Source organism: Paenarthrobacter sp. TE3676, assembly GCF_056279165.1.
The window spans coordinates 282,345-396,661 of record NZ_JBWBQU010000002.1 but is presented as its reverse complement, the minus strand read 5'-3'; the positions used below and the strand labels follow the sequence as shown (position 1 = coordinate 396,661).

Below are 114,317 nucleotides of genomic sequence, written 5' to 3'. Positions count from 1 at the left end.
ACGGGTTGTGCGGGCGACGGAACAGCTGCAGTACCAACTGGACATCACAGCGGGCAGCCTGAAGCGCTCCGGACGCAAGACCCAGTCCATCGGCCTGCTGCTCCCGAGCGTGTCCAACCCGTTCAGTGGCGAGATCCACAGGGCCATGGAAGACGCCTTGGCTGTGCGCGGAATTGCCGTCTTCGCTGCCAGCCTGGATGACGATCCTGACCGGGAGAAGAAGCTTATTTCAGCCTTCCTGGGACGCCGGGTCGACGGGCTTGTGCTGACTACCATCGCCAAGAGCCAGGCGTACATGATCCCGGAGCACTCCCGCGATCTGCCGCTGGTATTCATTGACCGTGAGCCCGCGGGCATTGAGGCTGACGCGGTAGTCACTGACAATGAACTTGGCGCGGCGAAGGCGGCGGCCCATCTCATCCAGCATGGACATACCCGGCTGGCTTACCTTGGCGACCGAACGGATATTCAGACCGCGGGGAGGCGTCGGACAGGATTCCTGGACGCCGTCGGACGAGCGGGCATTTCCACCTCCGGCGTCGCCGTTCGTGAGAATCTGCATGATGAAGAAACCGCATTTCGGGCGGCTCACGAACTGCTCACCTCAGAGAACCCGCCGACGGCGATTTTCTCCAGTCAAAACTTGGTGACGTTTGGCGCCATGCGGGCGCTGAAAGCCCTTGGGCTGCACCACGAGGTTGCTCTCATCGGATTTGATGATTTCACCCTGGCCGACATGATGGACCCCGGGATCACTGTGATCGCCCAGCATCCTGAACGCATCGGCAAGCTTGCGGCTGAACGGATCCTCGCGAGGATCGACGGCGACGAGAGCCCCGCCCGAACGTATGTCATCCCAACGGAACTGATACAGCGGGGTTCCGGTGAAATCCGACCCCAAGCTGACTCGGGCAAATAGCAGAACAATCCGAATTCAACCGAGCAAAGGACAGCCCATGACCAAAACACTGTATGCAGAGTTCACCGTTAAGGAAGGCAGTGAAGCCCGCGTTGCGGAAATGATGGCAACCCTTGCGGGACACGTCCGTAACGAACCGGGGAACGTGATGTTCTTGCCCTACACGCGTGAAACCAACCCGCGGGAGTACTTCGTCTTCGAGGTGTACCGGGACGAGCAAGCCTTCCAGGAGCACATCGGCGCCGACTATGGCCGGGAGTTCAACGCGGAACTTACCGAACACATCGAAGGTGAAGGATCAGTCTTGACCTGGCTGCAACCACTGATGTAGCTGTCAAGGCAAAGGAACGGCGGCCGGCTAAAGCCGGCCGCCGTTCTTGCTACGGGCGGTGTGTTACTTCTTTCCGGGAAGGAACATTGATCCTTCCAAAGGGGTCACAGTGAGGGACTTCAGCTGCGCTGTCCCACCTTCCGCGAAGAGCGCCATCATGTCCGCTCCGGCGTTGGGAAATACTTGATCTGTAATGGTCCGGAGACCGTCGCCGGAGAATACTTCCACCGAAGAGCGGTCTACATAAACCCGCAGGGTGACATTGCCCTTTTCGTCCAGGGTGACAGGGGCGTCCTCAATGGAGGCGAAGGTCGGGTGGAAAGTGGTGTTTCCCGAGTTTGTGCGATCAACGAACACCTTCCCGGTGGTGGAGTCGTAGCCGATCACGGTGGAAGAGGCTCCGTCACCCAGTACGGTGATTCCTGACTTTTTCGCTGTGCCTGGTGCGAAGGTGATGTCCACGCGCTGGACCTGGCCTGAAGCAGCCGCGGGCAGCGGGGTTGTTCCGGCCATGATGGCGCCGCCCTTCTTATCCGCGTAGCTGGGCTTTGTCGCAAGCTTGTCCACCTGCTTGACCACATTTTGGACAAGCCGTGGTCCGTCGGGTGTTTGCGTCAACTGCACCTCTCGGGGCAGTGACATGGCGCTGCGCCAAGGGTTGGTGGGGATGTTGTTGGCGTAGTCCCAGTTGTTCATCCAGCCGAGCATGACCCGCTTGTTATCAGGCATGTTCGAGAAGGAAACGGCTGCGTAGTAGTCGCGTCCGTAGTCCAGCCAGTCATACGACTCGAGCCGGGACTTCGCAGCGGTGGAGCTGGCTGTGAACTCATCCGCGAGTATGTGGCCCCAGCCGAATCGGTTGTTATCCACAACCTTGATCTGTGCCTGCTGACCAACGAATTCCTTGACATCCCATGAAGCCCAATCCAAGGTTTCACTGTTGTTGCCGGTGGCGGTACGGACCACTTGTCCGTTGACGACCAGGTTCACCGTTTCTTCATCGGACCTGGGAACAGCGGCACTGTCAGTGAGCATGACGTGGTCAAGGGTCAAGTGGCCCCATCCGCCGGTTGCTTCGTCAAGGATCCGCAGCTGTGCGTTCTGCCCCGCGAACTCCGAAACGTCCCAGCCCTTCCAGTTCAGCAGCCCCGCGTTATCGCCTGCCAGGGAGCGGACCACGTTGCCGTTGACGAGTAGCTGGACCGCCAGGGTCTGGCCGGAGTCCGCCGTACGGTAGCCGCCCCCAACCAGCATGGACATGAAGTCCTTTGTGATGGGGAATTCGGGGGAGGTCAGGGTACCTTGGCGGTCATCTCCAGGCACGGCGCCGGTTTCGAATGTGTTGATTCGCTTAGCGCCAATGTAGTAGTCCCCGCCACTGGTGGCCGGCTGGAAATTGGGGGTGAGGTCGCCTGTCCCGGTCCAGCCGGCACTGGCCAGCGTTGTGCCTTCGGGAAGCTCGAAGCCATCAAACTTCAGTTCTCCCGGGGGCGGGGTGTTGTCCAGTTTGTCGGAGACGTGGGGGTGCTTGCCGCCGCCGATCAGGAAGTTCAGGTAGTCGTCGGTCACGGTAAAGGTTGGTGACTGCATGGAACCCATCGGCCAGTCGCCGTCGTTGAATGAGTTGATCAGTCCTGTTCCCCCGAAGCCAGTCACCGGACTCTGGCCGGGGAGGGAACCTGAGGCGGGAGCGTCACCGAAAGGACCGTTCTTCCAGTTGCCTGGTTCGTTGTTTGTGGTCCACCCGTTGTAGGTTCCGTCGTTGAAGCCTGCCAGAACAGTGCCGGCAGGTGCCTCGGCCACTGGTTCGGTGGTCTCGGAGGTGAAGGTGGTGCCGTCGAAGTTACCCACGAAGTACTGTCCAGCCGAGCCTCCCGCGACTCCGCCGGGATTGATATTGACCACCATGACCCACTTGATGTTGTTCTTATCCCCATCCACGGCGAGCGGGAACAAATCAGGGCATTCCCACTGGCCGCCGGTCGCGTTGGCGGGCCCGAATTCGCTCAGGGCAGTCCAGTCCTTGAGATTGTCGGACTTGTAGAGGAGGACCTTGTGATCCTGTGATTCGACTGCCGTCATGACCCAGTAGCCACCGCCGGACGGGTTGTCGTACCAGAAAACCTTTGGGTCCCGGAAATTGGCTGAATTGCGGTTCAGCACAGGATTTCCTGAGTACTTCGTCCAAGTCTGGCCATCATCCAGGCTGTAGGCCAAGGACTGGGCCTGCAGGCCCCGGTGCGGGGAGGGCTCCTTATAGGCGCTGGTATAAATGGCCACCAGCGCGGGGTTTTCCTTCGTCCCGAAACCCGTGGTGTTGTCCTTATCAACCACGATGCTGCCGGAGAAGACATCTTCCTGCGCGTCGGTGGACAGGGCCAGGGGCTGCTCCTGCCAGTGCACCAAGTCCTTCGACGTCGCGTGTCCCCATGACATGTTCCCCCACGTGTTGCCGGAGGGATTGTGTTGATAGAACAGGTGATAGACGCCTTTATGGAAAACCATCCCGTTGGGGTCGTTCATCCAGTTTTTCGCTGGCGTGTAGTGGTAAGCAGGTCGAAAGTCCTCGCTTCCCACTTCCGGTGCCGCAGACGCTGGTGCCATGCCGGCCATGATGCCCGAAAGTGTCAGGCCCGCCAGCGTCAACGCAGACGTCGCTGCCCGCATCCTGCTCATAGTGGATTTCGTCATTGTTCTCCTCGTTCGCCCTTCATCGCGCGTGCCCAACCCCATCTAGACAACGTTGTCAACGAGGGAAAAGCTACGATAAGTCCAGCGGACAAGTCAACGGTTTTTCGAGCTTTATGCAGGTCGATTCAAAAGCCCGAACCGCTCGGACATCGTTGTCAGATGCGGTTTCGTCACCGAAAAGGGAACAGCGAGGGGTTGTCGACTCATTCATGGCGGCGTAGGCTCCTGCGGGCCATCATCGGATCGAGGAGTCGCTCATGGGACAGCTGATCGTCCAGGATTTCGTTACCGCCGACGGATACGCCGCCGACACCAACAACGAGTTCAAAGCCTACGAACTGCTGGACGGGGGTACGGCCGAATTTGACCGTGCCCAACTCGAATGGCTCGGCAGTGTGGAAGCGATGGTTCTGGGCGCCAATACGTACAGGTACTTCGCTGAATACTGGCCTACGGACGCCTCCGAGGGCGAGATCATCGCTCCAGCCCTCAATGGCCTGAGACGCCACGTGTTTTCACGCCACCTGAAGGAGGCCCCTTGGGGCGACTTCCCGCCGTCGACCGTTGAATCCGGCGACGCGATCGAGGGCATCCGTCGCATCAAACGGGAGTCCGCAAAGGACATCGTTCTCTGGGGAAGCCTGTCGCTCGGCCAGACGTTCTTCGCCGCCGGAGAAGTGAACGCAGTCCGGCTTGTGGTGATGCCGCTGGGCCAGGGCTCCGGCAGGGGCGTGTTCCCGGCCGGACATGACCCCGCCCGGTTGAAGCTCGTGGACGTTAACAGCTATGACCAAGGTTTGGTGGAGCTCAGCTACACGGTGCGGCAGCGGGGCTAAATCGCAGCGTCCGCCGGCATCAGCGCAGCGTCGAAGAACGCGCGCTCCAGCCGCACCGCTTCAGCGAAGGTGGCGGCTACGCGCTCGCGTGCAGCGGCGTCGGCAGGTTCGACGGCGTCGAACTCGTCGCGTAGCCAGGTCACCCATGCGTTGTACTCCGGGTTGTTGTGGAGGCGGATCCACTCGGCATGCTTTGCATGGGCGGGCCATTCACTGGTGTCTCCGGCGCGGGCAGCCCAGTCTCCGTAGAGCCACTCGGCAACCAACAGCACTGCCAGGACTTCCGGGTAGGAGCGGGTTGCGAGGGCGCTGCGCATCAGGTTGTCGAAATCCCGGGTGGCAGATCCCAGCGCGGGTGCGGTTCGATCCGCCTCCGGGACGTCGAGTTCATTGAAGCAATCCTGGAAGTACGTGTTCTCGTCCGAAGCGAAAGCCCCGAGAACCCGCGCAAACACCAGCCGCGAAGGCAGCGAAGGTGCCGATGCGACAGCTTGGCCCAGGAGGGCGGTGAAGGCATCGCAGAACTGGTAATCCTGGACGAGGTAGCGGCGCAGGTTCTCGTCCGAAAGTGACCCGTCGAGCAGCTGGTCCACGAACGGATGGTTGACGGCGGCGTCCCAGTCCCCGGCAGTCTGGTTCTTGAGTTCATTGGCAAAGCCCACGGTTTTTCCTCCTGAGGTGTCAGCATCGGAGCCTAGCAGCGTACCGCTCCGTGGAGGCCGGCGTTACGCTATGGTGCCGGTCCCGGTGCCAGCGTAGGCTCGGGCCATGACGAACGAGGGCGCATCGAAGACGATCGTGGTTGGCTATGACGGATCCGAAGAATCACACCGCGCCGTTCAATGGGCCGCCAAGCACGCGATCCTGCGGGACTGTTCCCTCCACGTTGTGCACTGTTCCTTGTGGGTCCTGCTGTCCCACAACAGGGGTCCCGTTCCTGGTGTTGCCGATAGCGGACTGGAACGGGCCGCCCAAAAAGTCCTCGAAGAGGGGATGGCGCTCGCCAAAGAGACCGTCCCCGAGCTGGATGTCCACACCACTTTGCTGCATGGGATGCCACGCGATCATCTGGCCCACGTCTCGGAGGGTGCAGAGATGTTGGTACTCGGAAGCCGGGGACTTGGCGGGTTCATGGGCTTGCTGGTGGGCTCCGTGAGCTTGGAGATGGCAGCAACCGCGGAGTGCCCGGTGGCAGTGATCCGCGCAGATGACCACCCGGAGGGTCCAGTGCTGCTTGCAGTTGATGACTCCGGATCCCCGGCAGCCCTCGACGACGCCTGTCTTTTCGCGGCAGCAACGGGTGCCGACCTCATGATCGTCCACGTACTGCACGAACCGGAGGGGTACCGACGGTTGCGCGAGCCTGTGGAAGCTTACCCAGACGCTGAAGCGATGCTTGATGCTGTGCTGAGCCGGGCACGCCACAAAGCGCCCGGAGTCACAGTGGCCGGCGAGTTGCTGGTTGATGCTTCATTCTCCCGGGCAGTGGTCAAGACTTCTCAAGGGGCACGCCTCACGGTGGTGGGGACCAAAGGCCATGGCCTTATCAAAGGCACCATAGGCTCCACGGCGCACGCCGTGCTTCACCATGCCCACAGTCCCGTGTTGGTTTCGCGTCGCAAGGCCACGTCCGAGGCCACGTAGCCGCCATTTGGAGGTCCTCGCAGGGACTCCCTCCGGCGACGGACCGGATCTATGGTGGAGTCCATGGACAATCGGGCGGAAGTACGCGAATTTCTGATTTCCCGGCGGGCCCACGTGGCCCCGGAGCAGGTTGGGTTGCCCACGGGATCCAACCGGCGGGTCAAGGGGCTGCGCCGCAGCGAAGTGGCTACCCTTGCCGGGTTGAGCGTGGAGTATTACACCCGCTTGGAGCGGGGTGCCATCAGCGGCGCTTCACCACAAGTACTGGAGAGCATCGCCAGGGCGCTGAACCTGGATGACGCTGAGCGGGCACATCTGTTCGATCTCGCCCACGCGGCCAGTCCTGTTGCCAGACCCCCGCGGCGCCGGAATGCGAAATCGTACGTTCCCCATGAGAGCCTGCAGTGGGCGCTGGATGCTGTCACGGCCGGACCCGCTTTTGTCCGGAATGGTCGCATGGACCTGTTGGCCGTGAACCCCTTGGCCCGGGCGTTTTATATGGACTGCTACGACATGCCGGGGCAGGCGCCCAACATCGCCAGATTCACGTTTCTGGATGATCGCGCGCATGAGTTCTACCCGGATTGGGACGCCTTTGCGGAGGTGACGGTTTCAATCCTTCGCACCGAGGCCGGACGCGACCCGCACAACAAGGAACTGCACGATCTTATTGGTGAACTGAGCACCCGCAGCGATGAGTTCCGCACACGCTGGGGTGCGCACAACGTCCGGCATCACGGAACGGGTTTCAAAACGTTCAATCATCCGATCGTGGGCGAGATGACACTCGCGTACGAGGGCTTGGAAATGGCCGCCGAACCCGGGCTGACCCTGACCATCTACGCAGCGGAACCCGGGTCGCCGTCGGCCGAGCGGCTTCAGCTGCTGGCCTCCTGGGCGGCCAGCGAATACGGACAGGGCGTCCAGCCTGCGTCCGAGAAGTCACGGACGGACAGCTGACTGCAGGACAGCTGACGACGGCGGTGCTGCCGCACGCTTTATCGTCGATGCCGGTCGGTCATGGGCTGACTTCCACACGAACCTCCTGGTCCTCGAAGCGCGCAAGCTCGTCCGGCGTCGCGTTGTAGCGGCCCAAGTGGATGGTCTGGTCCGAGAAACCGATCCCCGAAGTGTTGTAGTAGAAACCGAGGTTTCCCCAGGGCACGAAGTAGATCAGGTCGCCGTCCTCAGGGTCGGACCCGGGAGATCCCTCGAATTGGAGGGGCCTGGGCAGGTCCGCGATCTTCTCCCGGCCGGCAAACTCTTCCATGGTGAGGGTGAGTGGCAGCATGCTCAGAAAGTCCCGGGTAGCGGGGTTGTCTTCAGCGATGGTCACGTCCAGAGATACCGAGCCAGCGCTGAAGCGGACTACGGTACCTACGACGCTGCCGGCAGCAGGGCTGGATGTCTCACTGGCCGACGTCGGGGTAGCTTCGCCGGTGGGAGATGGGCTGCAGCTAACCAGCGCAAACGCCAGCAGCAGTATTGCTGCAGTGCGGCGCTTCATGGCCGGGCATCTTCCTTTCGATCCTTGAGCACCAACATTGTGAGCGGCGCGAAATAGAGCGCGGCAATGCCTGTTCCCACCAGCACAGGTCCCGTGGCTCCAAGCACGGACTCCAAGGCGTAACCGGCGATCCACGATCCCACGGCCGTACCGAGATTGAACGCTGAGGTGCTGAGCGCCGACGCAAGGGTGGGCGCGTGGCCGGCATAACCAACGGCTTTGCCGATCAGAATCGGGTTGGTGGCCATCCCGAAGAGCCCTAGCAAGAAGATCAGGACCACTGTCATCACGGCGAAGTGGGAGAACAGGGAAAGGGCACCCAGCACCAGGAACGTCATACCCGCCGAGATGAACAATGCCGGATAGGGGTGGTGTGCGCCGAAGTGACCTCCAAGATTGGAGCCGATGAACGCCCCCACGCCGTAGGCCACCAAAACCAACGGAACCACGGAAGCGGCCAGACCCGTGTTCTCAGTAAGCAGCGGAGAGATGAAGCTGTAGGCAGCCAAGGATGATCCGCACACGATCGCGCAGCCCGCCAGGACAAGCCAGACCCTGGCGTCGCGCATGCTGGCAAGCTCTGCCCGCACGGAGGGAGTGGGCCCGGATTTCGGCCCGGCCGCAACCAGCCGGTACACCACAATGGCCGCCGCCAGCGCCAGAACAGCCAGGGCCCAGAAAGGGCCACGCCAGCCAATCACCTGGCCTGCGAAGGCCCCCAGCGGCACACCGACCACGTTGGCGAGCATGCCACCCCCCAAGACAACGCCCAGCGCCCGGGACGCTGAAGCCGCACCTGCAGCTTTAGCACCCACGACGGCGGCTACCGCCCAGAAAGCGCCAGTCGCCAGTGCCGTTACGAAACGAGCCACCAGGATCAGCGTGAAGTCGGAAGTAAGGGCAACAACCACGTGGCCCACCGCGAAGACAACCAGCGCGAGGCTCAGCGTCAGACGGCGGGGCAGCTTCAGGGTCAGGATGGACATTGTGGGCGTGCCGACGATCATGCCCACCGCAAAGACCGTGATCATGAGGCCGGCACTTGCCACGGACACCCCAAGATCGCCCGCAATCTCAGGCAGTATGCCCGCAACAATGAACTCGGTAGTCCCCATGAGGAACACTCCAGCAGCCAGAACGTAGGTCACCAGTGGCAAACGCCGGGTCTTGGCGGAGGAAATGGTTGTGGTCATGATTTCAGAACATCAGGTTTAGAGAGTGTTAGGGAGACCCGCTTGAGGGAGGTCCTCCGAGGGACTCCCTCGCATGGCAAAGGGTCATCGGGCCCCATTGTGATCACTGGCGTTATATTGTCGGTGGCTGCTGCCAGAGTTAGGGCATGGAGCGGATTGGGAATAAGCAGGCGGGCGCGGTGGTGGCGCTTGGGCGCGCTCCCGTGGTTGCGGATGCTGTTCAGCGCGGCGCGGTTCCAGTCAGCACTGGCGCGGTTCCGGCCGGCACCGTGAGTGGGGACCTGATCGAGCAGTTGCGGGTTTTGGAGGAGATGAAGTCGGCTATCACGGCTTTGCAGGCGCGGGTTGCTGTGGCTTTTGATCTTGCCCAGCGTGCCGAGCAGGCCGAGGCGGGTGTTCCTGTTTCGGAGCGTGGCAGTGGGGTGGGTGCCCAGGTGGCGTTGGCCCGGCGGGAGTCACCGAATCGTGGGTCCCGGTTGCTGGGTTTGGCGAAGGCCCTTGTGCTGGAGATGCCGCGGACGTTGGCGGCCCTGAAGGCGGGGCAGTTGAATGAGTGGCGGGCCACGCTGCTGGTGAAAGAGACCGCGTGTTTGTCTGTTGAGGACCGGTGCGCGGTGGATGAGGAGCTCGCTCCCGATACCGGGACTTTTGACGGGAAGGGCGATAAGGCGATTGTTGCGGCGGCGAAGGCTGCGGCGTATCGGCGGGATCCGCGCTCGGTGGTCGGGCGTGCGAGCCGTGCCGCAGCCGAACGGATGGTGAGCCTGCGCCCGGCGCCGGACACCATGACGTACCTGACCGCGCTGCTTCCTGTGGCCCAAGGGGTGGCTGTTTACGCTGCTCTTTGCCAGGCTGCTGATTCGGCCCGTTCCAGCGGTGATGCGGGCTCTGGTGTTGTCCCGACCCGTGGTCAGGTCATGGCCGATACCTTGGTCGAGCGCGTCACCGGCGCACCTGGCGGGATTTCAGGGATCAACCTGGACCTTGTCATGACCGACCGCACCCTGTTCCAAGGTGACAGCGAACCAGCCCGGCTCAAGGGCTACGGAATCGTCCCCGCCGAATGGGGAAGGGAAATAGTCGGTTCGGGGCAAGCCGGCCAGGTCCACACGAGAACGCCGGATACAGAGCTCACTGTCTGGCTTCGGCGGCTTTACACCGCGCCGGCCAGTGGTGAGCTCCTGAGCATGGACTCCAAAGCCCGGCTCTTCCCGAGGCGGCTTCGGCGTTTCATTGAAACCCGCGACGATACCTGCCGGATGCCGTACTGCGATGCGCCCATCCGGCATATCGACCATGTGGTTCCTTGGCGTTCCGGAGGGAAAACGAACCTCGCCAACGGTGCAGGTCTGTGCGAGGCGTGCAACCACACCAAGGAAAACCCCGGCTGGGCCAGCAAAACCGTACATGCTGACGTGCACGGGGGTACGCACACCCTGGAAATCAGCACCCCCACCGGGCACAGCTATCAATCGAAAGCCCCACCCCTACCCGGACACCGCCCCTCCAGAACGTAGAAAGCTCGTTGACGTCCTATTCTTCCGTGAAGTCCCCGGCGTCCCTGCGGAAGGTGCCCAGTACACGGATGAGGTGATCGACGTCCTCGGTTCCGAAGCCTGACTTGCCAAAAACCTCGGCGTTGAGTGCCGCCGTCGCTTTTTTGGCGAGGGTGCGTCCCTCTGCGGTGAGTTCGATGAGGGTCGTGCGCCCGTCCGTTGGGTGCGGGGAACGTGCCACCAGGGCGGCTTTCTCCAAGCGGTCGACGGCGTTGGTCACCGACGTCGGGTGGACCTGCAAGAGCGCACTGGCTTTGTTCATGGGCAGCGCGCCGCTGCGTGCGAAGCTCAGCAACGCCAACAGTTCGTAGCGCGCGAACGTTAGCCCGAACGGCTTGAGCACCGTTTCGATGCGCGCCAGGAGGATCTGCTGTGTGCGCATGATCGCGGTGATGGCAGCCATGGGCGCGGCGACGTCGCCCCAACCATGCCGTTCCCAGTTTCGTTGGGCATCGGCGATGGGGTCGCGGGGGAGGGGCGTGCCCATAGGCCTCCTTCGGTTGCCGGAATAGCTTGGTGTACTGGTTGGCTAGTCTTTCAGATTCGGGAACTCTTCCTCTGCGTATTCGACGCCCAAACCTGCGGGCAGCGGGCCGTCGCCGTGCCGGGCGACCTCCGTCCCACGCAGCTCCACCCGCCTGATCTTGCCGGAAATCGTCTTGGGCAGCTCCCCAAATTCGAGCCGCCGGATGCGCTTGAACGGCGCCAAATGCTCACGGCAGTACCTGAGAATGTCCTCTGCGACCGCCGGGCCGGCTTCATAGCCGGCAGCCAACACCACAAACGCCTTGGGCACCGACAGCTTTACAGCGTCAGGCGAAGGTACGACGGCGGCCTCCGCTACTGCCGGGTGTTCGATCAGGACGCTCTCGAGTTCGAAAGGCGACAATCGATAGTCGGAGGACTTGAAGACGTCGTCATCCCGGCCGACGTAAGTAATGACGCCGTCGGAATCCCGGCTCGCCATGTCGCCCGTGTGATAGTAGCCATCGCGGAAGGCTTCGGCCGTCTTGGCTTCGTCGCCGAAGTAACTCTTCATGAGTCCCACGGGACGGGGGTCCAAGCGCAAGCAGAGTTCGCCGTCGTCGGATTCCTGCCCGGTGAGCGGGTCCACCAGGACCACGTCGTATCCCGGCAGTGGCCGTCCCATGGAGCCGATTTTCACCGGCTGCGCAGGCGTGTTGGCGATCTGGACCGTGGATTCGGTTTGGCCGAAGCCGTCACGGATGGTGACTCCCCAGGCTTCCTCCACCTGGCCGATAACTTCGGCGTTGAGTGGTTCGCCGGCAGAGACCACCTTGAGTGGCGGGGTGGTGAGTTGGGTGAGGTCGGCCTGGATGAGCATGCGCCAGACAGTGGGTGGGGCGCAGAAACTCGTGACGCCTTCGCGGCCCATCTGTTCCATGAGAGACGCAGCGTCGAAGCGTTGGTAGTTGTAAATGAAGACGGTAGCCTCGGCGATCCACGGCGTGAAGACGTTGGACCAAGCGTGCTTTGCCCAGCCGGGGGAGGCGACATTCAGGTGGACGTCGCCCGGTTCCAGACCGATCCAGTACATAGTGGACAAGTGGCCCACAGGATAGGACGTGTGCGTGTGCTCCACGAGTTTCGCCCGTGAGGTGGTGCCGGACGTGAAGTAAAGCAGCAGTGTCTCGTCGGCGCGAGTGGGCGCATCGGGCGTGAAGTCCGTACCGGCGTCGTACGAATCCGAGTACTGCTTAGCGTTCGCGTTGGTGCTCCCTGAGCCGACCTCAATCAGTGTGTAATCACCCTCGACGTCGGAGAACTTGCCGATGTTGGCGCTTCCTACAGCCACCCAAGTGGCCCCGCCGCGCTCCACCCGGTCCTGGAGATCGCGGGCGCCCATGAGGGTGGTGGTGGGGATCATGACGATGCCCAGCTTGATGCCTGCCAGCATGAGTTCCCACAGCTCAACCTGGTTGCCGAGCATGATGATCATGTGCTCGCCGCGCTTGACGCCTTGGTCCCGCAGCCAGTTGGCGAGTTGGGAGGACCTCCGGGAGAGGTCCTTGAAGGTGCGCCGGGTTGAACTGCCGTCCTGTTCCACGATGACCAGCGCGGGCTGGCGGCCCCTGGTTTCGTCGGCGGCGATCTGGTCGAACCAGTCGAGTGCGAAGTTGAACTCCTCAAAGCGGGGCCATTGGAATTCTGCGTGTGCCTGCTTGTAGTCCTCGCGCAGCTCCAGGAGCCGATCGCGGGCCGCACGGAAGTCTTCTGTGACTGTCATAGTCCGCCTTTCCTTCGGGTTCCCGGCACCATCGCCGGGCTTCCCGCCTAGTGATCCACATCACCTTGCAATATACTAGGACATCCAAGGGTTTGGAAGAGCCCATGCGGGACATGACGAAGGGGTCTAATGCTCGACGAAAAAGCTGCCGGCACCGTTACCAGCGGTGCGGCACCAGAACGCGTCCTGCCTCCTTATCCGGAGGCGGACTTGATGCACGTCATTGACCTGCTCCCAGCTGGGGAGCGTGCACGGTATCTCGAGATTAGGGAGTTCCTGCAAACACGGATCCGGGCTGCGAGCATCGACTACTGGAACCGGGAAGAATTTCCGTTCGGGCTGCTGGCTGACATGGCCAAGTTCGGGCTGGGTGGGCTGCAGACGGACGGCTCCTCAAAGCTGTTCAAGGGCCTCATGTACACCGAGGTCGCGCGGGCGGATGTGTCCCTTTCAGCGCTGGTGGGCATCCACAATGAGCTCATTGTCGGCATGATTGACGAGCTCGGTTCCGCTGAACAGAAACGCAAATGGCTGCCTGGGCTGGAGGCTTTCAGCCAACTGGGTGCCTTCGCGCTGACAGAACCGGATCACGGATCGGACATCGCCGGAGGACTCTCGACGACGGCGCGACGCGACGGCGGCGATTGGGTCATCAACGGTGCCAAGCGATGGATAGGGGCCGGCACGATTGCCGACTTTGCCCTCGTTTGGGCTCGCGACGAGGCTGACGGACACATCAAGGGCTTCATCGTCGAGACGGACCGCCCCGGCTACTCAGCCACCAAGATCTCCAACAAGATCGGCCTGCGCATCATGCAGAATGCGGACATCGTGTTGGACGAGGTGCGCATTCCTTTGGAAAACCTCCTGCCGGGTGCCACGGAGTTTTCCCGCGCTAATGACCTCTTGCGTGATTCCCGGGCATGGGTGGGCTGGCAAGCTGCGGGAATTCAATTGGCCGCCTTTGATATCGCCCGTTCCTACGCTTTGGAGCGCCGGCAGTTCGGCAAAGAGCTGGCCCGCTTCCAGCTGGTGCAGCAGCAGCTCGCAGACATTCTGGGCAATGCCAATGCCTCCCTGTCCATGATGGTTGAACTCGCCCGGATCCAGCAGGCCGGGAAACTCGAGATGGTGCAGGCTGCCATGTGCAAAGCCACCACCACCCGGCTGGCCCGTTCCTCCGTTGCCATGGGCCGTTCTTTGTTGGGCGGGAACGGGATCACCACCGACTACGAGATGGCCAAGCTCTTCGGCGACGCAGAGATTCTGTACACGTACGAAGGCAGCTACGAGATCAACTCCATGATCGTGGCCCGCGCGGTGACGGGGAAGTCGGCGTTCGTCTGAGGACGCCAGCTGGTGCAATACGCAGCGAGCATCCCTTCGCCGGTTGAACGTCGGCGAAGGGATGCTCGTTAGAAGTGAGGCAGTCGCGCTTGCTAGGAGCTTTGAGCTGCCACTTGGGGGGACTCCTCAGGCGTGACCAGGGCTGCGTGCTCGGCCAGGACTCCTGTCCGATGCCTGATGCGGAGGCGGTAGAGGAGCGTTCCGCCGATGATGACCGCTGCGACAAAGATGACGCCACCCCATTGCAGGTACCACTCGAAGGGCGGTACTGAGTTGTAGATCTCCGGCCGCGGCCACACCAGGTTCAACGTCATCGCGCCGCCCCACAGCACGGCCAGGATGTTCACGGGGAGCCCCCATTTGCCGAGGCTGAATCCCGGTTCTGATCCGTCGTCCTGCAAGGGCCACTTCTTCAGGAACCGGCGCCGCAGCAAGGGCACTGTCACCAGCAGGTAGGACAGGTAGATCAGGACGATGCTGATGCTGGACAGAATGGTGAAGATGGCTGGCTGCGAGATGTTGACGATCAGCGGAATCACTGCCACCACGCCAATAACGATGGCAGCCACTGTGGGGGTTTTACGGGTGGGGTGCACTTTGCTGAGCTGACGGCTGAAGGGAAGGTTGTTGTCCCTGGCCATGGCAAACATCATCCGGATAGCCGCTGCATGAACGGCCAGAGTACAGACCACTACAGCCACGACGATGCACGCCAGGAACGCCTTGCCGAACGGGCCACCCAGCACCGACAACACAATGTACTGCAGCCCGCCATCGGCGGCTCCGAGCTTGGGGTCGGAAAGATCGGGGGCGGCCAGGATTCCGCCCAGAAGGAGCAGACCACCCAGGAGGAAGGACGCCGTGACGGCGCGCAGGATCGCCCTGGGAGCCGTGCGCTTGGGGTCCTTGGTCTCTTCGCCCAAGGAACTTGCGGTGTCGAATCCGTACATGACGTAGCCGGAAGCCATAGCGGCGATGAGGAACACTCCGAAGAAGCCCAAAGGATGCTCTTCGCCGAATCCAGCCGTGTCCAGGAGGACTTCCGGTCCGCGGACGGAATGCCAGATGAGTGCCGCAATGAGCAGGACGGCCGCAACGAGTTCCACGAACACGCCCACGCTGTTGATCATGGTCATGAGTTTCACGCCGAACGCGTTGATGAGCGTGGAAATGCCGATCATGATACTGGCCAGGATGACTCCGTTGACGGCGAAGTCGTAAGGACCTGTTCCGTCGCCTACCAGTTGGAAACCGCTCCAGATCTGCGGCAAGGTGATTTGGAGGGCCAGGGCCACGGACCCCAGGGCCATGATCGAGGACAGCAGCAGCAACCAGCCCGCCAACCAGGCCCATGTTCCTGTCGAGAGCCTTTTTGCCCAGTTGTACACCGATCCGGCCACGGGGTAGCGTCCGGCCAGTTCCGCAAAGCATAGGGCGACCATGAGTTGGCCGACGAAGACGATGGGCCACGACCAGGCGTAGGCGGGTCCCGCCGTCGAAAATCCAAAGTAAAACAATTGAAAAACGCCGGTGAGAATGGAGATGTAACTGACGCCGGCCGCGAAGCTGGCAAACTTACCGATGCTGCGATCAAGGGTTTGGGCATAGCCAAACTCGTCCATGCCGCTTGCATCGCTCTTGCAGGGTCCTATTTTGCTGGGTTCTAACATTCGAACTCCTAATTCAGACATGCACGAATGGTGATTACCTGCGGCCGCCGTTGGACGCAGTCGAAATCAAAGGCCGGGCACCACGATGTGCCTCGGGCTGTTCCCCCATTGTTTGTTGCGTGGGTCTAAAAGCAGGGTGCCTGTTCAGGCGAGGGACAAGCTGAAGTCGGCTTCCGCCGTCGTGGTTTCCTCCGTCCGGTTGGCTCGGACGAGGTCAGACTTAATGAGGTCGGCGCAACGTTCGCCAATCATCATCACTGTGATGTTGGGGTTCACGGTGACGTGTTCCGGCATGACGGAGGCATCGGCCACGCGCAGCCCGGTGACGCCCTTGACCCGCAGCTCGGGATCCAGGGGTGACATGTTGTCATCCACTGGTCCCATGCGGACTGTGCCGACCGGGTGGTAGACGGTGTTGTGCGTTTTGCGGATGTAATCCTGCAGTTCCTCGTCGCTCTGTGCCTCAATTCCAGGAGAGAGTTCCCGGCCGGTCCATTCAGCCATGGCTGGTTGCGCAGCAATTTCCCGGGCTTTCCGGATGCCGGCCACCATGACGCGCATATCGTGCCCTTCAGGATCGGTGAAGTACCGGGGGTCCACCATGGGCTTGTCGCGGAAGTCCCGACTACGCAGCCGGACCGTCCCGCGGGAACGGGCATGCGTGACGTTCGGTGTGAGGCTGAAGCCGTTCTCCGTAGTGGGATAGCCGTACCGCAGGGTGTTCATGTCGAAGGGCACGGAGCCATAGTGCATCATCAGGTCCGGGCGGTCGAGGCCCGGCTCGGTGGGGGTGAAGATGCCGATCTCCCACCACTGGGTGGAGGTCTGCACCATGGGCTGCTTGGCCTCGAACTGCACCACGCCTTCCGGGTGGTCCTGCAGGTGCTCGCCGACGCCGGGGGAATCCACCAGTACCTCGATGCCATGCGCCGCCAGATGTGCAGCAGGGCCTATGCCGGAAAGCATGAGGAGCTTGGGGGAGTCGATGGCGCCAGTAGACAGGATGACCTCGCGACGCGCCGCGAGCCTGTGCGTCCGGCCGAAGGCCGAGTCCACAACATCGACGCCGGTGCAGCGCTTGTCAGCGTCGAACACCAGTTGGCGTGCCCGCAGGCCGGTCAGCAGCGTGAAGTTTTCGCGATCGACGATGGGGTGGATATAGGAGACAGAACTGGAGGAACGCGTGCCGTCCGAGCGGCGGTTGATCTGGAAGAAATTAGCGCCGTTGATCACGGTGGTGCCGTCATTGAACTTTGCGCGGGGGATGCCGGTCTGCTCGCAGGCATCAAGGAGCGCGACTCCGGCGGGATCGTTCGGGGGAACGTTCATCAAGTGCACAGGACCGGAATCGCCATGATGGGGAGCATCCGGGCCGGCGTCCTCATTGGTTTCCAGGCGCTTGTATAAAGGCCAAGCGGCGCCAGCGTTCCAGCCGGTGGCGCCGTACTTTGACTCCCACTCATCCAGGTCTTCGCGGGGAGCCCAAAAGGCGATGCAGGAGTTGTGGCTGGAGCAGCCACCCATCACCTTGGCGCGGGCGTGACGCATGAAGGAGTTGCCGTTTTCCTGCGGTTCCACCGGGTAGTCCCAGTCGTAGCCGGATTCCAGCAGCTCCATCCAGCGGTCCAGCTGCAGGATCTCCGGCAGGTTCCGGTCATCAGGTCCGGCTTCCACCAAGGCAACGGTGACGGCAGGGTCTTCGCTCAGCCGGGCGGCGACGGCGGCTCCTGCAGATCCTCCGCCGATGATGACGTAATCGAACCCGCGCTCACTGAGGTCCTCAATGTTGTCAACGTGCATCTATTTCTCCTTGCCGTGGTCTGCGAACCAGCCGGTCACCTGGGGGCTGGTGTTTTGGTAGATGTGCTTGGCTTCCTGGTATTCACCCAATCCGGTGGGCCCGAGCTCGCGGCCGACGCCGGACTGGCCGAAGCCGCCCCACTCGGCCTGGGGAAGGTAGGGGTGGTAGTCGTTGATCCAGACCGTGCCGTGCCGCAAACGGCCCGCTACCCGCTGGGCCTTGCCGGCATCCTGGGTCCAGACGGCACCGGCCAGTCCGTAGATGGTGTCGTTGGCGGTGGCTACGGCTTCGTCCTCAGTGCGGAAGGTTTCCACTGTTACTACCGGGCCAAAGGCTTCGTCGATGACTACCGACATTCCCTTTTGGACGCGGTCCAGGACGGTCGGCTGGTAGTAGAAGCCGGCGTCGAACTTCTCGCCTTCAGGTGCCGCGCCGCCGCACCGCAGCCGTGCGCCTTCGGCCACGCCACGCTGGACGTAGGCGTCCACCTTCTCCCGGTGGGCCGCGGAGATCAGCGGTCCGGTTTCGGCGGACTCATCGAAGGGCCCCCCGAGGCGAATGTCCTGTGCCTTACGGACCAGTTCGTCAACGAAGCGTTCGGCGATGGATTCCTCCACCACCAGCCGCGCGCCGGCGGAGCAGACCTGTCCTGAATGCACAAAGGCACCGTTCAGCGCATTGTCGACGGCGGCGTCGAAGTCAGCGTCAGCGAACACGACATTGGGGTTCTTGCCGCCAAGCTCCAGCGCCACCTTTTTCACGGTGCCGGCTGCGGCTGCGGCAATGCGCTTGCCGGTTTCCAATCCGCCGGTGAAGGAGACCAGATCAATGTCGGGGTGCTCCGAAAGGGGTGCGCCAGCCTGGGCTCCCGGGCCCGTCACGAGGTTGGCGACGCCGTTCGGCAGGCCAAGGTCCTTCAGCAACTGCATGGCAAGGATCGCCGTGGACGGGGTCAGCTCGGCGGGCTTGAGGACGAAGGTGCAGCCAGCGGCCAGGGCGGGCGCGATCTTCCACGCCGCCTGCAGCAGCGGGTAGTTCCATGGCGTGATCAAGCCGCAGACGCCTACCGGCTCGTAGACTATTTTGCTCACGACGGCGGGGTCCCCGGCGTCGACCACCCGGCCGGCAGACTGCCCGGCGAGACGCCCGAAGTATTCGAAGCAGGCGGCGATGTCGTCGATGTCGATGCGGCTTTCGATGATGCGCTTGCCGGTGTCCAAGGATTCGGCGCGGGCGAACTTCTCCCGGCGTTCGCGCAGTTCCGCTGCGACTTTGAGCAGGAATGCGCCGCGCTCGGGGGCCGGGACTGAAGACCAGACGCCGGAGTCGAAGGCAGCGCGAGCTGCGGAAATGGCGCGCTCGGCGTCTTCACGGCCGGCTTCGGACACCGTGGCGACCAGCTCGCCGTCGGCAGGGTTACGGATTTCGCGCACCGCGCCGGAAGCAGCCGGCTCCCACGCACCGTTGATGAAAAGTGTGGAGGCGGAATCGGAAAATGTGGCTTGGGTCATACGAAGCAGGCTAGTGCATCTTGAACATCTGTTCAAGGAAAATTATGAACAGATGTTCAAAGAGGGTTGATATTAAGCGGTGCCCGATTGATGAAAGCGACATTGACGATGTGGTCGCCGCCGGCTTCCTTTGTGTTCTGGAAAATCACCTGATACGGCGTCCTGCCTATCAGCAGCGCTATCCCGTCGGGGGCTCTGTCGGGCGATTTGGCTACATCGAGGAGCATGCGCCGGAAATGCGGATTATGTTCTACTTGCCCGCGGATCCCGGATCTATCAAAGGATGCCAGGGTAGACAGCCACACGGTTCCATCGGCCTCGGTTACTCCATGAGCGGGGTAGACGACGCGGCCTGTTTCGGTGGTGAATCCCGAGTCGCCAAGCGCTATTTTGAACCGTGCGCACCATGTAGTGAAGTGTCTTTCCAGCATGCGTTCGGGGTCTGCCGTGACGACGCTTCTGAAGAAGTCGCACTGATTCCTAGTGGCGGGGCCCGCCGTCGGAGTGGCCGTTGCCATCTCTGACTGAAAGGGAACCATCGTGTTCAGGCCGCTCGTCGGGTTCGGAGCGCAGCTGTTGTTTTCGTGAAATCCGCCCGGGTGGTCGGGACGGGTTCGAAGTGGACTGTAGTAGCTGAAGAAGGCCACCTGGTGAGTGCATCGAGGCGTTCGCGGCAGCGGAAAAGGGCTTCGTAACTTTGAGTAGTGCGCTCCATGATGGCGTGGATACTTCCTCGGTGGTAGGCAGCCGAGACGTTGATCGTGGCAAGTTCCTCGCTGCAGATGTTCCCTACGTCCGCAAGCAGATCCCAGCCAAGACGATGGCCTTGATCGGACCAGTCGAGATGGAGGGACGCAATGGTCTGGGCTTGTTGTGCCCGGGATCCGCTGACCGCCACGTCGTAGATGAGTCGTTCAAAGTGCGCGAACGTAGCCAGCCCTGTGCGGACATCAGTGCAGGAGAGAGGTTCCAGCCGCTCTATCTCCGCGGTCCATCCCTCTACTAAGGCAAGCATGGAAGAGTCATCCGGGGGCAAATCGGCAACGGTGTAAAAGGCGCGAAGGTCCATCATGGTCTCGCGGACACCCACCCCGTGATAGGCGCGGGAGGCGCCCAGCCGTCTGGCCACGTTCTGGAGTTCGTCCCCCCGGACTCTCGCCCTGGTGGTCTCCGCGACCTCGGGTACCAGCCAATCACCGGGAAGCTTCCATCCCGCTTGCAGGCTGCTTTGCTGCCAGCGAAGTTGGAGTCCACAGGATGTAATAACGAGGTCGCCGCTAAGAATCTCTGTTTGGTCGTTCATGTCAAGTAAGTACCGCGGGTACTGGATTTGTGTCGCGACATTGACGAATTGGCCGCCAGTGGTGGTACGCGGAATGGCGGAGTATTTCCTTGGATCCATTAAGGACCAAGTGGCGACACGATCGGCGCCTGTTCATCACTTAACGGGTGTGCGAAGTGAACGGGCAGTAGAGGGTATTCGGCAGCTCAAATCCAGATGGGGCCATCTCAAACGGCGGTCTCAAGGGTCGGGCTTGGTGCTGATGTATGCAGCAGACAGGCGGCTGGTCAGACCGGGGGAGACGGTAGTTTTCACGGCGTGGATCATCAACGAAACGGGTCGGCGCCTCACTGGCGTCCAACTGGTCCCCGGATCGCTGACCAATGAGGCTTTGGAAGAACTTCAGTTCCTGCCGTTGTCACGGAGGGACGTTCAGCCCATCGGCCGCCTCGGAAGGTTCGAGACCGCCTATCGGAGCTTTTCCTACTCGGTGACGACGCGGGATCAACTGCACGGCGGCGAACTACTGAGCAGCATGCGAGTGACCGGGCGTTCGGCCTTTCGGGAGTTCCACGACCAGCAAGATGCCCTCATTGCAGTTCGCGGCTGATAGGTGTCTATCAAAAAACTTCCTGGAACTTGCGACACATTCAGTTCCCTGCCGCTACTCCCTTAGTGAAGCTTCGCCCTGCTGAGGGCGGGGGCTTTGCCCTGTAAATGTTCCGCCCCCCAGCGGAGCGGTTGAGTAAGAGTTCTTGGAAGGACCTCCATTGAAGTTTCCCCGCGGGAGAGCGACGGCCATTTTTGCCGCGTTGATGGTGGTCCTTGGCGGGCTGTCATTAGGCGCGCCGGCGCAGGCCTACGAAGTGGCCACAGCCCCGGCGAACGTTACTGGCGGAGCCGCCGTGCTGACCATGCCGGGATCTGGCCTGACCACCACCTATGACCAGTCCGGCCTGACCTACCTGGCAGGCAGGACGACGCTGGACAGCCGGGGGTATGTCGCCTCTGACTATTCGCAGGGCGTCCCCGCTGCTTCTCCCGCCGTCGAGTTCTGGACGGACGCCGTGAATAACTGCCCGGCCAGTGGGACATGTTCGGGGCTCGGCACCGTCACAGTTGCCTTTAGCCAACCGGTCAGAAACCCGGTGCTGAACATTGCTGGACTAGGCGGCAACGTCTTTCAGGACACTGGCAAAGACGGAACTATCGATCTACAGTCCCAGCTTCATTCTGTTTTGAACCTAACAACTGCCGGGTTGACCATGACGAAGCTCTCAGGTGGCAATTTGGCGGTCGCCGGCAATTCGATCACGGCGACAAACCACAATACGAGTACCAACTGTGCCACAAATGTTCAGACGGATACGCCGGATCCCATTGACGCTGAAGCCACTGCCGCGTGCGGATCGGTGCGAATCAACGGGATTGTAACCACCCTGACCTTCGATGTCAGCAGCGTTCACGTGCCGGTCAGTAACTCGATACCGGGCTACACGGATAACGTCGTCACGAATGCCAATGATCACAACCAAGACAACTTCCTCATGGCCGTCACGGTTCCGCAGGACTTCGGGGATGCTCCGGCGTCCTATGATCAAGGCAGCGCCGCGAGGGCTGTTACATCCGACGTAACGCTGGGTGCCAACCTCACCGAGGATAACGCCAACGTTGCCAACGGCACGGTGTCGCCCAATGCCAGCGTTACTGCAGCGCTGGACCAAATGGACGATGGCGTCGTCATGGCGCCCATGACGGCGGGGGCCACCAGCTACTCCAGAACCGTCGCCATCAGTGGTGCCAGCAAAGCCGGCATGACGTGCGGGTGGATCGACGTCAATAAAGACGGGCTCTTCAACAACACTGCGGAGCGGGCGTGTGCCAGCTTTGCGGCCGGAGCCACATCGGCCACGCTCACCTGGTCCGCTGTCCCTGCGGGGATGACTGCCGGAACAACCTATGCGCGCTTCCGGATCGGTTACAACACCGCCCAGGTCCAGTTGCCCATCGGGCCGTCGAATTCAGGCGAGGTGGAGGACTACATCGTCACCATCGCCCCTGCAGGTGTTCCGGCCATCACGTTGGTCAAGACCGTGGACAGGACCACCCTTGTGGCCGGCCAAACCGCCACCTACACCTTCGTCGCCCAAAACACCGGCAACGTCACCTTGACCGGCGTCGTGATCAGTGAAACGCAGTTCTCCGGCACAGGCGCCATGTCAGCCCTGACTTACACCTGGCCTGGGCTGCCTGGTGTGTTGCTGGCCGGGCAAACGGTGACTGCTACAGCCACCTACGTTGTTACCCAGAACGACGTGATCACCGGCGTGCTGACAAACACCGCCAAGGTCACCGGCAATCCGGCCATAGGGCCGCCGGTCACAGCAACTGACGATGCAGAAATTAAGGCACCCCCGGCGTGGAAGATCAAGAAGACGGCGACGGTCAACGGTACTGTTCCGGCGAACGGATCAGTCATGCCTGGCCAGACCATCAACTACGCAGTGACCGCGACCAGCCTCAGCGGCATCATCACAGGGGTGATCCTTAAGGACAACCTTGCCGATGTCCTGGACAACGCGACGTTCGTCCCGGGCTCAGCAACCCTCACCATTGGGACGGGCACTCCCATTCCCGTCGCAAACCCGGTGGCCCCTTCAACAACTCTCACTACGGCCGCTTTCACTCTTCCCGCCGGTCAAACAGCGACACTGCGCTACAGCGTCACGGTAAAAACCAGTGCCTGGAACGCCACATTGATCAACACGGTGACCGGCAGCGGCAGCACACCTCCCCAAACCTGCGCCGAATCCGGTTCCTCTGGTCCCGGCCCTGACTGCACCACCACACATCAGACACCCGCCAAAGTACTCATCGAAAAGGTCGGTGAATCTTCCGACGAGGAATGGGTCAGAATGGCCGGCTCTTCCTGGACGATCTACACCAACAACAACGGCGTCCCCGGAGCTGCCCTGGTAAGCCCAACCGCGGTTGCGGTGGCAGGCGAAACAGGTTTGTTCCAACTCGAGGGAATCAAACCGGGTATCTACTGGCTCGAAGAGACCACCGCACCCGAGGGTTTCAACCTGTTGGCCGAGCCTGTGCAATTCACCGTCGCAGCTAGCGGCGCGGTGACAGTTGGGCAGGGAAGCGGTGCGGGCGTCGTGAGCAGCAGCGACACCGACGGTGATGGGATCTTCCTCATCACGGTGCGCGATGTGCCCGCACTGGAAATGCCAGAGTCCGGCGGCATCGGCTGGTGGCCTTTCACCGCAGCCGGATCGATTCTCGTCCTGACAGCCCTCGGCCTGGGACTCGTCAATGTCCGCCGCCGAAACATCACCAGCACTTAGACCTCCTGTTTGCCGCTGGCGCGGCAAGCCCGGAACGCAGAATGTTCACTCCCGAGCATCCGAACCATCAATAGAAAGAAGATACAAAGTGAGTAATCCAAGCTCCTTGCGGCTGTGGAAAACCGCCGCCGCAACTATAGCCGGGGCGGTGCTGGCCATGTCCTTCTCCGTCGCGCCGGCCTCGGCAGCGCCCTTGGTTGATGGCGACCAGACCGGTTCCATCACAGTCCACAAGTTCGAACGCCCCGCCACTCCCACAGGCCTTCCTAACAACGGCACTGCAGTAGACACCTCCGGGTTGACGCCGTTGGGTGGCATCGAGTTCACGATTCAGCAGGTCAATACCATTGACCTGTCGACCAACGCCGGTTGGGACGCAGCGCATAACCTGAGCAGCGTCTTCGCCCCCGCCGATCCTGAAGGTTCCATCACCGGCGCCGGGTACACCTTGGGTGCGGGGCAGGCTCAGACCACCGCCGCTGACGGCACCGCAGCGTTCGCCAACCTCCCCGTCGGCCTGTACCTGGTCACCGAGACCAACTACCCCGCCGGTGTTACTCCTGCAGCTCCGTTCCTGGTATCGGTTCCCTTGACCGACCCGGACAACCAGGACAACTGGATCTACGACGTTCACGTCTACCCGAAGAACTCCATTGCCGGTGCAGAAAAGACCGTCACGGATGCCCCCGACGTGAAGCTGGGCGACCAGATCGACTTCACCATCACCGGTGACATCCCCAACGAAGCCGTCATCGATGGTTACAAGATCGTGGACGCCCTCGATCCCAAGTTGAGCTACGTCGGCGCCACCGCCACCCTGGTCGATGGCACCGTCATCACCGAAGGCACCCACTACAACGTCGTCTTCGACGCCGCAACGAACACGGTCTCCATCGTCTTCACCCCCGCAGGCCTGGCAGTACTCGCAGCGAACAACGACACCCGCGTTCAGGTCGTAGTGAACACCACGGTCAACACCATCGGTGAAATCGAAAACGAAGCACTCGTTTACCCCAACCTTTCCAGCTTCACCATCACCCCGGGCCAGCCCGGCGGCCCGATCGTGACGCCTCCGGTCGTGACCAAGTGGGGCGAAATGACCCTGCAGAAGGTCAACGAGAACGGCACAGCCCTTGCCGGCGCTTCCTTCTCGGTCTACACCAACGAAGCTGACGCCCTGGCCGGCACCAACCCGGTCGCACTGAACGGCCAAAGCGTCTTCACCGTCGCCGCCGACGGCACCCTGACCATCTCCGGTCTGCGCTACTCGGACTGGGCAGATGGCGCAGCTGTTGCACCGGGCTCGGCTGACTACCGCACCTACTACCTGGTCGAGACCACCGCCCCGGCCGGATACGAACTGCTCGCCGAGCCGATTTCCTTCCTGATCAACTCCGCCAGCACCACAGTCGGTGTTGACCTGAGCGTCAAGAACATCCCGTCCAACGGCGGCTTCGAACTGCCCCTCACCGGTGGCGTCGGAACCGGCCTGCTCTACGCAGCCGGAGCACTCCTGGTCGTCGGCGCAGGACTCCTGTTCGTACGGAACCGCAAGACCACGAACAGCTAACACCTTGGGAGCCGCAACCGTGACTCCCATCTAGCCAAAGTGGGGAAGATCGTTTTGGCGATCTTCCCCACTTTGAAGTTTCAGGACTACACCCCTCCGCCACAGGACCCAGATGACTCATACCCAAACCCCCTCCCGACGCAACCTCGGCCGAGTCATCGGATCGTGGAGCAAACAACGAATCCTCATAGTCCTGATCGCCATCCTGGGTGTGGGAATTTTGCTCTACCCAACTGCAGCTGCCTGGTTTTCCGACCGGGTCCACGCCACCGAAATCAGTGGCTATGTTGACACTGTGGGGAACCTGAACCCCTCTGCCAAAAAGTCCATCCTTGACGCGGCAAAGAAGTTCAACCAAGATCTTCCTTCCGGTCCTCTCAGAGACCCCTACTCCCTCAATGACGAGGGCAAGCAGACCACCATCGGGGCAGGATCAGACGCCTACCAGAATCTGCTGGATGTGGGGCCCGGTGGAATGATGGGCCGGATCAGCATCCCCTCCATCCATTCCGACCTGCCGATCTTTCATGGCACCGACGAAGACTCGCTGTCCAAGGGCGCCGGCCACCTGTTCGGTTCGGCTCTGCCAGTTGGGGGAGAGGGGACCCATAGTGTCCTCAGCGCGCACTCCGGCTTCGTCAGTGCAACCCTTTTTGAGAACCTCCACAAAGTCGCCAAAGGTGAAACCTTCAGCATCAGCGTCCTGGACCAGACCATTTACTACAAAGTGGACTCCATCCAAACAGTCTTGCCGGACCAAACGGACGCCCTCCGAAAGGTTCCCGGTAAGGACTATATAACTCTCATTACCTGTACACCCACCGGCGTCAACAGTCATCGCTTGCTCGTCCGCGGCGAACGCACAGAAGCGCCCAGTGCCGAAAGCCCGCAAACAATGCCAAGTCAAGCATCAGACCCAGGTTTCCCTTGGTGGGTCCTTGGTCTCATGGGTGCGGCAACGGTTGCCATCCTGGTCACCCGCCCTCGCGATTCAGCTCAAGTCCAACGCCGGGAAAGGACCACACCGTGACGGCCAACCAACAGATTCTCATCGTCCGATGCGTGGATTTGGCGCAAGGGGACACCATTGAAGCTTGGTCGCAGGGAGTCCTTATACATCGCGGTACCGTCACGCAGACCATGCCGAAGGCGGGACTGTTTTGGATTCGCGAGGACCAACTCAATGAGCGCCGGCTCGTGGACATGAACGAACTGGAAATCCTGCTCTTCCCCAACGACCCTTAGCTGTTTGCGGGCGTTGCCGGGAAGGTGAGCCGGCCTTCCCGAAGATTTTTTCCGTTTCCGCGACACGAACTGCCCCCTGGCCACACTTAAGAAGTGCAGCATTGCATCGATTTGTCGCGTGAACAGGTTGCTGCCGCTGCGACGGCCTGGTTCAAGCACGTGGCGGAAGATGCACTTTTGAACACCGTCCACCACAGCTGATGTGGGCCGAACGACTTGTAACCCGAAGATAGGAACGTCTGTGGCAACGGCGATGGAGACTGTGAGTGATGCTGATCTTGTCTTGAGGGTTCGGTCGGGGGATCAGGGGGCTTTTGCGAGTCTTTTTGACCGGCATCGGGATATGGCGCGGTATGTCGCGGCGGGGCAGGTGGATAACAGGGCCGATATTGAGGACATTGTTTCGGAGGCGTTTGTTTCGATTCATCAGGCCCTGATGCGTGGCAAGGGTCCTGATACTTTCTTTAGGGCGTATTTGCTGACAGCGGTGCGGCGGATCGCGCAGGCTCAGAACCGGATGGCGGCCCGTAGCCTGCCGGTTTCGGACAGTTTTGTGCTGGACCGGGTTGAGGATCCTGAGGACCCGGCCGTGGTCGGGTTTGAGTCCAGCACGGTGGCGGCCGCGTTCAAATCCCTGCCTGAGCGTTGGCAGGAAGTCCTGTGGTACGTGGACATAGAGGGAATGAAACCCGCCGCGGCATCGGAAGTCTTAGGGATCACCCCGAACGGGGTCTCGTCGCTGGCCATCCGGGCCCGTGAAGGCCTGCGGCAAGCCTATTTGCAGGGCCATATCAAAGACTCGACTTCCAAGGAATGTGAAGGGTATCCGGACCAGTTGGGGGCCTACTCGCGGAATGGTCTGAGTCGGCGGGCGCACCAGAAAGTCCAGAGCCATCTGGAATCCTGTTCGAGATGCACTGCCCTGCTCCTGGATCTCAATGACGTGCAGTCCGCCATGAGGGCCATCATCTTCCCCTTGATCGCGGGAGTGACCCTGACCTCGGCCGCTCCTGGGATCACGGGTGCCGCTGGACTCACCGGCGCGGCTGGACTCGCGGGTACTGCTGGACTCGCGGGTACCGGGGCCGGTGCCGGCGGCGAGGCTGCTCCGAAGTCCATCGCTGCCATGATGAAAGTCGGGGCAGCGGGGTTGACAGGGGCGGTCATTATTGTGGGCGCCACCATAGCTTTGGCAGGAACCGGAACCAACAACCCCGGCACACCGCAGGCCGGTGAGGTGCCGGCATCCACTTCCAGCCACGAGAATCAGAACACAAAGTCCCCACTCACCGGCACCCATCCGGCCCCGGCCGCACCGACGAATCAACCCTCGAGGATTTCGGGCCCCGGGCCGGAAGACCCTCCCGCAAATCCTGAAGAACTGCCCGCCCTGAACGGCGTGCAACGCAGCCCCGCCAGCTTCCCCGCGCCGCCGCGCCGTCCGGTCGCTTGGCCTGCCCCGCCCGCGACCGCTCCGCCCAAGCCCTTCGAAGTGCCCAAGCCCTTCGAAGTCCTGCCGTCTCTACCCGGGGCGGGCACCACAAAGGACCCAACGACCCCGACGCCGACCACGTCGCAGAGCCCCACCCCGACGCCAGCCCCCACTCCGACGCCAGCCCCCACTCCGACGCCGAGCCCGACCCCGACACCGAGCCCCACTCCGACGCCGAGCCCGACCCGGCCCATAGCACCAGAGGTCACCGCCACCGTTACCACGGGGGCGGGCTCAGGCGCGGCCGATGTCCAGGCGACAATCACCTTCACCATTGCCGGTCAAACTGCCACCGAAGCCGCTGAAGTGATCTTTTCCGTATCCGACGGGGCAAGCCTGATCCCGGGAACACTCATCCAACCTGCGGGATGGTCCTGCACAGCACATAACGACGCCACAAAAGAAGTCCGCTGCACGAGCACAGCCGTGGACCCCGGAAACCTGCAATTCATCCAAGGCATCACCCGAAAAGACCCGGCCTCCCAGACCACCCTCGACTACCAATTCATGGGAACGGGATTGCCCACAACCACCTTCTCCAGTAGCTTCTGAGCACCTGGCAAAGGTCTCGCTGGACCCGGTAGCTACGCCGAAGGGGCGAAGGCGATCTGCTCCGTGCGGGCAATTCCGCGCTCGATGGCCGCCTGGTCGATGCCCAATAGCGTGGTGAGCCACATGCCGTTCTGTACGACTACGATGTCGGCCGCCCGTTCCCTGCATTCATCCGGGGAAAGGCCCGGAATTGCATTGCCGATCAAGGCCGCGAGCCCTTGGAGGTATCTCTCAAAGGCCGCGGCATTGATTCGTGCAAATTCCTCATCCGCCTGGGCGAGGGCCCACAAGTGAAGGCGGAGGGACAGATACGGTGTGGTCAGAAGCCCGGGGTCCGCAACGCGCCGAAGCGACTCCCGGAGTTGCTCGTCAGGGGTTGACGTAGCCTTGGGCTCCACCAGCAGGAGGTCGTGCGCTTCAATCTGGTGAAGAACCGCGCGGATCAGACTCGACTTGTCTTCGTAGTAGTAGTTCACAAGCCCAAGGGCGACGCCGGCTTCACGCGACACGGCGCGCATGTTGATACCCGAAATGCCGTGGCGGGACAGCAGTTCCAGAGCTGCGTCGAGAATGCGTTTCTGCCTATCAACCTGTTCGCCGGACTTTACGGTGCTTGTACCCATTCGGCCAGACTATTGCCTAACCCGGATCAGCGCATCCTGACGGTCTACAGGTTCTTTTCCGCGTAAACCCTAAGGGCATCCCTGACGAACGTTGCGCCTCTTTCTCCGCCATAGTTGGCGGCAAATCGAGGGTCAGCTACATACATTTCCCCGAGGCCCGTGACGTAGCCCTTGACGTCTCCGCCGGGAGCGGCGGAGGGAGTTCCCGGGATGCCGCGAAGCCACTCTACGTGGCGCCGCGCCAGGTCTTGCGCCATCTCGCTGTCCGGTGAAACCCCGGATTCTGCGGCAGAGATCCAGTCTGCGCCCAACTTTTGCACGTGGTTTTTCCATTGCTGCTTTTCCTCGGCGCTCATTCCGCGCCACCAGGAATCACTGGCGGCGTAAGCGTCTTTGCCCCAGCGTTCCTCCACCTCATCCTTGTACTGAGTGTGGTCGAAGCCATCAAACATGTTCTGTGCCATGTACTGTCCATCCCCTTTCATCGTGTCAATGGTCTGCCGAACAGAGGCGATCTGCCGGGTCAGCCTGTCCTGCTCCTGGGCAAGCCATTCCAGATGGCTTGCCAGGGCTTTGACGGTATCCGTCTCGCGGTCAAGAACCTCGGCAATGGCCGGTAGTCCAAGTCCGAGTTCCCGGAGCAGGATGATTCGCTGGAGCTGAACCAGGGCCGGACCGTCATAGTAGCGATAGCCGTTATGGCCGGTCCGGCTTGGTTTGAGCAGCCCAATGTCGTCGTAGTGACGCAGCGTGCGGCTGGTGGTCCCTGCAATCTTGGCAATTTCCTGAATTGACCAGTCCATACGTCCTCCGTCCTGTGCTTGTCCTTCGACAGTAGAGGTTGACGTTACGTCAAGGTCAAGGGGATGCTGGCCAGCACTTAGTCAGCCAAAATCAGGTAGAGAGCCCGGCGGGTTTCGTCCAGCTTTTCGATTGCCGCTTGACGCTGTTCGTCTGTAGCGGCTCCGCGGAATTGGTGGATGACACCCATGAGCTTGCCGACGCTTTGGTGGAATGCTGCGCCAGTTCCATCAGCCTCGGTGTTCCAGGCATTGGCGAGTTCTTCTTCATGCTCGGCGACGTAGGCCTTGCCGTCGTCAGTGAGCGTGAACTCGGTACGCCGACCCTCGCCGACGGCGACGATCAGTTCTTCGTCCACCAGTTGCTGCAGCGTCGGGTAGACGGAGCCCGGGCTGGGACGCCATGCCCCTGACGTCTTCTCCGCGATCGTTTTGATCAAGCCGTAACCGTTGGACGGAGCCTCAGCCAGAAGCGAGAGAATCGCTGCGCGGACGTCGCCGCGGTTGGCTCGGCGTGATCCGCCGGGACCGAAGCCCCGCGGCCCGAAACCCGGGCCAAAGCCGCCAGGGCCGAAGCCCGGGCCAAATCCGCCTCCGCCGTGTCCGCCCGGGCCGCGCCGGCCCTTGCCTTGGTTGAACCGGCCTCGGCCGTGTCCGTGTTCGGGGTGTCCGTGACCGTGCTCGGGGAAAGTGTTGTCGTGTTCGTTGATGCCTTTCATAGCAGCATCGTCCTTTCGATTGTGTGGTTCACCGAAGAAGTATCGGCGATACTTGACGATATATCGGTGAGTATCGCGTCGTCAAGACCCTTGAATCGGGACGTGAGAGAGCGACGGCGGGAAGCCCGCGGGATGTGAGAGAGGGCCGGTTAAAGCGCGACGGCGGGTGCGGACTTCCTTGGGGAAGCCGGCACCCGCCGTCGTGGTTGATCGGTCGTGGTTGGTCTAAGGGACGTAGTTATTTCCACCAGGTGTCGAATATGGTGACCGGAACGGTGCGCTTGTGGCGTGTGCGGAGGTACTTCTGCTCGATGAGCTCCGCAGCGCCGTCGGCAACGTCGCGGCCTTCGAGGTAGTCGTCGATCTGGTCGTACGTGATGCCCAGCTCGTCCTCATCGGTGCGGCCCGGCTTGTCGTCCAGGAGATCGGCCGTGGGCACCTTCTGCCAGAGGCGGGCGGGGGCTCCAAGTTCCGCCAGGATTGCGCGGTTCTGGCGCTTGTTGAGGCCGAACAGTGGAAGGATGTCCGCGCCGCCGTCGCCGAACTTCGTGAAGAAGCCGGTGACGGACTCGGCGCCATGATCGGTGCCGACCACCAGATAATTGTGTTCGCCTGCCAGGGCGTATTGCGCGATCATGCGTGCGCGGGCCTTGGTGTTGCCCTTGTGGAAGTCGGAAATTTCCGCGCCGGTGGTCTTCTCGAACTCTTCCTCGAAACCGTCCACGGCCCGGGAGATGTTGAAGGTCCACTCGGTTTTGGCTTTGATGAAGTCCAAGGCGGCCTGGGCGTCGTCTTCGTCGTGCTGGATGCCGTAGGGGAGTCGGACGGCCACGAAGTTCGCCTCAACGCCGTCCGCTTCAAGCTCCTCAACCGCCAGCTGGGCCAGTCGCCCCGCCAGGGTGGAATCGAGCCCTCCGGAGATGCCCAGGACGAAGCCTTTAGTCCCCGTCGCCTTGACGTAGTCCTTCAGGAAGGCGACCCGCTTGCGGATCTCCTCCGCAGGATCGATCCGGGGCTGGACGCCCATTTCTTCAATGATCTTGGCCTGGAGTTCGCGCATGGTCCAACACTAGTCAGCATGGTTATGGACGCTCAACCATATTGCGCCGTGATTCCGGGGAACGGCTAGTTTGAGCGGGCCGGTCCCGTGGAGCCGCGGACCGTGAGGTGCGTGGGCATGACGGCCAAGCGTCGGCTGGATCCAGCGTGTAGCGGATCCAGTTGCGCAAGCAGCATGGAGACGGCCACACGTCCTGCTTGCTCAATCGGCGAGGCCATTGTGGTCAGGGGCGGATTGCAGAAGTCTGCCCCGAAGATGTCGTCGCAGCCCACGATGCTCATGTCTTCAGGAACGCCGATGCCGCGCTCGCGGAATCGCTGGAGCATCCCGATGGCCAGAAGGTCGTTGAAGACAATGCAAGCCGTAGCTCCAGTCCGCACAGCCGCGTCAGCTGCTGCAGCGCCGGATGTTGTCTTAGGGGTGAAGGGGCCCACCCGGGACGTGGTTATCCCACGTTCCCGACTTTCCTCCTCAAAAGTCTTCCATCGTTTTGCATTGGACCACGACGACGCCGGCCCTCCGACGTAGCAAATCTTGGTGTGGCCGAGAGATGTGAGGTGTTCCAAGGCTTGGACCACTGCGCCGGGGGTGTCAATCACCACCGTGGGCGCGTTGGAAGAGGATCTGTTGATGGTCACGATGGCTTGTGACGATGCTGCCTCGAGTATTTGGGCGTCAGTGAGGCGGGACGCGGCCAGGATGAATCCGTCTGCAGTCCGCTGCATCTTGCGGAGTGTATCTGCTTCCATTTCGGCGGATTCTTCGGTGTCCACGAGGAGCTGTGTGTATCCGGCCGCTTTGAGCTGGTTCTGGGTGCCCCGGATGATGTCGAAGTAGAACGGGTTGGTCACGTCGGGGACCAGCAGTGCGATGGCGTTGGTGCGGCCGGAGCTTAAGCCTCGTGCCTGTGAACTGGGGACATAGTTGAGCTCGGCCGCGACCTTCTCGATCCGTTCGCGGGTCACGCGGTTCACCCGGTCCGGGTTGGACAACGCCCTCGAGACCGTTGATGTCGCCACTCCGGCCCGTTCGGCGACGTCCCGGATGGTAGGGGCAGTTGCCCTCGCGTTTGTCTCTCCCATAGGAAGATTGCAACACTCTTGGCAACTTTTGGCAAACGCTTGCCGCCATGATTGCCAGCTCCCTAGACTCGACAACGAAGCCCCTGTGACGCATACCACCACCACCTGCGGGCTTGGTAATCAAGGAGGAAACAATGAGGTTTGCACCATCAGCGACGCTGGCCGCCGTTCTGGCAACGGCTGCCTTGGCTTTGACCGCCTGCGGGGGAAGCGACAGCAGTTCAGGCAGCACCGGAGGTGCCGTGGACGGCGCCGGGAAGAAGTTGAGTGTCCTGACCGGGGTGAACAATCAGTACCCCGAGCAGCAGAAAGAATGGTTCAAGGACATTGCCGCTAAGTTCAAGGCGAAGACGGGCGCCGATGTCGAATTTGAAACCTTCGCCTCAGCCAACGACGAACTGACCCGGATCCAGACATCAGTGGTTTCCGGCCAAGGCCCTGACGTCTACAGCCTTGGCACCACCTTCACGCCCACCGCCTATGCCACCAAAGCATTCGTGACGCTCTCCGAGGACGATTGGAAGAAGGTCGGCGGAAAGGACCGCTTCAATCAGGCCGCCTTGGGTATTTCCGGCCCGGACGCCGATCACATGGCCGGTATTCCCTTCGTCAGCCGCCCGTTCGTCATGGCGTACAACAAGGACCTCCTCGCCGCCGCCGGCATCGAAAAGCCCGCAACAACGTGGGACGAGCTCGCTGAGCAAGCCAAGAAAATGACCAACGCAGGCGCCGGTACTTATGGCCTGGCCACCGGGTACAAGGACAACTTCGACCCGTGGAAGTTCATTTGGGCCATGTCCGTACAGGCGGGGAACCCGCTAGTGGATGGAAACAACCTCAAGATGGACGATCCCACGGTCAAAAAAGCCTACGAGACCTACTTCGGCTGGCTCACCAAGGACAAGGTAGTGGATCCCGCCGCCATCGGCTGGAGCAACAGCAACGCCGTCGCCGCGTTTGCCTCAGGCAAGGCCGGTTATCTGATGATGACGACTTCCAGCTCCGTCCCCACCTTGGACAAATCAGCAATCGCCGGTAAGTACGCTTACTCGGTTATGCCGACCACTGCGCCCGGTGAAACAGCACCCAAGGGCGACGGTGACAAAGCTGCCAGCATCCTCTCCGGCGACAACGTAGTGGTGGCAGACTACTCGCAGCAAAAGGACCTGGCCTTTGCCTACATCGAGCTGATCACATCCAAGGACGAGCAGCTGAACTACCAGAAGATCTTCGGCGAGCTTCCAGCGAATGCGGAGGCACTCGCGGCACTGACGGATCCGAAACTCCAGCCAATTGCGGACGCCGCTGGCAAGTCCAAGGCAACACCTTTCACCGGTGCTTGGGGCGACATCCAGCTGGGCCTCCTGAACGTCACCGTCCAGTCAATTCCGGACTTGGCCAATGGTTCCGTGGATAACGGGGCCCTGGATTCGCGGCTCAAGGATGCGCAGTCCAAGGGCCAGGCATCCCTCGACCGGGCCGCGAAGTCCTAGGCAGGATTTCCCATGTCCACTGATTCCTTCAGGGAAATGAAGGCTGCGACGGAGCTGGCTGCCGAAGGGCAGCTGGCCCGGTCCAGCACTGCAGGCCAAGCGTCCGACGGCGAGGCCCCACCGTCCGCAGGCACAGGCACCACCCAACCCGGGAGCCACCCCGCTGGCCGCGGTAAGAAACCTGTCCGCCGCAAGGGATTGAGCGAGCGCAACCGTCCCTTGTGGATGCTGATCCCCGGCGGACTCCTGATGTTCGTCATTATTGTGATTCCGCTGTTCCTGGGCATCTACATGTCAGCCCTCAACCTGGACCAATACACGCTCCGCAAGTGGGTCAGCGCACCGTTCATCGGGGTCGACAACTTTGTGGAGGCGTTGACCGACTCGCCGCTGCTCCATTCAGTGTGGTTGAGCGTCAGCTACTCACTGATCGCCATGGTGGTCACATTGCCGCTGGGTATCGCAGCAGCCGTGGCCACGCAGAACGCCTTCAAGGGCCGGGCGTTGATCCGCTCGATCTTCCTGATCCCCTACGTATTGCCGTCGTTCGTTGTGGCGACGGTATGGCGGACCATGTTCCAGCCTGACGGCGTAGTTGATTCAGCGTTGGGCACCTTCGGCATGGATGGCGGGCTGTGGCTCAACGGTCCGCAAACATATTGGACGCTCATCCTGGTCCAGATTTGGGCTTCCTGGCCCTTCATCTACCTGCTGGCATTGTCCGGCTTGCAGTCCGTGGATCACGAGGTCCATGAGGCTTCGGCCTTGGACGGCGCACTGTGGTGGAACAAGTTGCGCTATGTCATCTTCCCGTATCTTAAGGGTCCGCTCGCGCTGGCCTTCCTGATCGGCATGCTGCATCACATCAACAACTTCACGCTCCCGTTCGTGCTGTTTGGAGTGCCGGCCCCGGCCGACGTCGAAGTGCTTCCGATCCTCACCTACGTCACCAGCTTCCAGAGCTTCCGCTTCGGCCTCAGCGCCGCCATGGCTTTCGTGTCCTTGGTGCTGATCGCCATTCCGCTTTTCATCTACCTGCGCGCCGTCAAGTTGGACGACGCCGAGACGCCTGGAGGCAAGAAGTGAGCGCATCAACAACCTCCGTCCGCGGCACGGTCAGCCGGGGTTCGGCAGGGACCACCTTCAGGCCCGGCTCCAAGCGCCAGCATGAAGTGACCCGGCTTCTGCCCGGTCCCATGCTGGCGATCATCCTCACGGTGCTCAGTGCCATTGTGTTGATCCCGGTCGCGTACATCTTCCTGGCATCGGTGAATTCAGACATCGGCGTAGCCAACGGTGAATTCTGGCCGTCCACGTTCTCCCTGGAGAACTACACCAAGATCTGGTCCAGCGTTGGCCTGGCTAAGGGCTTGGCCAATAGCGTGCTCGTAGCCGGGGCCACGGCCCTGGTGTCAGCAGCTATGTCTGTCTCCATCGCGTACGTGCTGGTCAGATACCAGTTCCGTGGACGGCTAACTATTCTGAGGAGCCTCCTTGCGCTTCAGTCGGTGCCGGGCACGCTGATGGTCCTGCCCGTGTTTGTTCTCTTCTCCTCGGCGGCGAGTTACTTGGGAGTCCAGGTCATCGGAACCCAGTGGGGCCTCTTCATCACGTACCTGACGTTCGCGATGCCCTTCTCTACGTGGGTGATGGTGACGTATCTGCGTGGCTTGCCCCGCGAACTGGAGGAGGCTGCACGGATCGACGGCGCCAGCAACCTCGGCGTACTTGTACGCATCATCCTGCCGCTCAGCTGGCCGGGCATTGTGGTTTCGGGAATCTTCGCGTTCCTGCTCGGCTGGAACGATGTCCTCTTCGCCTCGGTGATGACCCGGCCTGACAGCCAAACAGCAGCCGTAGCGCTGCAGATTTTCGGGGCTTCGCAAGAAGGCGGCGCTATCCCGCTGTACGGACAGATGATGGCGGCCTCGCTCGTCTGCGCGGCACCAGTAGTGATTCTCTACCTGATTTTCCAACGTTACCTAGTGGGCGGTCTCACCGCCGGAGGAGTCAAATAGCAATGACCGGTTCAGCAACAGTTGAGTGGACGCTCTCGGGCTTCGGAGACGAAATCGACGACGACCCCGTGCTGCAGATCGCGGTACTCCAGGCTTTGGGTGCGAACCACATCGAGGTCCGCAGCGCATGGGGAACCAACATCGTGGACCTCACCCCGGAGCAGTTGGCAGAGCTGAAGAATCTTCTGGACGCAGCAGGTATGGGAGTCTCGGCCATCGCTTCGCCCATCGGCAAGGTAGACGTAAAGCTCCCCGTGGAACACGAGGTGGAGCGCCTTCGCCGGGCCGCCAACGCAGCGCAGGTCCTGGGTGCCCGCTACATCCGGATCTTCTCCTTTTACTACGGCGAAGGAGTAGGGGTCGACAGCATCCGCGACGACGTCATCGAGCGGATGCGGGCCCTCGCAGCATTGGCCGAGGAGACCGGAGTGGTCCTCCTCCACGAAAACGAAAAAGACATCTTCGGAGACATGCCGGATCGCGTCCTGGACATCATCGAATCTGTTGCGTCCCCGGCTTTGAAAGTTGCCTGGGATCCGGCCAACTTTGTCCAGGTAGGCGTCAAGCCGTTCGACGAAGGCTACGCAAAGCTCCGTCCCCACCTTGAGTACCTGCAGGTCAAGGACGCACGATTCGCAGACGGCATCGTTGTTCCTGCTGGTGAGGGCGACGGAGATCTGCTGCGCACTGTAGAGGCGCTGAAAGCCGATGGTTTCGTAGGATTCGCAAGCCTCGAACCCCATTTGGCCGGTGCGCATGGACTCGGTGGATTCTCAGGCCCCACCGCATTCGGAATGGCGGCCCGTGCCTTTGCCAAAGTCGTGAACGAAGCAGGAGTTGAAACCAAGTGAGCACTCAAACCCCTAAAGTCCTCAGCGTAGCCATCGCCGGGTGCGGCACCATCGGACGCACACATGCCGCCTCCGTTGCTGAAATCGCCGACCTTCAGGTCACGGCGCTGGTGGACGAAATAGCTGAAGCGGCCGAAGGGCTGGCTCAACACATCGAGGATCAGGGCGCCGCCCGTCCGGCCACCTTCCGAAGCCTGGCTGAAGCGCTCGCCGGTGCCGACGTCGACCTCGTCATCATTGCCACCCCCAGCGGACTGCACATTGAGCAAGCCTTGGAAGTGCTCGACGCCGGCAAACACGTGGTCATCGAAAAGCCGCTGGACGTGAACCTGGACCGCGCGGATGAAATCCTGGCAGCAGCCAAAGCCGCGGAAGCCAAGGGCCTGGTAGCAAGCGTCATCAGCCAGCATCGCTTCGATCCCGCGAGCATCGTGGTTGACGAGGCCCGCCGCGCCGGGCGCTTTGGGCGCCTCACGTCGGCCATTGCCTCCGTGAGCTGGTACCGCAGCCAGGGCTACTACGATTCCGGCGCGTGGCGCGGAACATGGGCCATGGACGGTGGGGGAGCCGTGATGAATCAGGGCGTCCACACCGTGGATCTCTTGCTGTGGTTCCTTGGCCGGCCGGTAGAAATCAGCGCCAAGACCGCTCTCCTGGCGCACACGGATGTTGAGGTGGAAGACACCGCGGTCGCCACGGTTACCTTCGAGTCAGGCGCGCTGGCAGTGCTTCACGCCACCACCGCTGCGTATCCGGGACTCACCGTGAGGCTGCAGGTCATGGGTAGCAAGGGTTCTGCGGTGATCGACAATGACAACCTTCAGTTCTTCCACGCAGCCGCTTCGGAGGAAGAGACCCAAAGTGGCCCAATGGGCTTTCCGGGAGCCAGCAATCAGGCCGAGGCCGAACTGGCCAGGTTTGCTGAACCGGCCACCCAAACGAACCTGGATCCGACGCTCTATCCGGCCGGGCACATTCGCCAGTACCGCGACGTCGTGGACGCCATCCGGAACGGACGGCCCGCCGGCGTCACCATCCAGGACGCTGTCACGGCCCTCGCCACGGTGCGCGCACTCTACGTCTCGGCCACCCTTGGCCACCCAGTGCTCATCGCCGATGTCACCGCCGGCAAATATGCCGATGTGCGGGTAGCAACGGGCAAGAACCGGCTTGAGGAGGTCACGGCATGAAGTTCTCCGTCTTCACGGCCTCGACGCCGGAATGGACACCTCAGGAAGCTGCCAAGGAACTGTCCGCTCAAGGATGGCACGGCATTGAATGGCGGGTCACGGACCAAGCCAACGCCCCGCAACCAGGCTTCTGGGCCGGGAACAAGGCCACTTGGCCCCTGACCGGGCTTGAGGAATCACTACCGGACATCGCGCGCATCACTGCCGACTCCGGTCTGGAGTACTCAGGCCTGGGCGGCTACGCCCGGTGCGATAACCACGACGACGTCGATCGCGTCCTCGCAGCCACCGCCGCGTTGGGTGCCAGGCAAGTCCGCGTCAACGTCCTTCCGCTGGGCAACTCCACCATGGGCGGCCAAGAACCCACTGGCCTGTCCTATCCAGAGCTGTTCGACGCCACGCGGAAACACTACGAATGGGTGGCGGAGCGTGCAGCCCACCACGGCGTCAAAGCATTGGTGGAGCTTCACCACGGAACAGTGACCGCTTCGGCGTCGTCCGCCAGGCGGCTCCTCGAGGACCTCGATCCGCAGCACGTTGGTGTCATCCATGACCTTGGCAACCTGTTGATCGAAGGCTGGGAGTCACCGCTGCCCGCGCTGCAACTGCTGGGCCCGTACCTTGCCCACATTCACGTAAAGAACGCCCGGTGGGTCCTCACGGACCAGCTCGATCCCGCGGGCGGTGCTGTCTGGGCGAGTGAATGGGCGCCCCTCTCGGAGGGAATTGGGAACGTGGTGACCTACTTCAAGGCGCTCGCCGACGTGGGCTACGACGATTGGGTGACTGTAGAGGACTTCTCCACGGACGTTCCCCTCGCCGAGCGCACGGCAGGAAACCTGGACTTCCTGCGCCGCGCCGCATCCCTTGCCGGACTTACCGTTGCCGCCAGCACCGATTCCGTCTCGAAAGGCTGAGCCATGTCACTCGCCACCCATCCCGACCGCCTGCTGCCTGCCGATCCCGGCACCCGCGGCATCGCGCGCGACCTCCTGCAGCGCGTTCAGGACCTGCCCATCATTTCGCCGCACGGCCATGTGGACGCAACGGTCATTGAACAGAACACGCCGTTCCCTGACCCTGCTGCCCTGCTGGTGACCCCCGACCACTACGTCACCCGCCTCATCCATGCCTCGGGAATCGAACTGGACAAACTTCAGCCAGGCAGCGCCACACCGCGCGAGATCTGGCGGCATTTCTGTACGGCATGGCCATTGTTTGATGGCACTGCGTCCGGTTACTGGCTGCGGACCCAGTTCGAGTCTGTTTTCGGTTTCCGAGGCGAACTGAGTGCTGAGACAGCCGATGCCGGTTTTGATTCCATCTCGGCCAAACTCGCGGAACCAGGTTTCCGTCCGCGCGAGCTGTTCAAGGATTTCAACATCGAAGTCCTTGCCACCACGGATGACCCCTTGGACAATCTGGAGAGTCACCGTGCGCTCGCGGAGGATCCTTCGTTCCACAGCCGGGTGCTTCCGACGTTCCGCCCGGATGCTTACATCAACACCGCGCACCCGCAATGGGCCGCCAACGTGGAACGGATCATCTCCGAGGCGTCCGACGGCGGCAGCGGCTACCGGGGGTACCTCACCGCCCTGAAAAACCGCCGCCGGTACTTTGTGGACCACGGCGCCGTCTCAGCGGACCATGGTGTCCGGACCCCCGCAACCATCAAGCTGGCGGAATCGGAAGCGGCGGCATTATTCGAAAGAGCCCGCTCCGGCCAAGCAAACCCGGAGGATCGCGATCTCTTCGAAGCCCACATGATGTACCAGATGGCCGGAATGTCCGTGGAGGACGGCCTGGTCATGACCATCCACCCGGGTTCTTTCCGCAACCACCACGGCCCTACTTTCGAGAAGTTCGGGGCAGACACCGGCCACGACATCCCAACGGCTACCAATTACACCGAGGCCATACGTCCTCTGCTGCAGGATTTCGGCACCGCGAAGGACTTCCACCTTGTCCTCTTCACCCTCGACGAGACAGTCTTCTCACGGGAACTTGCTCCGCTCGCGGGTTTCTATCCCTCGGTCTACATCGGTGCGCCGTGGTGGTTCCTGGATGCACCGGACGCCATGCTTCGCTTCCGTTCGGCGGTCACGGAAACTGCGGGCTTCTCCCGGTCCTCCGGCTTTATCGATGACACCCGCGCCTTCTGCTCCATTCCGGCACGGCACGACGCTTCGCGCCGGATTGAAGCCTCCTTCCTCGCCCGCCTTGTAGCTGAGCACCGCATCAGCGAGGACCGGGCGCACGAGCTGATTGTCGACGTCGTGGACTCATCGCCGCGAAGGGTTTTTAAGCTATGACCGGGGACCAAGCCATTCCCAGACTGAGCCGGGACGAGTCCCGGCCTAAGCCGCCCATCCGCATCGTCCACCTTGGCTTGGGTGCCTTCCACCGCTCCCATCAGGCGTGGTACACGCAGCACGCGGGTGACGCCGCTGAGTGGGGGATCGCTGCTTTTACCGGTCGCCGCCCCGATGCAGCTGAAGTCCTCGCAGAACAGGACGGTGTGTTCACGGTGGTGGAACGCTCGGGCAACGGCGACACCTTTGAAACAGTTGGCAGCATTGTGGAGGCCGTTGACGGCGCCGACGTTGGACGGCTGGCCGAACTTGTTGCCGCGCCTGCGACTGCTGTCATCACGCTGACCATCACCGAATCTGCCTATGCGGCGAAATCGGCCGGCAACGCAGAACGTTCGACGCCGTTGGAACGTTTGGTGACCGCCCTTGCAGCACGCCGGGACGCCGATAGCGGCCCGATCGCCGTCGTGAGTTGCGACAATCTAGCGGAGAACGGTGACGTGGCCAGGCAGGCTGTTGGCGTGCTGGCACGTGCCAAGGACGGCGGCTTGGCCGCTTGGATTGACGCCAATGTCAGCTTCGTCAGTACCTCGGTGGACCGCATTACGCCACGGACCACCCAAGCCGACGTCAACTTCGTTGCTGCCTCGTGCGGCTATCGGGACGAGGCGGCAGTTGTCACCGAGCCGTTCCACAACTGGATCCTCAGCGGTGATTTTCCGGCCGGCCGGCCTCGATGGGAGGACGCCGGGGCTGTGTTCGTGGACGATATTGAACCGTACGAGAACCGGAAGCTCTGGTTGCTCAATGGCTCGCATTCGATCCTGGCCTACGCCGGTTTGGTCCGCGGCTGCACGACCGTAGCCGAAGCGATGTCCGATGACGTTTGCCGTGGAGCTGTCGAAGCGTTCTGGGACGAAGCCTCCCGGCACCTGCCCGGCGACGAACTGGAGATCCCGGAGTACCGCAAGGCTTTGGTGGAACGTTTCGGCAATACACGGATTGCCCACCATCTGACCCAGATCGCCATGGATGGGACCACCAAGCTGCGGATGCGGGCTTTGCCGGTCCTGGCTGCCGAACGCGCCGTTGGCCGATCGGGAGATGGCGCAGCCCGGATGATCGCCGCCTGGATCGCTTACTTGTCCTCCACCGACCAGTTCCACGACCCCTTGGCAGCCGACATCAGGGAAGCAAGAAGCCTCGACGGCGAACACCGCACCGCTGCCCTGGTGGCGCTCATCAGCCCTGAGCTGGCGAAGGACACGGCCGTTTTGTCCCACATCCATCGGCAGCAGGACTCCTTTGCCGCCACGATTACGCACGCCTAGATCATTAGCTGCCAGACACGCTTTGGAAGGACCCCTCGTGAAAATCATTGCCGCTGAAGTCTTTGTGACCAGCCCGTCCCGCAACTTCGTCACCTTGCGCATCACCACGGAGGACGGTGTGACGGGCATCGGTGACGCGACCCTCAACGGCCGTGAACTTGCCGTCGCCGCGTACCTCAAGGAGCACGTGGCGCAGTTGCTGATCGGCAAAGATCCGCACCGGATCGAGGACACGTGGCAGTTCCTTTACCGCAGCTCCTACTGGCGGCGCGGTCCCGTCACCATGGCGGCTATTGCCGCCGTCGATATGGCGTTGTGGGACATCAAGGGCAAGGTTGCCGGGATGCCGGTGTACCAGCTGCTGGGCGGGGCTTCCCGTAACGGGCTGCGGGCTTATGGGCACGCGTCGGGCGCTGACATTCCGTCGCTGTTCGACTCCGTGCGCGAGCACCTGGAACTGGGCTACAAGTCCATCCGTATCCAGACTGCCGTCCCCGGTATCAAGGCCGTCTATGGTGTCGCCGCGCAGGCCCAGGCCTCGGGTGAACGGTATGACTACGAGCCTGCCGGCCGCGGCAACTTCCCGTTGGAAGAAGACTGGGACACCCGCGCCTACCTGCGCCACCTGCCCACCGTTTTCGAGGCCGTGCGCAACGAGTTCGGCCCGGAGATACCGCTGCTGCATGACGGCCACCACCGCATGACGCCCATCCAGGCCGCCAAGCTCGGCAAGGCCCTGGAACCTTACGACCTCTTCTGGCTGGAGGACTGCACTCCAGCCGAGAACCAGGAAGGGCTGCGTTTGGTCCGCCAGCACACCACCACCCCGCTGGCCATCGGTGAAATCTTCAACACCGTGTATGACTTCCAGACCCTTATCAAGGAACAGCTGATCGACTACGTCCGTGCAGCCTCCACCCACTTCGGCGGCATCTCACCGCTGAAGAAGGTCATGGACTTCGCGGCCCAGTATCAGATCAAGTCCGGTTTCCACGGCCCCACGGACATCTCCCCGGTGGGCTTCGCTGCACAGCTTCACGTCGGCCTGGCGATCCACAACTACGGCATCCAGGAATACATGCAGCACTCGGACAAGACCAACGAGGTCTTCCAGCAGTCCATGACGTTCAAGGACGGCTACCTGCACCCCGGCGATGAGCCCGGCATCGGCGTCGAATTCAACGAAGAAGCCGCTGCCGCCTTCCCCTACCAGCAGGCTTACCTGCCGTACAACCGCCTCGTGGACGGCACTGTCCATGACTGGTAAATCGGCCATGACTGGTAAATCGCAATCGCACCATCACATCGTGGTGATGGGCGTGGCCGGCTGCGGCAAAAGCACCATTGGTGCCGCCCTCGCCGAGCGTCTCGGCGCGGAATTTCTCGACGGCGATTCGCTGCACCCTCAGGCGAACATCGACAAGATGGCCTCGGGTACTCCGCTGAACGACGACGACCGCGCACCGTGGCTGGCCGAAATCGGCAGGCGTTTCCCGACGTCGAACTCTGCTCTTGTCATCGCGTGCAGCGCGCTGAAGCGCTCGTACCGGGACATCATCCGGAGCGCCGATCCGTCCGTGGTGTTCGTGCACCTGCACGGCACCCGCGAGCTGTTGAACGCGCGCATGACTGCCCGGCCCGGACACTTCATGCCCCCCTCGCTGCTGGAGTCGCAGCTGACCACGCTGGAGCCGTTGCAGGACGACGAAGCCGGCATCGTGGTGGACATCGCCACATCAGTGGAGGACATTGTGGATGACGTGAATTCAGCCCTCAACGGCGCCCTGCTCTAGTCGTCGCTAAGCCTTCGCCTGCGAAGCCCGGCACTGCCCACACAGCAGTGCCGGGCTTTCCTTCTGTCTGCGACGGATGAGCCCGCCAATTGTGAACGCTAACAACGTTTCAAGTCAAGAGCTTCGGCAGCGGTTCGAGGCTGCAATCATTTCGTGATCCACGGCACTTGACCGACGGTATTGTTAGCGTTCACAATGGCATTCGCACCACCTTTCGTGGCATGTGGCACCTAGCTGGCCGCAGATCACAAATCGCTTCACCGCCGGACGCGCAGATGCTCCGGCCGCATCAGAGTTCGCGGCAATGCTGCCGCGGAAGGAGAGCATCGTGAGATTGAAGAAACTCCTGGGCGCCGTAGCGGTTGTCCTGACCTTGACTGTCGGAGCCACAGGCTGCGGTAGTCGCGGAGGCACTGCGGAGTCCACCAGCAGTGCAAATCCCAGCGATTCACTGGTAGGCATTTCAATGCCGACCCAGACGTCCGAGCGTTGGATCGCAGATGGCGCCAACGTTGAGAAGTCCCTGAAGGACCTTGGCTACAAGACGGACCTCCAGTTCGCCAACGATGACATTCCCACGCAGGTTTCCCAGATTGAGAACATGCTGACGAAGGGTGCCAAGGCGCTCATCATCGCAGCCATCGATGGCACCACGCTGACAGACGTCCTGGCCAAGGCCAAGGAACAGAACGTCAAGGTCATCGCCTACGACCGCCTCATCAACGGCACGCCGAACGTCGACTACTACACCACGTTCGACAACTACACCGTGGGTGTCCAGCAGGCCACTTCCTTGCTGACCGGCCTGGGCCTGGTGGACGCGAGCGGCAACAAGGTTGAGGGCAAGGGCCCGTTCAACGTTGAACTGTTCGCGGGAAGCCCGGACGACAACAACGCCAACTTCTTCTGGACCGGCGCCATGGACACCCTCAAGCCGTACCTCGATGCAGGCACCCTGAAGGTTCCCAGCGGCCAGACCAAGTTCGAGCAGGCAGCCATCCTGCGCTGGCAGGCACCCGTAGCCCAGAAGCGCATGGAAGACATCCTTACCTCGGCCTACAGTTCCGGAACAAAGCTGGATGGCGTGCTGTCCCCGTACGACGGCCTGTCCATCGGCATCATTTCGGCACTGAGCAGCACCGGCGGTTACTCCACCGGCAACCTGCCCGTTGTCACCGGCCAGGATGCAGAGAAGGGCTCCGTGAAGTCCATCGTCGCCGGCGAGCAGTACTCCACGATCTTCAAGGACACCCGCCAGCTCGGCTCGCAGGCCGTGAAGATGGTTGACGCTGTCCTCAAGGGAACCGAACCGGAAACCAACGACACCAAGACCTACAACAACAAGGTCAAGGTTGTTCCGGCCTTCCTCCTGAAGTCCGTCATCATCACCAAGGACAACTACAAGAAGGAACTGATCGACTCCGGCTACTACACGGAAGCCGACGTCAAGTAATCACGTCCCCGGTCTGTGGCCCCGAACCCCTGTGTTGCAGTGCGCAGTGCGACGGGGCCACAGCCTCCTCCAGAGCCTCCGAGTCCTCGGCCTGGCCCAGTTTCAACCAGTCAGCGGGAATTGACGATGAACGTACCCATTCTTCAAATGCGAGGAATCACCAAGACCTTCCCCGGGGTAAAAGCCCTTCAGGACGTCACCCTGGACGTTAACCGGGGTGAGGTTCACGCCATCTGTGGCGAGAACGGAGCAGGGAAGTCCACCCTCATGAAGGTGCTGTCCGGCGTCTACGCGCACAACACTTTCGACGGCGACATCCTCTTCGAGAATGAGCCCTGTGAGTTTTCGAGCATCACGGACAGCGAGAAGCGCGGCATCGTGATCATCCACCAGGAACTGGCCCTCAGCCCGTACCTGTCCATCGCCGAGAACATCTACCTCGGCAACGAGCTTGCCAATAGGGGCTGGGTGGACTGGCGGAAGACCAACCTGGAAGCCGCCAAGCTGCTGGCACGCGTAGGCCTCAGCGAAAACCCGATCACCCCCATCCAGCACATCAGTGTTGGCAAGCAGCAGCTGGTGGAGATCGCCAAGGCGCTGTCCAAAGAGGTGAAACTCCTCATCCTGGATGAGCCCACGGCGGCGCTGAACGATGAAGACTCGGACCACTTGCTGGACCTCATCCTGCACCTCAAGGGCCAGGGCGTGACCAGCATCATCATCAGCCACAAACTCAACGAGATCCGCAAAGTGGCCGACGCCGTCACCATCATCCGTGATGGAAAATCCATTGAGACCCTGCGCTTGGACCAAGGCCAGATCACCCAGGAACGCATCATCCGGGGCATGGTTGGACGCGACCTCGAAAGCCTCTATCCGGACCGGACCCCCAACATCGGCGAGGAAGTCCTCCGCATCGAAGACTGGACAGTCCAGCACCCGCAGGACCATTCCCGCATGGTGGTGAACAACGCCAGCCTCAATGTCCGCAAGGGCGAAGTAGTAGGCCTTGCGGGGCTCATGGGTGCTGGCAGGACCGAGCTGGCCATGAGCGTATTCGGCAGGACTTACGGGCGGGCGGTATCGGGCAAGGTCTACAAGTATGGCCAGGAAATCGACACGTCCACGGTCTCCGACGCAATCGACCACGGGATTGCGTACGCCACCGAGGACCGCAAGCACTACGGCCTGAACCTTATTGAAGACATCAAGCGGAACATCTCCATGGCAGCACTGAACAAGTTGGCCAAACGAGGCTGGGTGGACGGCAACAAGGAGACCACCGTTGCCAACCACTACCGGAAGAGCATGAACATCAAAGCTCCTTCCGTCGCTGCCATCACCGGCAAGCTCTCAGGTGGAAACCAGCAAAAGGTGGTGCTGAGCAAATGGATGTTTTCGGACCCTGACGTCCTGATCCTGGACGAACCAACCCGCGGCATCGACGTCGGCGCCAAGTTTGAGATTTACACGATCATTGCGGAGCTCGCAGCGGCGGGGAAAGCCGTCATTGTGATCTCCTCTGAGCTTCCGGAGCTCCTGGGCATCTGCGACAGGATCTACACGCTGTCCGCGGGCCACATCACCGGCGAAGTCCCCATCGCCGAAGCCACCCAGGAAACCCTCATGCACTTCATGACTCAAGAGAAGGAATAGCGAACATGTCCGCCCTACGAGAATCCCTTGGCTTCCTCACAAGCCGCCTTCGCCAGGTTGGCATCTTCGTCGCCCTGATCCTGATCGTCATCCTTTTTCAGGTACTGACCGACGGCATCCTGCTCCAGCCGCAGAACGTCACCAACCTGGTGGTCCAGAACAGCTACATCCTGATCCTCGCCATCGGCATGGTGATGGTCATCATCGCCGGGCACATCGACCTCTCCGTTGGCTCCATTGCAGGCTTCATCGGCGCTGTAGCAGGCGTGATGATCGTCCATTGGGGCTGGGCATGGTGGCTCGCCATCCCGGCCTGCCTCCTCGTGGGTGCGCTGGTTGGTGCGTGGCAAGGTTACTGGATTGCCTATGTGGGCATCCCCGCATTTATCGTCACCCTCGCGGGAATGCTGATCTTCCGTGGCCTGACTCTCATTACCCTCAAGAACCAGCAGATCACCCCGTTCCCGAACGAATTGCGCGCCCTCGGTGGCGGCTTCCTGCCGGACATTTCCGGCGGCACATCCGTCCTGGAGTGGTTGACGGTCATCCTCGGTGTCGGCGGTACAGCTGCCATTTTGTTCCAGGCCATCAAGGAACGCCGAGTGCGCCGCAAGTTCAATCTGGAGAATGAACCGATGGCATGGTTTGCCGTCAAGAACGGGTTCATCGCAGTGCTGATGCTCATCATCACCTTCCTGCTGGCCAGCTACCGTGGCACCCCGATTGTCCTGATCGTCCTGGCTGTCCTGGTGATCGTGTATTCGGCACTGATGAACAACAGCATCTTCGGCCGGCACACGTACGCGATCGGCGGCAACCTCCACGCAGCTGAGCTCTCGGGCATCAAGACCAAAAAGGTCACCTTCCGTCTCTTCGTCAACATGGGTGTCCTCGCCGCCCTGGCCGGTCTGGTCTTCACGGCCCGCCTAAACTCGGCACAACCCGCAGGCGGCACCGGCTTCGAACTCGATTCCATTGCTGCTGCCTTCATCGGCGGCGCTGCAGTCCAAGGCGGCATCGGAACAGTAGCCGGCGCCATGATCGGCGGCCTGATCATGGGCGTCCTCAACAACGGCATGTCCATCCTTGGCTTGGGAACGGATTACCAGCAGCTCATCAAGGGCCTGGTGCTGCTGCTCGCCGTCGGCTTCGACATCTTCAACAAGAACCGCACCGGTTCGGGCGGAGGCTCCTCCATGGGCCGTCGCTTCAAGTGGAAGACCACGCCTCCGGCAACCGAAACGACCACCCCCGCCAAGGCTGAGCCCGTCGTCGTCGACGCGAAATAGTCGCTGATGTCCAGAGGGGGAGTGTCCCGACCCCGGGCAATGCCCGGGGCCGGGACGGGCACAGCTGCGAGGCCTGACGAAAAGGGGAGGCCTGACGAAAAGGCGAGGCCTCCCGTCATGGGTGACGTGGCAAAAATGGCAGGAGTCTCGCACCAAACCGTTTCCCGCGTACTGAACAACCATCCGAACGTCAGCGGCCAGACCAAGGAACGCGTGGAATCAGCCATTGCGCAGCTTGGGTACCGCCGCAACACCGCCGCCCGCAGCCTGGTCACCCGGCGGTCCCGGACCATCGGCGTGCTTGCCTGCGAGACAGGTCAGTTCGGACCCGCGAACACTCTCCTGGGAGTCGAACAAGCGGGGCGTGAAGCAGGCTACTTCGTTAGCATCGCGAACCTCCGGGAAGTGACCGACGACAGCGTCAACGATGCGATCGCGCACTTCCGGAACCAGTCCGTGGACGGGATCGTCATCCTGGTTCCGCACCCGGATGTCCTCGCGGCCCTGCGCGATGTTTCCTTTCCCGTGCCGATCGTGGCTGTCGGGGCGGGCACGGGCAACCAGCTGACGGGCGCATCACTGAACCAGCGGCTCGGAGCGCGCCTCGCTGTTGACCACCTGATCGGTTTGGGGCATCGGCGTATCGCCCACATCTCCGGCCCGCCGCACTGGATCGACGCCGCCGAGCGCATCAAGGGATGGCAGGAATCGCTGGCACAGGCTGGTTTGGGCGCGGACATCCTGCTCCAAGGCGGCTGGGACGCGGCATCGGGATACCGCGCAGGGCTGGACCTCATCAAAGAACACACCGTTACGGCCGTGTTCGTCGCGAACGACCAAATGGCAGTGGGTGTACTCCGCGCCGTCCAGGAAGCCGGCCTGCACGTGCCGGGCGACATCAGCGTGGTGGGCTATGACGACCAACCGGAAGCCGAATTCTTCATGCCACCCCTGACCACCATCAAGCAGGACTTCGAGGAACTCGGCCGCCGTTGCATGGAAGCGGTGCTGCAGCAACTGGATGGCGACGGCGGAATCGGCGATCAGATCGTCAATCCCCGCCTGGTGATCCGCGCCACCACGGCGGCCCCACTAAACTAGGAGCCATGACTTCCACGCCTGATACTGCTGCTGCCCGCGCCCGCCTCCTTGAACTCATCAAAGAACTCGCGGTGGTCCGCGGCAAGGTAATCCTCTCCAGCGGTAAGGAAGCGGACTACTACATCGACCTCCGTCGCATCACCTTGCACCACGAGGCCTCCAAGCTGGTGGGTCAGGTCATGTTGGCAATGATCGACGACGCCGGCGTGTCAGTTGAGTGCGCCGGCGGGCTCACCATGGGTGCCGACCCCGTAGGTACCGCTGTGATGCACGCCGCTGCCGACGCCGGCCGTGCCGTGGACGCCTTCGTTGTCCGCAAGGCCCAGAAGTCCTACGGCATGGGCCGCCAGGTGGAAGGCCCCTCGGTTGAAGGCCGCAACGTAGTGGTTCTCGAGGATACGTCCACCACCGGCGGGTCCGCACTGACCGCCGTCGAAGGTGTCCGTAAAGCGGGCGGCAACGTTGTGGCAGTGGCCGTGATCGTGGACCGCAACACCGGCGCCAAAGAGAAGATCGAAGCCGAAACCGGCGTGCCGTACCTCTTCGCCTTCGGCAAGGATGAACTGGGCCTCAACTAGGAACTACGGGGCTGTAAGGCAGTGCCCACGAAGCCTATGCTTGCTGCGTGGACGTTCAAGTAGGGAAGCTCACGGCGCCGCCGGAGGTGAACGAAAACCTCCCCACGCCGGCGACTCCGGAACCGGAGCAGGCCGAGGATCCGGGCTCATGGGCCCGGATCCTGCCCTACGCTGCCCGGCTGAAGAAAACGTCCCGCCGCAATTTCCTCATCACCGCCGGAGCCTCGGGAGCGCTCGCCGCGGACATGCTTTTCACCCGGCGCGTTCAGGCCGAGCGGCGGGCCACCAAGATCCTCCGCGTTCCGGATCCGTACTCGGACCTGTACTTCCCCAAGGCCAGCTGGATCCTCTTTCCGGGCTATAAAACCAGCTGGGAAGAGGCCCAGTGGATACTCAACTCACTGCGTCCTGCCCTTCATCAGCGCGGCCGCCTTGCCGCCGTCGGATATTCAAACCTGGGCCTGGACGTGGACGAAATAGTTCGCGAAATCATCCTGCACGTCCGTGAACTGGAACTGGAGAAGCTGTACTTTTACGGCCACAGCTTCGGCGGAATGCTCGCCACCCAGGTCGCCGCCCGCCTGCTGGAGTTGCACGGCGTCGAGACGCAATTGATCGTCTTGGATTCGAGTCCGTTCAGCCGTGCCGACGTCCTGGACCAGAGCTGGTTCGACGGCGTGGTGTTCCTTTACGAGAATGGCTTCCGAATCCCTTCGGTCCTGCGCGGCGGCTACGAACTGGGGGAGCGGGTGGCGCATAAGGATGAGCGCACCTGGCGCCAGATTCTGGACCAAAGCCTGGAGCAACTATCGCCGATCGCCCCGTCCAGCGTCCTGATACAGACGGAGTCGGCGTACATCTACCACTTTGACGGCCTCCGGCTGGCGGGAAAAATCGGGGGCTCCAAGATGGCTTTCATAGGCAACGCCAGGGACGCCACCGTGGATTATGAGTCGGCGCGTGCGGGGTGGAGCAAAGTCTTCGGAGCCAACATGGCGATGCCCACGCTCAGCACGGAAGGCGCCCGGCCCGCCCATGCCAGCCCGCAGTGGAACGGCAGCATCTACCGGCCGCTGCTGGAACGCGTCCAGGATGAGCTCCAGCCGCTCCCGCCCGAGCCCCAGGAGCCGTCATACCAAGAGCCCAACGGTAAGGTCATCCGCCCGGCCTAGGTGAACTTTTGTACAAGTGAGCTCTGTACTCGAGTACAGGGTGGATATCCCCGATCCTCCGTAGCGTCGTTCTTGACAGGAAACAAGAACGAATTTCGAGGAGCGAAGTATGAACGGCCTACAGCTCACGGGCATCAGCCGCAGCTTCGGTGACCGCAGGGTCCTCCACGATGTGGACCTCACGGTCCATCGCGGGGAGATCGTGGGATTCATCGGCGGCAACGGTGCAGGTAAGACCACCACCATGCGCGTGATCCTTGGTCTGCTGACCCCGGACCACGGCGAAGTCATCTGGGAAGCCTTGCCCATCACAGCCAAGGACCGGAGGCGCATCGGGTACATGCCCGAGGAACGAGGCCTCTACCCCCAGATGCCGGTGAGGGACCAGATCATTCACTTCGCACTGCTGGAAGGGCACCAAGCCGGCGCCGCACGTGAGGTTGCAGACGAACTCATCGTCTCCCTCGGCCTGCAAGGCCGTGAGCAGGCTTTAGTCCAGGACCTCTCCTTGGGAAACCAGCAGCGCGTCCAGCTGGCCGTCGCCTTAGTGGGGGACCCGGCACTCCTGGTGCTGGACGAGCCATTCTCGGGGTTGGATCCCATCGCCGTCGAAACCATGTCCCGACTCATCCGGGAGCAGGCGGACCGGGGCGTCGGGGTTCTCTTTTCCTCACACCAACTTGAGCTCGTAGAGCGCCTGTGCGACAAGGTCTGCATTCTCGATCGCGGTCGTGTGACGGCGAGCGGCAGTGTCGTGGAGCTGCAGGACGACGGTAAAAGCCGCTGGCGGCTCGGCTTCTCCCGCACGGCAGATTCGTTCGCCGCTGAAGTCTCGATGGCCCGGGGCGTCAACGTGGAGTTTTCCGCCGCCGACCGCACCACGGTCCTCGTCTCGGTGGACGGCTCAGGGCGGGACGTGCCTGGCGAAATCCTTGCAGCAGCGCAACGGCACGGTGGGCTGAAGAGCATTGAGTCCGCACAGAGGTCATTGGCTGACCTGCTTGCCGGCAAGTTCATTTCGTCCGGTCCAGGTATCACCCCGGGGGCGGAGCGCTCCCTCGACAAAGTTGGAGTATCGCAATGAGCGCAACAACATTTGATCGCACAACCCGAAGCGCCGCTCCTTCTTCCGGGAGTGGACTACGTGAGACGCGCCTGATCATACGGCGCGAGATCCTTACCCGGCTGGGGAACCGGACCATACTCACTGCAACAGGGCTTCTGGCCCTTTTCGCCGGCGCTGTTGCCGGGATCGGCGGATGGTTCCTTGTGGACTCATTCGGCGGGACCGGGGCAATGAGCTTTGACCCCCGCGCCATCTTCGCCACCGCCATGATCAGCGCATTGCTGGCATCCTTGGTCTACTCGGCATCGAGCCTGACCTCCGGGGTGGTGGAGGAGAAGTCGTCAAGGATCGTGGAGATCCTGCTTACCAAGATCGGCATCGTCCCGCTACTGGCTGGAAAGATGATCGGCATTGGGCTGGTCACCCTTGTCCAACTGCTGGCGATCGGTGGCGCCGCCGTGGTGGGGTTCAGCGTTGTGGGGGGCTGGTCCCTCATCAACGTCGCCGTGGGACCCAGCCTGCTGTGGTTCATCCTCTGGTTCCTCTTGGGCTACGTGATATTCGCAGCTTTGAACACAACTCTCGCTTCGACGGTCTCCCGGCAAGAGGATCTGGGCACAGCGGTCATGCCGCTGTCCGTCCTGCAAATGGTGCTCTTGGTGGTCTCCCTCTACGTCCTGCCCATGAACATGGGGAACCCGTGGCTGGAAGGACTATCCTTCGTGCCGCTGTTCTCCTCCTACCTCATGCCGATGCGCTTCGCGCTGGAAGACGTATCCACGTGGGAGATGGTGCTGGCCGCCGGCATATCGGTGGCGGCGATTCCCGCGCTGTTCTGGTTGGCCACCGTAATTTACCGGAACAACGCACTGCGCACCGGCTCACGGGTTTCCCTGCAACAGTCCCTCACCTCCGACGAGATGGCCTAGCCCCAACTCGACACTTAGTCCACGGGCCCGGCTCATCGGGCTCCAGATAGGAAAAACCATGTCTGACAACAAGCGCAACCAGTCACTGGCCACCAAGAAGCTCATCCGCAACATCGCCCTTCTGCTGGTCGGCATCCTGGCCGCCTATGCGGTAACCACCCTGCTGCTCTGATGGAGACCCTCATGATGACCGCCACAGCTCCGCACCCGCAGTCCACCACTCCGGCCGCACGCCACGCAGCCGGCTTGGCGACCACTGTCCTTGCAGGCCACGGCCGAGAAGCAGTGGCAGACATCGCCCCGGCGGCTTTCGCCGGCCGCAACGGCACGTGGAACATGAGGCTGCGGAGCGGGGAAAAGGTCTTCGTCAAGCACATCTCAGCGCAGGCTTCCGGCCCGATGTCTTTCGGCCGGTCGGTTGCCTTCGCCGCATTTGCCGAGCAGTCCCCGGAATGTGCGCCGGCAACGCCTCAGCTCATCGGCAGCGACGCTAAGAATGGCCTCCTGGTTTTTGAACACTGCCCCGGAACCAGCCTGGCGCAGTTGCTGGTGGAGGAGTCCATGCCGGACACCTTTCCGGAGGAAGCGGGCGCATTGCTCGCCCGGCTCCACGCCGGTCCTACCTTTGGGTTGGAGCGCTCGGCACCTCCAAGCCCACCCGTGGAAATGCTCGCGGTTGGCGTTCCGCACACTCGCTACCTTGAGTTCACAGTGGCGGAGATGGCCCTCTGGGCAGAACTGCAGAATGACCGGGAGCTGGTTGCCGCTGCGGACCGGCTGAGGGCATCGGAACGGAAGCACCAAGAACGCCCCATCCACGGCGACTTGCGCCTTGATCAGTTCCATCTCCACAACGGGAGCCTGTGTGTCCTTGACTGGGAGGAGTTTGGACTCGGCGATCCTGCCCGGGACCTTGGAATGCTTGCAGGTGAGTGGATCTACAGGGCGGTCCTGGACACTGTGACTACCCGCGGAGGGGCCTCCGCACCCCCAGCCAGGTTCGACGACGAAAGCGCGTCGGCACGCATCGCCGAACGGATGGCTGCCATTGTTCCGTCAATCCGCCGGATGTGGACCTCCTATGCCGATCATGCCAATTACGAAGATCCGGATCTGCCGGTTCGCGCTACTGCCCACTTGGGATGGCATCTCGTGGACAGAACCATCACCAGGGCTCCCATGGTGTCCCGGCTCCCCGGCATCGAACGGGCAGCTGCGGGCGTTGGGCGGGAGGCACTGCTTTCGCCCGGCCACTACGTCAGCGCCCTCGGTTTCGAAAGGACACCTCGATGACCGTCACACTCAACGCTCCAACACCGACTTCATTCGGACAGGTGTTGGCGTCCCTGCAACACAGGGTTTCCGTTGACGCCCATCGGCTCACCGCCGGAATAGGCTCCACCACACTTCGTGCCACCAGCCTCACCGAGTTGCGCTCGCAGGTGGCCGGGGCGATCTACACACACCTCCATGTCGGGCACCCGGGCATCGAGACCGTGCCAGGAACCGGCCACCAGGACCTTGCGGCGGCACTTATTGATGCCATTCCGCACCGCACCGTTATCCAGTCGGCGTCGGCGAGGACGCAGGCAGGGACGTCCGTCCAAGGCGTTCCGCACCAGGCGGTGAAGCTCTCCGGAGTGAAGGTCCTCTTTCCCGAAGAGGCCCTGGTACGCAACCCTCTGGACGAAATCGTCGGGGTACGTGTTCCCAGTTGGCGAAGCCGCGCCACCCCCGGATTCCTTCTTGCGCTCGGGGCCAACGGTTCGGTGAACCACGTGGACGCTTCAAGGCTGTACATATCCTGCGTCACGGCCTCTGAGGCGCTTGAAGTGTGGCCGAAAGTTCTTGGAGCCCTTGCCGCCAGCGGTCTTAGCCACCAGGTAAAGACCCTTTCGTCATCCCTCGCTTTCCCACGCAGTGACGCGATGGTCATTTACGTGTCAGCCATCGATTCAGACGCCGCGGCTTCCCCTGTTCGCACTGCCGTTTCATCCTTGTCCGCGCACGACACGCCTGTCTCGGTTTTCACCCATCACGTGGGAGACCGCCTGGCACTTGCCATGGAACCAAGGGATCCTCGTCCGGCGTACCGGGGCCTCAGCTTCGGACAGCACCGCTCAAGGGTACTGGCGGACGCACTCCTCCGTGCGTCCGTGGAAAAAACCGACCTCGAACCCGCTTGGTTTGAAGAAGCGCAAACGGCCCGCATCAACCCTCACCGGCCTGGATACAACACGGGCCAGTGACGACTCCGGGCAGTGGACTACCGCCGCCCGGGCACCCAAAGACCTCCCATGAGGAACCCAGAAAAGAAAACCCTTCCCACTCAGATGGGAAGCAAACCAAACAGGAGACACCATGTCCAACGCAATCGTTAACTTCCACCAGGCCGGCCTGACCGATCTTGCACGCGCCCACAGCACCTTCGCGGCTGCTGACGAGCTCGGCGGCGACGCTGCCAGCGAAGCTCCCGCAACCTCGCCGCTGTGCATCGGCATCATCGTTGGCGCCACACTCGGTGCCGGCTGCTAACCCTCCCAGGGCGGCATCCCAACCAAACGGCGTTACAACCACAAGCAACATTCATTAGCACCCCGGACGCACCCACCACGTGGTGCCATCAAAAGGAGACACCATCATGGCGAACACCATCACTGACATCCCGCAGGCCGACCTCACCGACTTGGCCCGGGCGCACAGCACCTTTACGGCTGCTGACGAGCTCGGCGGCGACGCAGCCACCGACGCGCCGGCCACCACGCCGTTCTGTGCAGGGGTGATCATCGGCGCAACCCTGACCATGGGCTGCTAGGCAGGCCTGAACACGGGGAAGGCGCCAGCGAGGTGGTGGAAACATCACGCTGGCGCCTCCTGACCCATTTCTGTCCGACCCACCCTCCTGAATGCTGAGACCTGCCATGACCACCACTGACAGCAGTCCCCGTCCGATATGGGCGGACCTCACCCTCGAAGCCTTCGGATACTCCAAGGTTGCCCTGATTCTCACAGGCTCGGCAGTCACCCAAGTAATGCCCTTCTGGATTGAATGGGCTGTTTCCGCGGCACCGGAAACAGAGTTCAAGGTGATCATGCGGGACTCCGCGCAGCGTTTTATCACCCGTCACAGCATTGAGTCCCGGCTGAAATCCCGTGTACAGGCCGATAGCTGGGGGGAAGAGCTCATTGCTGCGCACATCGATTTGGCAGAGTGGGCGGACCTCATCCTGGTCTATCCGGCAACCCTGGACTATTCATCGCGCTTGGCTCATGGCATCGCTGATTCGCCGTCGTTGCTGGCAGCAATGACTACGGAGGCCCAGGTCTGCATCGCTCCGGCCTTGCCGCCGCGAGCCTTGGCGAACCCGATTGTTGCCGAGACCCTCAGGAAACTGCGTATGCCGGAGAATTTCCTGGTTATTGACCCCGTCCCTGGCCCCAGCGAGTCCAGCGACGTCGCCTTGGCCTGGGTGCCGCCGTCGTTCCCTGCCGTGATGCGCCGGCTGGAAGAAGAACGGCTCCTACGTGCGGGGATGACCAAAGACGCGGCTACGGTATGAGCGCCGCGATGAATTCCCGGCAGAAGGCCGTCATCCGCTCGACCCGGACGGATCTGCTGTCCACGGGTGTCTACGAGGTCGGAGGGGCCTATGAATGGGTGCATAGCCTCGGCGTCGGAGTGCCGATTCCCTTCTCTTCCCTGCCGGTCAGCATCGATTCTGTCCCCTGTACTGACCTCCTGGTAGTAGGTGTCGGGGGTGATCGCCACCGTTCTTACTCGACGCCGGCCGGGTCCACGGTCTTCGACCTCATCACGGCAGGAGAGCCTGCAAATCTCAAGGCAGCAGGGCGGCTGTGGGGTACTGCTTTGAGCTGTCTCCATGAAAATGCGTCCCTCATCGGCGACTTTCCTGAAAGCACGCCACGAACCGTCCAGCGCGCGGAGCCCTGGCTGGGAGGGACATGGGCGCCGGCGCGCGAAGTCCTGGGCGAAATCGGCCTGTTGGAGATCCGTCGTTGGATCAAGTCCATGCTTTCCAGCCCTGACCAAGTGGTGGTTCACGGATATCCCGGGATGGCCCACTGGGTGGTGACCCCCGATGGCGCCGCCGGCTCGCTTCTCACCGGTGAGGACCTCGGGCTTGCCCACCCCGGCTATGACATCGCCTGGGTGCTCGGAGAGATGGCGGAACTGCACGCCTTCCACCCTGCGCTCCGGCCAGCCCTCGACGAAATGCGCAACGGTTTCCTGGAAACATGCGGGGCAGCTCCCGGACAGTCCGGGATTGGCCCGGCACTGGCCTTCAGGATCGCCCAGCATGCCTACGACTGGCACCACTACGCCGGCGCAGGCGAAGCCCAGGCGAAGGCACTGCTGCGCCTCGCTGGCTCGTACTTGGACACCACCATGGAGGTGCGATGACTACCCCTTCCGTTCTCGGCACACTGGACGGCCGAGCTGTGTACGGCATGCGATCGGACACCGGGACAAGGCTGATCGCCATCCACGATCCTTCCGCCCGCATCATTTCCATGAGCCTCGGGGTGCCGGCGGGAATGCGCCATGAAATGCCGGGAGAGGAAGGCATGCTGCACCTCCTCGAACACATGGTCTACCAGGACAGCGAAAACGTCACGGCATCCGAACGGCAGGTTTCCGTTCACAAGGCCGGGGGAGTCCTCGGCGGTAATACGCACATGGACTATTCCGAGTTCTACGAAACCGGTCCCAGTGGACACCTCGAACAGATCGCCAATCGCCTGGTTGAGCAGGTGTTCCGTCCCGCGCTGACGCAGCATCAGATAACTGAACAAATAGGTGCCGTTGCGACAGAACGGGCTCAACGTCTGGCTCAAGCTCCGGGGGGAGTCTTGCCGTGGCCGCACCTGACTGCACGCTATTGGGCGGACCACCCCAACGGTCACGACGGCACTGGCGATAGTGACCTCGCAGCCCGGGTTACCCGTGAAAAGCTACGAGCTCTTCATCGCCGCCTTTACCGTCCCTCGGAAGCCGTTTTGACGGCGGTGACATCGGAGGATCCCTTGGAAGCGCTCCGGTTGCTGGCCGCGCCGTTCTCGGGAATTTCAGACGAGGAGCCCTTGGTTCCCGTGCTCCAAAACTCCGTCCGCAGGGGTGGGTCGACGTCCACGATCTACTCCATCGAGGTCGAATCCACACGCGTACTCTCCGCTACAGCGGCAGCGATTGGGGATTCGGCAGGTCCGGACCTCCTCGGCGACCTTGTGGCAGCTGAGCTGCTCTCCCAGCAGGATGGTCTTGACGCCAGCGTTGGCTTGTTCGGGCCAGGGGACCTGACCCGGGACGACCTGTTTGTCTTGGTCGATGACACCGGACAGGCCATTGATCCTCCCGAGAGATTCCGGGCGTTGGCTATTGCGGATGATGCAGCCATCATGCTTGCGGCCCGTCGCGCAGTACTCCGGATGGAAAGGTTCACCCACGATGACCAACGGCTCGCGCGGACCGTCACACGTGACGTGCTCCTGAGGGGGACCCCGACGTTCGCCGCTGAACTGGCGGAGTCCCTCGCCGAAATATCCGACGACGCCGCGCGGCTAAGGCCCATAGTCACCGCCGCGGCACGGCGTCTCGCCGATCAGGACTCCGTGACACTGACCGTCCAGCCCTCCGAGGAGATTCTCCAATGATCACCACTCGCCGGTACTTTGGCCAGGTTGACCGGCGTTCCCGCTTCACCACCGTGTCGATGGGCTGGCGGACTGCTTCCGACGGCGTCCCGCGCCTGCGTGATGCCGTTACCCGGGCCGGGGAACAGGGCGGGCCAGCCAAGCAGCCGGTTTCCGTGACATGGACGCCCGGTGACGGCGCCGTGGTGATGACGGCGACACTGCCGGAGGTTGCTGCACGGAGCTGGATTGAAGATGTCATGAACACCGGGCAGTTGGGAATATTTGGTGACCCAGTGCTCGCTGTTGTGGGTACTGCCAGCGTCCTGGAAGATCTTGAAGGCCGCCTGTGGGAACGCAAGGGAGAAGTGTCTCCCTCTCCTCAGCAAGCGTTCCGGAGCACCATGAAGCAGACCACGGCACAAGGATTCGAGCAGACATTCATCATCGGTCAGGACCCGGCCGCGAACGTCGGGTTCGCCGCAACTTTCCTGGCCATCTGCCTGATCGCCGGAGGACCGGGAACCCTGCTGCCCGACGCCATTCAAAAGTCCGGGTACCAAGCAATCCTTCAAGCCGGCCGGGGGCTGGAGGGCTCTACGGCAACGGTGACGTGGCAAGTCATCGCGTCCCGGCCCAACGGGTCGGCCGTTCTGGAAACGGCGCTATCAACAGTGGCTGGATTCAGTGTTGCGGAGCACTTGGAAGCTGTGGAGCAGGCCAGGGAATTTGCCCGCACGAATCTAAATCGCGCGTGGCAGTCCCCGCTTGAACTGGCCCGTTCCCTTGCCCATTACGAGGTGATGGGATGGGGTGGCGAGCTCGTCCGCAGTCCGGATACCGCCGTCGACCATGTGGCCCCAGCTGCCATTGAGCAGGCCGTCGAAGGCTTGGTTCGGCCCATCAAGGAGATCTTGGGCCGCAGCTAGCTTGTCCGGGTCCTACGAACCCAGCCCTGTCCGCGAACCGGGGCTAAGGTCCACGAGCCCTCCTTCGACGGCGGCTACAAGGATCTGCACCCGATCCCTCACGCCGAGTTTCTCCATCACGTTCACGAACCGCGCCTTGATGGTGGACTCTGTCACGAAGAGCTCTGCAGCCATCTCCCGGTTGCTCATTCCACGTCCCAGCAACTGGATCACCTCCAGCTCCTTCTTGGTCAACGCGTCCACGAGCTTCGGGTCTGGAACGACTTCGGCCGGGACGGACTCCGCCAGCCCTGTCACAACATGCCGTGTCACTTTGGAGGATAGTACGGACTCACCGGCCATCACAGTGTGGATGGCGGCAGTGATCTCCTTGGGCAGCGTGTCCTTGACCAGGTAACCTGACGCTCCAGCACGCAATAGGTCTACCACGTAGCGATCCGTCGAGAAGGTGCTCAACCCCAGGATGGCGATTTCCGGGAAGTCTGCATGGATTTGGGCCGTTGCAGCCACACCGTCCATCACCGGCATCTGCATATCCATCAGGATCACATCCGGGCGAAGCGAAGCTGCCTGGACCACCGCCACGCGCCCATCCGACGCCTCACCTACGACCTCGATGGACGGGTCCGACGAGAGGTAATCACGCAGGATCTCCCGCGCCAACAGCTCATCATCCACCAACAACACTCGCGTCATACTGATCCCCCAATGTCAGTCACGGAGCCAATCCTCCCATAAATGCGATCACGAATTGGCGGACGCCAAGCCTTCCAGCGGGATGGACACCGCGGTGGTCCAGCGCCCGTCCCTGAGGCCGACGTCCATGAATCCTCCGAACACTTCGCAGCGGGCACTCATAGCCTCAAGCCCGGTCCGGGAAGACATGATCGGCTCCGCGGTGGAGACCGTGTTCTCTGATGCCAGTTGCACGCGATCGGCCCCTACAGACAAGCGCAGATCCACTATCCCGGACGGGTCGGCGTGTTTGAGCACGTTGGTCCCCATTTCCCGTACCGTCCGGCGAAGCGCCTGGCGCAGGCTGGCCGGAATCCGGGCTACTTCGCCCTCGACGACGAGGCTCACCTGGAAGCCTGCCCGATCCAATGCTTCGACCACTCCGTCGAGGTCATGGACCAAGCCCACGGCGGTGGTGGTTTCACCGGACATCGCTGGAGCATCCAGGAAATCAGTGTCCTGCCCTTCGCGGTCCGGTGTCTGCGAACCGCTTCCCGGCTCGTCCCTTTCCTCTTCCTTGAGAAGGGTCACAAGACTGCGCAGATCCTGCAGGGTCTGCTGCGCTGCATTTCCAATGCCCTCCAGGATTTGGGATGTCTTTGCCTGGTCGTTCACGAACTCAGCGCGTCGCGCTTGCATGGCAATGATGGTCACGTCGTGGGCCACGATGTCGTGAAGCTCATGGGCCAGACGGGTCCTTTCCTCACTGCGGACTTGCGCCTGTTGCTCCTGCAAATCACGGATGTGGTGTGTGCTTTGTTCGTAGCGATGCCGGTAGACGTTGACGCTGCGCCATGCTGCGGCCGCAAGGAAGACCACCAGGGCCAGCAGCACTGCCGGTTGGTCGGCCATCTCAGGCGTTGATATGTACAGTCCCAGCAAGACGCTGGGCACGAACAACGAAAAATTGATGGCCAGCTTCCACGGAAGAAGGAAGGAACAGAAAGCCACCACCACCATGGTGGGGAAGATCATCGCCACCAGGAGGGAAGCGTCTCCGCCCAGGATCGTGATGACCGCCAGGGAGAGGCACCAGGCAACAGCCGCTTGCATGGCACCGAGCAGTAGCGCGAGAAGCGGCAGGTACGGGACTACCAGCTCCAGCCATCCCTGAAACGACGAAAGATCGTGTTGTTGCCAGCGAATCCCCAACGCCAAAAAAAGCAAGGTTGCCAGAACGATGGCCGAGCGAAGAACCCACCCTCCGGGCAGGGGTTTGACGTCCGCGAGCCAGTTCGTCCTACTCATTCACCCAAGTATTACAGAGCCAGCGATTCAACCTCGACGGCGGTGAGGCCCGCCTCGCGCAGAAAGCTCCGCACGTCGCCGAACTCCTGCGCGAACCCGGCCAGGAAATGCCGCATCGCAGCTTCGGGGCTCTGCAGGATCATGAGGTCGGGGCTGAAATACTCCGCCGGTGTTGAGGGAACGCTCAGGCGCCATGTTTCTGCCATGACTTCCAGGACGTCCGGCAGGTTGACTGTGGTGGCCGCATAATCCGCCACCACCTGGTCCTCGGTTCCTCCTGCTGCCAGGAGTCCGATTGCCGACACCACACCTGTTCGGTCTTTGCCCAGCGAACAGTGAACAAGCGTGCGCTTGCCGCGGGCGACCGGTCGCAGAGCGTCACCCACCCATTCGGGCCGCAGCCGGATCCAGCCCAGATACAGATCCCCGAGGTCTTCGGCCGTTTCCACGGCCTGGAGCGACCCTGCGATGGCGTTCGGGTCCAACGGGTTATGGATGAGTTCGACGGCGGGCGGGACGACGGCGGCAGGCCCGCCACCGGCGTCGTTGTCGTCCTGAACCAGCCACGGAACCAACGAACGCTCAAGCTCGCTCCGCAGGTCCACAATTGCCTGGATGCCGTGCTCCGCCAGGAAACCCGACGTTGCAGCGGCATCCAAACCGAACGGCTGGCTTCCTCTGAGTATCCGGCCGCCGGCCAAGGGACGCAGATTGAGCACAGCCATGGTTTTCCCTTAGATCTGGCTCTTGAGGTCGGCCACCGAGTTCAGGATCTGGTTGGGCCGGAACGGGAAGGACACGATTTCTTCGCGCTGCGTGATGCCGCTGAGTACCAGGACCGTGTGCAGGCCCGCTTCCATGCCGGCCACGATGTCCGTGTCCATGCGGTCGCCGATCATTGCCGTGGTCTCGGAGTGGGCGTCGATCTGGTTCATGGCGGAGCGGAACATCATGGGGTTTGGCTTGCCCACAATGTACGGCTCGCGGCCCGTGGCTTTGGTGATCATGGCCGCGATGGCACCGGTCGCGGGCATGGGGCCGTCCTTGGAGGGACCGGTGGCGTCCGGGTTGGTGGCGATGAAGCGGGCGCCCGCCAGGATGTGGCGGACGGCCATGGTGATCGCCTCGAAAGAATAAGTACGCGTCTCGCCGAGCACCACGAAGTCGGGGTCGGTGTCCGTGAGGATGAACCCGGCCTCGTGCAGCGCCGTTGTGAGTCCGGCTTCGCCGATCGTGTAGGCACGGTTGCCCGAATCAGAGGACTGGACCTGGTCCTTGAGGAACTGGGCGGTGGCCAGCGCGGACGTCCAGATGTTCTCTTCGGGGACTTCCAGGCCGGACGCGCGCAGGCGGGCAGCGAGGTCGCGGGGAGTGAAGATGGAGTTATTGGTCAGGACCAGGAAGCGCTTGGACGTGTCCACCCAGCGCTGGATCAGCTCAGCCGCGCCGGGGATCGCCTGGTTTTCGTGAACCAGTACGCCGTCCATGTCCGTGAGCCAGCATTCGATTTCGTGGCCGTTCCGGTAAACCGATGTGGATGTGGTTTCTTCTGCCATATTTGCCTCCGGCTGGGATTGTTCATGCACTGCCACCCAGTCTTTCATCATTCGGGCGGCTTATCCTCCTGTGATCCCGCTTATGTGGATAGTTCTGCCCATGCAGATAGCTGCTTTGACTTGCGTTGCGCCCGTCTTGCTCGACTACGCTTGTGGCGGCGCTGGCTTCCAGGCGCTGGCGTGCCACCACCGTGGGTCGGGGGATCGACATGGTGAATTTTTAGGTGCCGCCGCATTGTTAGCAGGTCCCCTCGTTCCGGATCGTCCACCAGGTGTCCCCAGAGACATCCCGGTGTCCACCGCATGTGAAAGGGCCTGTCATGAGCAACAACAACGGAGTGCCGCAGCCTCCCTACAACCCGGACGGTGTTCCGCAGCCGCGATACGACACTGGCAAGGACCAGTACAGCCAGTACCAGCCGGGGCAGACTCAGCCGATTTATCAGCCGGAAGCCCAGACTGAGGCTTTCCCAAACCAGCCGGTGCATCCCGATGGCGAGTACGCCGAAACCGTCCACCGCTACCCCCAAGCGCAGCCCGGGCAACCGGGATACCCGGGCCAGCCGGGCTACCCGGGCCAGCCGGGCGGACCCGGAGGCCCCGGCCAGAACCCGGGCGACCACAACAAGAAGTCCCTGTTCCTCATCCTGGGTGGTGTGGCCGTCGTCGTGATTATTGCGCTGGTGGTGACCTTCACGTGGCTGATTCCATCGATGACCAAGCCGACAGCCGTTGATACTCCGTTGCCATCGGTGACGTCCTCCGAAGAAGCGTCCGAGGCCGCAGCCGAGCCGTCTGCTGAACCTTCCGGCGAGGCGTCGGCATCCTCTGAGATCCCCGCTGACGCCATCCCCCTGCCCGCAGGGTGGGACGAGTTGGCCGGACCCAGCAACGTACCGGCTGATGGCGATCCGCTGTTCAGCAAGTGGGTCACGGGTGAATCTTCCTTCCAATACCTGGCCGAGTGGACCCACGACGAGTCGTTTGGCATCACCAAGGACCCCACCACCGGTGTAGAGATCCAGAAGAAGGCCCAAGGAACTCTGGAGGCCGACGGTGACGGAATTGCGCTCGCCTACGCTTTCTTCGCAGAGTCTGAGGAAGGCAAGTTCGGCAAGGATCCGGCAGAGATCAAGAAGGCCATCAAGGACATCGAGACCCGCTACAAGGGGATGACCGCTACCGAACTGCCCCAGAACCTGGTGGGCCACAAGTGCACAGCCGACTTCAAGACCACCATGCCGGAAATCCGTGAGTTCCGCAGAGGTGCGGCTGTTGTCATCGGATTCACGTGCACCAATGCCCGCGGCGAAGAGATTCAGGCCGTGAACCTGTTCTCCGTGACGCCGTGGGGAACCCCGCAGATGCTCGGCGTCAGTGGCCACAAAACGTATTGGGATGCACACCCCGGGCTCTTCGAGCAATTGGGTAACTCGTACCGCATCAACAAGTGGAAGATGGGCTGACGGCGCTCAGCTCAGCGCTCAGGCAGGCAACGGGGCAGGGCTAAAGTTGAGGGGTGACTGACCTTCCCCCCAATAACGCCCTGCCCACGCCTGCCGAAACCACACCGGAAGGTGAGGCGGAAACGAAACCCGAGGTCGGCGTCGGACCTTGGGAGGGCGAGTGGCCGGTGGGCGAGCACTGGGACGCGGACCTGTTGAGGGATGGTGACCGCCGCAACGTGGTGGACCAGTATCGCTACTGGAAGCACGAGGCGATCGTGGCCGACCTTGATTCCAAGCGGCACGACTTTCACATCGCGATTGAGAACTGGCAGCACGACCTCAACATCGGGACCGTAGTGCGGACGGCCAACGCCTTTCTCGCCAAAGAGGTACACATCATTGGTCGACGGCGGTGGAATCGTCGCGGGGCCATGGTCACCGACCGCTACCAGCATGTCCGCCACCACCCCACCGTTGAGGACTTCGTCCAGTGGGCTGAAGAGGAGGGGCTGGCGGTGATCGGCATCGATATCTTCCCGGACTCCGTGCCGCTGGAGACCTACGACCTCCCCAAGAATTGCGTGCTGGTGTTCGGCCAGGAGGGCCCCGGCCTGACGCCGGAGGTGCACTATGCCGCCGTCGCAACGCTGTCCATTGAGCAGTTCGGCTCCACCCGGTCCATGAACGCAGCATCGGCCGCGGCCATCGCCATGCACGCCTGGGTCCGCCGGCACGTGTTCCAGCAGCCCGTCTCTTAGCCCCCTGCCGAGTTGGCCCCGCCCCGCCGAGTTGGCACTTAACCCCCATGTTTTCCGAAAACTTGGGGGTTAAGTGCCATCTCGCGGCAAGAAATATTCGCTGAATCCCTAGGCCCGGATGTTACTCATAAGTAACATCTGGCGTGAACCGTGCTCAACGATGAGCACGGCTACTACTGGAGGTTCAATGAAGCATCCTTCTCTACGACTGTCTTCCGCTTTCATCCTTGCTTTCCTGCTCGCGGCGGGCAGCGGTGGGGCTGCCACTGCGGCCCCGGAGACAGCCGACTTTTACGCCGCCCCGGCCGCGCTGCCACCCGCCAACGGCGACGTGATCCGGACTGAGCCGTCGGTCTTCTACGTCGATCCCCTTAAGACCATCAGGGCGCAGGCCGCGGTGCAGCGGGTCATGTACCGATCCGTGAACAGTGCCGGTGTTCCCGTCGCAGTGACCGGCACTGTCCTGGTTCCGTCCACGCCCTGGATAGGCGCGGGCGCTCGTCCGCTGGTGGGGTATGCCGTGGGAACCCAAGGGCAGGGCGATCAGTGCGCGCCCTCCCGGGCCATGGCTGCGGGCGAGGAGTACGAGGGCGTCTTCATCGCCGGTTTACTGGCGCGGGGATACTCCGTTGCGGTGACCGATTATGAAGGACTGGGCACTCCGGGCAGCCACACGTATATGGATCGCGCATCGCAGGCACACGCAGTGCTCGACGTCGTCCGCGCGGCCCAGCGACTAGGTAACCCTCAGCTTGCGGCCGGCGGACCAGTGGCCCTTGCGGGATACTCCCAGGGTGGTGGCGCCTCGGCAGCTGCCGTCGAACTTGCGGCGCAGTACGCGCCGGAGCTGAACCTCAAGGGCGCCTATGCCGGTGCGGTCCCGGCTGATCTTCCCTCCGTGGGACGCAACCTCGACGGCGGTCTGTACACCGGCTTCCTTCTCTATGCGGTGACCGGCATGAGCGCTGCCGGGAGGCTGGACCTTAGCCCATATCTTAGTGTTGCCGGCCAAGCGAAAATCGCAGCGACGGACCAGGAATGCACTGTGCAGTCCATTGCCTCCAGCGGCTTCCTGGACACTACCAAGCTCACGGTGTCTGGGGAGAAGCTGAGTTCACTGTTGGACCTGCCGCAGGTCAAGCCGGTGATCGCGGAACAGAAAATCGGCAACGGGCGTGCCCCCGTGGTTCCGGTGCTGCTCTCCCACAGTGTGCTGGACGATGTCATTCCTTACGATCAGGGCCGCCAGTTGGCCAAGCGATGGTGCGCGGCGGGTTCGTCGGTGTACTTCGATACCACCGCCGGGGCTACCCACGTTGGAGGGTTCGCGGCGGCGATCCCGCAGGCCTTCGTGTTCCTGGAGCGTCGCTTTGCGGACAGGAGCCCGGCGAGCAACTGCTGGCTGTACGGATAACTCACCCCCCGCCGAACTGGCAGATAACCCCCATGTCCGGGCCCAACATGGGGGTTATCTGCCAACTCGCAGGGCGGGCGGCGGCAGCACCTGTGGATAACCCCGCGGGGAGTCCGGTGGGCAAGCCAGAATGAGGAATGCGCAGGACAAACCTTCCGGACCATCTGACCACGGGCTCGTTTTCCTTGCGTGCATCGGACAAGGCCGGCGTGACCCGCAAGCGCACTGCTGCCAAGGATCTGGTGACAGTTTCCCGCGGTGTGAGGGTGCCGGTCCTGTCGGGTGCCACGGGGGCGGCAGCCCTACGGGCTTACACGGACTTGGATGATGCGTCCGTGCTTGTCATGCTCAGTGCCGCCCGGCTCTGGAATGTCCCGCTGCCCGGCTATGTCAGTGGCGATTGGCGGATTCACCTGGCCCGGCGGCGGGGATTCAGTTTTCCCCGGCGGGTCAACGTGGCCGGACACCTCCTCACCTTCCTGGCGGGGGAGACCGCTGAGTACGACGGCGTCAAGCTCACCTCGCCCGCGCGGACCTGGCTGGACATGGCTTCCGTGCTGAAGCCGGAGGACCTGGTCGCGGCCGGCGATTCCCTGGTGTGCTCGCACGGTCCCGATTTCCCTGTGCCTAAGGACCCGCTATGCAGCATCGAGGAGTTACGGGAGATCGTGGGGCGCCACCCTGGGATGCGCGGAGTGCGCACGGCACGGGCAGCATTGGAACTCATCCGGGTCGGCGCCGACTCGGCTCCGGAAACTCACATGCGGTTGGCTTTGATCGAGGCGAACCTGCCTGAACCTGAACTGAACCACGTGGTCCGCAATCACCTCGGCCTGCCAGTCCTGTGGCCGGACGCCGCGTACCTCGAGTGGAAAGTCTCGCTTCAGTACGACGGCCAACACCATGGCGGCGCCGAACAACACCTCAGGGACATCGAACGCCAGGAACGCTCCCTGGCCTATGGCTGGCTTGAAGTCCGGATCTCCAAGCACGACCTCGAAGGTGAGAGACCCGCCGTCGTTCATAAAGTCCGCCGGGCGCTCCAAAGCCGCGGATGGAAGTAGCGCCGAGGTGGCACTTAAACCCAATGCTCGGCCGCAACATGGGGGTTAAATGCCAACTCGGCGGAAGTGTTAAGAACCATCAGTGACCCGAAACACGGCGTCCCGGCGGATATCGCTAGGATGGGTGCAAGCCGTAAGCGGTCTACTCCAGGGTTACCAACCCACAGACGAATTCAGCATAGGAGTCACCATGCCCATTGCAACCCCAGAGATTTACTCCGAGATGATCGACCGCGCAAAGGCTGGCGGATTCGCTTTCCCCGCGGTCAACGTGACGTCGTCGCAGACTCTGAACGCTGCGATCCGCGGTTTCGCCGAGGCCGAATCGGACGGCATCATCCAGGTTTCCACCGGTGGCGCAGCCTACTGGTCCGGCGCGTCGGTTAAGGACATGGTTGCCGGTTCCCTCGGCTTCGCCGCGTTCGCCCGCGAAGTAGCCAAGAACTACAACGTCAACATCGCCCTCCACACGGACCACTGCCCGCAGGACAAGCTGGCGGACTTCGTCCTCCCGCTGCTGGCCGCTTCCGAGGAAGCCGTGAAGGCCGGCAAGGACCCGATCTTCAACTCGCACATGTGGGACGGCTCGCACGAAGCCCTCTCCGAGAACCTGCGCATCGGCCGCGAGCTGCTGGAACGCGCCGCAGCTGCCAAGATCATCCTCGAAGTTGAAATCGGCACTGTCGGTGGCGAAGAAGACGGCGTTGAGAACGAAATCAACGAGAAGCTCTACACCACCACCGAAGACGCCCTCGCCACCATCGAGGCCCTCGGCGCCGGCGAAAACGGCCGCTACCTCACCGCGCTGACCTTCGGCAACGTGCACGGCGTGTACAAGCCGGGCAACGTGAAGCTCCGCCCGGAACTGCTCAAGCAGATCCAGTCCGAGGTTGGCGCCAAGATCGGCAAGGAAAACCCGTTTGACCTGGTCTTCCACGGCGGTTCTGGATCCACGGAGCAGGAAATTGCTGACGCTGTTTCCTACGGCGTCATCAAGATGAACATCGACACCGACACCCAGTACGCGTTCACCCGCCCGGTCGCCGGCCACATGTTCTCCAACTACGACGGCGTCCTCAAGGTCGACGGCGAGATGGGCAACAAGAAGACCTACGACCCCCGCGTCTGGGGCGCTTCCGCCGAAGCCGGCATGGCTGCACGCATCGTCGAAGCCGCCCAGCAGCTCGGATCGGTTGGCAAGACCTTCTAATGTCCGACGAATTCCGGAAGAACCTGATGGGGCCGGAGCCCACGCTCCTGCCCGCCGAAACCGAGATCTACCAGCATCTGACACTCGGCAACGAAGCGCTGGACCTGGTGGCGAAGAACCCCACGTCGTCTCTTCTGTGGGCCATCCTCGCGGAGGAAGCCTGGGCGGAGGGCCGGACCATTGAGTCCTACGCCTACGCCCGTGTTGGCTACCACCGCGGCCTGGATTCCCTGCGCCGCAACGGTTGGCGCGGCGTCGGACCCATCCCGTGGGAGCACGAGCCCAACCAGGGCTTCCTTCGGGCGCTCTACGCTTTGGGTCGCGCCGCTTCTGCAATCGGCGAGGCTGAAGAGCCGGAGCGGATCGAGAAGTTCCTGAACGACTCTGACCCCAAGGCCAAGGCAGCGCTCGAAGCCCGCTAGGGACTCAAGCAAACGACGACGGCGACCCTCACCGAAAGGCGAGGGTCGCCGTCGTTTTTAACCCAAGTAAGTAGCAGCAGAGCGCGTTTTGACCGCTCAAAACGCGCTCTGCTGCGACCTAGTTGGGTAGCCGCGGGCGCCCCAACGGAACCACCAGCGGTGTGTGGGTCACGGGGTCGTCGATGATCCGGCAGGCCATGCCGAACACTTCTTCCACCAAGGATTCAGTGATTACGTCCGCGGGAGCGCCTTCGGCCACCACCACGCCGTCCTTCATGGCGATGATGTGGTCCGCGTAGCGGCTGGCGTGGTTGAGGTCGTGCAGTACGGCAACCAAGGTGTGGCCCTTGTCCAGGTTCAGCTCGCGGAAGAGTTCCAGCAGCTCGATCTGGTGGGCGATGTCAAGGAACGTGGTGGGTTCGTCCAGGAGCATGAGCGGCGTCTGCTGGGCGAGGACCATGGCCACCCACACACGCTGCCGCTGGCCGCCGGACAGTTCATCCACCAGTCGGCCGGACAAGGACGCGACACCGGTGGCCTCCATCGCTTCGACGACCGCAATCTCATCGGAGACGGACCACTGCCGCAGCAGCTTCTGGTGCGGGTAGCGGCCGCGGGCTACAAGGTCCGCAACGGTGATGCCGTCGGGCGCGATGGAGGATTGCGGCAGGAGCCCGAGACGGCGGGCAAGTTCCTTCGCGGGCAGTGAGGTCACGGATTTCCCGTCGAGCAGGACCTGTCCGCTGCGGGGTTTGATCAGCCGGGCGAGGGCGCGCAGCAGCGTGGATTTGCCGCAGGCGTTGGGCCCGACGATGACGGTGAACTGCCCCTCGGGGATGCGCACGTTGAGGTTTTCGGAAATGATGCGTTGCTCATAACCGATGGTCAGTGCTTCGGCGTGGAGCTGCGGCGCAACAGAGGTGAGGCTCATGATTTCCTTGCTTCCCTGGCCAGCAGCCAGACGAGGTAGATACCGCCGATACACACCGTCACAACGCCCACGGGCAGCTGGATCGGGGCGAACAAGCGCTGGGCTGCGAGGTCGCTGGCCACCAAGAGGAATGCACCCATCACGGCGGATGGCACCAGGGTGATACCGGCGCTTCGGGTAAGACGACGGGCAAGTTGGGGCGCGGCCAGGGCCACGAACGCGATGGGACCCGCAACCGCCGTGACGGCTGCAGTCAACGCCACGCCCAGGATCAGCAGCAACAAACGGGTGGGTTCCGCCCGGACTCCCAAGGCGCGGGCGGCGTCGTCGCCCATTTCCAGCAACTGCATCCGACGCGCCACTGCCAGCGTGGCCACGCCAACCACAACAACCACGACGGCGGCAGGCGCCGCTTGCTCCCACGTAATGCCGTTGAGGGACCCGGCACCCCAGACAGCTGCAGCCAGGGCTGCCTCAAGTTCGGCCTGCAGGATCAGCCAGTGGTTGAACGCGGCCAGCATGGCGCTGATGCCGATGCCCACAATGATGAGCCGGAAGCCCTGGGAGCCGCGCCGGTAAGCCAGCAAATAGACGGCCAGGGCTGTGAGGATACCGCCAACGAGGGCACCCGCTGCGATGCCAAGGTAACCGCCTCCAACAGTCAGCATCACAAAAAGCGCACCCGTGTAGGCGCCGGTATTGAAGCCGATAATGTCCGGGCTGCCCAGTGGGTTTCGGGTCATCGATTGGAAGATGCCGCCGCTCATTCCCAAGGCTGCACCGAACACAAGTGCCGAAAGAACGCGGGGGAGCCGCCATTCCATGACGATGGTTTGGGCCAGCCCAGGGGCGTCGCCCGTGAAGGCTTGCAGGACTTGCTGCACGGTGACGTCGTAGTCGCCGGTTGCCAGGCTCACGATCGCTACCGTAAGGGCCGCGAGGATCAAAGGGATGCAGACAAGAATGCTGCGGACATCGAACCGGAGGCTCAGCGAGCGGTTGCGGACCAGGGCTGTGGGCCGGCCAAAATCCAGGCGACTTCTTGGGTCCAATTGCGTCATAGCCCACTCACTTTCCGGCGGCGAGCCAACGCGATAAGGACCGGCGCACCGATGAACGCCGTCACCACACCCACCTGAAGCTCGCCGGGCGCGGCGACCCTGCCCACCACGTCCGACACCAGGAGCAGGATAGGGGAGAGCACCACGGTGGTGGCCAGGATCCAGCGCTGGTCCGGGCCAACGATCCACCGGGCTACGTGTGGAATCATGAGCCCCACAAAGCCGATCGCACCTGCTCCGGCAGTCGCTGCTCCGCTGAGGAGGGTGATGGCCACGACGCCCAGGATCCGGGTGCGGTCGACGTTGGCGCCGAGGGAGGTGGCGAGGTCGTCGCCCAGTGCCACGGCGTTGAGCCCGCCAACGCAGAACAGGGCGATGATCAATCCCACCACCATGAACGGCGCCACGGTCATGACCGACTCCATGCTCCGGGTGTCCAGGGAGCCGATGCTCCACGAGCGCAAGTGGTCGAAAGCCTTGGGGTTCAGGAGGGTGAGTCCCGAGCCGATACCGGTGAGGACCGCGCCCAGGGCAACACCGGCGAGGGTCAGCCTGATGGGATTCATCACGTTCCTGCCGGAGGTGCCGATCAGGTAGACCGCTGCGGTGGTCAGGATTGCCCCGGCAAACGCGAACCAAATGTAGCTGCTGAGGGATCCGATACCGAAGACGCCGATGGCAATCACCATGGCAAACGAAGCTCCGGCGTTGACGCCCAGGATGCCCGGATCGGCCAACGGATTCCGTGTGATCGCCTGAATGAGCGCGCCGGCCACGCCAAGGGAAATGCCGACGGCGATGCCCATCAATGTACGCGGCAGCCGATTCTGAAGGATGATCGCATGATCCGCCGTGTCCTGGGGATTGATGAACGCTTCAAGGACCGTTGTCGCAGGGATGAATTTTGCTCCCACACCGAGACTGAGGATCGCCGCGCCCAGAAGGACTGCTGCCGCGAAGGCGAGAAAGAGGATCCGCCAGCGGGATTTATTGACGACGCCGGAACTGGCAACTGCGGTTGCAGCCGGACGGGCGGGAGCGGCTACTTGGGACATAACGCCGTCGATGGGGACACAGCAGGGAACCATTTCGAAGAGGGGCAGCAATATGACGGCCATTCCGTGACCGTCGTCACAACGTCACGAATGTGTATCTTAATTAGGTTAGCCTTACCCAGTGAAAAATGACGATTTTGAAGTGCAGCCGCGTAAGGCCTCCCGCATGCGTAAGCTCGCTATGAAGGTGGCCGGAGTCGCCTTGGTGGTCGGCCTCATTGCGGGCTGCGGCACCAGCGGCGGGTCAGGTTCGGCTGCCGGCAACGCCGACGTTGCCACGGGCGGTTCCAAGTTCACCACCGCGGACCAGGAAACGGCCAAGCTGGGCACGGACGCTGCCCCCGGCGTTTTCCCGCGGACCCTGAAGCACGCCAACGGTGAGACCACACTGGAGAAGAAGCCCACCCGCGTTGTGGTCCTCGACACCGGCGAGTTGGACGACGTCGTGACCCTCGGCATCACGCCGGTGGGCATGGCCACCACTGAAGGCGCCAACCCTGTCCCCACTTACCTGGCTGACAAGGTCAAGGATGTGGCTTCCGTAGGGACCATCCAGGACCTCAACCTTGAAGCAATCGCAGCTCTCAAGCCGGACCTCATTCTGGGCAGCCAGCTCCGCGCCGACAAGCTGTACAAGCAGCTGTCTGCCATCGCCCCCACGGTCTTCAGCATCCGCCCCGGATTCCCGTGGAAAGAAAACTTCCTCCTGGTGGGCAAATCCCTGGGCGAAGAGGACAAGGCCGTCAAGGCGCTCAACGATTACCAGGCCGAAGCGGATGCCCTCAAGGCAGACGTGAAGGGCGATCCCAAGATTTCCCTGGTCCGCTTCCTGCCGGGCAAGATCCGCCTGTATGCGAACAAGTCGTTGATCGGCGTCATCCTGAAGGACGCGGGCCTTGCCCGTCCCGAGAATCAGAACATTGATGAACTCGCTGCCGAGATTTCGGCCGAGAACATCGAACAGGGCGACGCGGACTGGATCTTCTACAGCAGCTACGGCGATCCCGCAGCAACAGGCGAAACCTCCGTGGTTGAAGGCGCAGTCTGGCCCAAGCTTGGCGCGGTCAAAGCCGGCCAGGCAAAGTCAGTCAGCGACGACGTTTGGTTCCTCGGCCTCGGCCCCACAGGCGCCCAGCTGATCCTGAAGGATCTCCGCAGCATGCTGGTCGGCTAAGGCCTCCAGATCAACACAAGCACCCCAACGACGACGGCGGCCCTCACCAAAAGGTGGGGGCCGCCGTCGTTATGCGTGCGTTGGCAACTAGGCCTTGCGGGGAATGCCCGTCCGGGCCATTGCCTCGGCGTAGGCGCCGTGGATGGCGTCCAGGTATTCCTGCTGGCGGGCAGGGGTGCCGGCGAAGGAACGGCCACCCAGCGAGCGGACCTTGAAGGTCTTGAAGCCGCGGCGGGCGATGCTGGCCGGTGCGGCCTTCATGAGCTGATCGGCCAGGCGGTGTGCCTCGTTGCCGTGTGCCACCAGGGCGGACGTACGCGGCAGGAGCTGCAGGAGGCGCAGGAGCGGCTTGAGGCCTTCGGTGATGTTGGCCGGAGTCAGCTTGCCCGGTTCCTCGGACGGCTCGATCCACGGGTAGGCGTTCCAGGGCATCATGAGTGCGGGACGCAGGCCCAGCTGCCACTGCATGCCGAGCATGCGGGTGTTGGCTTCCTCGTCACCCGGGTTGATGAAACCTTCGCCGGTGTTGGTGCGCTGATTGGAGAAAAGGCTGACGATGCGGCAGTCATCCATGCTGTGGGCGGGGTCGATGTAAAGGACCTCGCTGCCCGGCTTCTGCTCCTTGATGGAGTCGCACAACTCGTTGACCTCGGCGATGTGCGGTTCGTAGCGGCGGTTCCAGAGGATTTCTTCGGGTGATTCAGTCGCCAGTTCTTGCATCAGGGGTTAGGTCTCCTAGGTGTTACAGCGCACCGTTCCAAGGTGCCGCGGGCATGCCGCAGCCAAACCTCAAAGGGTGCTGTTGGGGGCTAACTAACCTTACCGGACTATGGGGGTGAACGGGTGCCGCTTCGGCGCGCCCCCGAATGCGACACGGCGTGTTGCCTCGGAACGTGGCGGGAGTCTCGACTGCGGCAGGCAACTCTCGACGGCGGCGGGCGGCTTACGCATGCTGAACAACAGGCGCTGGCCTGCCTTAATGGCGACAACGCGGTCTACAGTTCCGCCCCAACAGCGGCCAAACACCAGACAAACCGTTGTCATCGGCTAAACTTGGCTGGTAAGAGCCCCGAAACTCTTGCGTATGCCGTGCCTTGTGGCAGGCTGCACCAGCTACGTCGGGGCATTCTCATGTACGGCGTCTCGTCCTGGTCATCCGGCTGGGTCCGGGCCCGAAAGAATGGGGGAGGATCCCATGCCCGCTATCGTGATCGTCGGAGCCCAGTGGGGCGACGAAGGCAAAGGCAAAGCAACCGATCTGCTCGGTGGCCGCGTTGACTACGTGGTTAAGCCCAACGGCGGTAACAACGCCGGGCACACCGTGGTTGTTGGCGGTGAGAAGTATGAGCTGAAGCTCCTTCCCGCGGGCATCCTGAGCCCCAACGCAATACCTATTATCGGCAACGGCTGCGTGGTGAACCTGGAGGCCCTCTTCCAGGAAATCGAAGGCCTTGAAGCCCGAGGCGCGGACACGTCCCGCCTGCGGGTCTCGGCCAACGCCCACCTCGTTGCTCCGTACCATCAGGTCCTGGACAAGGTGACCGAGCGCTTCCTTGGCAGCCGGGCCATCGGAACCACGGGCCGCGGCATTGGACCCGCATACATGGACAAGGTGGCCCGCTTAGGCATCCGCGTCCAGGATGTCTTCGACGAATCCATCCTCCGCCAGAAGGTGGAAGGGTCGCTGCGCCAGAAGAATGAACTGCTGGTCAAGGTCTACAACCGCCGCGACATCGTGGTGGACGAGATCGTGGAATACTTCCTGTCCTTCGCCGAGCGCCTGCGCCCGCTGGTCATCGACAGCACACTGGTCCTCAACAACGCCTTGGACGAGGGCAAGGTTGTGCTCATGGAAGGCGGCCAGGCAACGTTCCTGGACGTCGACCACGGCACCTACCCGTTCGTCACCTCGTCCAACCCCACAGCCGGCGGCGCGTCTGTTGGCTCCGGCATTGGCCCCACCCGCATTTCGCGGTCCATTGGCATCATCAAGGCCTACACCACGCGTGTTGGCGCAGGCCCGTTCCCCACGGAACTGTTCGACGAGATGGGCGTTTACCTGCAGAAGACCGGCGGCGAGTTCGGTGTGAACACCGGCCGCCCCCGCCGTTGCGGTTGGTACGACGCCGTCCTGGCCCGCCATGCTTCCCGGGTCAACGGCTTCACGGACTACTTCGTCACCAAGCTGGACGTCCTCACGGGCATCGAGCAGATCCCCGTCTGCGTTGCCTACGACGTTGACGGAGTGCGCCACGATGAAATGCCCATGACGCAGACCGAGTTCCACCACGCTGTGCCCATCTTCGAGTACTTCGACGGCTGGACCGAGGACATCACTGGGGCCCGCACCCTGGAAGACCTCCCGGAGAACGCGCGCAACTACGTGCTGGCCCTCGAAAAGCTCTCCGGCACACGCTTCTCGGCCATCGGCGTCGGCCCGGACCGCGACCAGACCATCGTTGTTCACGACCTGATCAACGACTAAGTACTACTAAATTCACGACGACGGCGGGTCACCCGAGGTTCCTCATGGAACCGACCGGTGGACCGCCGTCGTCGTTGGATGAAGTACTCGGCCACCGTCAGATTGATGACCCAGGATGCGCCCATGAGCACTGCCCTTGTTGCCTCGTCGGTGGGGCCCGCAACCAGCATCCAGGACAGGAACACGAAGGCCTGCGTTCCCGCGCCCAGTGCGATGGCGTATGCACGCGTCATCCACGCGCCGTGGGTGGCGTAGTCGCGCCGTCGGATGGCGAACAGCCCCATGATGATGCTCGCAACCATGGCGGAACCAAAGATCAGCCGAAGAACCAGAAGGGCTTCGCCATCACCTTCCGGCAGGGCGTAGAACATCGACATCCATAGGCCGGACAAGCCAGCGAGCAGGCCCGCCGGTACCAGGATGCGTCCGGCCATTTGGTGCCACGATTGCCTGCCGCGTCGAGGTGGGGAAACACGTCGAAGCGTGGGTGCGAACTGAAAGGCTCCCAGAAGGCTGTACACCGTGACTGTGACGATGTGCGTTACCACCGGGATGGGTGAAGCGAAGAACCGGGCGTTCTGCGGAGTGACGTTCGCGCCGCCCGTCAGCTCGGTGAGTCGCGCGGCGCCGGCAATCACCGGGATGAGGCTGAGGACGATCAGGGCCACTGGCACGGCCCATTTTGTGCGGCGGTTCCGGATCTGCGGGGTGTTTTTGGATGTCATGACTCTGCCTGCGTTCTGGGTGGATAACGGAAGGTGATGGGTGGAGACCACTAGGTGTACGGTGTACACCTTTATGATCCAAACACTAGGTGTACGCTGTATACCTGTCAAGGCTGTACCCGTCCTTGGCTTAGTTCGGAAGGAAGTCGTATGACCCTGCTAGCCGAGGCAGCCCGGCGCATACCCCTGAACCGTGACCGCGTCCTAAGCGCCGCTGTCGTTCTCGCGGACGAGGTGGGTATCGAGTCGCTCAGCATGCGTCGCCTGGCACAGGAACTAGGCGTCGTTCCGATGGCGCTGTACAAGCACGTTGCCAACAAGGAAGAACTCCTCGGCGGCATGGTGGACACCATTGTTGGCGAAATCGGCCCACCTCTATCGGATGTTCCGTGGAAGTCCGCTGTCCGGCTCCGGGTCCTCTCGGCCAGACAGGTGCTTCTGCGGCATCCCTGGGCCCGCCCTGTGATCGAGACCCGCACCAACGTGACCCCCGCAGTCCTCGGGTATATGGACGGCTTCGCTGGGATGTTCTTGGCGGGCGGATTTTCGGTGGATCTCACGCACCATGTCATGCATGCCATGGGAAGCCGAATGTGGGGTTTTACCCAGGAGGTCTTCGATGACTCTGCGGGGGCTGGGAACCAGCATGCACAGGTGCCGGCGGAAGCCCGGGCCGCCATGGCCCAGCAGATGGCCGAGAACTTTCCCCATCTCTTCAAGATTGCTGCCGTGGCAGCGCATGAGGACGGTTCCGTGGTCGGGAACGGCTGCGACGACCAATACGAGTTCGAATTTGCCCTTGACCTCCTCCTGGATGGATTCGAGCGGCTCCACCAGCAGAACTGGACATCAGGCGGGGGCAAGGGCAAATGAGCACAGCGACTGACGAGGGGGTCGGGTTCCGTTCCCGGCGCGGGCCCATACTGATAGCGCTGATGCTCGCAACGGGCTTGGTGGCGATAGATGCCACCATTGTTGCCACGGCAGTGCCGTCCATCGTGGAGGACATAGGCGGCTTCGCCTCGTTCCCTTGGCTCTTTTCCGCCTACCTGCTGGCACAGGCCGTCTCCGTCCCTGTTTACGCCAAGCTCTCAGACGTGGTGGGCCGCAAGCCAATCATCCTGGGTGGCATAGGCCTTTTCCTGCTTGGCTCGATTCTCTGCGGGCTGGCTTGGAGCATGCCTGCGCTCATTGCCTTCCGAGTGCTCCAGGGGCTCGGGGCGGGCGCAGTCCAGCCTGTGGCAATCACGATTGCGGGTGACATTTACACCCTTGCAGAGCGGGCAAAAGTCCAGGGATATCTGGCCAGCGTGTGGGCCGTTTCTTCCGTAGTGGGACCAACCCTAGGAGGCGTCTTCGCGTCATTGGGAATCTGGCGGTGGATCTTCCTCATCAACATCCCGCTGTGCCTGATCGCAGCCTGGATGCTCCTCCGAACTTTCCACGAGAACGTCGAGAGAACCAAGCACCGCATCGATTACGCGGGAGCCGGACTGCTGACGATCTCTTTGAGCCTGCTCATCCTCGGAGCCCTCCAGGGCGGTCAAGCCTGGCCCTGGGATTCCCCGATCAGCTTCGCCGTGTTTGGCGGAGGGGCATTGCTGTTTGTTGTGTTTCTTTTGGTGGAAAGGAAGGCGGCGGAGCCTGTCCTGCCACCCTGGGTTGTCTCCCGGAGGCTCCTGGCGACGACGGCGATGGTCGCTTTCGGTGTTGGCGCGGTCATGCTTGGCATCACAACCTACGTCCCGACGTTCCTGGAAGGGTCCCTTAAAACCTCGCCCCTTCTGGCCGGGCTCGCCTTGGCGGCGTTGACCATTGGCTGGCCCATCAGCGCGTCGCAAGCCGGCCGGTTGTACCTCCGAATCGGCTTCAAAAACACGGCCATTATCGGCATCGTGATTACGGTGATCGGCTCGGCCATCCTTGCCCTCACCGCCTCCACGCCCAACATTCTGCTGGTGGCAATGGCGTGCTTCGTCGTCGGGCTCGGACTGGGGCTGGTCGCGACGCCTAGCCTTATTGCCGCGCAGACCAGCGTCGAATGGAATGAGCGCGGCGTCGTCACGGGCACTAACCTCTTTGCGCGTTCAATAGGCAGCTCTATCGGTGTTGCGGTTTTCGGCGCCATTGCCAACGCTATCTACGCCAACAGTCCCGGCGGCGGTCCCGATCCGCAAACTACCGTGCACGCGTCCACTGCCGTCTTCCTGGCGGTGCTCGTCAGCGCAGTACTTACTGTTGTGGCGGTCCTGGTGATGCCCGCCGACGACGGAACGCACAGGAACAAAGAACGGGCTCAGAAGCCCAGCTCGGAGCCTGCCAACGACTAGTCTCGAACCTATGGAAGAACTGATCACCGGCAGCCTGGAAAAGTTGTTTGAAGGAACCGTTTGGGCCGAGGGTCCTCTCTGGATTCCGCAGTCGCAGACCGTTCGCTGGAGCGACATCCCCAACAACAGGATCCTTGAGTTCTCTCCGAGCACCGGCGCGACGCGCGAATACGCCACCGGCGTCGAGTACACCAACGGCAGGACGCTCCACCCCGATGGCAGCGTGGTGCAGTGCAGCCACGGCCGCAGGCGTGTTGAGCGGGACCACGACGGCGTGGTGACGCCGATCGTTGAAGCGTTCGGTGAGCATCGGCTCAACTCGCCCAACGATGTTGTGGTGGCCGGGGATGGCACCGTGTGGTTCACCGATCCTCCTTACGGGATCCTGCCCGGGACGGTGGAAGGGCATGAGGGCGAGCAGGAATACGGCGGTTGCTACGTGTTCCGATTCGACCCGGCCACAGCAGAACTGACTCCGGTGGTCACGGATCTGGTGCACCCTAACGGCCTGGCGTTCTCCCCGGATGAATCGCTTCTCTATGTTGCGGACACGGCAGGCCCTGCGCATGAAGTGCCGTTCCGGATCGCTGCCTACCCCGTGAAGGGCGGCTCGTGCGGTGAAGGCAGCACGTTCGTTGAGCTCGAAGATGACGCGCCCTCGGACGGCTTCCGCGTTGACGTCGAGGGCCGTGTGTGGACCTCGGCAGGCTCGTCAGTTCGTGTCTATGCCCCCAACGGGGCGCTGCTGGCCGCCGTCGAGGTTCCTGAAAAGGTCTCCAATCTCTGCTTCGGAGGGGCCGACGGTCAGGATCTCTACATCACGGCCACTACGTCCCTGTACCGGCTGCGGACCTCGACGCGGGACACCACCATGAGAGTAACCTGAACACAGCACCCGCCACTGCTATCAAGGGAGTGAACGTGTCAGGCAGCAACCCCGATCCATACGAAGACAAGATCACAGGCTTGGAGCCGGGCGGAGGGGTACCGCCGGGGGAGACCCCTCCCGGCGAAGCCTCCACCGCCGGACCACAGGGCCATGACGAAGGCGGTCCCAGGAAGGGCACGCAGTTCCTGTGGCTTGCAGCCATCGGTGCCGGCGTCCTGCTCACGCTGCTCTTCTTCATCGGCTACATCGTGGGCTTCTTCGACTAACCTGCTACGCAGCCCCGGCGTTGGCTACGGGTTGACGAAAATGTCGTCGCTGCCGCGCAGGCGCCCGGCGCCGACCTTGCACGGCTGGTGACGCCAACAGCACGTCACTGGCGGAGATCAATCAAGCCGAGTTCAGCCACGGCAGCCCGCTCGTCGAAAAGCTCAGCGGCAGTAGCGTCCATCTTCCGGCGGCTGAAGTCGTTCACCTCCAGCCCTTCCACAATCTCCCAGTTTCCACCTGAAGTAGTCACCGGGTATGAATAGACGAGACCCTCAGGCACCCCATAGGATCCGTCGGATGCAACGGCCATGGAAACCCAATCGCCCTCGGGTGTTCCGAGCAGCCAGTCGCGGGCTGCGTCGATGGTTGCCGATGCTGCTGATGCCGCAGAGGACGCGCCCCGGGCATCGATGATCGCTGCGCCTCGACGAGCAACCGTGGGGATGAAATCGTTCTCGATCCAGTCCTGATCGTTCACCACCTCGGCTGCGTTCCGGCCTGCCACCTCTGCGTGAAAGATGTCCGGATACTGCGTTGCAGAATGATTGCCCCACACGGTCATTTTGCGGATATCCCCCACCCTGACTTGAGTCTTTTTAGCAAGCTGTCCAAGGGCACGGTTGTGATCCAGCCGGGTCAGGGCGCTGAATCGCGCGGCAGGGATGTCCGGGGCGTTGCTCATGGCAATCAAGGCGTTGGTGTTGGCCGGGTTGCCCGTCACTCCGATTCTGACGTCGTCGGCTGCCACCCGGTTCAGCGCCTGGCCTTGTGCTGTGAAAATGGCACCATTGGCACTGAGCAGATCGCCGCGTTCCATGCCCTTGGTACGCGGACGGGTACCCACCAGCAAGGCAAGGTTGACGCCGTCGAAAATATGGTCGGCGTCATCGCCGATTTCCACCGAGTCGAGGGCGGGAAACGCGCAGTCATCGAGCTCCATCACCACACCCTCAAGTGCCTTCAACGCGGGCGTGATCTCCAGGAGACGGAGTTGCACGGGAGTATCGGCGCCAAAGAGGGCACCACTAGCGATCCGGAAGAGGAGGCTGTAGCCGATCTGGCCGGCTGCTCCGGTCACGGCGATCTTGATGGGCGTGCTCACGTCACGTTCTCCTTGCTGATCTGTTGTCCCCGATGGTCTTTGGAAGCTTTATGTCATGGTGCCACAGCGCTGTGGTGCGCGTGGGCCAATCATCATAATTTCCGATGTGGTTGCGCTGTTTTATTCGCTATGCAGATGCACTTTGTCCACGTGAGAATGAATTAACCGTCACAGAAAAGGGCCGCAGCAGCCAGCGCGTTTGCGACCTTTCGCTACATAGGAGAACACATGTCAAGCCAAGAGGTAGAGGTCCTCGTCGTAGGGGCAGGCCAGGCCGGGGTAGCGATGAGCGAGCACCTAAACGAGCGGGGAATTCCCCACGTCGTCCTGGAACGCCACCGCATTGCCGAACGGTGGCGTTCCATGAGGTGGGATTCCCTGGTTGCCAACGGGCCCGCCTGGCACGATCGTTTCCCCGGCCTGGAATTCACCGACATCGAGGCCGGCTCCTTCCCCTCCAAGGAGCAGGTAGCCGACTACTTCGTGGCCTACGCCCAGAAGATCGGCGCGCCCATCCGCTGCGGCGTGGAGGTCAAGTCAGTGCGCAGGAACGTCGGAGCGCCGGGCTTTCACGTACAAACATCCGATGGGGAATACAACGCACGCTACGTCGTAGCCGCCACAGGGCCGTTTCAGCGGCCGGTGATCCCCGCCGTCGTTCCCGAAACCGCCGGACTCATGCAGATGCACTCAAGCTCGTACCGCAACCCCGGCCAACTGCCCCAAGGCGCCGTCCTGGTGGTAGGCGCCGGTTCCTCCGGCGTCCAGATTGCCGCGGAAATCCAGCGTTCAGGCCGCCAGGTGTACCTTTCCGTTGGGCCTCACGACCGGCCTCCGCGGAACTACCGCGGCCGGGACTTCTGCTGGTGGCTGGGTGTGCTCGGCAAGTGGGACGCCTCCACCCCGGCACTGGGCGCCGAACACGTGACCATCGCGGTCAGCGGGGCAGACGGCGGCCACACCGTGGATTTCCGGGCGCTCGCCGAGAACGGAATCAAGCTCGTGGGGCGGACCCTGGAGATCCAGGACGGCACCATGCGTTTCGCGGACGATCTCCGTACCAACATTGCCAACGGCGATGCTCACTATCTGGAGTTGCTCGACGAAGCCGACGCGTACGTGGAACGCAATGGTTTGGACCTGCCGGAGGAACCCGAAGCCCGCTTCCTCAGGCCGGACCCGGAGAGCCTCACCAATCCCATCCATGAGCTGGACCTCGTCGCGGCCGGAATCACCTCCATCGTGTGGGCAACAGGCTTCGCAGTGGACTACAGCTGGCTGCAAGTGGACGCTTTCGATGACAAGGGAAAGCCGCTGCAGCAACGCGGCGTATCCACCGAGCCCGGCATCTACTTCCTGGGCCTACCCTGGCAGTCACGCCGCGGATCCAGCTTCATCTGGGGCGTCTGGCACGACGCCAAGTACGTGGCCGACCAGATCACCATCCAGCGGAGTTACCTCACCCACAATGAGCAGGATGCCCTGGTGGCGAGCGGAGCCGTCTGACGCCAGAGCCACAAAAGGGGACCACGCCGAGCAGGCGTGGTCCCCTTTTTGGTGGTTGGAATCAGGCGAGGCCGGCCAGCGACCTGGCCGAAAGAGCCTCCTCCATTTTCTGCGGGTCAAGCAGTCCGCGCTCAATCACCAATTCGGCAATGCCCCGTTGGGTTGCGAGGGCCTCCTTGGCCAGTTCTGCAGCGGCGGCGTATCCGATCAAGGGTGCCAATCCGGTGACGACGCTGATGGATTCGATCATCCGTTGCTGCAGCATCTGTGTATTGGCGGTGATGCCGTCCACACAGTGTGTCCGGAGTTGGCGGCAGGCCACAGTGAGCCAGGCGATCGACTCAAGCAAAGCGTCAGCAATGACAGGCTCGAAGGCATTGAGCTGGAGCTGCCCTGCCTCCACGGCCATGGTTACGGTGGCATCCGCTCCGATCACCCGGAAGGCAACTTGGTTGACCATTTCCGGGATGACCGGGTTGACCTTCCCGGGCATGATGGAGGACCCGGCCTGCACTGCGGGCAGGAGGATCTCGCCAAACCCCGTCTGCGGGCCGGAGGACAGCAGGCGGAGGTCATTGCAGATCTTGGACAGCTTCACAGCAGCTCTCTTCAAGACGCCCGATACGAGCATGAACACACCCGTGTCGCTGGTGGCCTCCACCAGGTTGGTCGCGGAGGTGAGCTGCAGTCGGGTGATGGAACTGAGCTCATTGATCACAGCTTCCCGGTAGCCGGGGGAAGCGGTGATGCCGGTGCCGATTGCAGTGGCTCCAAGGTTGGATTCACGCAGATGGGGAAGGAGTTCATGGAGCCGTTGGCCGTCCTCACGGAGGGTGTCGGCGAAGGCACCAAACTCCTGTCCCATGGACATAGGCACAGCGTCCTGCAGTTGGGTGCGGCCCACTTTGATGATTCCGGCGAACGCCGTGGCCTTCGCGTCAAATGCTTGGATGAGCCGGGCGTGCTCGTCGCAGAACCCCGATATTTCCCGTTGCAGGGCGATCTTGATGGCGGTGGGGTAGACGTCATTGGTGGACTGGCTGCGGTTAACGTCATCAATGGGGTGCAGCGCCGCGTAGTCGCCCTTGCGGCGGCCCATCAGTTCCAGTGCGCGGTTGGCAATGACCTCGTTGGCGTTCATGTTGGTGCTGGTTCCCGCACCGCCCTGGATAGTGTCCACCACGAACTGGTCATCGAGGCGACCATCCATGACCTCCAAGGAGGCCCTTTGGATGGCTGCCGACTTGTCCGGAGGCAGAAGGCCCAGGCTTTCGTTTGCACGTGCCGCTGAGTATTTCACGGCACCCAGGCTCCAGATGAGGGAACGCAGGGTGCCGATGGTTCGTCCGCTGACGGGGAAGTTGTCCACGGCCCGGAGGGTGCTGATGCCCCAGTAGGAAGCCTCGGGAACGTCCGCGTCCCCGAGGCTGTCGTGCTCTCGTCGTACTCCCGTGCAGGGAGAAGGTACTACGTGTTCTGTCATGGTCCTGTTCCTGGAAATGCCCACGACGCCGGACTCCCTGGCTACGGTGCCAGGTAGTCCAGTGCTGTGAGTGCCAAGGCGGCTGCGCCGTCGTGAATGGCAAGGTTGGCGGCGTCGCCGACGCAGTGCGCGGCGAACTCGGGTTGGTGGTTGGCTGCCGGGAAGCAGCCGAGTCCTATATAGGGGTGGATGGCCGGAACCACTTGGGAAACATTGCCCATGTCTGTTGACGCCCGGTTCATGGTGGCTTGCTCCGGTGGGGCGTTGAAGTCCCGGCCGAGTGACTCCGCATGGTGCATGTACAGTTCAAGTGCCCGCAGGTCCGTGCGGAACTCCGAGTAGGGCTCCGATTCCGGGGTCACGGACAGCTCGCAGCCGGATGCCAATGCCCCCGCTTCGAAGCACCGTTGTACGCGCTCCTCCAGCTCGCCCAACAGCGCAAGTGATTCTGCACGGACGTACCAACGGCCCTCGGTCTTTTCCGGAATGGCGTTGGGCGCTTCGCCCCCGCGCGTCTGGATTCCGTGGACCCGGGTACCGGAAGGCAGTTGTTGGCGAAGGAGGCCCAACGCTACCTGGGCAACAATAAAGGCGTCGTTGGCGTTGACACCCTGATCCGGATACGCAGCGGCGTGGGCTGATTTGCCCCGGTATTCCACGTGGTTGTGGGCCACTGCGTAGGGGCGGGCTTCTGCCGAATCAACAGGGCTGGGATGGGCCATCATGGCCAGGTCCAAGCCCTGGAAAGCGCCCTTTTTGAGGAGCTCGATCTTTCCGCCGCCGCCTTCTTCGGCAGGGGTTCCGTATAGTTCCACGGTCAGGTCATGTTCGGCTGCGAACTGCGCCAAGGCCACGGCGGCACCGCACGAGATGGCCGTGATGATGTTGTGGCCGCATGCGTGGCCGAGGGCCGGAAGGGCGTCGTACTCGGCCATGAGCCCAACGCGGCGTGAGCCCGTTCCGAAGACGGCCCGGATGGCGGTGGGAAAGCCCAGATACTCTCTTTCCACCTTGAAGCCGTGACCGGACAGGTACTCTGCGGTCCAGCCAGCGGCACGATGCTCTTGCCAGCCAAGTTCGGGGTTGGCGTGCAGGGTTTCGGAGAGATGGATCAGGTGGGGCCGCTGTGCGTCAACGGAATCCAACACGCGCTGGCGCTGAACTGCCGGGGCAGTGATGGTGGTTGCTGGTTCACCGCTCATCGCCGGCAACCCCATAACTGATGGAGGCGGCGGGATCCAGGCCACGGACTACGTAGTCCTGCCGCTGAGGAAGCCACACGTCCAGGAGTTGCTCGAGTTCGGCTATCGGGTGGTCATGCCAGTCCACGCGCAGGTCCGTGTCCCTCCAGCCGTGTCCGGATACCACCGAAAGTCCGGCCGATCGCACGGGTCCGGCTTCGCCGCCGGCCGCAACAGCGGCTCGAAGGGCAGCCATAAGGCGCACTTCCAGCTCTCCGGCGGTGGCTTCAAAGGCGTCGCAGAGGACTTGGGCAATCCCCGGAGCAGCGAGCATGTTGCCCGCCGCCACACTGTTGGGGCCCCTGCCTTCGCCAAACACGCCAAGGGTACGTTCACCACTGAACACTGCGGATCCACCGTTTGCGTCGAGCACCACCAGTTGCCGGTAATCCACTGCAGGTGATTCCTGCACGACGGCGTCAATCGCCTCCTGCGCGGAATAGCCCGCCTGCAGGCGGTCGAGTAATGCTGTTCCCAGACGAGGATCGGTGATGTTCTGGGAGCTGACCGCGCCGACCCCGTCGCGCAAGTGCGCGCAGCGGGCAGCAACAGCGGGAGAAGAAGAAGAGACCGCTATGCCGAACCTGCCGCTGCCGTCTGTGGCCGCGATGCTGAATGTCATGACCGCCCCTCCGAGGTACCCGTGGAGAGCACGGCAGTGGCGTCAATTTCCACAAGCCATTCCGGGCGGGCCAAGGCCTGGACCACAATGCCCGTAGAGACGGGGAAAACGCCTTTGAGCCAGCGGCCCATGGTGCGGTAGACGGTTTCGCGGTAACGGGGGTCGATGAGGTAGACGGTGACTTTGACGATGTCTTCAAGGCTGCTGCCCGCCTCCTTGAGCAACATGTCGATGTTGGCCATGGCCTTCTCCGTTTGGGCTTCGACGTCGCCAATGCCCACGGACTCGCGGGTCTCAAGGTCCTGTCCGATCTGGCCCCGGAGGTAAACCACGCCGTTGGCCACCACGGCCTGGCACAGATCGTTGTCCAGGTTCTGCTCCGGATAAGTCTCTTTCGTGTTGAACGTACGGATACGCTGGTGCTTCATGTCGCGGCTTGCCTTTCAGTTCTTGGACGTGTGCTCGTCTTCTTCAGCTTCCTGTGGTGCTCTAAATCTGTCCAACAGTTCTTTTAGAATGATTGCATCGACTTTTCCGATGAATGGCGTAGCCTCTTCTTATGGATGTGACACTCACGCAGTTGCGCTACTTCGTGGAAGCGGCAGCCCAGCTGTCCATGACAGGCGCAGCCGTTCGCCTCAACGTGGCCCAATCAGCTGTCTCAGCGGCCATCGCTCAGCTGGAGCGGCACGTCGGGACGCAGTTCTTCATTAGGCAGCGCTCAAAAGGCCTGGTGCTCACACCAGCCGGCGAGCTGTTCGTCAGGGACGCCCAAGCCATCCTTGCCCAGGTTGAAGAGAGCATTGACCACGCGCGTGGAGAGCACCAAAGCGTCTCCGGGCGGATCCGTGTTGCCTGCTTCAGTACGCTGGCACCTTTCCTGCTGCCCGGTGTCCTGACGAAATTGCGGGAAGACCACCCGGCCCTCGAAGCGGAAGTCATCGAAACCGATACTTCGGGCTGCATCGCCGCATTGCTCAGTGGGCAGGCGGACTTGGCGCTGTGCTACGACCTCGACCTGCCCGAAGCGATAGCCAGTTCAGTGGTGGATACCGTGAGGCCCTATGTGGCACTTCCGCCAGATCACAAGCTGGCGGGATCAAAGACTGTTCAGCTGTCCGCATTGAGCGGTGAACCCTTCGTGCTGCTGGACTTGCCGCACACCCGCGATCTCATGCTCTCCATCGCCAGGCTCGGTGGCCGGGAGCCCGACGTCAGGTTCCGGTCGGCCAGCTATGAAACGGTGCGTACTTTTGTGGCCCGTGGCCTCGGCTACTCCATCCTTCACCAGCGGCCACAGCATCAGTTGACGTACGACGGCGGCCAGCTGGCCGCCGTCGAAATCCGTGACGATGTGCCGGAATTGAAGACAGTTCTGGCCCACCTGAAGTCCCACCGCCCCACGGCGAGGGTGCGGGCGGTAGCGCAGGCGGTGCGGCACCAAATCGTTGCCGCCCGCTCGGCCCGAAGCTAGGCCGGCTGTTCCCGGACAGCCAGCCGCGCAAGTGCACGCTCCACCAGATGGCGCTGACGGGAACCAGTGACCGCATCCGGATCAAGCATGGAGGTGACGTGCAGACCCATCATGACGTTCAGCAGCTCATCGGCAACCGCATCCGGGTCCGCCAATGGTTCGCATTCGCCGTCGTGCTCTGCTTGGGCAAGGAAACCCATCACCAGCCCGCGCCAGTGCAACAGGGCCTCCCTGCCGACGGCGCGCAGCGCGTTTTCAGTCTGCGCGCGTTGCCAGAACGAAACCGCAACGCGGGCTTCCACCACGGTGAGGGGATCGGCCGGGATGATTTCCAGGCACAAACTTCGAAGGGCTGAAAGGCCGCGACGGCCGGCGGTGCCTGCGGCGATGCGTTCGTTGGTGCGTTCGCAGATCAATTCGTAGGAGGCCAGCAGCAGTGCGTCCTTGTTGGGAAAATAATGGGCCAGCACGCCCGGTGCCGCGTAGCCGCACTCCCGGGCGATGTCCCGCATGCTGGCGTTCTCGATGCCCTGCTCAGCAATCAGCCGCCACGTGGTCTCGATGATGGAACGCCGGCGTTCATCGTGATCAACCAAGCGGGGCATGCTGCTCCTTCAATTCGGGCGGGTGGACATGGCGCGACCGTGAGCACCCTACCACTGCGGGAACGCCGGGGCGCGCTCCCGCAATGGTGGGCGCGGATGAAACGTCAGTGTCCGCAGGAGCCGCCACTCTGCTCGGCAGGCGCGCAGTGTCCGGTGGCAGAGGATGGAACGTTGAGTGTGGGGTTCTGATCGAAGAAACCGTGTGGCTTCAGCGTGAAACCGGTGGTGTCAACGGGCATGATGGGCCAGTCCTCGGGGCGGGGGAAGTGCGTCAGGCCGAATGAGTGCCACACCACGAGGTCCTGGCCATCGATGTCCCGGTCCTGGGCCACGTAGCTGGGAAGCCCGGCACCTCCGGGGTGCTGGTTGACGAAGTCGCCTGCCGCGTAGAGCTCGTCCTCGGCGTGCTGCGTGACCCACAGGTGGTGTTTGGCAAAAGCGGCCCGCGAAGCGATGGAGGAATCATCGGCCATGGCCAACGTGGGATTGCCCTCCGGATAGAGGGTGTAGCCCACGGGGTGGCCCAAATGGTTCAACGAGTCCGGGTTGCTGATGTGCCACACCCTCCCCTTGGTGCCATCGGCGTCGCGGACTGACTCCGATTCACGGGCCAACACTGTGCGCTTCTGGGTGAAGGCGTTGCCGTGCGGGTTTCCCGGTCCCTTGGGAAGGCGCACCAGGTCCAGTTCCTCAACCCGGTTCGTGTCGCCGTCGATCATCATGTCCAGCCGGGCGCTGAAGAGGTGCTGGTGGTAAGGGGCGCCGAGGCCCGGGGCGATCTCCGAGGCGTAGGCATAGTCCTTGTCCGGGAGCGCTGCCGTGAACACGATGCCCGTGGCCTTGGCCTCGAACTCGATGGTGCCGTCCAGGTAGAGGTACCAGTAGAAGCCGTAATCGTAGTTGCCCACGGTGGTGAAGAAGGAGACAACCAACCTGCGGTTGCGCCGAACCTCGTTGGAGCCGGCCCACTCGTCCGTGTGCTTCCACAGGATTCCCGCGTCTTCCTCGTGGATGCAGATGCCGTTCTCGATCACCCGCGGATTGCCGAAATCATCAGCCACCACAGGGGACATGTACGTAATGTCACCCAGGCAATCGCAACCCAGCTTGAGCGAGTTGGCGTCCCGGCCCACCAGGTACTCGCCGGAATCGAAGTAGTTCTGCCAGCTCCGATAAGGGGACGGATCGCCGTAGGGGACCACCATTTCGGAGATGGAGGCGCGGTGAATCACTGGCCGACGCCGGCCCTGGTGCGAGTGGTGAAGTTGGTGGAGGACCAATCCTTCGCGGGCATCGAACCCCACGCGCAGGTCCCAGCCGGCCCAGGAAAGGTGATTGCCTTCCAACGAGAAGCTGGGACCGTCGGGCTGGGTGATTTCTATCGGCTTCAAGTCCGTGCGGAGCTCGCCGTGAATTGTGGGGTCGGTGTAGTTCCCGTTGACTTCCGGTACCGGCACGGGGCCGTCGTCGATCAAGTGGTTCACTCGGCGGTTTTCCACATCCACGAAGGCCACCAACCCGTCAATCGGGTGGGCCCAGGGGTGGTCCGCGGCGTGGTCCTGGCGGAATCCGAGGCCGCGAAGAAGCCGTTTGCCTTCCTCGTTCCCGTACTCGAAGACGCCTGCGGACAAGGGAGCGACGCGGACCTGTGCCGGGGTCAGGCCACGGCTGGCCAGTGCTGCTTTCCACTGTGGATCTACAGCCAGGATGTCCTCGATGATCCCGAATTCCTCAAGCAGAACGGGCAACTGGCCATCGATTGCGGGGTTGAGTTCCCGCGTATCAAGGACGAGTCCTGTGGTCAGGGACAGCCTGACATCGAGGGAACGCGACTCTGCCGCGTCCCAAAGCATGGTCCGGACCAGGCGAGGGGCATCTGCGGCATCTCCCTGAAAGGCGGTCTTGGGCGGTTCGATCAGGCCGAGGTAGGCGAAGCGGGTGGTCTCTGCGACGAGGCCGGCCTCTGCCAGGATCCGGCGGGCCTGGTGGATCTCCTGTGCCGAGAGCTGCTCAAGCGGATGCTGCCCCAGCGGAGCCTGCGTCGTTGCGGCCAAGGGGGTGGTCTGAAGGGTCATGGCACTTCCTGAAGTCGATTTTTGATGGTACAACTGTTCAACCAACGCTTTGATGTTACCCACCTCACAGGCCGGCGTAAAGTCCTTGACCCAAACGTCGCCGGCGGCCAGGAGAACCATGAACCAGCAATACCGCCTACCTTGGCGGCGCGGCACGACCGCGCCCCTTCCCGCCGGCCTTGTGAGCGTTGCAGCTGCGGGCAGCGCCCTAGCCCACGTGGCGGCGGCGGCAAGCAGCCCGGCAGGCGTCATGGCCTGGTGGATGGCGGCGATGGGTGCTGCGTGCTTGACCTGCACCGCTCCCATGGCTTGCTCCCTCATCCGAAGGAGGGCGCGGCACTGCGTCCAGCAGGCTGCGCCACGTGCCGCCGGCCACCTCTTGGCGATGAGCGCGGTCATGATCCTCATCCACCTCGTCCTGCTGTTGGGGCCTGGCGGCGGGCACCACGGTGACAACCGGGGCGCCTCCGTAGCTGGTCACCAAACAGCCATGCTCGACCTCATTGGCGTTGAACTTCTCTGCCTCATGGCTGCTTCCGCGGCCCTGCGCATCGCCCGTACCTCAACACCACAGCTCAATCCCCACCACTAAAACCCCCACACCAGGAGTCACCATGAACACCACTTCAACCACACTCTCCTTGGACTGGCACGGCCGTGCCGACGCCCTCGCGATCGATGGAAGGGCTTTCGTCGATGGTCGCCGAACAGCGTCAAGCACGGAATCCACCCGCCCCACGATCAGCCCGATTGATGGCCGTGTCCTTGCTGAGCTGGTTGCATGCGGAGCCAATGACGTTGATCGCGCGGTAGCAGCCGCCAGGCGCGCTTTTCCCGCGTGGGCCCGATCCGGGGCTGAGAAGCGAAAAGGGCTGTTGCTGGCGTTGGCTGCCTTGATGGAGCAACATTCTGATGAATTGGCGCTCTTGGAGACCCTGGACAGCGGCAAGCCAATCCTGCAGACCACTACTGTTGACGTGCCCGGCGCTATCTCCACGTTGCGCTGGTACGCGGAGGCTGCGGATAAGCAGAACGGTGAACTACCGGCAGTTCCCCCCGGGGCAACCGCCCTGGTGACCCGCGAGCCCCTGGGTGTGGTGGCAGCAATCGTGCCGTGGAACTTCCCGCTGGAAATCGCGGTATGGAAACTGGCTCCGGCGCTGGCTTCCGGAAACACCGTGGTGCTCAAGCCGGCCGAGCAGACCTCGTTGAGTGTTCTGCGCCTCGCCGAACTGGCCACGGAAGCGGGCCTTCCGGATGGCGTGCTGAACATCGTTACAGGCACAGGGCGGGAAGTAGGTGCGGCCTTGGCGCACCACATGGACGTTGATGCGCTGGCCTTCACGGGTTCCACCGCCGTCTCCCGCACCCTGTTGGAAGCCTCGGGTCGCAGCAACCTCAAACGGCTTAGCCTCGAGGCAGGCGGCAAGAGCTCCAACATCGTCTTCGCCGATACGGCGGACCTGCCCGAAGCAGCAGCCAAGGCCGCCTTCGGGGCCTTCTACAACCAAGGACAGGTCTGTTCTGCGAATTCACGGATCCTGGTGCAATGGGATATCCATGACGAGTTCGCGGCACTCCTTGCAGAGGCGGCGGCCGACTACCGGCCCGCAGACCCGTTGGCTGGTTTGGAAGGCAACGGTGCCCTTATCAGCAGCGCCCACGCGAACGACGTCGAGGGCTGGATTCGGCGCGGCCGCGCCGAAGGTGAGGTGCTTTTCGGCGGTGAGCGGCGCGAAATCCGGGGCTCGGATGCCTACCTGGAACCCACGTTGTTGGGCGGTCTGGGTGTGGATCACGACGTCCACCGCGAGGAGATCTTTGGACCCGTGGCTGTGCTGCACGCCTTCGATTCGGAGGAGGAAGCGGTGCGTTTGGCCAATGCCACAGACTACGGATTGGCTGCCTCTGTGTGGACGTCAAACTTGTCCCGCGGACATCGCGTGGCAGGGGATCTCCTTGCTGGAACAGTCTCCGTCAACACCGTGGACGCACTGGGAAACACCACACCCTTTGGCGGCTTCAAGCAGTCCGGGTTCGGGCGGGACCTCTCCCTGCACGCCTTCGACAACTACACCGCGCCAAAGACAACGTGGATCCAGTTCGGCTGACCCGATTCATCTGGAAATCCGCTGATATGCATCACGATTCAATGGTTTACGTGATGCAGTTCACAGGCCTACGCTGGGCCAGACAGCAGACCAGGTTAGGCGCCGAAGGGCTTTTGGGGAAGGCCTGCCAGAATCTGCCAGCATCCTTCCACTGTGTTAAGGACACCCTCAAATGAAATCGATGCTCCGCTCCCGTCTTTTCGAAATCGAACAAGAGTCCATCGCCCCCATACCGGCCGAAGCGCGGCACGGTAGGTCCCGGGAACTCTTCACCATCTGGTTCGGAATGAACATGACGCCCCTAACGGTGGTCACCGGCGCCACGGCCACCACACTGCTGGGGCTTCCCATGGTCGCCTCCATCATCGCGATCTTTCTCGGCCACGCAATCGGCGGAATCGCCATGGCTCTACACGCGGCGCAGGGACCGCAGCTGGGCGTCCCCCAGATGCTGCAAGCCCGTGGCCAATTCGGATCGCGCGGAGCGAGTCTGATCGTGGCGGTGGCGATCCTGATGTTCGTGGGGTACTTCTCGTCGAACCTGATCGTTTCCTCGGACTCGGTCGCAGCGCTTCTGCCGGAGGCCAATGGAACTGCCATGATCATCGGCTGTGCTGTCCTCAGCTTTATCATCGCTGCGTTCGGGTACAACCTGGTCCGGAAGGTGACAGCCTTGGGCGCTTACGTGGTTGGCGCACTGGTGCTGGTGTCCTTCGCGGGCCTCCTTGCCAGTGGCGACTTTTGGGCTCAAATGAACCACGGTGAATTCACATGGACGGGTTTCCTCGCCATGCTGGCAATCGGCATCGTGTGGCAGCTGACATACGCTCCCTACGTGTCGGACTACTCCCGGTACATGCCTGCCAAGTCAGGCACCAAGGGAGCCTTTTGGGGAACCTACTTGGGCTGCGTCACGTCGAGCGCAGTGTTGATGGTCCTCGGTGCCGGGGTTGGGATCGCCGTAACGGGCGTGGATTCGATGACAGGGCTTCATGGCTTGCTCGGGCCGGTACTCGGTGCCGCGGTCTTGGTGGGATTTGCTTTGGTGGCCGCCGCGGGAAACTCGGTGAACGCCTACTGCAGTGCACTATGTGCTCTGACGCTGGTGGAGACCTTCATCAGCGGATGGCGCCCTGGAATCAAAGCCCGCTTGGTGACGTCCCTGGTGCTGCACGTGCTCGGTGTGGCTCTGGCCTTAACGTCCGCAACCAGTTTCGCGTCCTCCTACTTCAGCTTCCTCAGCGTGCTCCTGTACGTGCTTATCCCGTGGTCTGCCGTCAACTTGGTGGACTACTACGTCATCCGACACGGCTCCTATGCAGTAGATGAGTTCTACGCTGCCGACGGTGGCCGCTACGGCCGCTGGAATGCCGGCGCGCTGGCGGTTTTCGCCATCGGCGTTCTTGCCCAGGTCCCCTTCATGGCCACTTCTTTCTATACAGGTGTGGTGGCCGAGGCTATGGGCGGAATTGATATCGCCTGGCTCGTGGGCCTTGGAGTCAGTTCGTTGGTCTACATCGTGATCGCCCGCACCGCCCCGGGGCTGATACGCCTCGATTCAGAAGCCCAATTCAGCTCCATCGAACCCCAAATCCATGGAAAGTAATGACATGACCCACGCAGACTGGATTTTCAGCGGCGGCCCCGTACATACTATGGATCCCCTCCAACCCCACACCGAGGCAGTTGCGGTTGCCAACGGGAGAATCGTGGCTCTCGGTGCCGATGCCGCAGGCTGGCGTGGTCCAGCAACTGAGCTGGTTGACCTTACCGGAAAGGCGCTCCTTCCCGGCTTTCAGGATGCACACGTCCACCCGCTCGCTGGCGGGCTGCAAATGCTCGGCTGTGATCTTTCCGGAGTCCATTCCCTGGCGGAGTATCGCGCGCTGATTGCGGATCATGCCCGGGCAAACCCTGCAGCGGAATGGATCCAGGGTGCGGGCTGGTATGGCGACGTTTTCGACGGCGGCTTCCCGCATCGTGCGCTGCTGGACGAGCTTGTTCCGGACCGGCCCGTGTTCCTGATCAGCCATGACGGGCACGGTGCCTGGGTAAACTCACGTGCACTTGAACGTGCCGGCATCACTGACACGACTCCTGACCCGGACGGAGGAGTCATTGCCCGGGATGGAGCGGGAGCCGCCACTGGCATGCTCATTGAACACGCGGCAGACCTCGTCTCGGCACTGATTCCGGATCCGGACCAAAAGCATATCCGTCGTGCGCTTCTCACGGCCCAGGCCTATCTGCACTCGTTGGGCGTGACCGCGTGGCAAGATGCCGCCGTCGGACAAGCCCTGGGGATGCCCGACTCCTTCGATCACTATCTGGCCTTGGAGTCGGAAGGGCGCTTGACCGCGACGGTGACCGGGGCGCTCTGGTGGAAGCGGGATTGCGGTCTCGAACAGATTGAACTCTTCAAGGAACGCCGTGCCACATCGCGGGGTAGCTTCCGGGCTACAGCCGTAAAGATCATGGTGGACGGCGTCTGCGAAAACCTCACCGCTGCCTTGACCCGGTCATACAATGGCCATCCCCATGAAACGGGCATGAGCCTCATCCAACCGGACGAGCTTGCGCGAATCACGCGGGCAGTGGATGCCGAGGGCTTCGACCTGCACCTGCATGCTGTTGGTGACCGGGCCGTGCGGGACTGCGTCAACGCTCTGGACTTGCCGCGCCGCGAAGGCTGGGACCCGCGCCACCAGATCGCACACTTGGATCTGGTTGATCTGGCCGACGTCTCCCGCTTCGCCGCCACAGGGGCAATCGCCAACATACAACCGCTGTGGGCCAGACAAGATCCGGTCCTGGTTGAAACCAAGTTGCCCTATCTCGACGAAGCCCACCAACAGGTGCACTTTGCCTTCGAGACCTTGCGACGCGCCGGCGTCGACCTCGCCATCGGCAGCGACTGGCCGGTCTCCAGCCCCGATCCCCTGTGGGGCATTCACACTGCTGTGAACCGCACGGCGCCGTCGGCTGACCCGCATGCCCGTGACACCCGCTCGCAAACGGATCCGCTGTTACCCACCGAAGCTATTACCCTCGGCGCGGCGCTCGCCGCCTACACCACGGGAGCTGCGCGCGCCAATCGGCTTGACGCCGAGCGTGGTGCCATCCGCCTGGGCATGGCCGCCGACTTGGTTGTTCTCGACGCCGACCCCCTCGCCGTCGAAGCCCGCGAGCTGGGGGCGATCGGCGTCGACTTCACTTTCGCTGGAGGCCAGCCCGTTTACAGCCGCGCCCACAACGGGGCGCTTCCCACCCTTCTTGCTCAGTAGCAAACTTAAGCAGTAGCAAAGGATCGATCATGGATCAGCCAGTAGCCTCAACGCGGCTCGCGCAAGAGCAAAGCAAGCATCTACAAAAATCCCTGGGCCGCTTTGACATCCTGTTGTTGGTGGTCGCCGCGGTCATCTCAGTGGAGGTCCTGGGCCAGGTCTCCGGCTTCGGTGGGGAAACCTTCACTTGGACACTCATCCTGGCCGTGACGTTCATGGTCCCCTATGGACTGATCTTCGCCGAGACGGGCGGGGCCTTCACCGAAGAGGGCGGCGTCTACGTGTGGACGAAGATGGCATTTGGGCGCGTGGTTGCAGCCATCACGTCCCTTTTCACCTGGGTGACGCAGCCCGTCTGGGTGGGTGGCGCCATGGCATTCGTCGCTGTGGAAACCTGGTCCGAGTACGTGGGTCACGTGGACGCCGGCAGCCCGGCCGATTACATCTTCAAGCTGCTCTTCATCTGGATCACGGTGACCTCAGCGATTATCAGCTTGAAGCACGGCAAATGGTTGCCCTCACTGGGCGCCATCCTCAAGGTCGCGTTCCTGACCTTTTTCATTATTGTCACCATGGTTTACGGGCTCCAGCACGGTTTCAACGGTTTGGACCTGGGCTTCTTCTCGCCAACACTTGCCGGCTTCCTGGGCGTCACCCCACTTCTGCTGTTCTCATTCCTAGGTTTCGAGTCAGGGAACAGTGCTGCCGGGGAGATGAAGAACCCGGCCAAGGATGTTCCCATCTCGGTTGCCCGGTCATCCATGATTGCGGCCGCAAGCTACCTGCTCCCGATCCTTGCCATCCTGCTGGTGGTACCGCTGGACCAGATCACCGGCATTGGCGGGCTGTTCGGAGCAATAGCCACGGTTTACGCCGTCTTTGGTCCTGCCGCGGAAATCATGCTGTCTATTTCGGCCGTAGTTTTCTGCTTCATCCTGGTCTCCCAGGGTGCCGCTTGGATGATCATCAGCGACCGCATGCAGGCCATGGCTGCGGCAGACGGCTCCTTCTTCGGAGGCTTTTTTGGACGCTTCCATCCCAAGCTGGGCACGCCTATCCGCGTTAATACGCTCTCAGGTGTGGTGGCGACGCTGTTCATGCTCGCAGCCATGCAGCTCAGCGGCACCAGCAGCGCACTGTTCGGAGTGGTCCTCTCCATCGCGATCTCGACGTTCCTGCTGAGCTACCTGTTTGCCATCCCTGCGGCTGTGAAGCTCCGGAGCAAGTATCCCCTCGTCGATCGGCCCTTCAAGGTTCCTGTCTCCGACACGGGTTTCCGCATCCTCGGCTACATCTGCTTCGCGTGGATCCTGATCGGGTCATGGGTTGCAATCTTTCCGGGAACGCTGGATGTGCTCTTCGGACTGCCGTACGACTTTGAGGCCACGTGGGGCGTCCCGCAGTTCACCTTCGAAGCCTTCGCCCTCGGCACGCTTGGGTGCATCCTGGCGCTGGGACTCGTGGGTTATGCCCGTGGCAAGAAGGTGCGTGACTCGGTAGCGCCAGTCAGCGAGACCGCAGAGCTGGTCAACGACTAGCTACAGGATCGCCGGAAACGTACGAGATCGCCGGAAACGTACGAGATCGCCGGAAAGGCCCAGCGATCTGGAGCCTTTCCGACGATCTCGGCGCACGGACGTCGTTCGTCAGCGCGCTTCGAGGTCCTCGAGCGTTTTGCCCTTGGTATCCGAGGACAAAAGGGTTGCTACGGCTGAAACCAGGCAGATGCCGAGCGTGGTCAGGCCGATGACCATGGGGATGTTCGCTGATCCCGGGGGAGCGATCGCCGTGAACAGGCTCGGGAAGAAGGAAGCGATCATGAGCCCGATGTTTTGCGAAACCGCGAAGCCGGTCACCCTCATCCGCATGGGGAACTGCTCCTGGAAGAACGTGGCGAAGGTGGCGTTCCACATCTGGAAGAGGATGCCTTGGACGATCACGACGCAAACGAAGACCAAGGGCAGGCTGCGCTGTTCGATCGCCCAAAGGTAGCCGATGGTCAGCAAACCGCCGGCAATGCCACCGGCCACCATCAGTGTTCGCCGGCCAATCTGGTCTGACAGGGCGCCGAACAGCGGGATGGTCAACACGGCGGCCACGTTGGCTGCCAGGGTCACCCAGAGGAACTCGCTGCTGGAGAAGCCGATGCCGTAGCCCTTTTGGGTGGCGAAGGAGACGCCGAAGATGAGGGTGGCCATGCCGATGACGTTGGTGAACGTCATGATGATGCACCGCAGCAAAACCCAGGGGTGGGTGCGCAGGAGGTCCATCAGAGGGAAGCGGCGCTTGGCGCTGGCGTCCTCGGACTGGGCCAGGTAGGCGGGAGGCTCCTCCACCCGGCGACGGATAACGTAACCGGCCACGATCACCACGGCGCTGAGCAGGAACGGCAAGCGCCAGCCCCATGAGTGGAATTGCTCGTCAGGGAGCAGGGCGGCAAGCGGAATCAGTACCGCGGTAGCAAGGATGGAACCCACTTGCGTGCCTTGCAGGCTGAAGCTCGCGAAGAATCCGCGCTTCGCGTCGGGGGAGTGCTCCACGATCATGGCACTGGCGCCACCGAGCTCACCTGCGACGGCAAATCCTTGAATCAGCCTAAGAATCACCAGAAGGACGGGAGCCAGTAGGCCCACCTGTCCATACGTGGGCAGGAGTCCGACGGCGAAAGTAGCGAAGCCCATGAGCAGCATCGCGAAAACGAGCACCTTCTTGCGCCCGTGCCGGTCTCCGTAGGCGCCCAGGATTACGGCGCCGAGCGGGCGGGAAACGTATCCCACGGCGTAGGTGGCCAGCGAGGCGATGATGCCGACAGTGGCATTCTCGGTGGGGAAGAAGATGGTGGGAAACAGAAGTGTCGCCGCCAGTGAGTACAGAGCGAAGTCGTAGTACTCCAGCGCGCTTCCGATCCAGCCGCTCATCGCGGCCTTCTTCGGATCCTTCTGGCCGGTGGTTGGTTCGGGGCCGGTGGCGTGTTCGGGGGAGGTGCTGAGATCCCTCCGGTGCGTGACAGTCACGTCGCTGTACTCCTCTGGCGTCGTTGGCAAGGAACAAGAACTCTTCCCATCCAGGACTGAACAAAGTGGCCATTCAGCGTGAGGAAGGTTACATCTTGAATCGATTCATAAATCATAAGGGCGTGACGTGCGCTACGTCAACGCACGACGGCGGCAGGCCACCTTTGGTTCCAGTGGAACCAAGGCGACCTGCCGCCGTCGTCTATTTACTACTTGGCGAGGAAGCGCAGCAGGACCTCATTGATTTCGGTGCCGTGCGTCCAGAGCATGCCGTGCGGTGCGTCTTCGATCTCGACGTATTCGGCGGACGGCAGGCGCTTGGTGAACTCGCGGCCCGTGGAGTCGATGGGAAGGATGCGGTCGTCGGTGCCGTGGACGATCAGTGACGGGACGGTGACCTTCTCGATGTCGGAGCGGAAGTCCGTGAGCCATGAATCCACAACTGCGAACGATGCGTACCAGGACGAGCCTGCTGCGACGTTCCACGAATTCCGCAGCGCTTCTTCGCTGAGGCGGTTGCCCAGGAATTTATCGGTGTTGAAGAAGTCATTGTAGAAGTTGGTGAACCAGGCGTAACGGTCTTCGATAGCGGCATTGCGGATGCCGTCGAAGACTGACGAGGGAACGCCTGTTGGGTTGTCGTCCGCCTGGAGGAGGAAGGGTTCGAGGGATGCCAGGAACGCGGCCTTGGCGATGCGGGCTTCTCCGTAGGTGCCGATGTATCGTCCAACTTCGCCGGTGCCCATCGAGAAGCCGACCAGCACGACGTCTTGCAGGTCCAGGGTTTCAAGCACGGTGTTCAGGTCTGCTGCAAAGGTGTCGTAGTCGTAGCCCGTGGTCGGCTTGCTGGACTTGCCGAAGCCGCGGCGATCGTAGGTGATGACCCTGTATCCGGCGTTGAGGAGGGCGGCTGTCTGCTTTTCCCACGAGGCGCCGTCCAGTGGGTACCCGTGGATCAGGACTACGGGCTGACCTGCTCCGTGGTCTTCGTAGTAGAGCTCAACGTCCGTGGTGTTTTCGGTGCCGACCTTGATGAAACCCATAATTTGTCCCTTTTCTCGAAGCGGAGAACGATCGTTCTCCGTCTGTGTTCTCCATAGTAGAGAACGTTCGTTCTCAATGCAAGTACAATGGGTGCATGGATATTTCCGAAGTTCGCGAACGCATCGTTGCCACAGCCGACGAGCTCTATAACGCGAAGGGAATCCAAGCCGTTGGCATGGACGAACTTAGGGCGGCGGCAGGGGTCTCGCTGAAGAAGCTTTATGCGGAATTCCCCTCAAAGAGCAGCATCGTCATGGCCGTGCTTGAGCACAGGCATAAGTCCTGGACCGAAGGGCTCGACGCCACGGTGCAGCAGGCCGGGGCGCCCCGGGAACGCCTCCTCGCCATCTTCGACTACCTCGCCGGATGGTTTTGTCAGGATTCGTTTCGCGGATGCGGTTTCATCAACAGCTTCGCCGAGCTCGGAGCCATCAGCCCGGACGTCGCCGAGTATGCGCGGAAGCATAAGGAATCGTTCCAGGAATACGTTGCCCGTTTGGCCGGCGAGGCCGGCGCGCCAAGCTACCTGGCGCCGCAACTCGCCATCCTTGCCGAAGGTGCCCAGACCACTGCGGCCATCGCAGGAACATCCGATGCCGCCGGGCAGGCGCGTCAAGCAGCGGCAGTACTGATCGACGCAGCCCTCATAGCCGACTAGGCTTCTGACACGCGTCCAGCGCGGCAGGAAGAAGACTATTCGTGTTTGAAGTCCCCAGCATCTTGTTCCTTTCGGCAGGCTTCGCGGTGTTGGCCGCGGCAGTTCTGCCGAAATTGTTGCGCCACATGCCGCTTTCCATGCCGATGGTCTTTCTGGGCAGCGGAATTCTGGCGTTCACCCTGCTTCCTGACTTACCGGACCCGGACCCTGTCCAGTATGGGGATTTTACGACGCACCTGACCGAAGTGTGCGTCATCATCTCCCTCATGGGTGCCGGACTGGCTTTGGACAGACCGTTCCGTTGGCGCGGATGGACCACCACCTGGCGGCTCCTCGGGATCGTCATGCCCTTGTGCATCCTGGTGATGACGCTCCTTGGCCTGTGGGTGTTGGGCTTGGGTCTGGCTGCCGCCATCCTCGTAGCTGCAGCGATCGCCCCCACTGACCCCGTGCTGGCCTCAGAGGTTCAGGTGGGAAAACCTGCAGACACTGAAGATGACCCGGACGAAGACGAGGTCCGCTTCGCTTTGACCTCCGAGGCGGGTTTGAACGACGGACTCGCCTTCCCCTTTGTGTATTTGGCCATCCTCATCAGCTTGGTAGGGGCGTCCCCGGAGGCCTGGCTGGGGGAGTGGCTTGCGTTGGATGTTCTCTGGCGCATTGGTGTGGGGGTGCTGCTCGGTTTCGGAACCGGAAAGCTTCTGAGCCTGATCTTCTTCGCCGCCAAGGGTAAGAGCTTCCGCCTGTCAGAACACTCTGAGGGCTTCGTGGCGCTCGCAGCTACTTTCCTGGCCTACGGCGTTGCAGAGATGGTGGAGGGCTACGGGTTCATCGCAGTTTTCATCTGCGCCCTGACAATTCGATCCGCTGAGCACAACCACTCCTACCACCAGGTGCTGCACAGCTATGTAGAGCAGCTTGAGCGCCTCATGACGGTGGTGATCCTGGTTCTCCTTGGCGGCGCCATAGCCCGTGGCCTCTTGGAGGGTATCGGTTGGATGGAGCTGTTGGTAGCGTTCGCGTTCCTCTTGCTGGTCCGCCCCTTGGCTGGATGGCTCGGCTTGATGGGTGGCAAGACCGGTCCGCGCGAACGCCTGGCCATTTCCTACTTCGGCATCCGCGGGATCGGGTCACTGTATTACGTGGCATACGCGCTGAGCCATGGCAACTTCGATGCCGAAGCACGTGAGCTTTGGGCCCTGATCGGCTTGGTGGTGGCACTGTCCATCGTGGTGCATGGGGCCACCACGGCGCCCCTCATGAACCGGCTGGATCGGCTCCGGGCCGCTGAAGCACGCAAGCAGCACGGCGACGAAGGCAGGGCGCCGACTACTGCCGTTTAGCCACCTGCCGGCCTAAGCCTTGCATCGTTTGTCAATATTCTGGAGTAATTATTTCCGATTTTAGGCAGGCGCCTTTGCATTCAATAATCAGTATCCTGATGGTCTGAGCAGGGGCGATACACCTTTGGCTGTTGGCAGCGGGAGTTCTGTGCTCCTGGTCGCGTTCCTTTTGCCCCGATCTTGCCCTAGGCACGCCGTACTTGCGGGCGTACAGTCCGCTGTATAGCTCCCCCACATTCTGTTGGGCAGTTGCTTTGGGGCGTTTGCCCCGCCGGGGGAAGGAACTGCCATGCACCATAGCTCTGCGCGAAGAAATCCAAGAACACCATCGTTGGGATCGGCTGGTCGCCGCACAACCGTGTCAGTGGGAGCTGCCTCAGGAGTACTTCTCCTTGTAGGGGCCATCACGTTGCAACAGGCTCCTGCGTTCGCAGCCACGCCGGTCAACTTGGGGACGGCGACGTCGTATTCCGTCCTTGCCGCCACGACTGTGACCAACACAGGACCAACCACCATTCAGCGAGACCTTGGCCTGAGCCCGGGCACCGCCATTACGGGGTTTCCGCCCGGCATTGCCGCTGGAACCACTCACGCTGCAGACGCGGTGGCACTGCAGGCACAATCGGATCTGACCACCGCCTACAACAATGCCGCGGGGCAACCATTGACGGCCAGTGTCTCCGGAGACCTGGTGGGCCAAACGCTCGTTGAGGGCGTCTACAAGTCAACGTCCTCCTTGGCGCTTAGTGGACAGCTCACCCTTGATGGCCAGGGTAATCCCGCCTCCGTGTTTGTCTTCCAGGTCGCCTCGACGCTGATTACGGCCTCAGCCAGCAGCATCGTCCTCATCAACGGCGCCCAAGCCTGCAACGTGTTCTGGCAAGTCGGCAGCTCGGCAACCCTGGGTACGGCCTCGAGTTTCAAGGGATCCATCCTCGCCCTGACGTCGATTACGGCTCAGACCAACGCCGTGGTGGAGGGGCGGCTGCTCGCCCGCAACGGGCAGGTCTCCCTCGACACCAACGTGGTGACCACCCCCGCCTGCGTCACGACGCCCACAACCTCCGCGCCGCCGGGCACCGCAACGGCAACACCGACGGTTACGCCCACTGAGACGGCGACGGCGACTGCCACCCCGACCGTGACTGCTACGGAGACGACGACGGCGACTGCCACGGCGACTGCCACCCCGACCGTGACTGCGACGGAGACGACGACGGCGACGGCGACTGCAACTGCCACCCCGACCGTGACTGCTACGGAGACGACGACGGCGACTGCCACCCCGACCGTGACTGTTACTTCTACCCAGACGGCGCCCGCCACAAGGCCCACTGATTCAACTACTGCTACGAATCAGGGAGTTCCCCTGGCCGGAACCGGCAGGAATCAAGGCACGAACGTGGACACCGCAGTCGCTCTGTCCCGCGCCGGTTCCACCCATCAAACAACAATCCTTGGAACAGTCTTCGTGGGCCTTGGTGGGGTGGGCATCGCCTTCTTGGCAACCCGGCTGCTGATGAACGGACGCAGGGGAAGCCAGCAGGAGTAGTGTCTTGCGGCGCCAAGCTGTAACGCGGGCGAGGCACCGCTGCAGGCATGTTTCGGCGGGGCTAGCCGGACAGCGGTGGAGGAAGGGGGCGATCGCCGCCTTCCTCGCCGCGGTGCTGCTGGCTGTGGCGCTTCCGGGATGGTGGCCGACTCCGGAAACAACCCCCAACGCGACGCCCTCGGCAATCGCAGCGGTGCCCCAACCGGCAACCAGCCCTCCGGGCTCCGACTCTTCAAGGAGTCCCTCGCCGATACAGTCGGAGTCAGCTCCGCAGCACCAAGGGCCGGACAAGGTTGCTGCCTTGGAGGCCGGTGCTCCGCCGTTGCACATCACCTACGATGCGGTAGGACTTGACCAGGGCATAGTGCCTCTGACTCCGACCGCACAGGAACTCGAGGTGAATTCGATCGTTCCGCCCCACACCTCGGACGCCTATTGGCTTAGTCCATACGGCATGCCTGGTGAGGGCTCGACGAACACCACCTATGTTGTTGGGCACAGCGTGGAAGGGGGCGCCTCCCCGTTCAATAACATCAGCGCCCGTGCGAGAGCGGGTGACCTGCTGACCGTCACCACTGCTGAAGGGCAGCTGGACTTCAAGGTGGACGGGGTCACCACTGAGTACAAGGAAACTTTGAGGGACAGCAAGATCTGGGACATAGTGCCGGGTCGGCTCATACTGATCACCTGCTACGCGGCTGACCTTTGGGGGAAGAACATCATCGTCCAGGCAAGCCCGGTGCCCGCAAGGTAGCCAGGTCTGCTCGGACGGTCTCCACTTCACAGTACGTGGGAGCACTGCGTTCGGGAGCCGAGCCATGGAAGACTGGAAGCATGTCTCCCCGTCCCATGAAACCGCGCCCCCAGTCCGACGCCGTCGACAATGAAGTCCCCACGCCGCTGAGTAAAGGACGCCGTCACCTCGCTATGAGGCTCGACGACGCGTGGCTTGGTTTTCAGACGCGTCTCGCGATCCGGCGTGGCCGGGTGGAGACAGTCATCCCTTACACCGGGTACGGCAGCACATCCTGGGTTCGGGTCCTCGCGCGGATCGTCCGAAGTGACCCCCGGGACGCCGCGGGTCACACAAATCCGTTGCAGGAAAGCATGCGCGGCTGGCGCAACTTCACCAGCGCGCCCGTGGCCCACGCCCAAGTAAACGTGACCATCGCCGGCACCGTTTTTGACGTGAGGGCTGACCGCGGCGGTGTGGTGGATGCTCGTATACCCGTAGCCCTCGACGCCGGTTGGCACACCATCACGCTGCAATCCGGCGAGTCCGAAATCGTGGAGGCTCCCGTGGAGATCGTCGCGGACGATGCCGATTTCGGCGTCGTGTCTGACATTGACGACACCGTAATGGTCACTGCGCTGCCGCGTCCGTTTCTGGCAGCATGGAACACGTTCGTCCTCAACGAGCACGCGAGGACTCCCACGCCGGGTATGGCTGTGCTGTATGAACGGATTGCCAGGACGGCACCTTCCGCACCGGTGCTGTATCTGTCCACCGGAGCATGGAACGTTGCCCCCACCCTGTCCCGGTTCCTGTCCCGCAACTTGTACCCCGCCGGTCCCAAGCTCCTCACGGACTGGGGCCCGACTCCTGACCGCTGGTTCCGCAGCGGCCAGGAGCACAAGAGGACCTCATTGGAACGCCTCGCGGAGGAGTTCCCCAACATCAAGTGGCTGCTGGTGGGTGACGACGGACAACATGATGAGTCCATTTACTCCGAGTTCGCCCAACGTCATCCCGCCAACGTCAGGGCCATCGCGATCCGTCAACTCTCCGCGGGTGAAGCGGTGCTGGCTGGTGGGCGGTCAAAGTCCGGAGGCCAGCCCACTCCTGGAATCCCTTGGATCTATGCCCCGGATGGAGCGGGAATGTCGGCCCAGCTCGAAGAACTGGGCGTCATCCGGAATGAGGTTCGGTCCGCCGACGACCCCGAAGAAGGCGAAGTGCACACGGCATCGGAGTGATGACTACGCGACGTCGATAAACACCGGGTTGGCGTAGAACCAGATATCCGCCCACGGGTCAGCGTCCCCGAGGTTATCTCCGTGGCGGATGGGCCCGGCAGGGTCCACGGCAGCGCCGTAGTAGCCGGCGCCGTGGCGGTTTCCGTCGCTGCCGCGGAGGCGGAAGTAGCAGGATGTCTGCACGTCCTTGATGACGTGCTTGATGGTGAACGTTCCGGTACGCCCGGAAACATCGATCTGCTTCCATACCGCTGTGCCAGGGGCCCTCAAAGTGTCGCGATCTGCCGCGGCACCGGTTACGGCGCCACCGATGACGTCCACGTGGGCGAGCTTCGGGAGGATCCCTGCGAAGTTGCGGTAGTCCGTCGTCGTCATGGTGATGGAAATTTCGACGTCGGCACCTCGCCTTACCTGGAGGCGGGAGCCGAGGGTGACGCCGTTGCGCCCGTTACTGTTGCCTGCGCCGCGCACCTCGCGGACCCGCACGTCGAGTCCCTGGAGGAGGTGTCCGTGGTCCACCCACATGCGGCCGTTGCGCATTGCTTCCAGGACGCCGGTGTAGGAGCGTTTGGTGACACCGGTGTGAAGGCGGCTGAACTGTCCCGGCCAGTAGTCGCTGCCACCCTGCTTTTCGCCGGTATCAAAGGGATCGGGACGCTTGCCCGTGACGGACCAGCGATCGAATTCGCTGGGCAGGCTGAGGTAGGGCTCCTCTGCCGGATACGGTCCGGTTTTCCAAGTGTCCTTCACAGTGAGGTGGTTGTCGGAGTTGGACGTGATCCAGAAGGGCAGGCCTTCAGCGAGCATGGAGTCCCAGACGCCACCCACCGTTGCGGTTGCCCAATCGAAGCCGCCGTAGGGCCGGAAAGCGTCGGCCGGGTAGCCGGGAAAACTGTACTGGGTGGGGTTGTTGGTGTATTCGCCGCGCTGGTCGCCGGGCCTGGAGAACTGGCTGACGCCGGAGCCTTGCGCACCCGGGGCACCTTCCATGCCGATCATCACTTCGCGGGCGGCATCGCGCCAAGCCCGGAGTTCGTGCGGGGAATCGATGCCCAGACGCATGGGGTGGTTGGCCAGCGCTACGACGTCGTCGATGTAGCCGGAGCGCCGTTGGTTGGCCAACCAAGCAATGGCTTCAACTGCTTTTCGCTCGAACGTCTCCACTTGGGCCGTTCCAGGGGTTGGCTTCTCCCATTGGTTCAGTTTTCCGTCCCACACCAGTTCGAAGGTCCGCAGGAGGTTCACTTCATTGGGACCGGGGGCGACAAGCACTGACGCGTGCTCAGCTCCCGGGATGTACCATTCGAGTCCCTGGAAGATCAGCAGGTCGGGCCTCGCTGCACGCTGCGCCTGGATTTCCTTGTTGGCGTTGACTGCCCCGCCGTTGTTGGCGTGGCCAAAGTTGCTGTGCTCAGTCAGTGCCAGCCAGTCCACACCGTAGGACTGTGCGGTATCGAGCTGCTGCTTGATCATGTACTTCGCGTCGTGGCTGTACTGGGTGTGGACGTGGTGGTCTCCGACAAGCCACTTCAACTGGGGGTCGTTGCCGCCCGTGTTCGCCGTCGCCGGCCGTGCCATGGCGGCCGTTGCCGCGCTGCCCGCGGCCAGGATGCCTGCCGATTGCAGGATGCGCCGGCGGCTCAATCCCATGGTTTTCAGCTCAGCGTCGGCAAGCTCCACTCGTTGGCTGTGGGTAGTCGTGTTTTCGTCTGCGGTGCACATAGCGCTTTCCCTCTGTAGTTTTGTGATCCCCCCAGCGGGATCACAGTAGGGAAGCGGGATGGCGCGGAGGTTAACCGGGCGGGAACGGTTTGGGGGAGCGCCCAGAGGGTGTGCACCCCTAGCGAGTTCGCGGGAGAACGTCGAAACCACCCTGAAACCTCCGGCGATCCGGCAGGATTCCGGCGATCTCGGGGCCAGCGTCCTTGGGCGCCCCGACGGATCCCCGCTTTATCAAAGTTGCCACCAGATCCGGGCCGGGCCCGGCAGCTTTCCTGCCCTCAATCTGCCTGATCAGCGCTGAGGCTGCGGCAATTCCCATGTCGTAGACGGGCTGTGAGATGACGGTGAGCGGGGGAGTGGTGAGGCGGGTCCAAGCGAAATCGTCGTACATGAGGAGCGAGACGTCTTGCGGGACGGAACGCCCTGATTGCTGGATGGCTTCCACCACGCTCAGGGCGATCAGGCCGTCGGAGGCAATGATGGCCGTGGCGGCGTCCGGTCCGCTCAGCAGGTCCTGCGTGATCCGCATGATGGAGTCGGCGTCCCCTGCATTAAGCCGGACGAGGTCAGTGGGATGGGGGAGGCGTGCTTCATCGAACGCACGGTGGATTCCGTCCAGGCGGTCTGAGATCTGCGAAGAGTCCAACTCCATCCCTGCAACATAGGGGGCTTCGGTGCGGACGGTGGAGACGAAGGCGATTCGCCGGTGCCCGGCCTCGATCAAGTGCTTGGTGGACTCGTAGGAAATGCTTCCCATGTCCACGGCAAAGGTCTCAACGTCAACCCCTGCGGCGGCGCGGTCCAGCAGGACCAGGGGGCGCCCGGACTCGCGGACCTGCTGCAGGTGGGAGGTTTCCACTGAGGAGGCCGGAGCAACGATGAGTCCGTCCACCCGCTTGTCCAGGAGCACCCGAACGGCGTCCACTTCGGCAGCCCGTTCCTCGTCCGTGTTGATGAGGATGACGTTGTAGCCGCTCTTCTTGGCGGTGTCCGTGATACCCCTCATGGCGAGTCCGAAGTGGGGGTTTTCGATGTCGCCCACCACCACGCCAATGGTGTTCGACTTGCCGGTGTTCATGCTGCGCGCGAGTTCGTTGGGCCGGTACTCGAGCTCCTCGGCCGCGGCGAGGACGCGCTCCCGAACCTCATCGCTCACGGCGCCGTAATTGCCCAACGCGCGGGCCGCTTGTGCCTTGGACACTTTCGCGGCTTTGGCGACGTCGGCAACCGTCACGTCCCGTCGTCGGGATCCGTCAGTGCTCATGTTCACCTTTCAGGAGGGGTGTTGACGCGGCTTTGTGAGTTCCGCTACATTTCTATCAATCGATGTGAGTCCGGTCTCAATCCTAGGGGCTGAGACCGGACTCAACAAGACCCCGCATCGAGCAATAACTTCAGCGGCTCCTGACAGCACCGCTTTCCCTCCCACGATTGGACAACGCTGTGATCAAACTGAATTTCCGCCCGGCAGCGCTCGCAGCAGCAGCCTTGGCGGCCATCCTCGCCCTCTCGGGTTGCGGCGGGTCCACCGCCAGCTCCTCACCTTCCGCGGACAACCCCTACGGGCTGATCGAGCCCGGCACCATCCGTGTAGCCAGCCTCGGAGACTCCAAGCCATACACCTTCACGGACAGCTCCGGTAACTTCACCGGCTTCGACGTGGAACTGTTCAAGGACGTGGCCCACCGCGCCGGCGTAGACAAAGTTGTCTTCACCGGACAGGACTTCTCCGGACTCCTGGCAGCCGTGGCCAACGGCCAGTTCGACGTCGGCGTTGCAGCTATCGGCATCACGGACAAGCGCAAGGAAACCGTGGACTTCTCCGACGGCTACCTCGCCGGATACCTGACGGTCATCACCACCAAGACCTCAGGCATCAACGACGCCGATGGCCTCAACAGCAAGCGCCTGGGCGTGGTCCAAGGCACCCTGCAGGAAGCCTACGCAGTCAAGAACTTCACCTCGGCGCAGCTGGTCCGCTTCCCGGACAACAACACCGCCATCTCCGCAGTCAACAGCGGTTCCGTGGACGCCCACTTCCTGGACTACGAGGCAGCCAAGGAATACCAGGAGCAGTTCGGACTAGTGAGTGCCGCGGACATCCCCTCCTTCGACGCACCGGCGGGCTTCGCTATCGCCAAGGACAAGCCCGCCTTCAAGGAAGCCTTGAACAAGGGCCTCGCCGAAGCAATGGAAGACGGCACCTGGAAGAAACTCTACGAGAAGTGGTTCCCGGGTTCGCCGATGCCGGAGCAGTACCTTCCGAAGGCCGAGCAGACCTCCAGCCCGGCTCCGACCGCCAGCAAGTAAGCCCCAAAACACCTAACGTCTGAGAGCACTCAATGGATTGGCTCAATACCATCAGCCGCACGTTCTTCGACCTTGATGCCATGGTCGAAGTACTGCCCCAGCTCCTCGGAGTTGGCCTTCTCAACACCCTGATCATCTCCATCGCAGCAACCATCCTCGGCGTAGTGATGGGCATGGTGGTGGCGGTCATGGGCATCTCGCGCTCCAAGTGGCTGCGAATCCCGGCGAGGATCTACACAGACCTTTTCCGGGGCCTGCCCGCTATCCTCACCATCCTGCTGATCGGCCAGGGATTTGCGCGGTTGAGCCAGTCGGTCTTCGGACCCTCGCCTTACCCGCTGGGAATCATCGCCCTGAGCCTCATCGCCAGTGCCTATATAGGTGAGATCTTCCGGGCTGGCATCCAAAGCGTTGATAAGGGCCAGGGGGAGGCCTGCCGGGCTTTGGGAATGAGCTACTCCAAGTCCATGGCCCTCGTGGTGGTTCCGCAAGGCATTCGCAGGGTCCTGCCCGCCTTGGTGAACCAGTTCATCGCAATCGTCAAAGACTCATCGCTGGTCTACTTCCTTGGGCTCCTGGTCAGTGAGCGTGAACTCTTCCGGGTGGGCCAGGACGCAGCAGTACTGTCCGGCAACCTTTCACCGCTGGTCATGGCGGGCATCTTCTACCTGATCATCACGGTGCCCCTGACCCACCTGGTCAACTACTTCGACAACAAGTTCCGCACCGGCCGGCGTCGTCCCACGGCACCCACCAGTGGGCTGAAGGAAGTCAAGGAACTCGATGCGGCCTCGCCGCTCATCACCGGGAGCAACACGTGAACCTCACAAGCAGCAGTGCCACCAGCACCAACCAGCCGACCAGCGACATCGAAAAGTTCCACGGCTCCAGCCTGGAACTGCAAAACCTGACCATGGCCTACGGGGACGTTGAGGTTCTCCGCAATGTCAGCCTCAACGTGGCGCCGGGAACCACCACCTGCATCATTGGCCCCTCCGGTTCAGGAAAGTCCACGCTCCTGCGCGGTGTAAACCGCCTGCATGAACCCAAGAGCGGCGATGTGCTGCTGGCCGGCGAAAGCGCACTCAAGGTCAAGCCGGACATCCTCCGGGCACGTATCGGTATGGTGTTCCAGCACTTCAACCTCTTCCCGGACCACACTGCACTGGAAAACGTGGCATTGGCCCTGTGGAGCGTCAAGGGAATGTCCAAGTCGGAGGCCCGGGAACGCGCCCGGCGGCGCCTGGCTGAAGTAGGCCTCGCAGAACGCGCTGATCACCGGCCACGCGACCTCTCCGGAGGACAGCAGCAACGCGTCGCTATTGCCCGGGCTTTGGCCATGGAGCCCGAGGTCATGCTCTTCGACGAAGCCACCAGCGCCCTGGACCCCGAGCTGGTCAAGGGCGTCCTCAACCTCATGGCAGGTCTGGGCCGCCGCGGCATGACCATGCTGGTTGTCACCCACGAGATGGGCTTCGCCCGCAAAGTGGCCGACCAAGTGGTGTTCATGGATGAAGGCGAAGTAGTGGAAATCGGAACCCCCACCGAGCTCTTCGACAACCCGCGCAGCGAACGCCTTCAGCGCTTCCTCTCGGAAGTGCTGTAATGGGCGGGACTCCTGTGATGCGCCAGCCAGCAGCGGCACCCATCCGAACCGCCGTCGTCGGATTTGGCGTCTCGGGCAAGGTGTTCCACGCGCCGCTGATCGAAGCGGACCCGGACTACTCCCTTGACGTCATTATCACAGCAGATCCGCAACGCAAGTCCGAAGCCCAGCGGCTCTACCCGCAGGCAAGGATCGTAAACACCCCCGAGGACATGTTCGCCCTCGCCGGGGACCTGGATCTGGTGGTCCTTGGAACGCCGCCGCTTACGCACCTTGAACTCGGTGCCACGGCCATCGCCCATGGGCTGAACGTTGTGGTGGATAAGCCTTTCGTCACCACCGTGGCCCACGGTGAGGAGCTGGCTGGGCGGGCGTCCGACGCCGGTGTGCAGCTGACGGTCTTCCAGAACCGCCGGTGGGACGCCGACTTCCTGACGCTGCGCAAACTGCTGCGGGCCGGTGCCCTGGGCGACGTGCGAACGTTCGAGTCGCGCTTTGAATGGTGGCGTCCGGAAGGCTTCGGGAACTGGCGCGATTCGGCCACGCTGGCCGAGGGCGGAGGGATCCTCCATGACCTCGGCGCCCACCTGATCGACCAAGCCGTCCAGCTGTTCGGCCCGGTGGAGGACAGCTACGGCGAGACCGCCAACCACGGCCCCCACGCGGATGCCGCCGACACCGAGGCCTTCGTGTCGCTGCGCCACGAATCGGGCGTCCGGACACGGCTGTGGATGAACGGAATGGCCGCCCAAGTGGGCCCGCGCTTCCACGTCCTCGGCTCCAAAGGCGGCTACACCAAGTGGGGACTCGACAGCCAGGAACCGGCCCTCGCAGCCGGCCTCACGCCGTCGGACGCCACGTACGGCACAGAACCCCAGGAGTCTTGGGGGCTTCTGGGAGTGGACGGAGCAACCACGCCAGTCCCGGCCGAAAAGGGCGACTATCCACAGTTTTACAGGGAACTCGCAGCCTCTCTCCGCGGTCACGGGCCTCTTCCCGTGCAGCCGGCGGAAGCGTTGGAAACCCTCAGGATCATCGAAAACATCCACGCGTTCGCAAAGGCGCGTTTCAGCATTCAGAACCCGAAAGAGAGATCACGCATGTCCTCCACCAAGCACGTCGCCGTCATCGGAGGCGGCATCCTGGGCGTCTCCACCGCCGTCCACCTGCTCCGCCAGGGCGCTTCCGTCACTTTGCTGACCGAGCAGGGCCTGGCAAGTGAAGCCACCGGCCGTTCGTTGTCCTGGCTCAACTCGGCGGGCGAACGCTCCACGCCGTACCACCTGCTGCGCGTGGCCGGCGTTGACCGGTACCGCACACTCTTCGCCACGGACCCCAGCCGTGAGTGGCTGCAGTTCGGGGGCGGCCTCATGTGGAATGCGGCCGGGCAGGGCGAGGTCACCGAAGCCCGCCACGCTTACGAGAAGTCCATTGGCTACGACTCCAAGCTGTTGGCGCCTGAAGAGATCGCCTCGGTGACGCCCGGCATCGATGCCACAGCTGTCCCCGGGAATGCCATCTTCAACCCCGGCGAAGGCTGGGTGAGCCTGCCGGACCTGGTGAACTTCCTCATGGAGGAATTCCACGCGTTGGGCGGCCAGCTGATCCTCAACGCCGGCAAGGCCTCGGTAATGGTCGACGGCGGCCGCGCCACCGGCGTCGAAACTACCGGCGGTGAAACGTACCCCGCTGACGCCGTGCTGGTTGCCTGCGGTGCCGCGACGCCCGCCGTCGTAAAGCCTTTGGGGGTGGAAATTCCCAACGGTTCGCCGGTTTCCATGCTGGTGGTCACCAAGCCGGTGGAGCATCAGGTCACCGCAGTGATGAATACGCCCCGGGCTGCTGTTCGTCCCAACCCCGGCAACACGTTCGCCCTGGATCACGACTGGTACGAGGAGCACATCACCGAGCATGCCGACGGTTCATTCACCATCCCGGATGATGTTGTCCAGCAGCTGGCCGACGAATCCTCCAAGCTCATCGAGGGCAATCCCGAACTCAAGCCGGCATCCTGGAAGATCGGCTACAAGCCCATCCCAGGCGACGGCGAACCGGTCTTCGGTGAACTCGGCCAAGTGCCTGGCTGCTTCGTAGCCTTCACGCACTCCGGTGCCACGCTGGGCCTCATCGCGGGTGAGCTGCTGTCAGGCGAAATCCTGAGCGGTGAAAAGCACCCGATGCTGGCCACGTTCCGTCCGGGGCGTTTCTCCTAGACCGCGCTTGCCGGAAGTCAGCAGGTCATGTTGCCTTTGAGGGGCTTACCCGTCCAGAAATTGTTGGAGCCTGGAACTTTGTAGTAGCCGCGGATTTCGTAGCTCCAGGTGCCGATGATCTCGATGCCGGAACTGTACGATCTTCCCGCGGCTTGGCTGGGGTCACCGGTGAACTCGAGGTTGCCGGAGCGGTCGTTGACCCTCACCTCGTGGTAGTTGGCGTTCGCCACCGTTCCGTACGAATTTACAGTGACCGTGGTGTGGAGTCCCAAGGTGCATCGCATCGTCACGCTGGCGCTGGCCGGGGCAAGGATGGTTGCTGCCGAGAACTGCGGGGTAGCGCGTTCACTGTCCGTGAAGGCGGCTACCGCGGCCGTTGGTCCGGCTACCAGGCCAAGAACGACGACGGCGACAATCACCAAGGCGCGCAGGAAACCCTTCTGCGGTTTCATGGTGATCGTTCTCTTTCTACTGTGCTCAACGGATACTCGCCGGGCCTGATCGGGCTGGGGGGAAAGGAAACCGATCAGGCCCGGCGGGGCTGTTGTGTTGCTGTGTCTATTTGGTGGTTTCGGTGCGTTGGGTGCCGGTGAAGGCGAAGGCGATGGTGGAGGCGGCGCCTTGGAAGTCGTTGTTCGCGGTGGCGGGGAACGCGGTGGTGACTTTGAGGTTGTCGGTTTTGGCCGAGGTCAGGGAGGTGAGGTTGTTCAGGACCTTGTTCGCGGCGATCACCGGTGAAGAGGCCGCCACGGTGGTTT

General features: G+C 62.4%; 105 protein-coding genes and 1 pseudogene (2 of these 106 cut by a window edge). 68 read left to right on the top strand and 38 right to left on the bottom strand.

The genetic code is table 11. The features are described from left to right. Positions 1–919 carry the 3' portion of a LacI family DNA-binding transcriptional regulator gene (locus tag ACZ881_RS05695; RefSeq protein ID WP_091467476.1) on the top strand. 92 nt of this gene lie to the left of the window's left edge, so only the last 919 of its 1,011 coding nucleotides appear in the window; its start codon lies beyond the left edge, outside the window; it ends in the stop codon at positions 917–919. Positions 920–956: 37 nt separating this feature from the next. After that, entirely contained in the window at positions 957–1,250 is a 294-nt protein-coding gene (locus ACZ881_RS05690) for a putative quinol monooxygenase (RefSeq protein ID WP_091464988.1), read from the top strand. Between the two features lie 63 nt (positions 1,251–1,313). On the opposite strand, the gene ACZ881_RS05685 is transcribed toward ACZ881_RS05690, so the two are convergent. Next, positions 1,314–3,941: a GH32 C-terminal domain-containing protein gene (locus tag ACZ881_RS05685; protein WP_476113170.1), complete on the bottom strand. Its 2,628-nt coding sequence runs from the start codon at positions 3,939–3,941 to the stop codon at positions 1,314–1,316. Between the two features lie 257 nt (positions 3,942–4,198). Between ACZ881_RS05685 and ACZ881_RS05680 the strand changes: the two genes are divergently transcribed. After that, positions 4,199–4,777 (top strand): dihydrofolate reductase family protein, encoded by a 579-nt coding sequence (locus tag ACZ881_RS05680; RefSeq protein WP_476113168.1) that lies wholly within the window; start codon positions 4,199–4,201, stop codon positions 4,775–4,777. Here the strand turns inward: ACZ881_RS05680 and ACZ881_RS05675 are convergent. After that, positions 4,774–5,439 (bottom strand): TenA family protein, encoded by a 666-nt coding sequence (locus tag ACZ881_RS05675; RefSeq protein ID WP_476113166.1) that lies wholly within the window; start codon positions 5,437–5,439, stop codon positions 4,774–4,776. The two genes, ACZ881_RS05680 and ACZ881_RS05675, sit on opposite strands and share 4 nt — an antisense overlap. Positions 5,440–5,545: 106 nt before the next feature. Here ACZ881_RS05675 and ACZ881_RS05670 point away from each other — a divergent pair, with 106 nt between their 5' ends. Beyond that, positions 5,546–6,421 carry a universal stress protein gene (locus tag ACZ881_RS05670; RefSeq protein WP_476113164.1) on the top strand — a complete coding sequence of 292 codons (876 nt, stop codon included), beginning with the start codon at positions 5,546–5,548 and terminating at the stop codon, positions 6,419–6,421. 63 nt (positions 6,422–6,484) lie between these two features. Next, positions 6,485–7,381, top strand: coding sequence for a helix-turn-helix transcriptional regulator (locus ACZ881_RS05665; protein WP_429331152.1), 897 nt, complete (start codon positions 6,485–6,487; stop codon positions 7,379–7,381). Between the two features lie 58 nt (positions 7,382–7,439). Here ACZ881_RS05665 and ACZ881_RS05660 read toward each other — a convergent pair whose 3' ends face one another. Together ACZ881_RS05660 and ACZ881_RS05655 are read right to left on the bottom strand one after the other, a co-directional pair. Beyond that, on the bottom strand, positions 7,440–7,928 hold the full coding sequence (locus ACZ881_RS05660) for a cyclophilin-like fold protein (protein ID WP_476113162.1): 489 nt from the start codon (positions 7,926–7,928) through the stop codon (positions 7,440–7,442). After that, positions 7,925–9,121 carry an MFS transporter gene (locus ACZ881_RS05655; RefSeq protein ID WP_476113160.1) on the bottom strand — a complete coding sequence of 399 codons (1,197 nt, stop codon included), beginning with the start codon at positions 9,119–9,121 and terminating at the stop codon, positions 7,925–7,927. The genes ACZ881_RS05660 and ACZ881_RS05655 overlap by 4 nt, the downstream gene beginning before the upstream one ends. Before the next feature lie 146 nt (positions 9,122–9,267). Here ACZ881_RS05655 and ACZ881_RS05650 point away from each other — a divergent pair, with 146 nt between their 5' ends. Next, a complete protein-coding gene (locus ACZ881_RS05650; RefSeq protein ID WP_476113158.1) occupies positions 9,268–10,638 on the top strand; it encodes an HNH endonuclease in 1,371 nt (456 codons plus the stop codon). 16 nt (positions 10,639–10,654) lie between these two features. On the opposite strand, the gene ACZ881_RS05645 is transcribed toward ACZ881_RS05650, so the two are convergent. Then, entirely contained in the window at positions 10,655–11,164 is a 510-nt protein-coding gene (locus ACZ881_RS05645) for a MarR family winged helix-turn-helix transcriptional regulator (RefSeq protein ID WP_091464998.1), read from the bottom strand. 42 nt (positions 11,165–11,206) lie between these two features. After that, entirely contained in the window at positions 11,207–12,925 is a 1,719-nt protein-coding gene (locus tag ACZ881_RS05640; RefSeq protein ID WP_476113156.1) for an AMP-binding protein, read from the bottom strand. A 129-nt stretch (positions 12,926–13,054) separates the two neighbouring features. On the opposite strand from ACZ881_RS05640, the gene ACZ881_RS05635 reads away from it, so the two are divergent. After that, a complete protein-coding gene (locus ACZ881_RS05635; RefSeq protein ID WP_476113154.1) occupies positions 13,055–14,272 on the top strand; it encodes an acyl-CoA dehydrogenase family protein in 1,218 nt (405 codons plus the stop codon). A 92-nt stretch (positions 14,273–14,364) separates the two neighbouring features. On the opposite strand, the gene ACZ881_RS05630 is transcribed toward ACZ881_RS05635, so the two are convergent. From ACZ881_RS05630 to ACZ881_RS05610, 5 genes are all read right to left on the bottom strand, one after another. Beyond that, entirely contained in the window at positions 14,365–15,942 is a 1,578-nt protein-coding gene (locus tag ACZ881_RS05630; RefSeq protein ID WP_476113152.1) for an APC family permease, read from the bottom strand. A gap of 144 nt (positions 15,943–16,086) precedes the next feature. Continuing rightward, positions 16,087–17,742 (bottom strand): GMC family oxidoreductase, encoded by a 1,656-nt coding sequence (locus tag ACZ881_RS05625; protein ID WP_476113150.1) that lies wholly within the window; start codon positions 17,740–17,742, stop codon positions 16,087–16,089. Further along, a complete protein-coding gene (locus ACZ881_RS05620) occupies positions 17,743–19,254 on the bottom strand; it encodes an aldehyde dehydrogenase family protein (RefSeq protein ID WP_476113148.1) in 1,512 nt (503 codons plus the stop codon). 56 nt (positions 19,255–19,310) lie between these two features. After that, positions 19,311–19,685, bottom strand: a complete 375-nt coding sequence (locus tag ACZ881_RS05615; protein ID WP_476113146.1) for a hypothetical protein — start codon at positions 19,683–19,685, stop codon at positions 19,311–19,313. 113 nt (positions 19,686–19,798) lie between these two features. Continuing rightward, complete coding sequence (locus ACZ881_RS05610) at positions 19,799–20,557, bottom strand: hypothetical protein (protein WP_476113144.1); 759 nt, start codon at positions 20,555–20,557, stop codon at positions 19,799–19,801. A gap of 235 nt (positions 20,558–20,792) precedes the next feature. Here ACZ881_RS05610 and ACZ881_RS05605 point away from each other — a divergent pair, with 235 nt between their 5' ends. From ACZ881_RS05605 to ACZ881_RS05580, 6 genes are all read left to right on the top strand, one after another. Beyond that, positions 20,793–21,146, top strand: coding sequence for a hypothetical protein (locus tag ACZ881_RS05605; protein ID WP_476113142.1), 354 nt, complete (start codon positions 20,793–20,795; stop codon positions 21,144–21,146). A gap of 160 nt (positions 21,147–21,306) precedes the next feature. After that, positions 21,307–23,889 (top strand): DUF7507 domain-containing protein, encoded by a 2,583-nt coding sequence (locus ACZ881_RS05600; RefSeq protein WP_476113139.1) that lies wholly within the window; start codon positions 21,307–21,309, stop codon positions 23,887–23,889. Positions 23,890–23,977: 88 nt separating this feature from the next. Continuing rightward, complete coding sequence (locus tag ACZ881_RS05595) at positions 23,978–25,459, top strand: SpaH/EbpB family LPXTG-anchored major pilin (protein ID WP_476113137.1); 1,482 nt, start codon at positions 23,978–23,980, stop codon at positions 25,457–25,459. A gap of 112 nt (positions 25,460–25,571) precedes the next feature. Further along, on the top strand, positions 25,572–26,489 hold the full coding sequence (locus ACZ881_RS05590; protein WP_476113136.1) for a class C sortase: 918 nt from the start codon (positions 25,572–25,574) through the stop codon (positions 26,487–26,489). Then, the gene (locus ACZ881_RS05585; protein WP_476113134.1) at positions 26,486–26,704 is read left to right on the top strand and encodes a hypothetical protein; all 219 of its coding nucleotides are present in this window, start codon (positions 26,486–26,488) and stop codon (positions 26,702–26,704) included. Before ACZ881_RS05590 ends, ACZ881_RS05585 begins: the two co-directional genes overlap by 4 nt. A 253-nt stretch (positions 26,705–26,957) precedes the next feature. Further along, on the top strand, positions 26,958–28,748 hold the full coding sequence (locus ACZ881_RS05580; protein WP_476113872.1) for a sigma-70 family RNA polymerase sigma factor: 1,791 nt from the start codon (positions 26,958–26,960) through the stop codon (positions 28,746–28,748). A 32-nt stretch (positions 28,749–28,780) separates the two neighbouring features. Here ACZ881_RS05580 and ACZ881_RS05575 read toward each other — a convergent pair whose 3' ends face one another. The 5 genes from ACZ881_RS05575 to ACZ881_RS05555 form a co-directional block, all read right to left on the bottom strand. Further along, on the bottom strand, positions 28,781–29,371 hold the full coding sequence (locus ACZ881_RS05575) for a TetR/AcrR family transcriptional regulator (RefSeq protein ID WP_091465010.1): 591 nt from the start codon (positions 29,369–29,371) through the stop codon (positions 28,781–28,783). A gap of 44 nt (positions 29,372–29,415) precedes the next feature. Next, positions 29,416–30,174: a MerR family transcriptional regulator gene (locus ACZ881_RS05570; protein WP_476113131.1), complete on the bottom strand. Its 759-nt coding sequence runs from the start codon at positions 30,172–30,174 to the stop codon at positions 29,416–29,418. Between the two features lie 77 nt (positions 30,175–30,251). After that, positions 30,252–30,890, bottom strand: a complete 639-nt coding sequence (locus ACZ881_RS05565; RefSeq protein ID WP_476113129.1) for a PadR family transcriptional regulator — start codon at positions 30,888–30,890, stop codon at positions 30,252–30,254. A 238-nt stretch (positions 30,891–31,128) separates the two neighbouring features. Continuing rightward, entirely contained in the window at positions 31,129–31,950 is an 822-nt protein-coding gene (gene nadE, locus ACZ881_RS05560) for an ammonia-dependent NAD(+) synthetase (RefSeq protein ID WP_476113127.1), read from the bottom strand. A gap of 65 nt (positions 31,951–32,015) precedes the next feature. Then, a complete protein-coding gene (locus ACZ881_RS05555) occupies positions 32,016–33,032 on the bottom strand; it encodes a LacI family DNA-binding transcriptional regulator (protein ID WP_476113125.1) in 1,017 nt (338 codons plus the stop codon). Positions 33,033–33,166: 134 nt separating this feature from the next. Here ACZ881_RS05555 and ACZ881_RS05550 point away from each other — a divergent pair, with 134 nt between their 5' ends. From ACZ881_RS05550 to ACZ881_RS05425, 26 genes are all read left to right on the top strand, one after another. Beyond that, positions 33,167–34,525: an ABC transporter substrate-binding protein gene (locus ACZ881_RS05550; RefSeq protein ID WP_476113123.1), complete on the top strand. Its 1,359-nt coding sequence runs from the start codon at positions 33,167–33,169 to the stop codon at positions 34,523–34,525. A 12-nt stretch (positions 34,526–34,537) separates the two neighbouring features. Then, positions 34,538–35,611: a carbohydrate ABC transporter permease gene (locus ACZ881_RS05545; RefSeq protein WP_476113121.1), complete on the top strand. Its 1,074-nt coding sequence runs from the start codon at positions 34,538–34,540 to the stop codon at positions 35,609–35,611. Continuing rightward, complete coding sequence (locus tag ACZ881_RS05540) at positions 35,608–36,543, top strand: carbohydrate ABC transporter permease (protein WP_476113119.1); 936 nt, start codon at positions 35,608–35,610, stop codon at positions 36,541–36,543. Before ACZ881_RS05545 ends, ACZ881_RS05540 begins: the two co-directional genes overlap by 4 nt. A 2-nt stretch (positions 36,544–36,545) precedes the next feature. After that, positions 36,546–37,394 carry a sugar phosphate isomerase/epimerase family protein gene (locus ACZ881_RS05535; RefSeq protein WP_476113117.1) on the top strand — a complete coding sequence of 283 codons (849 nt, stop codon included), beginning with the start codon at positions 36,546–36,548 and terminating at the stop codon, positions 37,392–37,394. Continuing rightward, on the top strand, positions 37,391–38,584 hold the full coding sequence (locus ACZ881_RS05530; RefSeq protein WP_476113115.1) for a Gfo/Idh/MocA family protein: 1,194 nt from the start codon (positions 37,391–37,393) through the stop codon (positions 38,582–38,584). Before ACZ881_RS05535 ends, ACZ881_RS05530 begins: the two co-directional genes overlap by 4 nt. Next, the gene (locus tag ACZ881_RS05525; RefSeq protein ID WP_476113113.1) at positions 38,581–39,501 is read left to right on the top strand and encodes a sugar phosphate isomerase/epimerase family protein; all 921 of its coding nucleotides are present in this window, start codon (positions 38,581–38,583) and stop codon (positions 39,499–39,501) included. Before ACZ881_RS05530 ends, ACZ881_RS05525 begins: the two co-directional genes overlap by 4 nt. 3 nt (positions 39,502–39,504) lie before the next feature. After that, positions 39,505–40,896, top strand: coding sequence for a glucuronate isomerase (uxaC, locus tag ACZ881_RS05520; protein ID WP_476113111.1), 1,392 nt, complete (start codon positions 39,505–39,507; stop codon positions 40,894–40,896). After that, positions 40,893–42,227, top strand: coding sequence for a mannitol dehydrogenase family protein (locus ACZ881_RS05515; protein WP_476113109.1), 1,335 nt, complete (start codon positions 40,893–40,895; stop codon positions 42,225–42,227). The genes uxaC and ACZ881_RS05515 overlap by 4 nt, the downstream gene beginning before the upstream one ends. A 37-nt stretch (positions 42,228–42,264) precedes the next feature. After that, positions 42,265–43,494 carry a D-mannonate dehydratase ManD gene (gene manD / locus ACZ881_RS05510; protein ID WP_091465027.1) on the top strand — a complete coding sequence of 410 codons (1,230 nt, stop codon included), beginning with the start codon at positions 42,265–42,267 and terminating at the stop codon, positions 43,492–43,494. Then, positions 43,484–44,020 carry a gluconokinase gene (locus ACZ881_RS05505; protein ID WP_476113107.1) on the top strand — a complete coding sequence of 179 codons (537 nt, stop codon included), beginning with the start codon at positions 43,484–43,486 and terminating at the stop codon, positions 44,018–44,020. The genes manD and ACZ881_RS05505 overlap by 11 nt, the downstream gene beginning before the upstream one ends. A gap of 328 nt (positions 44,021–44,348) precedes the next feature. After that, on the top strand, positions 44,349–45,473 hold the full coding sequence (gene chvE, locus ACZ881_RS05500) for a multiple monosaccharide ABC transporter substrate-binding protein (RefSeq protein ID WP_364307577.1): 1,125 nt from the start codon (positions 44,349–44,351) through the stop codon (positions 45,471–45,473). Between the two features lie 126 nt (positions 45,474–45,599). Beyond that, the gene (gene mmsA, locus ACZ881_RS05495) at positions 45,600–47,129 is read left to right on the top strand and encodes a multiple monosaccharide ABC transporter ATP-binding protein (protein ID WP_476113105.1); all 1,530 of its coding nucleotides are present in this window, start codon (positions 45,600–45,602) and stop codon (positions 47,127–47,129) included. Positions 47,130–47,134: 5 nt separating this feature from the next. Further along, positions 47,135–48,418, top strand: a complete 1,284-nt coding sequence (gene mmsB, locus ACZ881_RS05490) for a multiple monosaccharide ABC transporter permease (protein WP_476113103.1) — start codon at positions 47,135–47,137, stop codon at positions 48,416–48,418. A 117-nt stretch (positions 48,419–48,535) separates the two neighbouring features. Then, positions 48,536–49,519, top strand: coding sequence for a LacI family DNA-binding transcriptional regulator (locus ACZ881_RS05485; RefSeq protein WP_476113101.1), 984 nt, complete (start codon positions 48,536–48,538; stop codon positions 49,517–49,519). Between the two features lie 5 nt (positions 49,520–49,524). Further along, positions 49,525–50,097, top strand: coding sequence for an orotate phosphoribosyltransferase (gene pyrE, locus ACZ881_RS05480; protein WP_091465032.1), 573 nt, complete (start codon positions 49,525–49,527; stop codon positions 50,095–50,097). A 47-nt stretch (positions 50,098–50,144) separates the two neighbouring features. Further along, positions 50,145–51,269, top strand: a complete 1,125-nt coding sequence (locus tag ACZ881_RS05475) for a thioesterase domain-containing protein (protein WP_476113099.1) — start codon at positions 50,145–50,147, stop codon at positions 51,267–51,269. Positions 51,270–51,378: 109 nt separating this feature from the next. Then, positions 51,379–52,353 (top strand): ABC transporter ATP-binding protein, encoded by a 975-nt coding sequence (locus ACZ881_RS05470; protein WP_476113097.1) that lies wholly within the window; start codon positions 51,379–51,381, stop codon positions 52,351–52,353. After that, positions 52,350–53,264 carry an ABC transporter permease gene (locus ACZ881_RS05465; protein ID WP_091465035.1) on the top strand — a complete coding sequence of 305 codons (915 nt, stop codon included), beginning with the start codon at positions 52,350–52,352 and terminating at the stop codon, positions 53,262–53,264. Before ACZ881_RS05470 ends, ACZ881_RS05465 begins: the two co-directional genes overlap by 4 nt. 183 nt (positions 53,265–53,447) lie before the next feature. Continuing rightward, positions 53,448–54,557, top strand: a complete 1,110-nt coding sequence (lxmK, locus tag ACZ881_RS05460) for a class V lanthionine synthetase subunit LxmK (RefSeq protein ID WP_476113095.1) — start codon at positions 53,448–53,450, stop codon at positions 54,555–54,557. Next, complete coding sequence (locus tag ACZ881_RS05455) at positions 54,554–55,513, top strand: T3SS effector HopA1 family protein (protein WP_476113093.1); 960 nt, start codon at positions 54,554–54,556, stop codon at positions 55,511–55,513. Before lxmK ends, ACZ881_RS05455 begins: the two co-directional genes overlap by 4 nt. A 112-nt stretch (positions 55,514–55,625) precedes the next feature. Further along, a complete protein-coding gene (locus ACZ881_RS05450; protein WP_476113091.1) occupies positions 55,626–55,799 on the top strand; it encodes a hypothetical protein in 174 nt (57 codons plus the stop codon). A 106-nt stretch (positions 55,800–55,905) separates the two neighbouring features. Beyond that, positions 55,906–56,079, top strand: coding sequence for a hypothetical protein (locus tag ACZ881_RS05445; protein ID WP_476113089.1), 174 nt, complete (start codon positions 55,906–55,908; stop codon positions 56,077–56,079). Between the two features lie 106 nt (positions 56,080–56,185). Next, a complete protein-coding gene (locus tag ACZ881_RS05440) occupies positions 56,186–56,824 on the top strand; it encodes a flavoprotein (RefSeq protein WP_243836660.1) in 639 nt (212 codons plus the stop codon). Positions 56,825–56,832: 8 nt separating this feature from the next. Continuing rightward, positions 56,833–57,687, top strand: a complete 855-nt coding sequence (locus ACZ881_RS05435; protein WP_476113087.1) for a hypothetical protein — start codon at positions 56,833–56,835, stop codon at positions 57,685–57,687. Beyond that, positions 57,684–58,937, top strand: a complete 1,254-nt coding sequence (locus ACZ881_RS05430; RefSeq protein WP_476113085.1) for a M16 family metallopeptidase — start codon at positions 57,684–57,686, stop codon at positions 58,935–58,937. The genes ACZ881_RS05435 and ACZ881_RS05430 overlap by 4 nt, the downstream gene beginning before the upstream one ends. Further along, positions 58,934–59,845 carry a hypothetical protein gene (locus tag ACZ881_RS05425; RefSeq protein WP_476113083.1) on the top strand — a complete coding sequence of 304 codons (912 nt, stop codon included), beginning with the start codon at positions 58,934–58,936 and terminating at the stop codon, positions 59,843–59,845. The genes ACZ881_RS05430 and ACZ881_RS05425 overlap by 4 nt, the downstream gene beginning before the upstream one ends. Positions 59,846–59,857: 12 nt before the next feature. Here the strand turns inward: ACZ881_RS05425 and ACZ881_RS05420 are convergent, their stop codons facing one another. The 4 genes from ACZ881_RS05420 to ACZ881_RS05405 are packed head-to-tail and all read right to left on the bottom strand — an operon-like array spanning position 59,858 to position 63,384. Then, on the bottom strand, positions 59,858–60,541 hold the full coding sequence (locus ACZ881_RS05420) for a response regulator (protein WP_474659834.1): 684 nt from the start codon (positions 60,539–60,541) through the stop codon (positions 59,858–59,860). A 48-nt stretch (positions 60,542–60,589) separates the two neighbouring features. Next, a complete protein-coding gene (locus ACZ881_RS05415; protein WP_178996669.1) occupies positions 60,590–61,828 on the bottom strand; it encodes a sensor histidine kinase in 1,239 nt (412 codons plus the stop codon). 11 nt (positions 61,829–61,839) lie between these two features. Next, complete coding sequence (locus ACZ881_RS05410) at positions 61,840–62,553, bottom strand: tyrosine-protein phosphatase (RefSeq protein ID WP_476113080.1); 714 nt, start codon at positions 62,551–62,553, stop codon at positions 61,840–61,842. Positions 62,554–62,562: 9 nt separating this feature from the next. Beyond that, positions 62,563–63,384 carry an HAD-IIA family hydrolase gene (locus tag ACZ881_RS05405; protein WP_035761154.1) on the bottom strand — a complete coding sequence of 274 codons (822 nt, stop codon included), beginning with the start codon at positions 63,382–63,384 and terminating at the stop codon, positions 62,563–62,565. 320 nt (positions 63,385–63,704) lie between these two features. On the opposite strand from ACZ881_RS05405, the gene ACZ881_RS05400 reads away from it, so the two are divergent. From ACZ881_RS05400 to ACZ881_RS05375, 6 genes are all read left to right on the top strand, one after another. After that, positions 63,705–64,850 (top strand): hypothetical protein, encoded by a 1,146-nt coding sequence (locus ACZ881_RS05400; protein WP_476113077.1) that lies wholly within the window; start codon positions 63,705–63,707, stop codon positions 64,848–64,850. A 53-nt stretch (positions 64,851–64,903) separates the two neighbouring features. Continuing rightward, complete coding sequence (locus tag ACZ881_RS05395; protein ID WP_476113075.1) at positions 64,904–65,590, top strand: TrmH family RNA methyltransferase; 687 nt, start codon at positions 64,904–64,906, stop codon at positions 65,588–65,590. Positions 65,591–65,777: 187 nt separating this feature from the next. Then, positions 65,778–67,004 carry a lipase family protein gene (locus tag ACZ881_RS05390; RefSeq protein WP_476113073.1) on the top strand — a complete coding sequence of 409 codons (1,227 nt, stop codon included), beginning with the start codon at positions 65,778–65,780 and terminating at the stop codon, positions 67,002–67,004. 137 nt (positions 67,005–67,141) lie between these two features. Beyond that, entirely contained in the window at positions 67,142–68,068 is a 927-nt protein-coding gene (locus ACZ881_RS05385) for an endonuclease domain-containing protein (protein ID WP_476113071.1), read from the top strand. Between the two features lie 190 nt (positions 68,069–68,258). Then, positions 68,259–69,278 carry a class II fructose-bisphosphate aldolase gene (gene fbaA / locus ACZ881_RS05380; RefSeq protein ID WP_091465056.1) on the top strand — a complete coding sequence of 340 codons (1,020 nt, stop codon included), beginning with the start codon at positions 68,259–68,261 and terminating at the stop codon, positions 69,276–69,278. Beyond that, positions 69,278–69,700 (top strand): DUF3151 domain-containing protein, encoded by a 423-nt coding sequence (locus ACZ881_RS05375; RefSeq protein ID WP_476113068.1) that lies wholly within the window; start codon positions 69,278–69,280, stop codon positions 69,698–69,700. The genes fbaA and ACZ881_RS05375 overlap by 1 nt, the downstream gene beginning before the upstream one ends. Positions 69,701–69,818: 118 nt before the next feature. Here ACZ881_RS05375 and ACZ881_RS05370 read toward each other — a convergent pair whose 3' ends face one another. Genes ACZ881_RS05370 through ACZ881_RS05360 form a run of 3 tightly spaced genes read right to left on the bottom strand, consistent with a single transcriptional unit; the run spans position 69,819 to position 72,780 of the window. After that, positions 69,819–70,631: an ABC transporter ATP-binding protein gene (locus ACZ881_RS05370; protein ID WP_476113066.1), complete on the bottom strand. Its 813-nt coding sequence runs from the start codon at positions 70,629–70,631 to the stop codon at positions 69,819–69,821. Then, positions 70,628–71,692 carry an iron-enterobactin ABC transporter permease gene (gene fepG / locus ACZ881_RS05365; RefSeq protein WP_476113064.1) on the bottom strand — a complete coding sequence of 355 codons (1,065 nt, stop codon included), beginning with the start codon at positions 71,690–71,692 and terminating at the stop codon, positions 70,628–70,630. Before fepG ends, ACZ881_RS05370 begins: the two co-directional genes overlap by 4 nt. Beyond that, entirely contained in the window at positions 71,689–72,780 is a 1,092-nt protein-coding gene (locus ACZ881_RS05360; RefSeq protein ID WP_476113869.1) for an iron chelate uptake ABC transporter family permease subunit, read from the bottom strand. Before ACZ881_RS05360 ends, fepG begins: the two co-directional genes overlap by 4 nt. A gap of 133 nt (positions 72,781–72,913) precedes the next feature. On the opposite strand from ACZ881_RS05360, the gene ACZ881_RS05355 reads away from it, so the two are divergent. Further along, a complete protein-coding gene (locus ACZ881_RS05355; RefSeq protein WP_476113062.1) occupies positions 72,914–73,921 on the top strand; it encodes an ABC transporter substrate-binding protein in 1,008 nt (335 codons plus the stop codon). A gap of 87 nt (positions 73,922–74,008) precedes the next feature. On the opposite strand, the gene ACZ881_RS05350 is transcribed toward ACZ881_RS05355, so the two are convergent. Then, entirely contained in the window at positions 74,009–74,641 is a 633-nt protein-coding gene (locus ACZ881_RS05350) for a hypothetical protein (protein ID WP_091465063.1), read from the bottom strand. A gap of 475 nt (positions 74,642–75,116) precedes the next feature. Between ACZ881_RS05350 and ACZ881_RS05345 the strand changes: the two genes are divergently transcribed. After that, on the top strand, positions 75,117–76,406 hold the full coding sequence (locus ACZ881_RS05345) for an adenylosuccinate synthase (protein WP_178996637.1): 1,290 nt from the start codon (positions 75,117–75,119) through the stop codon (positions 76,404–76,406). On the opposite strand, the gene ACZ881_RS05340 is transcribed toward ACZ881_RS05345, so the two are convergent. Then, a complete protein-coding gene (locus ACZ881_RS05340) occupies positions 76,403–77,131 on the bottom strand; it encodes a DUF2306 domain-containing protein (protein ID WP_179017892.1) in 729 nt (242 codons plus the stop codon). The two genes, ACZ881_RS05345 and ACZ881_RS05340, sit on opposite strands and share 4 nt — an antisense overlap. A 150-nt stretch (positions 77,132–77,281) precedes the next feature. Between ACZ881_RS05340 and ACZ881_RS05335 the strand changes: the two genes are divergently transcribed. Genes ACZ881_RS05335 through ACZ881_RS05320 form a run of 4 tightly spaced genes read left to right on the top strand, consistent with a single transcriptional unit; the run spans position 77,282 to position 80,616 of the window. Continuing rightward, complete coding sequence (locus ACZ881_RS05335; protein ID WP_476113059.1) at positions 77,282–78,004, top strand: TetR/AcrR family transcriptional regulator C-terminal domain-containing protein; 723 nt, start codon at positions 77,282–77,284, stop codon at positions 78,002–78,004. Further along, positions 78,001–79,461 (top strand): MFS transporter, encoded by a 1,461-nt coding sequence (locus tag ACZ881_RS05330; RefSeq protein WP_476113057.1) that lies wholly within the window; start codon positions 78,001–78,003, stop codon positions 79,459–79,461. Before ACZ881_RS05335 ends, ACZ881_RS05330 begins: the two co-directional genes overlap by 4 nt. A gap of 10 nt (positions 79,462–79,471) precedes the next feature. After that, positions 79,472–80,347, top strand: a complete 876-nt coding sequence (locus tag ACZ881_RS05325) for an SMP-30/gluconolactonase/LRE family protein (RefSeq protein WP_476113056.1) — start codon at positions 79,472–79,474, stop codon at positions 80,345–80,347. Between the two features lie 35 nt (positions 80,348–80,382). Continuing rightward, on the top strand, positions 80,383–80,616 hold the full coding sequence (locus ACZ881_RS05320; protein WP_091465072.1) for a DUF6480 family protein: 234 nt from the start codon (positions 80,383–80,385) through the stop codon (positions 80,614–80,616). Positions 80,617–80,720: 104 nt separating this feature from the next. On the opposite strand, the gene ACZ881_RS05315 is transcribed toward ACZ881_RS05320, so the two are convergent. Then, positions 80,721–81,719 carry a malate dehydrogenase gene (locus ACZ881_RS05315; RefSeq protein ID WP_476113053.1) on the bottom strand — a complete coding sequence of 333 codons (999 nt, stop codon included), beginning with the start codon at positions 81,717–81,719 and terminating at the stop codon, positions 80,721–80,723. A 228-nt stretch (positions 81,720–81,947) separates the two neighbouring features. On the opposite strand from ACZ881_RS05315, the gene ACZ881_RS05310 reads away from it, so the two are divergent. Continuing rightward, on the top strand, positions 81,948–83,225 hold the full coding sequence (locus ACZ881_RS05310) for a flavin-containing monooxygenase (protein WP_476113051.1): 1,278 nt from the start codon (positions 81,948–81,950) through the stop codon (positions 83,223–83,225). Positions 83,226–83,286: 61 nt separating this feature from the next. Here ACZ881_RS05310 and ACZ881_RS05305 read toward each other — a convergent pair whose 3' ends face one another. The 4 genes from ACZ881_RS05305 to ACZ881_RS05290 are packed head-to-tail and all read right to left on the bottom strand — an operon-like array spanning position 83,287 to position 86,999. Next, on the bottom strand, positions 83,287–84,708 hold the full coding sequence (locus ACZ881_RS05305; protein ID WP_476113049.1) for an aspartate ammonia-lyase: 1,422 nt from the start codon (positions 84,706–84,708) through the stop codon (positions 83,287–83,289). Between the two features lie 41 nt (positions 84,709–84,749). Beyond that, positions 84,750–85,910, bottom strand: a complete 1,161-nt coding sequence (locus tag ACZ881_RS05300; protein ID WP_476113047.1) for a M20 family metallopeptidase — start codon at positions 85,908–85,910, stop codon at positions 84,750–84,752. Further along, complete coding sequence (locus ACZ881_RS05295) at positions 85,900–86,571, bottom strand: DUF1028 domain-containing protein (RefSeq protein WP_476113045.1); 672 nt, start codon at positions 86,569–86,571, stop codon at positions 85,900–85,902. The genes ACZ881_RS05300 and ACZ881_RS05295 overlap by 11 nt, the downstream gene beginning before the upstream one ends. Continuing rightward, positions 86,568–86,999, bottom strand: coding sequence for a RidA family protein (locus ACZ881_RS05290; RefSeq protein ID WP_091465082.1), 432 nt, complete (start codon positions 86,997–86,999; stop codon positions 86,568–86,570). Before ACZ881_RS05290 ends, ACZ881_RS05295 begins: the two co-directional genes overlap by 4 nt. 131 nt (positions 87,000–87,130) lie before the next feature. Here ACZ881_RS05290 and ACZ881_RS05285 point away from each other — a divergent pair, with 131 nt between their 5' ends. After that, on the top strand, positions 87,131–88,045 hold the full coding sequence (locus ACZ881_RS05285; protein WP_091465083.1) for a LysR substrate-binding domain-containing protein: 915 nt from the start codon (positions 87,131–87,133) through the stop codon (positions 88,043–88,045). On the opposite strand, the gene ACZ881_RS05280 is transcribed toward ACZ881_RS05285, so the two are convergent. Continuing rightward, positions 88,042–88,650 (bottom strand): TetR/AcrR family transcriptional regulator, encoded by a 609-nt coding sequence (locus ACZ881_RS05280; protein ID WP_476113042.1) that lies wholly within the window; start codon positions 88,648–88,650, stop codon positions 88,042–88,044. The genes ACZ881_RS05285 and ACZ881_RS05280 overlap by 4 nt on opposite strands. 104 nt (positions 88,651–88,754) lie before the next feature. Beyond that, positions 88,755–90,725 carry a primary-amine oxidase gene (locus tag ACZ881_RS05275; RefSeq protein WP_476113866.1) on the bottom strand — a complete coding sequence of 657 codons (1,971 nt, stop codon included), beginning with the start codon at positions 90,723–90,725 and terminating at the stop codon, positions 88,755–88,757. 397 nt (positions 90,726–91,122) lie between these two features. On the opposite strand from ACZ881_RS05275, the gene ACZ881_RS05270 reads away from it, so the two are divergent. The 5 genes from ACZ881_RS05270 to ACZ881_RS05250 all read left to right on the top strand — a co-directional run bounded on the left by ACZ881_RS05270 (position 91,123) and on the right by ACZ881_RS05250 (position 97,658). Further along, complete coding sequence (locus ACZ881_RS05270) at positions 91,123–91,317, top strand: hypothetical protein (RefSeq protein ID WP_476113040.1); 195 nt, start codon at positions 91,123–91,125, stop codon at positions 91,315–91,317. Positions 91,318–91,339: 22 nt separating this feature from the next. Beyond that, positions 91,340–92,836, top strand: coding sequence for an aldehyde dehydrogenase family protein (locus ACZ881_RS05265; protein WP_476113038.1), 1,497 nt, complete (start codon positions 91,340–91,342; stop codon positions 92,834–92,836). Positions 92,837–93,008: 172 nt separating this feature from the next. Continuing rightward, positions 93,009–94,442 (top strand): purine-cytosine permease family protein, encoded by a 1,434-nt coding sequence (locus ACZ881_RS05260; RefSeq protein ID WP_476113036.1) that lies wholly within the window; start codon positions 93,009–93,011, stop codon positions 94,440–94,442. A 4-nt stretch (positions 94,443–94,446) separates the two neighbouring features. Next, on the top strand, positions 94,447–96,120 hold the full coding sequence (locus ACZ881_RS05255) for an amidohydrolase (protein ID WP_476113034.1): 1,674 nt from the start codon (positions 94,447–94,449) through the stop codon (positions 96,118–96,120). Between the two features lie 29 nt (positions 96,121–96,149). Continuing rightward, positions 96,150–97,658, top strand: a complete 1,509-nt coding sequence (locus ACZ881_RS05250) for an APC family permease (protein WP_476113032.1) — start codon at positions 96,150–96,152, stop codon at positions 97,656–97,658. A gap of 108 nt (positions 97,659–97,766) precedes the next feature. On the opposite strand, the gene ACZ881_RS05245 is transcribed toward ACZ881_RS05250, so the two are convergent. Then, a complete protein-coding gene (locus tag ACZ881_RS05245) occupies positions 97,767–99,134 on the bottom strand; it encodes an MFS transporter (protein ID WP_476113030.1) in 1,368 nt (455 codons plus the stop codon). Positions 99,135–99,343: 209 nt separating this feature from the next. After that, a complete protein-coding gene (locus ACZ881_RS05240; RefSeq protein ID WP_476113028.1) occupies positions 99,344–100,177 on the bottom strand; it encodes an alpha/beta fold hydrolase in 834 nt (277 codons plus the stop codon). Positions 100,178–100,272: 95 nt separating this feature from the next. Here ACZ881_RS05240 and ACZ881_RS05235 point away from each other — a divergent pair, with 95 nt between their 5' ends. From ACZ881_RS05235 to ACZ881_RS05215, 5 genes are all read left to right on the top strand, one after another. Next, a complete protein-coding gene (locus tag ACZ881_RS05235; RefSeq protein ID WP_476113026.1) occupies positions 100,273–100,836 on the top strand; it encodes a TetR/AcrR family transcriptional regulator in 564 nt (187 codons plus the stop codon). 41 nt (positions 100,837–100,877) lie between these two features. After that, positions 100,878–102,179 carry a cation:proton antiporter gene (locus tag ACZ881_RS05230; protein WP_476113024.1) on the top strand — a complete coding sequence of 434 codons (1,302 nt, stop codon included), beginning with the start codon at positions 100,878–100,880 and terminating at the stop codon, positions 102,177–102,179. 364 nt (positions 102,180–102,543) lie between these two features. After that, complete coding sequence (locus tag ACZ881_RS05225) at positions 102,544–103,731, top strand: ice-binding family protein (protein ID WP_476113022.1); 1,188 nt, start codon at positions 102,544–102,546, stop codon at positions 103,729–103,731. Between the two features lie 4 nt (positions 103,732–103,735). Then, positions 103,736–104,485: a class F sortase gene (locus tag ACZ881_RS05220; RefSeq protein ID WP_476113020.1), complete on the top strand. Its 750-nt coding sequence runs from the start codon at positions 103,736–103,738 to the stop codon at positions 104,483–104,485. Between the two features lie 80 nt (positions 104,486–104,565). Beyond that, complete coding sequence (locus ACZ881_RS05215) at positions 104,566–105,708, top strand: App1 family protein (protein WP_476113019.1); 1,143 nt, start codon at positions 104,566–104,568, stop codon at positions 105,706–105,708. 3 nt (positions 105,709–105,711) lie between these two features. Here the strand turns inward: ACZ881_RS05215 and ACZ881_RS05210 are convergent, their stop codons facing one another. Both ACZ881_RS05210 and ACZ881_RS05205 read right to left on the bottom strand, forming a co-directional pair. Beyond that, entirely contained in the window at positions 105,712–107,430 is a 1,719-nt protein-coding gene (locus tag ACZ881_RS05210; protein ID WP_476113017.1) for a PHP domain-containing protein, read from the bottom strand. Between the two features lie 118 nt (positions 107,431–107,548). Then, positions 107,549–108,694, bottom strand: coding sequence for a LacI family DNA-binding transcriptional regulator (locus ACZ881_RS05205; protein ID WP_476113015.1), 1,146 nt, complete (start codon positions 108,692–108,694; stop codon positions 107,549–107,551). Positions 108,695–108,873: 179 nt separating this feature from the next. On the opposite strand from ACZ881_RS05205, the gene ACZ881_RS05200 reads away from it, so the two are divergent. The 5 genes and pseudogenes from ACZ881_RS05200 (at position 108,874) to ACZ881_RS05180 (ending at position 113,559) form a co-directional block, all read left to right on the top strand. Next, positions 108,874–109,740 (top strand): ABC transporter substrate-binding protein, encoded by an 867-nt coding sequence (locus tag ACZ881_RS05200; RefSeq protein ID WP_476113013.1) that lies wholly within the window; start codon positions 108,874–108,876, stop codon positions 109,738–109,740. 32 nt (positions 109,741–109,772) lie between these two features. Continuing rightward, positions 109,773–110,561: an amino acid ABC transporter permease gene (locus ACZ881_RS05195; RefSeq protein ID WP_017198419.1), complete on the top strand. Its 789-nt coding sequence runs from the start codon at positions 109,773–109,775 to the stop codon at positions 110,559–110,561. After that, a complete protein-coding gene (locus tag ACZ881_RS05190) occupies positions 110,558–111,346 on the top strand; it encodes an amino acid ABC transporter ATP-binding protein (RefSeq protein ID WP_364307663.1) in 789 nt (262 codons plus the stop codon). Before ACZ881_RS05195 ends, ACZ881_RS05190 begins: the two co-directional genes overlap by 4 nt. After that, positions 111,346–112,404 (top strand): annotated as a pseudogene (locus ACZ881_RS05185) (Gfo/Idh/MocA family protein); the annotation flags it as partial. The gene ACZ881_RS05190 and the pseudogene ACZ881_RS05185, both read left to right, overlap by 1 nt. 42 nt (positions 112,405–112,446) lie before the next feature. Beyond that, on the top strand, positions 112,447–113,559 hold the full coding sequence (locus ACZ881_RS05180; RefSeq protein ID WP_476113864.1) for an NAD(P)/FAD-dependent oxidoreductase: 1,113 nt from the start codon (positions 112,447–112,449) through the stop codon (positions 113,557–113,559). A gap of 17 nt (positions 113,560–113,576) precedes the next feature. Here the strand turns inward: ACZ881_RS05180 and ACZ881_RS05175 are convergent, their stop codons facing one another. Then, positions 113,577–114,011, bottom strand: a complete 435-nt coding sequence (locus ACZ881_RS05175) for a SipW-dependent-type signal peptide-containing protein (protein WP_476113010.1) — start codon at positions 114,009–114,011, stop codon at positions 113,577–113,579. Positions 114,012–114,117: 106 nt separating this feature from the next. Continuing rightward, positions 114,118–114,317, bottom strand: partial view of a TasA family protein gene (locus ACZ881_RS05170; protein ID WP_476113008.1) — the 3' end only. 409 nt of this gene lie beyond the right edge of the window; 200 of the gene's 609 nt are visible here — the last part of the coding sequence; its start codon lies off the right edge, out of view; its stop codon occupies positions 114,118–114,120.

Bases quoted from the DNA above. Each gene is read 5' to 3' on its own strand.
- ACZ881_RS05690 (WP_091464988.1), top strand. From the start codon at position 957: ATGACCAAAACACTGTATGCAGAGTTCACCGTTAAGGAAGGCAGTGAA.
- ACZ881_RS05685 (WP_476113170.1), bottom strand. From the start codon at position 3,941: ATGACGAAATCCACTATGAGCAGGATGCGGGCAGCGACGTCTGCGTTG.
- ACZ881_RS05680 (WP_476113168.1), top strand. From the start codon at position 4,199: ATGGGACAGCTGATCGTCCAGGATTTCGTTACCGCCGACGGATACGCC.
- ACZ881_RS05670 (WP_476113164.1), top strand. From the start codon at position 5,546: ATGACGAACGAGGGCGCATCGAAGACGATCGTGGTTGGCTATGACGGA.
- ACZ881_RS05665 (WP_429331152.1), top strand. From the start codon at position 6,485: ATGGACAATCGGGCGGAAGTACGCGAATTTCTGATTTCCCGGCGGGCC.
- ACZ881_RS05660 (WP_476113162.1), bottom strand. From the start codon at position 7,928: ATGAAGCGCCGCACTGCAGCAATACTGCTGCTGGCGTTTGCGCTGGTT.
- ACZ881_RS05655 (WP_476113160.1), bottom strand. From the start codon at position 9,121: ATGACCACAACCATTTCCTCCGCCAAGACCCGGCGTTTGCCACTGGTG.
- ACZ881_RS05650 (WP_476113158.1), top strand. From the start codon at position 9,268: ATGGAGCGGATTGGGAATAAGCAGGCGGGCGCGGTGGTGGCGCTTGGG.
- ACZ881_RS05645 (WP_091464998.1), bottom strand. From the start codon at position 11,164: ATGGGCACGCCCCTCCCCCGCGACCCCATCGCCGATGCCCAACGAAAC.
- ACZ881_RS05640 (WP_476113156.1), bottom strand. From the start codon at position 12,925: ATGACAGTCACAGAAGACTTCCGTGCGGCCCGCGATCGGCTCCTGGAG.
- ACZ881_RS05635 (WP_476113154.1), top strand. From the start codon at position 13,055: ATGCTCGACGAAAAAGCTGCCGGCACCGTTACCAGCGGTGCGGCACCA.
- ACZ881_RS05630 (WP_476113152.1), bottom strand. From the start codon at position 15,942: ATGTTAGAACCCAGCAAAATAGGACCCTGCAAGAGCGATGCAAGCGGC.
- ACZ881_RS05625 (WP_476113150.1), bottom strand. From the start codon at position 17,742: ATGCACGTTGACAACATTGAGGACCTCAGTGAGCGCGGGTTCGATTAC.
- ACZ881_RS05620 (WP_476113148.1), bottom strand. From the start codon at position 19,254: ATGACCCAAGCCACATTTTCCGATTCCGCCTCCACACTTTTCATCAAC.
- ACZ881_RS05615 (WP_476113146.1), bottom strand. From the start codon at position 19,685: ATGCTGGAAAGACACTTCACTACATGGTGCGCACGGTTCAAAATAGCG.
- ACZ881_RS05610 (WP_476113144.1), bottom strand. From the start codon at position 20,557: ATGAACGACCAAACAGAGATTCTTAGCGGCGACCTCGTTATTACATCC.
- ACZ881_RS05590 (WP_476113136.1), top strand. From the start codon at position 25,572: ATGACTCATACCCAAACCCCCTCCCGACGCAACCTCGGCCGAGTCATC.
- ACZ881_RS05580 (WP_476113872.1), top strand. From the start codon at position 26,958: ATGGAGACTGTGAGTGATGCTGATCTTGTCTTGAGGGTTCGGTCGGGG.
- ACZ881_RS05575 (WP_091465010.1), bottom strand. From the start codon at position 29,371: ATGGGTACAAGCACCGTAAAGTCCGGCGAACAGGTTGATAGGCAGAAA.
- ACZ881_RS05570 (WP_476113131.1), bottom strand. From the start codon at position 30,174: ATGGACTGGTCAATTCAGGAAATTGCCAAGATTGCAGGGACCACCAGC.
- ACZ881_RS05565 (WP_476113129.1), bottom strand. From the start codon at position 30,890: ATGAAAGGCATCAACGAACACGACAACACTTTCCCCGAGCACGGTCAC.
- nadE (WP_476113127.1), bottom strand. From the start codon at position 31,950: ATGCGCGAACTCCAGGCCAAGATCATTGAAGAAATGGGCGTCCAGCCC.
- ACZ881_RS05555 (WP_476113125.1), bottom strand. From the start codon at position 33,032: ATGGGAGAGACAAACGCGAGGGCAACTGCCCCTACCATCCGGGACGTC.
- ACZ881_RS05550 (WP_476113123.1), top strand. From the start codon at position 33,167: ATGAGGTTTGCACCATCAGCGACGCTGGCCGCCGTTCTGGCAACGGCT.
- ACZ881_RS05545 (WP_476113121.1), top strand. From the start codon at position 34,538: ATGTCCACTGATTCCTTCAGGGAAATGAAGGCTGCGACGGAGCTGGCT.
- ACZ881_RS05535 (WP_476113117.1), top strand. From the start codon at position 36,546: ATGACCGGTTCAGCAACAGTTGAGTGGACGCTCTCGGGCTTCGGAGAC.
- ACZ881_RS05525 (WP_476113113.1), top strand. From the start codon at position 38,581: ATGAAGTTCTCCGTCTTCACGGCCTCGACGCCGGAATGGACACCTCAG.
- uxaC (WP_476113111.1), top strand. From the start codon at position 39,505: ATGTCACTCGCCACCCATCCCGACCGCCTGCTGCCTGCCGATCCCGGC.
- ACZ881_RS05515 (WP_476113109.1), top strand. From the start codon at position 40,893: ATGACCGGGGACCAAGCCATTCCCAGACTGAGCCGGGACGAGTCCCGG.
- ACZ881_RS05505 (WP_476113107.1), top strand. From the start codon at position 43,484: ATGACTGGTAAATCGGCCATGACTGGTAAATCGCAATCGCACCATCAC.
- mmsA (WP_476113105.1), top strand. From the start codon at position 45,600: ATGAACGTACCCATTCTTCAAATGCGAGGAATCACCAAGACCTTCCCC.
- mmsB (WP_476113103.1), top strand. From the start codon at position 47,135: ATGTCCGCCCTACGAGAATCCCTTGGCTTCCTCACAAGCCGCCTTCGC.
- ACZ881_RS05485 (WP_476113101.1), top strand. From the start codon at position 48,536: ATGGGTGACGTGGCAAAAATGGCAGGAGTCTCGCACCAAACCGTTTCC.
- pyrE (WP_091465032.1), top strand. From the start codon at position 49,525: ATGACTTCCACGCCTGATACTGCTGCTGCCCGCGCCCGCCTCCTTGAA.
- ACZ881_RS05470 (WP_476113097.1), top strand. From the start codon at position 51,379: ATGAACGGCCTACAGCTCACGGGCATCAGCCGCAGCTTCGGTGACCGC.
- ACZ881_RS05465 (WP_091465035.1), top strand. From the start codon at position 52,350: ATGAGCGCAACAACATTTGATCGCACAACCCGAAGCGCCGCTCCTTCT.
- lxmK (WP_476113095.1), top strand. From the start codon at position 53,448: ATGATGACCGCCACAGCTCCGCACCCGCAGTCCACCACTCCGGCCGCA.
- ACZ881_RS05455 (WP_476113093.1), top strand. From the start codon at position 54,554: ATGACCGTCACACTCAACGCTCCAACACCGACTTCATTCGGACAGGTG.
- ACZ881_RS05450 (WP_476113091.1), top strand. From the start codon at position 55,626: ATGTCCAACGCAATCGTTAACTTCCACCAGGCCGGCCTGACCGATCTT.
- ACZ881_RS05445 (WP_476113089.1), top strand. From the start codon at position 55,906: ATGGCGAACACCATCACTGACATCCCGCAGGCCGACCTCACCGACTTG.
- ACZ881_RS05440 (WP_243836660.1), top strand. From the start codon at position 56,186: ATGACCACCACTGACAGCAGTCCCCGTCCGATATGGGCGGACCTCACC.
- ACZ881_RS05435 (WP_476113087.1), top strand. From the start codon at position 56,833: ATGAATTCCCGGCAGAAGGCCGTCATCCGCTCGACCCGGACGGATCTG.
- ACZ881_RS05430 (WP_476113085.1), top strand. From the start codon at position 57,684: ATGACTACCCCTTCCGTTCTCGGCACACTGGACGGCCGAGCTGTGTAC.
- ACZ881_RS05425 (WP_476113083.1), top strand. From the start codon at position 58,934: ATGATCACCACTCGCCGGTACTTTGGCCAGGTTGACCGGCGTTCCCGC.
- ACZ881_RS05420 (WP_474659834.1), bottom strand. From the start codon at position 60,541: ATGACGCGAGTGTTGTTGGTGGATGATGAGCTGTTGGCGCGGGAGATC.
- ACZ881_RS05415 (WP_178996669.1), bottom strand. From the start codon at position 61,828: ATGAGTAGGACGAACTGGCTCGCGGACGTCAAACCCCTGCCCGGAGGG.
- ACZ881_RS05410 (WP_476113080.1), bottom strand. From the start codon at position 62,553: ATGGCTGTGCTCAATCTGCGTCCCTTGGCCGGCGGCCGGATACTCAGA.
- ACZ881_RS05405 (WP_035761154.1), bottom strand. From the start codon at position 63,384: ATGGCAGAAGAAACCACATCCACATCGGTTTACCGGAACGGCCACGAA.
- ACZ881_RS05400 (WP_476113077.1), top strand. From the start codon at position 63,705: ATGAGCAACAACAACGGAGTGCCGCAGCCTCCCTACAACCCGGACGGT.
- ACZ881_RS05390 (WP_476113073.1), top strand. From the start codon at position 65,778: ATGAAGCATCCTTCTCTACGACTGTCTTCCGCTTTCATCCTTGCTTTC.
- ACZ881_RS05385 (WP_476113071.1), top strand. From the start codon at position 67,142: ATGCGCAGGACAAACCTTCCGGACCATCTGACCACGGGCTCGTTTTCC.
- fbaA (WP_091465056.1), top strand. From the start codon at position 68,259: ATGCCCATTGCAACCCCAGAGATTTACTCCGAGATGATCGACCGCGCA.
- ACZ881_RS05375 (WP_476113068.1), top strand. From the start codon at position 69,278: ATGTCCGACGAATTCCGGAAGAACCTGATGGGGCCGGAGCCCACGCTC.
- ACZ881_RS05370 (WP_476113066.1), bottom strand. From the start codon at position 70,631: ATGAGCCTCACCTCTGTTGCGCCGCAGCTCCACGCCGAAGCACTGACC.
- fepG (WP_476113064.1), bottom strand. From the start codon at position 71,692: ATGACGCAATTGGACCCAAGAAGTCGCCTGGATTTTGGCCGGCCCACA.
- ACZ881_RS05360 (WP_476113869.1), bottom strand. From the start codon at position 72,780: ATGGTTCCCTGCTGTGTCCCCATCGACGGCGTTATGTCCCAAGTAGCC.
- ACZ881_RS05355 (WP_476113062.1), top strand. From the start codon at position 72,914: ATGCGTAAGCTCGCTATGAAGGTGGCCGGAGTCGCCTTGGTGGTCGGC.
- ACZ881_RS05350 (WP_091465063.1), bottom strand. From the start codon at position 74,641: ATGCAAGAACTGGCGACTGAATCACCCGAAGAAATCCTCTGGAACCGC.
- ACZ881_RS05345 (WP_178996637.1), top strand. From the start codon at position 75,117: ATGCCCGCTATCGTGATCGTCGGAGCCCAGTGGGGCGACGAAGGCAAA.
- ACZ881_RS05340 (WP_179017892.1), bottom strand. From the start codon at position 77,131: ATGACATCCAAAAACACCCCGCAGATCCGGAACCGCCGCACAAAATGG.
- ACZ881_RS05335 (WP_476113059.1), top strand. From the start codon at position 77,282: ATGACCCTGCTAGCCGAGGCAGCCCGGCGCATACCCCTGAACCGTGAC.
- ACZ881_RS05330 (WP_476113057.1), top strand. From the start codon at position 78,001: ATGAGCACAGCGACTGACGAGGGGGTCGGGTTCCGTTCCCGGCGCGGG.
- ACZ881_RS05325 (WP_476113056.1), top strand. From the start codon at position 79,472: ATGGAAGAACTGATCACCGGCAGCCTGGAAAAGTTGTTTGAAGGAACC.
- ACZ881_RS05310 (WP_476113051.1), top strand. From the start codon at position 81,948: ATGTCAAGCCAAGAGGTAGAGGTCCTCGTCGTAGGGGCAGGCCAGGCC.
- ACZ881_RS05305 (WP_476113049.1), bottom strand. From the start codon at position 84,708: ATGACAGAACACGTAGTACCTTCTCCCTGCACGGGAGTACGACGAGAG.
- ACZ881_RS05300 (WP_476113047.1), bottom strand. From the start codon at position 85,910: ATGAGCGGTGAACCAGCAACCACCATCACTGCCCCGGCAGTTCAGCGC.
- ACZ881_RS05295 (WP_476113045.1), bottom strand. From the start codon at position 86,571: ATGACATTCAGCATCGCGGCCACAGACGGCAGCGGCAGGTTCGGCATA.
- ACZ881_RS05290 (WP_091465082.1), bottom strand. From the start codon at position 86,999: ATGAAGCACCAGCGTATCCGTACGTTCAACACGAAAGAGACTTATCCG.
- ACZ881_RS05285 (WP_091465083.1), top strand. From the start codon at position 87,131: ATGGATGTGACACTCACGCAGTTGCGCTACTTCGTGGAAGCGGCAGCC.
- ACZ881_RS05280 (WP_476113042.1), bottom strand. From the start codon at position 88,650: ATGCCCCGCTTGGTTGATCACGATGAACGCCGGCGTTCCATCATCGAG.
- ACZ881_RS05275 (WP_476113866.1), bottom strand. From the start codon at position 90,725: ATGACCCTTCAGACCACCCCCTTGGCCGCAACGACGCAGGCTCCGCTG.
- ACZ881_RS05270 (WP_476113040.1), top strand. From the start codon at position 91,123: ATGATCCTCATCCACCTCGTCCTGCTGTTGGGGCCTGGCGGCGGGCAC.
- ACZ881_RS05265 (WP_476113038.1), top strand. From the start codon at position 91,340: ATGAACACCACTTCAACCACACTCTCCTTGGACTGGCACGGCCGTGCC.
- ACZ881_RS05260 (WP_476113036.1), top strand. From the start codon at position 93,009: ATGAAATCGATGCTCCGCTCCCGTCTTTTCGAAATCGAACAAGAGTCC.
- ACZ881_RS05255 (WP_476113034.1), top strand. From the start codon at position 94,447: ATGACCCACGCAGACTGGATTTTCAGCGGCGGCCCCGTACATACTATG.
- ACZ881_RS05250 (WP_476113032.1), top strand. From the start codon at position 96,150: ATGGATCAGCCAGTAGCCTCAACGCGGCTCGCGCAAGAGCAAAGCAAG.
- ACZ881_RS05240 (WP_476113028.1), bottom strand. From the start codon at position 100,177: ATGGGTTTCATCAAGGTCGGCACCGAAAACACCACGGACGTTGAGCTC.
- ACZ881_RS05235 (WP_476113026.1), top strand. From the start codon at position 100,273: ATGGATATTTCCGAAGTTCGCGAACGCATCGTTGCCACAGCCGACGAG.
- ACZ881_RS05215 (WP_476113019.1), top strand. From the start codon at position 104,566: ATGTCTCCCCGTCCCATGAAACCGCGCCCCCAGTCCGACGCCGTCGAC.
- ACZ881_RS05210 (WP_476113017.1), bottom strand. From the start codon at position 107,430: ATGTGCACCGCAGACGAAAACACGACTACCCACAGCCAACGAGTGGAG.
- ACZ881_RS05205 (WP_476113015.1), bottom strand. From the start codon at position 108,694: ATGAGCACTGACGGATCCCGACGACGGGACGTGACGGTTGCCGACGTC.
- ACZ881_RS05195 (WP_017198419.1), top strand. From the start codon at position 109,773: ATGGATTGGCTCAATACCATCAGCCGCACGTTCTTCGACCTTGATGCC.
- ACZ881_RS05180 (WP_476113864.1), top strand. From the start codon at position 112,447: ATGTCCTCCACCAAGCACGTCGCCGTCATCGGAGGCGGCATCCTGGGC.
- ACZ881_RS05175 (WP_476113010.1), bottom strand. From the start codon at position 114,011: ATGAAACCGCAGAAGGGTTTCCTGCGCGCCTTGGTGATTGTCGCCGTC.